Below are 110,796 nucleotides of genomic sequence, written 5' to 3'. Positions count from 1 at the left end.
GCCGCCGCCAAAGCCCATCACCGGGTTGCCGTCGATATCGATCTCGCCCCGGTCAAACCGGGCGCGCTTGTCCTTGTCGGACAGCAGGTCATAGGCGCGGGTAATCTCGGAAAACCGCTCAGCCGCCTTGGGGTTGTCGGCGTTTCGGTCCGGGTGGCATTCCTTTGCCATTGTCCGATAGGCGGACTTGATGTCCTTTTCAGTCGCGCCGCGGGCCACGCCAAGAGTGGTATAGGGATCTGCCATAATACTGCACTAGCTAGGTAGCTTGTGCCCCGGCGGCAAGCTTTCCCCGCTTGTTGCGAGACGGTCGCGCTTTCTTACCCGCCCGCACCGGGCTATGCCGCATCGCACCATGACCGATGATAGCGCCCGCACCGAAATCCCCGCCGAAGCGCCCTTCACGCTGTTCGCGCAGTGGTTTGCCGAGGCGGAAAAGCATGAACCCAACGATCCCGATGCGGTGGCGCTGGCCACGGCCAGGCCCGATGCCGTGCCCAGCTTGCGGATGGTGCTGCTGAAGGATTACAGCCCGGACGGGTTTGTATTCTATACCAACAGCCACAGCCGCAAAGGCGGTGAACTGCTGGCCAATCCGCGCGCCGCACTGCTGTTCCACTGGAAATCGCTGCGCCGCCAGGTCCGGATCGAAGGGACGATCACCCCGGTTGCGGACGCCGTGGCCGACGCATACTTCGCCAGCCGCGCGCGCGATTCGCAAGTCGGCGCGCATGCCTCGCTCCAGTCGGAAGCGATGGATTCGCGCCTGACGTTCCTTGGCCGGATCGCGAAGGAAGGCGCGCGCTATCTGGGCCGCAGCGTCCCGCGCCCGCCGCACTGGACCGGGTTCTGCCTTGATCCGCAGGCCATCGAATTCTGGATGGACCGTCCGTTCCGCCTGCATGAACGCCGCCGCTTCACCCGCCTGCCCGATGGCGGGTGGACCAGCACGTTGCTTTATCCATGAACTCGTCGGCAGCGCTGAACCGCAGCGCAGCACTGGCCAGCATCACGGTCGCGGTGCTGCTGGTCGGGCTGAAAGTGTGGGCGGCGTGGACCACCGGTTCCACCGCAATGCTGGGCAGTCTGGCCGATACCGTGCTCGATCTGGTGGCCAGTGTGGCGACGCTGGCCGGGGTCTGGGTGGCTGCGCAGCCGGATGATGCAAACCACCGGTTCGGCCACGGCAAGGCCGAAGCGCTCGCCGCGATGTTCCAGGTGGTGCTGATCTCGATCTCGGCGCTCAGTCTGGCGGCGCGCGCGATTGGCCAGTGGGTCGCCGGGGCGCGGCCGCAGGAAGCCGAAGGCGGGATCGCGGTGTCGGTGATCGCGATTGCCGCCACGCTGTCCCTGCTGGCCTGGCAGCGCCGGGTGATCCGCCAGACCGGCAGCCTCGCGATCTCGACCGATCATGTCCATTACCAGTCGGACCTGTTCCTCAACCTGGCGGTGATCGCCGCGCTGGCGATCGATCAGTATGCCGGGATTGCCGGGGCCGATCCGTTTTTTGGCATGGCCATCGCGCTGTGGCTGGGCTGGGGGGCGTGGGGTGCCTCGCAGGCCGCCGTCGATCAGCTGATGGACAAGGAATGGCCGGACGAAAAGAAGGCCCGCTTCCTCGAAGTCGTGGCGCGTCACCCGGAACTGCGCGGCCTGCACGATCTGCGCACCCGCACTTCGGGCGACCGCGACTTCGTGCAGTTTCACGTTGCGGTCGACCCGGCGATGAGCGTCCGCGATGCACACGATGTGATGGACGAGATCGAGGCGAAGCTGCTGGCGGAATTTCCGGGTGTGGAAATCCTGATTCATCCCGATCCCGAAGGCCATGTCGATCCGACCGACCTGTCGTCCGAAGACCTGCTGGCGAGTCGGCCCTAAGTCCCGACGCTATTCGAACAGCTGGATGATCCGCGCGATGCCGGCGCGGACCGGTTCATGCTGGCCATCGGGGGTCTTGCCCAGCCGGACCACGGTGACCCCCTGGGTGGGCGAGACGACCACATACTGGCCGAGGTGCCCGTTCATCGAAAAGGTGCTGGCCGGTGCGCCCGGCCATTGCACCGATCCGTCGTCCACTTGCGGACGGTTGAGCCAGGTTTGCGCGCCATATCCCGGATTGCGCGGGCTGGGCCGGACCATGAATTCGATCCAGCCGGACGGGACCAGTTGTGCGCCCTTGACCGCACCCTTGGTGCGCAGGAATTCGCCGAACTTGGCCCAATCGCGCGCTGTGCCGTGGATCAGGCTGCCGCCGATCAGCGTGCCGGACGCGTCGTATTCCGGGATCATGCTGCGCATGCCGATTGGATCGAACAACCGGGTATGCAGGTAATCGCGCACCACCCGGCGGCGTTCATCCGGCGTGTTGGCGGCCGGGTCCGGGTTGGCAATCAGCGCCCGCGCGGCCAGATCCGCCAGGATTACGGTAGTTGCGCTGGAATATTCCCACTTGCGGCCGGGTTCCGCTTCGAGCGGCTGCGCCTCGGCATAAGCGGCCATGTTGTCGCGGCCGTCGAGGAACAGCATCCGCACTTCATCGGATTGATAGACGGGCTGAATCGCTTCGGAATGCTTCAGGCCCGACCGCATCTGCAGCAACTGGCGCAGCGTGATTTCCCCGCGCGGATCGCCCGCGCGCTGCCATGCGGGGATCGGCACGCTTTCATCCAGCCGCAGCCGTCCGTCGGCGACCAGCTGGCCGATCATCACGGCGGTGATCGTCTTGGCCATCGACCAGCTGACGAAGCGGGTGTTCTCGTGATAGCCGGGGCCATAGCGTTCCGCCACAATCCGCCCGTTGTGCAGTACCAGCACGGCGCGGGTTTCGGCCATTTCTTCAGCCACAAACAGGTTGTCCACGGCCCGTGCCAGCGCCTCACGCGGGGCACCGGGCTGCTTGACGACGGCGGCCAGTGCCTGCTGGTCAAGTGGCGGCGGAGCGACATCGCTGCCGGATCCGCTGCATCCGATCAGGACTGGCAGCGCAAGCAATGGCAGGATAAGGAAAAGGCGGTGCGGCGACATGCCGTGCATCCCTCGCCCAAAGGCAGTGCAATGGCAACCTCTAACCCGGCCACCGGCTCCGTCGCCGCCCCCTCGCCATCCGGCCCCAAATCGCGGCTGCTGCTGCGACTGCTGCTGCTGCTGACCGTGCTGGCAGCGGCGGCGCTGGCGTGGTTCTGGCAGCCGCTCAACAGTTTTGCGGTAACCGGTGCGTCCTATGCCGCGCGGGTTGGCTGCTCATGCCGGTTCGTCGGCGGACGCGATTTGGCGGACTGCCGCAAGGATTTTGAATCCGGAATGGAACTGATTACCCTCAGTGCGGATTATCCCGGGAAGAGCGTGACCGCCCGGTTCCCGCTGCTGGCCACACAAACCGCCACGTACCGTGAGGGTGAAGGGTGCCGGTTGCAGCCGTGGGCGGAGTGAATCGACTTAATCCATTGAAATAATAGGAAAAATGTCTAAACGCCGCCGCGTTGGAATCCGGCTATCGGAGTATTGAAAGAGTGATCGAGACCCTGACAGTTCACCCGGTCGTGCTGTGCGGCGGCAGTGGCACGCGGTTGTGGCCGCGCAGCCGTGCGGTAAAGCCCAAGCCGTTTCTGCCACTGGTCGGCGATTGCACGCTGTTCGAGGCGACCTTGCGGCGGAGCGGGCGTGATGGCGGGTTCGCCGCGCCCGTAATCGTGACCGGGACCGCGCATCTGGACCATGTCGAGGCGCAGCTGGGCAGCGAACCGGGCGCGCAGATCATTGTCGAACCGTGCGCGCGCAACACCGCCGCTGCGATTGCGCTGGCGGCCCTGCGCCTGCCGGATGACGCGATCATGCTGGTCTGCCCCAGCGATCACCACATCGCCGATACCGCCGCCTATCGCGCGGCAGCGGCCAAGGCGGCGGCGCTGGCTGCCGATGGCTGGCTGGTGTCATTCGGGATCGAGGCGAAGACCCCGGAAACCGGGTTTGGCTATCTCCAGCGGGGCGAGGCGATCGGCGATCTGGGCTTTCGCACTGCACGGTTCGTGGAAAAGCCCGAACTGGCCCGCGCGCAGGCCTTCGTCGCCGATGGCGGCTATGCCTGGAACGGGGGGATCTTCGCGTTCCGGGTCGGCACGTTCATGGATGAACTGCGCACGCACCGACCGGCCATCGCCGCCGCTGCCGAAGCTGCTGTCGCGGCTGGCCGGGTCGATCGCCACTGTTTCCATCCCGGCGCGGCTGAATTTGCCGCGATCGCCAGCGAATCGGTTGATTATGCGGTGATGGAAAACACCACCCGCGCCGCGCTGGTGCCGGCCGACATGGGCTGGTCCGATATCGGCAGCTGGGATGCGCTGCACGCCGCGCTCCCCCGCGACGATGCCGGTAACACTGTGCGGGGGGCCGCCGAACTGGTCGCCTGCCGCAATGTGCTGGTCGATACCGATGGCCCGCGCGTGTCGGTGATCGGGCTGGAGGACGTGATTGTCGTGGTCGATGGCGGCGAAGTGCTGGTCACCACCCGCGCCGGGGCGCAGATGGTCGGCAAGCTTGATGGTGCAGCCAATCAATGAGCGCGCTGCTGCCGACGCGGATGGTTGCCAAGCCGTGGGGCAAGGCACACCTGCCCGCGCCGTTCAGCGCCCCGCCGGGCGAGACAATCGGCGAAGTATGGTTTGAGCCGCCGCCTGCGCTTGGCGCGCTGCTGGTCAAGTACATCTTCACCAGCGAAGCGCTGTCGGTGCAGGTTCACCCGTCCGATGCGCAAACCATGGCAGCCGGGCTGGGGCGACAGGGCAAGGAGGAATGCTGGCTGGTGATCGCAGCCGAACCCGGCGCGCGGCTGGGCATCGGCTTTCGCGAATCGGTCGATGCCGCCACGTTGCGCGCTGCCGCGCTGGACGGCACGATCGAGCACCTGCTGGAGTGGCACCCGGTTGTCCCCGGCGACTTCTTTTATATCCCCGCCAACACGGTCCACGCGATCGGCGGCGGGATCAGCCTGGTCGAAGTTCAGCAGAACAGCGACATTACCTATCGGCTGTATGATTATGGCCGCCCGCGCGAACTGCATCTGGATGACGGCATCGCCGTGGCCAGCGGAACGCCGCATGACCCGCAGTTGCGCCGCCGCGTGCCCGTGCACGGCGCGGAAACCCTGGTCGACGGGCCGCTGTTCCGGCTGGACCGGCTGGACGGCCCGCCCGCTGCCGCCGTTGCGGCCCGCTATCCGGGGGCGGTGCTGGTGATCCCGCTCGATTGCGCGGTGGTTGTGGCCGGGGAAGCTGTGGCGGCGGGAGAGTGTGCGCTTGCCCCCAGCCTGGCCGAGGCGGCGTTCCCCAGCCGGGGACTGTGCCTGATCGCGCAGCCGCTTGGTCAGGGGGCCGGCTGAGTCCGGTCGATCCAGCCGCCGCCGATCACGCGGTCACCGGCATAGATTACCGCGGCCTGTCCCGGCGCGACGCCGTATTCCGGGGTTTCGAAGCGGATCGTGGCTGCGCTGCCATCGCCAAGCAGGCCGTCCAGCGTCACCGGAACCGGCTTGGCCAGCGAACGGACTTTGGCCAGCAGCGGCGCATCGGGCAGCGGGCCGATCCGGTTGGTCTCGATCAGGTGCGCGGCCCCGACGGCCAGCAACCGGCGCGGGCCGACCAGCACCTGACGCCGGGCGGCGTCGATCCCGGTCACATACAGCGGTTCCGGCTGGCCCCCGATTTCCAGCCCGCGCCGCTGGCCGACGGTAAAGTGGATGATCCCCTGATGCGACCCCAGCACCGCGCCGGTTTCGGCATGGACAATCTCGCCGGGGGCGACGCCTTCGGGGCGGACGGACTTCACCACCTTGGCGTAATCGCCATCGGGCACGAAGCAGATGTCCTGGCTGTCCGGCTTGGCCGCCACGGCCAGCCCTTCGGCCTCGGCGATCTTGCGCACATCGGACTTGGGCATTCCGCCCAGCGGAAAGCGCAAGTAATCGAGCTGCGCCTCGGTGGTGGCATAAAGGAAATAGCTCTGGTCGCGCGCGGGATCGAGCGCGCGGTGCAGTTCCGGTCCGGCCGCGCCTTCGACCCGGCGGACGTAGTGCCCGGTGGCCAGGCAATCGGCCCCCAGTTCGCGCGCCATTGCGAACAGATCGGTAAACTTTGGTCCCATGTTGCAGCGGATGCAGGGGATGGGGGTGCGCCCGGCCAGGTAATCGTCGGCGAACCGCTCCACCACTTCTTCGCGGAAGCTGCTGGCGTGATCGAACACATAATGGGCGATCCCCAGCCGGTCCGCCACGGCCCGCGCATCGCGGATATCGTCGCCCGCACAGCACGCGCCCTTGCGGCCCGATGCCGCCCCGTGATCGTATAATTGCAGCGTAACGCCAATCACTTCGGCCCCGCTGCGCGCGGCCAGTGCGGCCACGACCGAGCTGTCCACCCCGCCCGACATCGCCACAACAATGCGCTTGTCCGTCAGCGGTGCAGGCAGCTGAAACAGGCTGGTATAATCTACAGGTGGCAGCGTTTGGGCGGTCATGAAGGCGCCTTACACCGGGGAGCAGGCGTGCGGCAAATCGTTAGGCAAGCTGAACACATGGTAAACTCCGGCTTTACCTGATCTTGACCTTGGGGGCGTAGAAGCCAGTCCATGGAGATCGGAAACGACTTGTTGGCGAGCTTGCGCAACCAGCGCGGCGCATCCTGCGGCACTGCCGATGGGATGGCGTTCGACTGGGCCGGGCTGCGCGCCCGGTGCGTGGCTGCGCATGCTGCGCGACGTGCGTTGCAGGATGGGCAGGCCAGCGCGACGTTCCCCTCCGGTGGATTCGAGGACTGGGCAAGGGTCGCGTCCAGTTCCCGGAAAGATGCCTCACGGGCCGTTAACCTTAGCAGTTCAGCAGATGGCAAATTCCCCGGGCGCAATGGTGACGTTGTCGCCAGTAAAGCCGTTGTCGGCGGACGAGGATAACAATGATCGAAAACCAGAAAATCCGACCCGCGATGGTTATTGGCCCGCTTGGGGAGCCGTTAACGCTTGAATCGCTGCCTGCACCGTCGACCACCCGCTGGGTTGTGCGCCGCAAAGCCGAAGTCGTGGCGGCGGTCAATGGCGGCCTGCTGACGATTGACGAAGTGTGCGAACGCTACAACCTGACGCTCGAAGAGTTCGCATCGTGGCAGCGTGCCGTCGATCGTTCGGGGATGCAGGGGCTGCGCGTCACCCGGATCCAGCACTATCGCGACCTCTATGAGCGGCAGCTGAAATACTGATCCGATCTGTCTGGGCGGCCCGCCGGACCGCTCAGACACGCACTGAAAATCAACGACAAATTGACCTTGCCGCAGATTGCGTTAGCTTCCGCCCGTGCCGACCAGATTGGTCGGCCTGACGGGAGAATGCGCAATGATCAGTTTTATCGTCGCACTTGTGATGGGCGGCATCATCGGCTGGCTGGCCAGCAAGGTGATGAATCGTGATGCTTCGATGGGCATCTTCGCCAATGTGGTGGTCGGCTGTGTCGGTTCGATCATGGGCCGGTTGCTGCTTGGCGGTTTGATCGGCGGCGGAAACCTGCGCGGCGATGCTTTTGATCCGAAGACCTTGCTGACGGCATTTATTGGTGCCGTGGTGCTGCTGGCGATTGTCAACTTGATCAAGCGCGGCAAAGTGCGCTGATTCACCCGTCTGCGTGCCGTTTACCGAAAACGATACGCTGTTCGCAGAGCCTTTGATTGCGCCATTACTCTCCCCCGCCTAAGCGCGGACGGAAGACCGGGTTATCCGTCCGCTCGCCCGACGAGGGCTTGTGCTGGGTGACTTATCATAGTAATACAGTGCGCGATGGTCCCCCGCCGACTTGCTGCAACGCGTAGCGAGCCTCCGGCGCGGGGCGAGGACGAAGGCGAAGCCGACAATGAACTACGATTCGCGGATTGATGCCCCGACCGCCGCTGCCGAACCGGATGCCGAGGATAATCCCTTGCTGGCGGACGATGTGGAAGATCGCGCCACCCGGCGGCGGTTGTGGATCATCGGAGCGGTCGTGGCGGCGCTGTTGGTGGCGGTGTGGTTCTTTACCCATCGCAGCGGCGCCGGCGATGCGGCGACAAAGTCTGATGCAGGCGCGGTCGTCAGCGTCATCACGCCGGGAAAGACCACCATCGCAGGCACGATCAACGCGACCGGCACGCTGGCCGCGCGGCGTGAACTGCCGGTTGGCGTTCCGGGCGAAGGCGGGCAGATTGCAGCCGTGCTGGTTGAGCCCGGCCAGTGGGTCGGCGCGGGCCAGGTGCTGGCGGTGATCGACCGTTCGGTCCAGGTGCAGCAGCAGGCCAGCCAGTCGGCCCAGATCCAGGTGGCGCGGGCCAATGCCCAGCTGGCGCAGGCCAATCTTGACCGCGCACTCAAGCTGGTTGAGCGCGGCTTCGTTTCCACCGCAGACATTGATCGCCTGACGGCGCAGCGTGATGCTGCGGCGGCACAAGTGCGGGTTGCCGGTGCCACGCTGGGCGTGTTGCAGGCGCAGACGCGGCGACTCAATATCGTTGCCCCGGCGGCCGGACTGGTGCTGGAGCGGCGGGTTGAGCCGGGTCAGGTGGTGGGCGCTGGTTCGGGCGTGCTGTTCCGTCTGGCCAAAGGCGGCGAGATGGAATTGCGCGCGCAGCTGGGCGAACTCGATCTGGCCACGTTGGCGACCGGGGTTACCGCACAAGTGGTGCCCGCCGGGACGGACAAGGCCTTTACGGGCCAGATCTGGCAGCTGGCGCCCGTGATCGACCCCGCCAGCCGTCAGGGTGTGGCGCGGATCGCATTGGCATACTCGCCCGAACTGCGCCCTGGCGGATTTGCCACCGCAACGATCACATCGGGCACGATCGTGGCCCCGCTGCTGCCTGAATCGGCAATCCTGTCCGATGACAAGGGCAGCTTTGTCTACATCGTCGACAGCGACAACAAGGCTCGCCGCCGTCCTGTAAAGACCGGGATTGTGACCGATACCGGCGTTGCGGTCATCGAAGGGCTGAGCGGGAATGAACGCGTGGTGCTGCGCGCCGGCGGCTTCCTGCAACCGGACGAGAAAGTCCAGCCGCGCTCGGCCACCAAGTAGCGCCGAACAGGAACAGGGCCACCGCCATGAATTTTCGCAATATTTCGGCCTGGTCGATCCGCAACCCGGTTGTTCCGATCATCCTGTTCATCGGCCTGACGCTGGCCGGGATCATGGCGTTCCGGTCCATGTCGATCCAGGCGGATCCCGACATCGAGTTCCCGATCGTCATCGTCAGCATTGCGCAGCCGGGGGCGGCGCCCTCGGAAATCGAAAACCAGATCACGCAGCGCGTCGAATCCTCGATCCGGTCGATCAGCGGCGTCCAGTCGATCTCGTCGACCGCGCGTGAGGGCAACAGCCAGACGATTATCGAGTTCCAGATCGGGGTCGATATCGCCGAGGCGGTGAACGAGGTGAAGAACGCGGTCGATCAGGCGCGCGGCGAACTGCCGGACGGCATCCTGGAACCGCAGGTGTTCAAGGCGCAGACCTCATCCAACGCGATCGGGTTCTTTGCCGTCACGGCTGATGACATGACGATCGAGCAGCTGTCCTGGCTGATCGATGACACGATTGCGAAGCGCCTGCTGGCGATTCCGGGCATGGCCGCAGTCGAACGCAATGGCGGCGTTGACCGTGAAATCCTGGTTGAGCTGGATCCGGCGCGGATGCAGTCCATGGGCGTCACGGCTTCGCAGGTTAACCTGGCGCTGCGCCAGATCAACGTCAACGCCGCGGGCGGACGCACCGAAGTTGCGGGCTCGCGCCAGTCGGTGCGGGTGCTGGGCAATGCCGCGAACGCCTATCAGCTGTCGCAGACGGAAATCGGTCTGGGTGGCGGGCGGCGGGTCAAGCTCGCAGACATTGCCACCGTGCGCGATGCCTATGGGGAACTGACCACAAAGGCCAAGGTGAACGGGAAAGAGGTTGTAACCTTTTCGATTTCCCGTGCGCGCGGTGAAAGCGACGTCGCGGTTTATGACGCGACGATGGATGAACTGGCCAAGATCAGCAAGGACAGCAACGGGGCCATCCGGTTCGACCGGTTGTGGACCGAAGTGGACGAGGTCAAGGCACAGTATCAAAGCTCGATCGCGGCCATGATCGAAGGCGCGGTGCTGGCCGTGATCGTGGTGTTCTTCTTCCTGCGCGACTGGCGCGCCACGTTCGTATCCGCGCTGGCGATCCCGCTTTCAGCGATCCCGACCTTCTGGTTCATGGACATGATGGGCTTCACGCTCAACATGCTCAGCCTGCTGGCGCTGGGGCTGGTTGCAGGCGTGCTGGTCGATGACGCGATCGTGGAAATCGAAAATATCGTGCGCCACATGCGCATGGGCAAAAGCGCCTATCAGGCGTCAATCGACGCTGCCGATGAAATCGGGCTGGCCGTGGTTGCGACCACCTTCTCGATTGTTGCGGTGTTCCTGCCGGTTGGCCTGATGCCTGGTGTGTCCGGTCAGTTTTTCAAGAACTTCGGATTGACCGTGGTCGCGGCCGTGATGATGAGTCTGGTCGTCGCGCGGATGATAACGCCAATGGTGGCCGCCTATTTCCTGCACGCCAGGGGCCACGCCAGCCATGGCGAGGGCAAGGCGATGGACCATTATATGCGCCTGCTGGGCTGGTCGCTGAATACGCAAAAGGCACAGGCATACCGCAGCTGGCGCAAGTCACGCGGGTATCGCGGGTTCGTCGCCCGCCAGGTTGAGCGGGTGCCGCTGCCCGGCACGCGGCTGACAGCACGGGTGCTGGACCGGATCAGCCGCAGCTTTTTGGCGCGGATGCGCGATCACCGGATCTGGATGATGGGGATCGGCCTTGGCGCATTGGGGCTGACCGTCGTGATGTTCGTAACGACCCCGCAGGAATTCTTCCCAGCCGGGAATGGCCGGTTCAGCCGGGTTTCCGTGGAAATGGTCCCCGGCACCACCCTGCAACAGACCGCCCGGACCATGGAGGAAGTGGCCGAACTGGTTAGCTCCGAGCCGGACGTGGAATCGACGTTCCAGCGCATCCGTGAAGGCAGCGGCAACCTGCTCATCACGCTGAAGGAAGACCGGGAACTGACGAATGTCGAGTTTCAGCGCCAGTTGACGCCCAAGCTGCAGACAATCGCGGATGCGCGGATCAATTTCCAGGCGGGTGGCCCCGGACCTGGCGGTGGGTCAGGCCGGGCGGTGAACGTGATGCTGTCGGGGTCTGACCCTGACGCTCTGGCCAAGGCGGCCGCCACGCTGGTTGATCAGATGGGTGGGCTGAAACAGGTGGTCGCGCCGCGCGTGTCAGCCGATTTGCGCCGTCCCGAAATCATTATCACTCCCCGGCTGGACATGGCCGCAAGCCTGGGCGTGACGACCTCATCGCTCAGTCAGGCGATCCGGGTTGCCACCCTGGGCGAGATTGACCAGAACGCCGCGAAGTTCAGCCTGTCGGACCGTCAGGTGCCGATCCGGGTCAAGCTGCCGGTTGAATCGCGCCGCAGTCTCGATACGATCCGGAACTTGCCGGTGCCGACCGCGAACGGCGGTTCCGTGCCGCTGTCCCGCGTGGCGGATATCGGGTTCGGCTCCGGCCCGACCTCGATCCAGCGCTATAACCAGAGCCGCCGCGTGTTTGTCGGCGCAGACCTGGCCCCCAATATCGTGAAGGGCGAGGCCGACAAGGCGATCGCCGACCTGCCGATCATGAAGAACCTGCCGCAGGGTGTGTCCAACGCACCGTTCGGGCAGGATGAATGGCAGGCAGAAATGATCGTCAACTTCGCCACTGCGCTGGTTTCCGGCATCTTGCTGGTGTTTTCGGTGCTGGTGCTGCTTTACCGCCGGTTCGTTTCGCCGCTGGTCAACATGGGATCACTGTTCCTGGCACCATTCGGCGGGCTGCTGGCGCTGGTGCTGGTCGGGCAGCCGGTATCGATGCCGGTGTTCATCGGTATCCTGATGCTGTTCGGGATCGTCGCGAAGAACTCGATCCTGCTGATCGACTTCGCGATCGAGGAAATGGCGCTGGGAGCCGACAAGGACACCGCAATTGCCGAGGCCGGTCACAAGCGCGCCCAGCCGATCGTGATGACCACGGTCGCGATGGTTTCGGGCATGGTGCCCACGGCGCTGTCGCTATCGGGTGACGGGGCATGGCGCGCGCCGATGGGCACGGTGGTGATCGGCGGGCTGATCGTTTCGACGCTGCTGACGCTGTTGATCGTGCCGGCCGGGTTCAGTCTGGCCGATGGGCTGGAAAAGCGGATGGGGCCATGGCTGCGCCGCATCTTCCTGACGTATGACCCCCAGCATAGCCGCGCATCCGATGCACAGGCGGCGGCGGGCGGCGGCACAGCCGGGGCCTTACCCGCGGAGTGACCAGTCCCGCCCCAGCGCTGCGCCCCGACGGCGCGGTTCCCGCCGATCGGGCACGGCGGATGCGCTTGTTCGCCACCGGACTGCTGGTGGTCATGGCGGGCATATATCTGGTCGCGCGGCAGTTCACCGGGGTCCATCCCGCCTGGGGCTATGTCCTGGCGTTTGCCGAGGCGGCGATGGTCGGCGGGCTGGCAGACTGGTTCGCGGTGACCGCGCTGTTCCGTCATCCGCTCGGCCTGCCGATCCCGCACACCGCGATCGTGCCGGAAAACAAGGACCGGATCGCCGATACGATGGCGGCGTTCCTGCGCACCAACTTCCTGACCCCGCAAGTGGTGGCCCGGCGGATGCGCAGCACCAATATCGCGGCGGCGGTAGGCGGCTGGCTGGCCGATCCGCAGAGCGGCGGCGGCGGGCGGGTCCGCGCGGGCGCAGCGGAACTGCTGGCGCAGGCGCTCGAATCGCTCGATCCTGAGCGGCTGGGCCATCAGGTGCGCGGCGGACTGTTTCGCCAGATCGACAAGCTGGAGGTGTCGCCGCTGCTGGGCCAGATGCTGGGCACCGCGATTGCCGACCGGCGGCACATGCCGGTGATCGAATCGCTGGTGCGCTGGACCGGGCTGACGCTGGAAGACAATGAGGAACTGGTCCGCGAGCTGATCCACGTCCGCGCCAACGCGATCCTGCGCTGGACCGGGCTGGATGAACGGCTGGCCAGTTCGGTGCTGGACGGGCTGTACAAGCTGCTGGCCGAAGTGATCGTCAATCCCGACCATCCGTTGCGCGCCAAGGTCGAGGAAGGCCTCGCCAAGCTGGCGCAGGACCTGCAAACCGACGCTGAACTGCGCGAACGGGTGGAGCGGATGAAGGGTGAGCTGATCGCGAGCCCTGCGGTGTCCACCTGGTGGCAGGGCGTGTGGGAACGGCTGCGCACCGGCATGCTGGAACGCCTGCGCCGCCCCGAAGGCGAAATCGGCGGGCAGCTGGCCGAAGCGCTCGCCGAACTGGGCCGCCACTTGCGCGACGATCCCGCGCTGCAGGCCCAGATCAACCGCTTCGCCCGCCGCACGCTGGTCGGCGCGGCCTCGCGCTATGGCGATCAGATCGTCCGGCTGGTGTCCGAAACGGTCAAGCGCTGGGACGCCCGGACCGTCACCGACCGAATCGAAGGCGCGGTGGGCCGCGACCTGCAGTTCATCCGAATCAACGGCACCATGGTCGGCGGGCTGGTCGGCGTGACCATCCACGTGATCGACCAGCTGCTCTAGCAATCGGGCACCATGCCCTGAAATCCGCCCGTCCTGAGCTTGTCGAAGGACTGCTTTTCCTCGATGCAGGCGCGATGAACGCAGAAACGAAAGGTCGGCCCTTCGACAAGCTCAGGGCAGGCGGTGCGGAGGGGGTAGCAATGAACAAGCCGGGATCGCCCTTGCTGACTACCGCCCGGTTCGAACTGTGGCAGCCTGCACTGCGCGACCTGCCCGGCCTGTTCGACCTCACCCTGGTCGAGGAGACCCGCCGCTTTCTGGGTGGTTTCGTGCCATCCGAAATGGACACGTTCAACCGCCTCCACCGCAACGCGGGCAGCTGGGCGCTGCACGGCTACGGCACGTTCATGGTGCGGCCGCGCGGGCAGGACCGGATCATCGCCAACTGCGGCGTCTTCCGCAGCCATCGCGGCTTTGGGCAGGGGCTGGACGACGTGCCGGAAGCGGGCTGGATCGTGCATCAGGACCACTGGGGGCAAGGCGTCGCCCGCGAAGTGATGGAGGCCGCGCTGGCATGGTTCGACGCCGCCCATGGCCGCCAGCGGATCGCCTGCATGATCGAGGACGGCCACGGTGCATCGGATGCACTGGCGGGCAAGCTGGGCTTCGTGCGCTATGGGTTGCACCAGCCTGACAGCGGAGCGGCGTTGGTGCTGTATGAGCGGGTTTAAGGATCATGAAAATATTTTCATGCCACGATTGACATAACGAAATCGGTTTCGTATCTGGTTTTCATCAACGAAGTTGAGTTTCGTTGATGAAAACCAGAAGGAATATCGAAATGACCAATCAAATCACACTCGATGCCGATACCATACGGATGCTCTCGCCTGCTTGCAAGGCAGAGCTGGCGGCGCACCTTGGCTTTGAAATGGCGAGGCCACCAGAATATCAGTTCGATGAGGGCGTGGAAGGGGAAGAGTATGCCGAACTTGGCCTTCAGGCGGCTCGCGCATTCCTTCAGGGGTGTGGTGAAAAAACAACCAATGCCATCCGCTTGATCGTCGAAGCTGGGGAGACGTTCTCTTTGCGCGAGTTGGAGGCCGACATGGGTGTGCCTGTCGGTGGCCTGCGCGGTGTATGGGCCGGACTAACTAAGCGCATTCACACGATCACCAACAACGATAACGTCGATCTGATCGAATGGATCGAGGAAACAGAAAATGATTGGGTTGCCCGCATGATGCCTGTCACTCGGGAGGCATTCCGCAGGGCGCTTGCCGAGTAACAGTTGCAGTAAGGAAAATGAAAGGGTCGGCCTAAACACCGACTCTTTCATGATCAGGGCTTGCCGGTGAGTTCCTTCGCCGCTTGAACAAATCTCTCACGCAGCCAAGATCCGCGATTTTGAAGATCGGTCTGTTCTCGTCCGTATGGAGGTCTTGTTGTCCTTCAGCCCCGCGCGGTGCTGTATGAGCAACGTTGATTCGGCGGAGGAGGGGAAATGCAGCACCAGTTGAGCGCGGGCGATCTGCTTGATGACACGGGGCGGCTGGCCGAGGCTGGCTGGGCCACGCAGGAACTGCGCCGTTACGATCGCGCCCGGATTGGGGCCAGCGCGCTGCGGATCAAGGAATGGGATTACTACTGCATCCTGACGGACCGGTTCGCGCTGGCGCTGACCGTGGCGGATAACGGCTATCTGGGCTTTCTGGGAACGTCATGGATGGATCTGGTTGCGGGCACGGCCGTGAACCACGGCGCGGTGCGCGTGTTGCCGTTGGGGCGGATGAAGCTGCCGGCCAGCGCCGATCGGGGGGACGTGGTGCAGGCGCGGGGCACGGTTGCGCTGGCGTTTCGCCATGAGGACGGCGGGCGCAGGCTGACTTTTTCCGCACCGGGCTTTGATGGCGGCAAGGGGCTGTCCGGGGAGCTGCGGCTGGATCAGCCACCGATGGACCGGATGGTGATTGCCACCCCGTTCAGGGAGAACCCCAAGGCGTTCTATTACAACCAGAAAATCAACTGCATGCCGGTGTCGGGGGCAATTGTGCTGGGCGGTGAAACGATCCGGCTGACCCCGGATGCGGCGTTTGCCGTGCTCGACTGGGGGCGCGGGGTCTGGACTTATGACAACACCTGGTACTGGGGTTCTGCATCCGGACTGGTGGAGGGGCGGCCCTTTGGCTTCAACATCGGTTACGGGTTCGGCGATACCGCTGCCGCCAGCGAGAACATGGTCTTCGTGAACGGGCGCGCGCACAAGCTGGACCGGGTGGAATTCGCGCTGCCCGCTGGCCCGCTGGATGGCGCGCCCTGGCAATTCACCAGCAATGACCACCGCTTTGAGATGACCTTCACGCCGATTGTGAACCGGCGCGAGCGGATTGACCTGGGGCTGTTCAAGACCTTTCAGGATCAGGTGTTCGGGCGGTTCTCCGGAACCGTGGTGCTGGACGATGGCACGACGCTGGCTGTCCACAATCTGGTCGGCTTTGCGGAAAAGGTCCGCAACAAGTGGTGATTGGCTGACGCAGATACAAAAAGGCCCCGCCGAAGCAGGGCCTTTCCGCATTTCACGCAGATCGCGCCGATCAGAGCTTGCCGGTCAGTTCCGGCACCGCGTTGAACAGGTCCGCCACGAGGCCAAGGTCGGCGACCTGGAAGATCGGGGCGTCTTCGTCCTTGTTGATGGCGATGATGGTCTTGCTGTCCTTCATCCCCGCGAGGTGCTGGATCGCGCCGGAAATCCCGATTGCGACGTAGACTTCCGGGGCAACGATCTTGCCGGTCTGGCCGACCTGATAGTCGTTGGGGGCATAGCCCGCGTCGACTGCCGCGCGGCTGGCGCCGACGGCGGCGCCCAGCTTGTCGGCCAGCGGGAAGATCGTGGCCTGGAACGTTTCGGCATCCTTCAGCGCGCGGCCGCCGGAGACGATCACCTTGGCGCTGGTCAGTTCCGGACGCTCGCTCTTGGCGATTTCCGAACCGACGAAGCTCGACAGGCCCGAATCGGCGCCAGCGGCAACAGCTTCGACGCTGCCCGAACCGCCAGTGGTTTCGGCCTTGGCAAAGGCGGTGCCGCGCACGGTGATGACCAGCTTCGCGTCAGTCGATTCGACCGTGGCGATGGCGTTGCCGGCATAGATCGGACGGGTGAAGGTCTTGGGGCCTTCGACCGAGAGAATGTCCGAAATCTGCGCGACGTCGAGCAGCGCGGCGACGCGCGGCGCGATGTTCTTGCCGGTGGTGGTGGCAGGCGCGAGGAAGGCGTCGTGGTGGCCCATCAGCTCGGCCACCAGCGGCGCGACGTTTTCGGCGAGCGCGTTGGCATAGGCGGCGTCATCGGCGAGGTGGACCTTGCCCACGCCCGCGATGCTCTTGGCCGCTTCGGCAACGGCGGCGCAGCCCGACCCGGCGACCAGCAGGTGCACTTCACCCAGCTGCGCAGCGGCGGTGACGACGGCCAGGGTAGCGTCCTTGACCGAGGCGTTGTCGTGTTCGACCCAAACGAGAGTTTTCATGTGTCGTTCCTTAGTTCGGGTGCGGGATCAGGCGATCCCGAGTTCCTTGATCTTGGCGACCAGAGCGTCGACATCGGCGACCTTGGCGCCAGCTTGCCGCACGGCCGGTTCGGTAACCTTCAGCGTCTTCAGGCGCGGGGCGATGTCCACGCCGTAATCGGCGGGGGTCTTGTTCGCGAGCGGCTTGGACTTGGCCTTCATGATATTCGGCAGCGAAGCATAGCGCGGCTCGTTCAGGCGCAGGTCGGTGGTGACGACAGCGGGCAGCGCCAGCTTGACCGTTTCCAGACCGCCATCGACTTCGCGCTTCACCACGACCGAATCGCCTTCGACGGTGATTTCGTTGGCGAAGGTGCCCTGCGGGCGGCCCAGCAGCGCGGCCAGCATCTGGCCGACCTGGTTGCTGTCATCGTCGATCGCCTGCTTGCCGGTGATGATCAGGCCGGGGGCTTCTTCGCCGACCACACCCTTGATGATCTTGGCCACGGCCAGCGGTTCCACCTCGACGCCGTCATCGACCTGCACCAGCACGGCGCGGTCTGCACCCATGGCCAGCGCGGTACGCAGCGTTTCCTGCGCCTTGGCCGGACCGACCGAAACCGCGATGATTTCCGTGACGACGCCCTTTTCCTTCAGGCGGATCGCTTCTTCGACGGCGATTTCGTCGAAGGGGTTCATGCTCATTTTTACGTTGGCAAGATCGACGCCGGTGCCGTCGGACTTGACCCGCGGCTTCACATTATAGTCGATCACGCGCTTGACGCAGACCAGGGCTTTCATCGGTTCAGGCCTTTCCCATTCAATGCTGCGGTGCCGCATAATTTGCGTTTACGTAAACGTCAACCAGGCTTTAGCCGCACACTTAATCGCGAAACAGCATTCGCCATTGCCGCGCATGCGTATGCGGTCAAGCCCGGAATCGGGCCATGAGCACCCTTGCGCGCCGGAAAATGCCGGGATTGTAAGTGCAGATGACGATCTGCAACGCATCTGCCGCGTCAGACTTTCCGAAAATAACCCGCAGCGCGACTGGAAAAAGGAAAGGCCGGGCTGCGCGTGGTGCGCGGCCCGGCCTGCATTCCTTCGTCCTGATGCCCGGATCAGGCGATCTTGCGGACTTCCGCCACGATCTTCTGCGCCGCATCGCCCAGATTGGCGGCAGACACGATCGGCAGGCCCGAATTTTCGAGGATCTGCTTGCCCTGTTCGACGTTCGTGCCTTCGAGCCGGACGACCAGCGGAACCGACAGGTTCACTTCCTTCGCGGCGGCAACGATGCCGTCGGCGATGATGTCGCACTTCATGATCCCGCCGAAGATGTTGACGAGAATGCCCTTCACCGCCGGGTCCTTCAGGATGATCTTGAACGCTGCGGTGACCTTTTCCTTGGTCGCGCCGCCGCCCACATCGAGGAAGTTGGCCGGAAATTCGCCGTTCAGCTTGATGATGTCCATCGTCGCCATGGCGAGGCCCGCGCCGTTGACCATGCAGCCGATGTTGCCGTCCAGCTTGATGTAGGCCAGGTCATACTTGCTGGCTTCGATTTCGGCCGGGTCTTCCTCGGTTTCGTCGCGCAGCGCCATCACCTCGGGGTGACGATAGAGCGCGTTCGAATCGAAGCTCATCTTGGTGTCGAGCACCTGAAGCTGCCCGTCGCCGGTTTCGGCGAGCGGGTTGATTTCGAGCATCGCACAGTCGAGCGCGACGAACGCGTCGTACAGCTGCTTCGACATCACCTGCGCCTGCTTGTTCAGGTCACCCTTCAGCTTCAGCGCGAACGCCACCGCGCGGCCGTGGTGCGGCATGAAGCCCTGCGCCGGGTCGACGATGATCGTGGTGATCTTTTCCGGGGTCGAATGCGCGACTTCCTCGATGTCCATGCCGCCTTCGGTCGACACGATCAGTGCGATCCGGCCGGTCGAACGATCGACCACCATCGACAGGTAGTATTCGCTGCCAATATCGACGCCGTCGGTCACATAGAGGCGGTTCACCTGCTTGCCCGCGTCGCCGGTCTGGATGGTGACCAGCGTGTTGCCGAGCATTTCGGTCGCGTGCGATTCGACTTCTGCCAGGCTCTTGGCCAGACGGACGCCGCCCTTGGCATCGGGGCCGAGTTCCTTGAACTTGCCCTTGCCGCGGCCACCAGCGTGGATCTGCGACTTCACGACGTAGAGCGGCCCCGGCAGCTGCCTGGCAGCTTCGACGGCTTCGGCCACGGTCATGGCGGCGATGCCCTTGGGAATGCTGACGCCAAACTTTGCGAGCAGTTCCTTGGCCTGATATTCATGGATGTTCATGGGCGTTGGCTCCGGGGGAGTGGCGGCCGAAAAGGCCGGTGTGCGGCGCCGCATAAGCACACCAGCGCGGGCTTGAAAAGTCCCGGAACGCGGCGCAAGGGAAGAAATATGAACGCCAGTTGCGAGTCACTATCAGAAAGCGGGTTCAGCGGCGCGTGATCGACCGCGAACGCCTCGAATCGATTGTCCGCGCCGCCGGGCAGATCGCCCTGTCGAGCTGGCCGGGGCATGGCCATGCGCTCGATTCGTGGGACAAGGACCCCGGCAATCCGGTCAGCGCGGCCGATCTGGCGGTCGATGTGTTTCTGAAACGCGAACTGGCGGCGTTGTTGCCGTCGGCCGGCTGGCTGTCGGAAGAAACCATCGACGCGCCCGACCGGCTGGACGGCGGGCTGATCTGGCTGGTCGATCCGATCGACGGAACCCGCGATTTCATCCGGGGGCGGCCCGGCTGGGCAGTGTCGGTCGCGCTGGTCAGCGCTGGCCGGCCGTTGCTGGGAATGCTGGACGCCCCGGCGCGCGGTGAGTTCTGGCATGGCGAAGCCGGCCACGGCAGCTGGCGCAACGGGTTGCGGCTGGTCGCCAGCCAGCGCGGTGAACTGCCGGGCGCGCGGGTTCCCGCCGATGCGGTGCCGCAGGCCGATGCCGATCTGGTCCCGGTTGACCGGCCCAACTCAATCGCGCTGCGGATTGCGATGGTCGCGGCGGATGAGGCGGACCTGGTTGCGACGCTGCGCTGGGGCTATGAATGGGACATCGGCGCCGCCGCGCTGATTGCGCGGGAAGCGGGTGCAGCGGTAACCGATGCGTTCGGCCAGCCGCTCAACTACAACAAGCGCGATCCCCGCGATTTCGGGGTATTGGCGTCTTCGCCCGCAATCCATGCCGCTGCCGTGGCGCGGCTGGCAGAGCGGGCGCGGCATCTGGCGGAGCAGGGGCAATGATGCGCAAGTTATGGATCGCGGGGCTGGGGCTGGCGATCAATCTGCCCGGCGCGGCCCATGCCGCACAGGGCTGCGGTTATGCCTTCACCATTACGGCGGCCCAGCCGGGGGCAGAGCCGCAGACCAGTCCGTTGGGGCTGATGCTGATGCGTGGACCGAACGTGCGGATCGAGCTGGATGCGCTGGACGAGGGCCTGATTGCGCTGACCGGCGGACGCAACGCGATCATGCTGCGCAACAAGGTGATCGAGACGGAAGTGCGTCTGGCGGACGATATCGGTCCCGAAGTGAAGGGGGATCGCGCCCCGGCCTATATGCCCGACGGAATCGTGCTGCGCAGCGGGGCGGACTGGTTTGTCGGCGGGCAGGCCACGTTCAACAGCGCCGGGCAAGGCGAAATCCACGCAGGGCCGCAGTTTCTGGCCGCATTCCTGAACACCGGCAGATTCGAGATCTGGCATCGCGGGACGCAGCGCCTGACCGTTGGGCTGGTGCCAGATCGCGGGATGGATCTGGCCACGTTCCGGCAGGACTGCATGAGCCTGTTTATACCGGCCGAGCTGCCCGCCGCGATTGCGACAGTGCCGGTCTTTCAACCCGTGGGCATCCGGGCCAAACCGGAACTGGTCACGCCATCGCTGTTCGATGGAACGTTTGCGGGTAACCCGCTCAGCAGTGAGAATGTCCGGCCCGGCAGCGCCGAGTTTCGCGTCACGATCAGCCGGGGCGGCCGGGTGCGGCAATGCAATGTCGGCAAGGTCACTGGCAATATCGCGCTGCGCCCCGAAGCGTGCGAGCGGCTGCGCAAGGGCGCGCAGTTTGTGCCTGCCACCAATGCGGCAGGCGAACCGGTCCAGTCCGACCTGACGCTGGTGGTTCGCTGGCCGGGAGCGCCGCGGTCCTGAGACCGGCGGTGCCCCCGCCAGTCTGGTTCAGCCCGCGCGCGCGGCGGCGACGTCTTCCTGGGTCACCGGCACGATCTTGATTTCAACCCGGCGGTTCAGGGTGCGCCCTTCGGCCGTGGCATTGCTGGCGACCGGCATTGTTTCGCCAAACCCGTGACTGCGGATGCGGCTGGCCGACACCCCTTGCGAGATCAGATAGTTGGCGACCGTACGGGCGCGGTTTTCGGACAGGGTCTGGTTATAGGCGTCCGATCCGGTCGAATCGGTGTGGCCATAAACGTCGATCAGGCTGTTCGGATATTCGTTCAGGCTCTGCGCCACCTGGGTCAGCGTTGCGCGGAACTGCGGCTTCAGGGTATAGCTGGCGACGTCGAAGGTCACGCCGTCGGGCAGGTTGACCAGGATCGCCTTGCCGTCATCAGTCGTGGTCACGTCCACGCCGGTGCCGTCGGTCCTTTCCCGCAGCTCCCTGATCTGCTTGTCCATGGTATAGCCGACTGCGGCCCCGGCGACGCCGCCGATGCCCGCACCGACGATGCGACCGGTCTTGCCGCCGATCAGGCCGCCCAGCAGTGCGCCGGCCAGCACGCCGCCAGCGCCGCCGATGGCGGTACGCGAAACTTTCTTTTCACCGGTGTTGGGATCAGTGACGCAAGCCGATACAGTAAGCAATGATGCGGCGGCGATGCTCGATACGAGCAGACGGGACTTCTTCATGGTGCAAACCCCTTGTTGCATTTGATGTTTGATCAATCCCTGCCAGCAGCAACCTGAACCCACGGTGCATGATCGTCAACCCGCACCGCCGCGCAGCCTCTTCGCTTCGCCGCAACTTCCTGCTAGGGAGGCCGGGTGACACCTTTTCCCTGGTCCGACGTCCTCATCATTGCGGGACTGATCCTGCTCAACGGCCTGTTCGCGATGGCGGAACTGGCGATTGTATCGGCGCGCCCGGCGCGGCTGAGAGTGCTGGTTGAGCGCGGCAGCCTGGGCGCGCGCGCGGCGATGGCGCTGGCCGGCGATCCGGGCAAGTTCCTGTCGACGGTGCAGATCGGCATCACGCTGATCGGGATTATCGCAGGTGCCTATTCGGGTGCCAGCCTGGGGCATCCCACGGCTGAGCGGCTGGCCGCGCTGGGCGTGCCTGCGCGCTTTGCCGAAGAAGCCGGGTTCGCCATTGTGATCGCGCTGACCACCTATTTCAGCCTGGTGATCGGCGAACTGGTGCCCAAGCAGGTGGCATTGCGCGCGGCGGAAAAGATCGCGGTGATCGCCGCGCCGCCGATGGTTCTGGTGGCCAGGGCGACCGCGCCGGTGGTCTGGTTGCTGGATCGTTCGTCCGCATTCCTGCTGCGGGTGATCGGCGTGCGCCACAAGGGTGAACACGCGCTGACCGCCGATGAACTCCAGATGGTAATCGCCGAGGCAACGCGCTCCGGCGTGATCGAGGAGGACGAGCGCCAGATCATGACCGGGATCATGCGGCTGGCCGACCGGCCGGTGCGCGAGTTGATGACCCCGCGCACCGAACTCGACACGATCGACCGTCGCGCGACCGAGGCGGACGTGCGCGCGATCCTGAAGGAAAGCCCGCATTCGCTGCTGCCGGTGGCGGATGGATCGCCCGACAACATCGTCGGCGTGGTCAAGGTCCGCGATGTCCAGGCGGTGCTGCTGGCGGGCAAGCGATTGCAGGTCGCCCGGCTGATGAAGAAGGCCGAAATCCTGCCCGACCAGCTCGACGCGATGGACGCGCTGCGCATCCTGCAACAGTCGGATGTGTCGATGGCGCTGGTCCACGATGAATACGGCCACCTCGAAGGGGTGGTGACCCCAGCCGACCTGCTATCCGCTATCGTCGGCAACTTTGCCAGCCATCAGGATGACGGCGACCAGCCGATGATCGTCGAGCGCGAGGATGGCTCGCTGCTGATCGCGGGTGCGCTGCCAGCCGATGCGCTGGCCCATCGGCTGGATATCGACCTGCCGGATGACCGCGATTACGCCACGGCGGCGGGCTTTGTCCTGTCGGTGCTGAAACGCCTGCCGACGGAAGGGGAACACTTTATCGCGCAGGACTGGCGCTTTGAAGTGGTCGACATGGACGGGCGCAAGATCGACAAGCTGCTGGTCAGTTCGCTGGCCGAGCCGGACGATGCGGTAACCGACTAGTTCTTGCCCGCGGGCAGGCCGCAAAAAAGGCCCGCCTTGCGGCGAGCCTGTCTTGTCCAGACCGGAAACCGGCGGATCAGCCGCCGATGACAGCCTGTGCTTCACGGCCGTCGCCCTGCGGCGCGGCGATGATGTCGCGGGTCACGTCACCCTTGGCCACAGTGTTGGTCGCCGGATCACCCACGGTGGAGCGGATGCTGGCGGCGGCCGTGCCGGCCCGGTTTCCGGCCGTGCGTTCCACTTCGCTGCGCGGTGCGGGGGCGCCGAACAGTGCGTCCTGCGCCTGCGTGGCGGTGGTGCGGTCAGACGGACGCGGCGCGCCGGGGGCGGGCGGGGTCAGCGCGAAATCGGGCGGGATCACCAGCGGCGCCTGGCGCTGCACGGCGAATTCATCGGGACGATCACGGTTGAACAGCCCGGTGCTGCCGCAGCCAGCCAGCAGGGTGGCCATGCCGGTCAGGGCGAAAAGGGCGGGAATCTTACGCATGGGTATCAGCTCTCCGTGGCGCGCTGCGCCGGTTCATCGTGCTTTTCGCGCGAAAGGAAGGAACGGGCAAGGATAATCACGACGCCGATGGTGATCGCGGCATCGGCCAGATTGAAGATCAGGAACGGGCGAAATTCGCCAAAATGCAAGTCGGCATAATCGATCACGAAGCCGTGGTTCATCCGGTCGAGGATGTTGCCCAGCGCCCCGCCCAGCACCAGCCCCAGCGCGGCGGTTTCGCCCAGCAGCTTTTCGCGCAATATCCAGATGAACACGACCAGCGCGATGCCGGAGGTCACCGCGATCAGCATCCAGCGCATTTCCATCGACGTGGCAGTCAGCATCCCCAGCGAAATGCCGTAATTTTCGGCATAAGTCAGGTTGAAGAACGACACGATCTCGATCGAGCGGACTTGCGGCAGCTTGATGGTGTTGAGCACCTGCGCCTTGAACCACTGGTCCACGACAAAGATCACCGCCGCCAGCAGCAGCCCGATCAGGCGGTTGCGCCAGATGGTAACTGAGTTGGTCACGACGGGTTACTCCATTGTTCGTCATGCTGAACTTGGTTCAGCATCCATCGCGCGACCCGATGGGGCCGTGCGGGGGGAGAGATGGACCCTGAAACAAGTTGAGGGTGACGGGTGGTCGGGGTCATCTCAACCATTCACCACATTATCACAACGTGAACAGAGCGCGCCGTCCTCGGTGACTTCGGGCAGATGCCGCCAGCAGCGGCCGCATTTGTGATGGGCGGTGGGCTTAACGATAAATCCGGCCCTTTCTACCTCATCGCCTGATGCGTGATGAAGTGGGTGAGCGCCGACCGGTGGGTCGCCTTGCTTCCACTCGCAGTTTGAAACGATGAAAAGCTCGGCGAGGTCTGTAATAGCTGCGGTCGCTGAACCATCCCAAACGCTAAAGATATTTACATCTGCTTCGAGTGAAGATTTCACGGCCTTTTCTCGGCGAAGAGGCTCGATTGCCTCGTTAACATTTTGGCGAAGGCCGCGAAGGTCTGCCCATTGGTCAAGGTTGACCTCACTGGTCGGGATGACCGGCCATTCCAGCAGGTGGACGCTGCCCTGATCCGGATAGCGCGTGCCCCACACTTCTTCCGCCGTGAACACGATCACCGGCGCGGCATAGCGGATCAGGGCGTGGAACAGGGTGTCCAGCACCGTGCGACAGGCCATCCGCCTGGGATCGGTCGCGGCGTCGCAATAGAGGCTGTCCTTGCGGATATCGAAGAAGAACGCCGAGAGGTCTTCGTTGCAGAAGTCGGTCAGCGCGCGGACATAGCTGTTGAAGTCATAGTCCGCGACCGCCTGTTTCAACGTCGCATCCAGCTGGCCCAGCAGCGCCAGCACATAGCGTTCCAGCTCTGGCATTGCAGCGACGTCCACCCGCTCGGCCTCGCTGAACCCGTCGAGCGCGCCCAGCAGGTAGCGGAAGGTGTTGCGCAGCTTGCGATACTGGTCGGCCACGCCTTTCAGGATTTCATCGCCGATGCGGTGATCCTCGGTGAAGTCCACCGACAGCGCCCAGAGCCGGATGATATCCGCGCCGTATGTTTCCATGACCTTCAGCGGGTCGATGGTGTTGCCCAGCGATTTGGACATTTTCATGCCCTTGGCGTCCATCGTGAAGCCGTGAGTCAGCACCGCCTTGTAGGGCGCATGGCCGCGCGTGGCGCAGCTTTCCAGCAGGCTCGACTGGAACCAGCCGCGATGCTGATCGCTGCCTTCCAGATACATGTCCGCCAGCGGGCCGACATAGCCTTCCGGGCGCGTGAGGTCAGGCCAGCGGCCGCTTTCCAGCACGAAGGCATGGGTGGAGCCGGAATCGAACCAGACGTCCAGAATGTCGGTGACGCGCTCGTAATCGTCGGCGTTGTAGTCAGGGCCAAGGTATTCCTGCGCGCGGGCATCGCTCCACGCATCGACGCCGGTTTCGCGCACGGCGTTGATGATCCGGTCGTTGACGGCGGGATCGACCAGATACTGGCCGGTCTTGCGATCCACGAACAGCGTGATCGGCACGCCCCACGCACGCTGGCGCGACAGCACCCAGTCCGGGCGCCCTTCGACCATCGAACGGATGCGGTTTTCGCCCTTTTCCGGCACCCAGCGGGTATCGGAAATGGCCTGCATCGCGGCTTCGCGCAGGGTCGGCGCGGCGCAGAGCGCTTCATCCGCCGGGTTGATCGCCCCGCCTTCGTTTTCCCAGCCCTTTTCGGCGCGGGTCTTGGGGGAGATATGCGTCATCACCCGGTCCATCGGCACGAACCACTGCGGCGTGCAGCGATAGATCACCTTGGCTTTCGAGCGCCACGAATGCGGGTAGCTGTGCTTGTAGTCCGCTGAGGCCGCCAGCAGGCCGCCGCTTTCGCGCAGCGCGGTGCAGATCGGGCCGTCGGGCGCGTTGAACTTCGGATTGATGACAGAGCCTTCGCCGCCCAGCCAGCCCCAGTCGGCGCGGTACTTGCCGTCACCTTCAACCGCGAAGACCGGCTCCAGCCCATGCGCCTTGCACAGCGCAAAGTCGTCCTCGCCGTGGTCGGGGGCCATGTGGACGAGGCCGGTGCCGCTTTCGGTGGTGACGAAATCACCCGGCAGGAACGGACGCGGCTTGGCGAAGAACCCGCCGAGATGGTGCATCGGGTGGCGGGCGACGGTTCCGGCGAGGTCGGAGCCTTTGAAGTTCTCTATTTCACGGCTGAAGGGCGGCTGGAAGTCGATACCCATTTGGTAGCCTGAGTAAGCGAAAACTGCCTGTTCAGCGCCAAGGTCTGATACATCCACACGCGCCGCCATCGCGTTCAGGCGAGCAAGGAACGGCTCGACAAGCGGCTTAGCGACAATGAACCGGCGGCCAGAGAAGTCCAAGCCATGATCCGCCAGTCGGAAGCTGATGTTGGCTACCACCTCGGCTTGGTTGTTCGGATCGGCGAACCCGACCGCATCACACAAGACCGTGAAGTGGTGATACTCAACCTCCGGCCCATAAGCCAAAGCCTGGTTTACCGGGATCGTCCATGGCGTGGTCGTCCAGATCACCGCATGAGCGCCGACCAGTTCGGCAATCGGCGATTCCGTGATTTCAAACGCCACGTCGATCTGGGTCGAGGTGATGTCCTCGTATTCGACTTCGGCTTCGGCCAGCGCGGTCTTTTCGACCGGGGACCACATCACCGGCTTGGCCCCGCGATAGAGCTGGCCGTTGGCGGCGAATTTCAGCAGTTCGGCCACGATGGTGCCTTCGGCCTGGCTATCCATCGTCAGGTAGGGATTGTCCCAATCGCCATTGATGCCAAGGCGCTTGAGCTGTTCGCGCTGCACGTTGACCCAGTTCTGGGCATAGGCGCGGCATTCGGCGCGGAACTCTTCCGCCGGAACCTCATCCTTGTTGAGCTTCTTCCTGCGGTACTGTTCCTCCACCTTCCATTCGATCGGCAACCCGTGGCAATCCCAGCCGGGCACATAGGGCGCGTCCTTCCCCAGCAGGTTCTGGGTGCGCACGACCATGTCCTTCAGGATATGGTTCAGCGCGTGGCCGATGTGCATATCGCCATTGGCATAGGGCGGGCCATCGTGAAGGATGAACTTTTCGCGGCCCGCGCGGGCATCGCGCAGGCGCCGGTACAGGTCCTGATCCAGCCAGCCCTTGAGAATGCCCGGCTCCTTCTGGGGGAGTCCGGCCTTCATGGGGAAATCGGTCTTCGGCAGGAAGACAGTGGCTCGATAGTCGCGCTGTTCAGTCATAACCGGCGGGCCTTAGCGGCAGACGCGCCAATGCGCAATTTTTGGTTCGTGTGAAGCCTATCAATCCCGCATCTGCCGCCGCCGCTCCAGCTCTGCTGCCAGTTCCGCCTCCGCCACCGGGTTGCGCTTGTTGTAGGCAGGGCGGAGCGCGGGGCCGACGGTGTAGATATCGTCCACCCAGACATAGCCGTTGAAGCTGGCCGGCACCTCGCCCAGCTGTTCGGGCAGGTCCAGCCCCATCGGGCGGTCGGCATCGTCCTGCGGACCGATCACGATCACCCGCGCGCCGACGCCTTCCATCCGCTGGATCAGGCGGTTGGGCCACCCGGCATAGGCGAACTGGTAGTTGAGCGGGATCATCAGCGTGCCATTCCGGCAGGCCTGCGGCGTCAGGCCCAGCCAGCCTTGCAGGGCATAGGCCTTGGTGCAGGCTTTGACGCTGTCCTTGCTGAACACCCAGCCTTGCGGCAGCAGGGTGCGCATCCGCGCGACCGGGCCTGCCTCCACGCTGCCATAGAACCCGTCGCCCAGCTTCACCGAATCGCGCCCCGCGGCTTTCAGCGCGGCGGCGAGCAGGTCGGCTTCGGCTGCGTCCTTGCTCTTGAAATTGAACAGCAGCGCCTTGTCGGGGAACGCGGCCAGCACTTCGGTGAGGTCCGGGATCAGGCCCACGCCCTTGCCGCGAAACGGGAAGGTCTTGCCGCCGTCGGCAGTGTAACCGTGCCCGGCGTCGAGCGCCTTCAGCTGCGCCATCGTCGCCTTGCGAACTTCGCCACTGCCGTTGGTGCGGCACTCCAGCGTCCAGTCGTGGAACACGGCCAGCTTGCCATCGGCGGTGGGGGCAATGTCCACCTCGATCATCTGCGCGCCCAGGCGGCGGGCTTCGGCCATGCCGCCGAGAGTGTTTTCCAGATAAGGATGGGTCGGCGGATAGATCTTGGATGCCGTGCAACTGTCGCGGGTCATCCCCGCCGTGCTGTAGAGCTGATAGGCGCCCCGGTGTGCAATCAACTTGGGATAGCCGCGCGGGGTGGGTGCCATCCAGCTGGCGTTGACGAACGTCAGCGCCAGAAACACCAGCGCGAGGACAAGGGCGATGCGTTTCAGGTTCCGGCGCATCGGCAAGGGGTTAGCCGGTAGCAGGGTGGGGTGCAATCACCCCGCCAGCAAATCCCGCGCCCGGTCGCAGTCCGCCTCCATCTGCGCGGTCAGGGCATCGAGCGAATCGAACTTGGCCTCTGGCCGCAGGAAGTGGTGGAACGCGACTTCGATTTCCTGACCATAAAGGTCGCCCGAAAAGTCGAAGAAGTGCGGCTCCAGCAGTTCCTTGGGCGGATCGAAGCTGGGCCGGATGCCCAGATTGGCCGCGCCGTGCAGCACTGTTCCGCCGTGCAGCAGGCCGGTGACGGCATAGATACCATAGCGCGGGCGCAGATAGTTGCCGAGCGGCAGGTTGGCGGTGGGATAGCCGATGGTGCGGCCCACCTTGTCGCCATGCTGGACCACGCCCCGGATCGCGAAGGGCCGCGTCAGCAGGTGGGTAGCGGCGGCGCAGTCCCCGGCTTGCAGCGCCTCGCGGATGCGGGTGGAGGACACGACCTCGCCCGAATCCGCCACCGGGCCGACCGCGCGGGTGGCAAGACCGCAGGTGGAGCCGAGTTCGGCCAGCACGGTGATATTGCCGCCGCGCGCTTTGCCAAAGGTAAAGTCGGTGCCGGTGACGACCCCGGCCGCGCCCAGCCGACCGACCAGCAGATCGGCTACAAACTCTTGCGCGGTGGTTCCGGCCAGCTCGGCATCGAAGTGGAACACCAGCATCGCGTCCGCGCCCGCCGCTTCGAACAGTTCCTGCCGCTGAGCCAGCGTGGTCAGCCGGAACGGCGCGGCATCGGGTGCGAAGTAGCGCACCGGGTGCGGATCGAACGTGGCGATGATCGCGGGGCGGCCTTCAGCGTGCGCCCAGTCAATCGCGGCGCCCGCCACGGCCTGATGGCCGCGATGGAACCCGTCGAAATTGCCCAGCGCGATGATGGCGCCGCGCAGGCTTTCGGGCACCGGCTGGCGGGCGTCGAGCAAGGGAATGGTCATGATGCGGTTTGGGCCTCTTCGCTCCGCGTTCCGGCGGGCAGCGGCAGGATCCCGGCCCGCAGCACGCGCAGGGCATTGCCGCCCATTGCCGCGCGGATTTCATCCGGGGTAAAGCCTTCGTCCAGCAGGGCCTGGGTCAGGTGGGCAAGCTGGCTGGTGTCGAACCGCACGGTCGTCGCCCCGTCATAGTCGCTGCCCAGCGCGACGTGCTGGATGCCGACCAGATCGCGGATGTGCTTCATCGCGCGGGCGATGGAGCGCGGATCGGTATCGCAGACCGCCGCGTCCCAGTATCCCACGCCGATGATCCCGCCGGTGCGCGCGACCCCGCGAATCTGGTCGTCCGACAGGTTGCGGTTGACTTTGCAGGTCGCCTGCACCCCGCCGTGGCTGGACACCACCGGGCGGCGCGCCATGGCCAGCACATCGGCGACGCAGGCCGGGCTGCAATGGGCGATGTCGACGATCATGCCCTTGTCTTCCATCGCCATCACGATTTCGCGCCCGAACGGGGTCAGCCCGCCCTTCTTCAGGCCGTGCATCGACCCGGCGAGTTCGTTGTCGAAGAAATGGGTCAGCCCCGCCATCCGGAAGCCCGCGCCAAACAGCCGGTCGAGGTTCTCGGCCTTGCCTTCCAGGTTGTGCAGGCCCTCAACCGTCAGCAGCGCGCCGACCGGACCGCCGGGCTTGGCGCGCGCGGCGATCAGCGCGTCGAGCTGTCCCGGCATGGTGATCTTGGCCAGCTTGCCATCCGCTTCGCCCACTGCGCGGTCCAGCTTCTGGCCGTGCCACAGCGAACGTTCAAGCAGCGAGGTCCAGGTGCGGGGCGGTTGCAGCTGGGCGATGGTCAGCGCGGTGATGTTGTCCGTGTCGCTGCCGTTCGCGTCATAGTTCTGGCCCTTGGGGCTTTTCGTGGTGGACGCGAACAGCTGCAGGGCGACGTTGCCGTCCTGCATCCGGGGCAAATCCTCATGCCCGCGGCTCGCGCGGTCCAGCATGTTGCGCTGCCACAGCAGGGTGTCGGAATGCAGGTCGACGATCTGCAACGTCTTGTGCAGGGCCGCCGCCTCGGCGCTGACGGGGCGCAGCGGCTGGCCGTCGATCTTGTTCATGCCCCGTTCGAGATAGCCCGGCGCGAAGCCGAAAAAGCCAGCGGCGCCCAGGCCCAGCACGGCCAGCGGAATCCAGAAACGTTTGCGCATCATCCCTCCTGTTTTGGGGATGGTTTACGCACCAGCGTGACGAAATCAAAGGCCGGGTTGCGCCCTTCTGCCGGATGACTCTCACGAAAGGTCTCGGTCCACTCTGACCGGTCGAACGCGGGGAAGCGGGTGTCGCCGTCCGGCGCGGCGTGGACTTCGGTCCATTCGATCCGGTCGGCCAGCGGCAGCGCAGCGGCATAGATCTGCGCCCCGCCGAAGATCACGATATGCGGTGCATTGGCCAGTTTCAGCGCCTGATCCAGTGATCCGGCGCGCTCTGCCCCGTCGGCCTGCCAGCTGGCATCGCGGGTAATCACGATGTGGCGGCGGCCCGGCAGCACGCCCGGCAGCGATTCGAAGGTCTTGCGCCCCATCACCAGCGGCTTGCCCATGGTCAGCGATTTGACGCGGCGGAAATCGGCGGAGATGTGCCAGGGCATGCCCCCGTCGTTGCCGATCACGCCATTGTCGGCGACCGCGACGACGAGGAAGACCTCTGACCGCTTCACGCCGGGTCCAGCCCCAGCCGCGTGACATGGCCCATCTTGCGCCCCGGCCGGGCGGCGGCCTTGCCGTAGAGGTGCAGGTGGTTGGCCGGATCGGACAGCAGCTTGTCCCAGTCTTCCGCCGCATCGCCGATGATGTTGCGCATTTCCACCGTGCGCGCGGCCAGCCGGGTGTCGCCCAGCGGCAACCCGCAAATCGCGCGGATGTGGTTTTCGAACTGGCTGGTCAGCGCGCCTTCGATCGTCCAGTGGCCCGAATTGTGGACGCGCGGTGCCATTTCGTTGACCACCGGGCCGTCCGCCGTCGCGAAGAATTCGAGCGTCAGCACCCCGATATAGCCCAGCGCGGTGGCCACTTTTGCGGCGAGGTCGCGCGCGGCGGGCACCTGCGCCCGCACCGCTGCACTGGCGGGCAGGGAGGAGCGGGCGAGAATGCCGTGTTCGTGGACGTTTTCGGCGCTGTCCCAGAACACGATCCGGCCATCGTGGCCCCGGCACAGGATCACGCTGAATTCGGCGCTGAAGTGGACGAACCCTTCATAGACCAGCGGCTGGCCGGACAGCGCGATACCATCGGCGTCGTGGTCGGCCATGATCCGCCACTGGCCCTTGCCGTCATAGCCATCACGGCGGGTCTTGAGGATGCCGGGGGAGCCGATCTCGACCAGCGCCTCGGCCAGATCATCGGCGGTATCGACCGCCCTGAACGGCGCGACCGCGCCGCCCAGATCGGTGACGAAGCGCTTTTCACTCAGCCGGTCCTGCGCCACTTCCAGCGCGCGGGCGTTGGGCAACAGCGGCACCGCGCCCAGCGCCTTCAGCGGGGCGACGGGGACGTTCTCGAACTCATAGGTTATCACCGCGCAATCGGCGGCGAATGCGGCCATCGCGGCGGCATCGTGCCAGTCGGCGCGGGTGAACGCGGCGCAGACTTCGGCGGCGATGCTGTCCTTTTCCGGGGCGAAGATGTGGCAGCGATAGCCCAGCTGCGCTGCGGCCATCGCCAGCATCCGGCCCAGCTGGCCGCCGCCCAGAATGCCGATGGTTTCGCCGGGGGGGATCATGTCGCCGCGATCAATCCCTCAGGCCGGCCGCTCAGCCACGCTGGCGGTCTGCGCGGCGCGCAGCTCCTGCAGGCGCTGGGCCAGATCCGGATCGTTGGTGGCCAGGATCGCGGCGGCCAGCAGCCCCGCATTGGTGGCCCCGGCCTCGCCAATCGCCAGCGTGCCGACCGGGATCCCGGCGGGCATCTGCACGATCGACAGCAGGCTGTCCTGCCCCGACAGCGCCTTGGACTGCACCGGCACGCCCAGCACCGGCAAGTGGGTCATGCTGGCGACCATTCCCGGCAGGTGCGCTGCGCCGCCAGCCCCGGCGATCACCACCTTGAACCCTTCGTCCGCCGCGCCCTTGGCGAAGGCGACCAGCCGGTCCGGGGTGCGGTGGGCCGACACGATCCGCGCGTCATAGGCGACGCCCAGCTTGTCGAGCGCTTCGGCGGCGCGAATCATCGTCGGCCAGTCAGACTGGCTGCCCATGATGATCGCGACGGGGGGATTGGCCATGCTTAGCGCTCCGCCAGGTAATACCGTTCCAGCGCGGCCAGGTTGTCGTCCAGTTCATAGACGATCGGCTGACCGGTGGGGATTTCAAGGCCGGTGATCTCGTCATCCGAAATGCCCGACAGATGCTTGACCAGCGCCCGCAGCGAATTGCCGTGCGCGGAAACCAGCACCGTTTCGCCAGCCTTCAGCGCAGGTGCGATCGCCGATTCGTAATAGGGCAGGACGCGGGCAATCGTGTCCTTCAGGCTTTCGGTCGACGGAATCGCGATCCCGGCATAGCGCGCATCCTGCGCCAGATCGAACTGCGATCCGGCTTCCAGCACGGGCGGCGGGGTATCAAAGCTGCGCCGCCAGATCTTGACCTGATCGTCACCATGCTTTGCCGCTGTCTCGGCCTTGTCGAGGCCGGTCAGCCCGCCATAGTGGCGCTCGTTCAGGCGCCAGTCCTTGGTTTCCGGGATCCACAGGATACCGGCCGTTTCCAGCGCAAAGTGCAGCGTGCGAATCGCGCGGGTCTGGAAACTGGTGAAGGCCACGGTCGGCAGCATGCCGCGCGCTTTCAGCAGCGCACCGGCGGCGCGGGCTTCGTCCTCACCCTTCGCGGTCAGATCGACATCCCACCAGCCGGTGAAGCGATTTTCCAGGTTCCACTGGCTTTGTCCGTGACGGACCAGGATCAGGCGCGGCAAAGGCGAACTCCAAGCTGATTTACCGAAGTTTCGGGCACTAGCTGCTTGGGTTCCCTTTGGGAAGGCCGGGGATGGGGAGAATGGCAGGGTTATCGTCCGGGGCCGCTGCGGATTGGTCCAGTTCGCGGGCCTGCGATTTGCGGCGGCGCAAGTTCTCGCGCAGCTTGGCGGCCAGGCGGTCTTCGCGCGTCGGGCGGGGCGGCGTGTGATCCATGTACCGTCCCTGCCGCCAAACCGGGGCGCCGTCAAACCGGGGCGCCATCAAACCGGGGCAGGCCCAACCCTGGCGGCATCAGCCAACTGGCCCGGCGGCATCTGCCAGCTGCATCGGCCATTCGGCGCATATGCAAGGTTGACAAACCCCGGGGCCGCAGCCATTAGCCCGCCCCTGCCCCGGACGGCTCTGCTGTCTGGCGCACGTGGAATGGTGTGCTGCTGTAGCTCAGTGGTAGAGCGCATCCTTGGTAAGGCTGAGGTCGGGAGTTCAATCCTCCCCAGCAGCACCATTCCCCGCCCCCGAACAGTCGTAATACCGCTCAATCAGTGATTCACGCGCGGGGTTCCCGGTGCGGGTTCCTGGAGCCGCGCCTTGATCTCGCGCCCGTCGGTGGTGTGGTTCAGCCACAGGGTGGCCACCAGCACGACGACCAGCGAATAGATGATATAGCGCATCCGGACCCTCCTGCGGCTGTCCTGTGAGTGAACAGTGTCTATGCAGGACTGGTGAACGCCGCGTCGCAAGGTGTGCTGAGCGGAAAGGGTGAACCGGGATTCACCCTGACAGCAAATCCGCCCAGTCCGGATGGCGCTTGAACGCGGCAGCAATGTAACTGCATTCGGGGTCGATCCGGAAACCCTGTTCCCGCGCATCGGCCACCAGCGCATCGACCAGCAGGGCCGCGATCCCGCGCCCGCCGATTTCGGGCGGGACGATGGTATGGTCGGCAATTCGCACAGCGCCCTGCCGGGTCCACGTCAGCCGCCCGATCGCGCTGCTGCCGGGGACATGGGCGTGGTATTCACCGCCCGCCGGGGTGGGGTGCCGGGTGATAGTGACTTCGTCCATGTCCTGCTCCTGCGGCTTGACGGGCCGGGTGGCCGCGATCAATGCACCATGCCATGCAATTCCTGTCAGACAATGCCGCTGCGGTGCATCCGCGCATCTGGGCCGCACTGCAAGCCGCCGACGCGCCTGCCCCGCCCTATGACAACGATGCGCTCAGCCAGCAGCTGGATGATGCGTTCGGCGCGCTGTTCGGCCGCCCCTGCGCGGTGCTGTGGGTGGCGACGGGGACAGCGGCGAACTGTCTGGCGCTGGCAACGCTGGTGCCGCCGCACGGCGGGGTGGTCTGCCACCGCGAGGCGCATATCGAAATGGACGAAGGCGGCGCGCCGGGGTTCTATACCCACGGGGCCAAGCTGCTGCTGGCCGATGGGGACGGGGCAAAACTGACGCCTGCCAGCATTGCCGCCGTGCTCGATCCGATTCGCCCCGATGTCCACCGGGTCCAGCCGCACGCCGTGTCGATCACGCAGGCCACCGAATATGGCCGGGTCTATACGCCCGCCGAGTTGGCGGACGTGGCGGCGTTCACTGCCGCGCGCGGGCTGCCGCTGCACGTCGATGGCGCGCGGTTCGCCAACGCGGTCGCCTATCTGGGCTGCACCCCGTGGGAAGCCTGCGCGGGCGCGGCGGCGCTCAGCTTTGGCTGCGTCAAGAACGGCGGGATGAGCGCGGAAGGGCTGGTGTTCTTCGACGAAACGCTGGCTGATGTGGCGCGCTTTCGCCGCAAGCGCGCCGGGCATCTGCAATCGAAGGGCCGGTTTCTGGCCGCGCAGTTGCTGGCGATGCTGGACGGCGATCTTTGGCTGGAAAACGCCCGCGCCGCCAACGCCGCCGCGCAGGAACTCGCTGGTGTGGCGGGCGACCGGCTGCTCCATCCGGTGCAGGCGAACGAGCTGTTCCTGACGGTGAGCGAAGCCGAACGCGAAGCGCTGCGGGCGCAGGGCTTCTCGTTTTATGACTGGGGCGACGGCGCGGCGCGGCTGGTTACCGCGTGGAACAGCGATCCCGCCCACGTGGCAGCGCTGGCCCGCGCGATCGCAACCTTGTGAGTGCCGCCCCGACTTCGCAAGCCCGCGCTATCGGCGCGTTCATCCTGATCACGCTGATCTGGGGTTCGACCTGGCTGGTGATCAAGGACCAGATCAGCGCCGTCCCGCCTGCGTGGGCGGTGACCTGGCGTTTTGCGTTGGCGGCGCTGGGGATGTTCCTGCTGGCAGCGGTGCGGCGCGAGCGGCTGCTGCTGTCGCGCGAAGGGATGCTGCTGGCGCTGCCGATGGGGCTGTTCCAGTTCTTCGCCAACTTCCAGTTTGTCTACAGGGCAGAGCATTTCATCACCTCCGGCCTCGTCGCGGTGCTGTTCGCGCTGCTGATGGTGCCCAATGCGCTGCTGGCGCGGGTGTTCGTGAAAGCGGAAGTCAGCGGGCGGTTCATCGCTGGGTCGGCGGTGGCGCTGGTCGGGATCGCGTTGCTGCTGCTGCATGAATACCGCGCGGCCCCGGCGGGCGGGGCCGCGGTTCTGACGGGCATTGTTCTCACCTGCGGCGCGATCCTCAGCGCTTCCATCGCCAACGTCATGCAGGCGACCGAACGCGCCCGTCGGCAAAGCGTGGTGCTGCTGATCGGCTGGGCGATGGTGTTCGGGACGATTGCCGACGCGCTCTATGCATGGATCACCGCTGGCCCGCCGGTGTTTGATGCCAGCCCGCGCCAGCTGGCCGGTCTGGCCTATCTGGCGATTGTCGGATCGGTGGTGACCTTCCCGCTCTACTTCGCGCTGATCCGCGATTGGGGGCCGGGCAAGGCGGCCTATAACAGCGTCGCGGTGCCGGTGGTGGCGATGGCGCTGTCGACGCTGTTTGAAGGCTATCAGTGGACCCTGCTGGCGGGCGGCGGTGCCGTGCTGGCCATGATCGGCCTGCTGATCGCGCTATCGGGCCGCAAGTAGGCAGTCCGCCAGCCCCTCGCGGTAGGTCGGAAAGCGCAGCGACCAGCCCAGTTCCCGCTTGGCCTTGCCGTTCGCGACCCGGCGGTTTTCGGCATAGAATCCCCGCGCCATCGGGCTGAGCGCGGCCTCGTCCATCGTTTGCAGCGGCGGCGGGGCGATCCCCAGCAGGCGGCAGGCGTGTTCGATCACGCTGTTCTGGCTGCACGGTTCGTCGTCCGCCAGATTGTAAGCCCCCGGCGCACCGTTCAGTGCGGCGATTGCGCCAGACACGATGTCGCCCACGTGGACCCGGCTGAACACCTGATCTGGCAGATCGATCCGGTGGGCGCGGCCTTCGCGCACTCGCTCCAGCGCGCTGCGGCCCGGACCATAGATCCCCGGCAGGCGCAGCACCCGTGCGCCCAGCGCCAGCCAGCGCGCATCGGCATCGGCCCGCGCGGTGCGGCGACCGGTTCCGACAGGTGCCGTTTCATCGACCCATGCGCCGCGTGTGTCGCCGTAGACCCCGGTTGAGGAGAGATAGCCCAGCCACCTGCCGCCCAGCGCGTCGCCATAGCTATCCAGCACCGGATCACCGTCCGCCCCCGGCGGGACGGAGGACAGCACATGCCCCGCATCCGCCAGCGCCAGCCGGACCGCGCCGCTATCGTCAAACCGCAGCGTCCCGTCGCGCCCGGTCGAGATCACTTCCCAGCCTTGCGCGGTCATGGCGGCGGCGATCCGGCTGGCGGTGTAACCCAGACCGAAGACAAACAGGCGTTTCATGGTGCATTGGTTAGCGCGGTGGCTGGCAAACACCAACTCTCCGGCCTAGTAACCCGGTCATGGACATCACCGCCTCCCCCGCCGCCCCGCCGCCGATCATCCGCCGCGAAGACTATACCCCGCCTGCATGGCTGGTGCCGGAAGTGGCGCTGGCGTTCGAACTGGGGCTGGAATCAACGCAAGTGACCGCGATGCTGGACGTGCGGCGCAACCCCGCGAGCAGCGGACCGCCCACCCTGCGCCTGCATGGCGACGGGCTGACGGCGCAGGCGGTGCTGGTCGATGGCCAGCCGGTCAGTGACTGGCGGATGGACGGGGCCGATCTGCTGATCGAGCTGCCCGGCACAGCGCACCGCGTGACAATCACCACCGCGCTGAGTCCGGCGGCCAACAGCCAGCTGATGGGGCTTTACGCCTCGAACGGGATGCTCTGCACCCAGTGCGAGGCCGAGGGGTTCCGCCGGATCACCTTCTTCCCTGACCGGCCCGACGTCCTGTCGGTCTACCGCGTCCGGATGAGCGGGCCGAAGGACGTGTTCCCGATCCTGCTGTCGAACGGCAACTGCACCGCGCGCGGCGACGGTGAGGATGGCACCCACTGGGCCGAATGGCACGATCCCTGGCCCAAGCCGAGCTACCTGTTCGCGCTGGTCGCGGGGCAACTCGTGGCCAATTCCAGTACGTTCACAACTGTCAGCGGCCGCGCGGTCGAACTCAACATCTGGGTCCGCGACGGCGATCAGGACCGCACCCATCACGCGATGCAGGCGCTGAAGGATTCGATGAAATGGGACGAGGAGGTGTTCGGGCGCGAATACGATCTCGACCTGTTCAACATCGTCGCGGTGGCCGATTTCAACATGGGGGCGATGGAGAACAAGGGGCTGAACGTGTTCAACACCCGCTATATCCTGGCCGATCCCGATACCGCGACCGACATGGACTATGACGGGATCGAAGGTGTGGTCGCACACGAATACTTCCACAACTGGTCGGGCAACCGCGTCACCTGCCGTGACTGGTTCCAGCTCAGTCTGAAGGAAGGCTTCACCGTGCTGCGCGACCAGCTGTTCAGCGCCGACATGGGGAGCGCAGCGGTCAAGCGGATCGAGGATGTGCGGGTGCTGCGTTCGGCCCAGTTCCCGGAAGATTCCGGCCCGCTGGCGCACCCGATCCGGCCTGATGCGTTCCAGGAAATCTCCAACTTCTATACCGCCACGATCTATAACAAGGGCGCGGAAGTGATCCGGATGATGCGGACACTGGCGGGGCCGGAGCGGTTCCGGCAGGGCACCGACCTTTATTTTGACCGCCACGACGGCGATGCGGCGACCTGCGAGGATTTCATCAAGGCGATCGAGGACGGGGCCGGGCTGGACCTGACCCAGTTCCGCCGCTGGTATGCGCAGGCCGGCACTCCCAAAGTCACCGCGCGGCTGGATCACACCGGCGATGTCGCCACGCTGACCCTGTCGCAGACCGTGCCGGCCACGCCGGGTCAGACCGACAAACAGCCGATGGTGATCCCGCTCCGGCTGGCACTGTTCAACCGCCAGACCGGGCAGCACGGCGGTGAGCAGCTGGTGACACTGAGCGAACCGGAGGCCAGCTTCAGCTTCCCCGGCTTCACCAGCCGCCCGGTGCTGTCGATCAACCGCGGCTTTTCCGCGCCGGTCGCGATCGATGCCGATACCAGCGCCGAGGATCTGGTGTTCCTGGCGGCGCACGATGACGATCCGTTTGCCCGCTATGAAGCGATGCAGCAGCTGGTGGTCCAGCATCTTGTCGCGGCCGTCAGCGGCGGACTGGACGTGCGTGCGCGCGAATCCGGCCGTGCGGCGATTCGCGGCGCACTGCCGGCGGTGATCGCCGATCCCGCGCTGGATGACCTGATGCGCGGCGAACTGATGATTCTGCCGGGCGAGGCCTATCTGGCCGAACAGCTGCTGGTCGCCGATCCGGGCGCGATCCATGCCGAGCGGGAAGGGCTGAAGGCCTATCTGGGAGCCAGCCTGAAAGCGCAGCTGCGCGAACTCCATGCCCGGGCCAGCGCCGTCCCCTATGGCCTGTCCGCTGCCGCGCGCGGCGCGCGCAAGCTCAAGACGCAGGCGCTGGTCTATCTGGCGGCCGGGGCGACGGATGAAGCCGCCACGCTGGCCGCTGCGCAGTTCGATCACGCGGACAACATGACTGACCGGCAAGGCGCGCTGATGGTGCTGAGCGGCCTGCAAACCCCGCTGCGCGAGGCCAAGCTGGCCGCGTTCCACCAGCGGTTTGCCGATAACGCGCTGGTGATCGACAAGTGGTTCTCGCTCCAGGCCGGATCGCTCCACCCGCAGACGCTGGGCCATGTGACCGCGCTGGCCGCGCATCCGGATTTCACCCTGCACAACCCCAACCGGGTCCGCGCGCTCTATATGGCGATGGCGGTCAACCCGCAGGCGTTCCATGCGGCCAGCGGGGCAGGCTACCGGATGATCGCGGACCTGATTCTGGCGCTCGATCCCTTGAACGCGCAGACCGCCGCGCGATTCGTCGCGCCGCTGGGTCGGTGGAAGCGAATCGAGCCGGGCCGCGCCGCGTTGATGCGGGCCGAGCTGGAACGCATTCTGGCGGCGCCCAAGCTGTCGCGCGATACCTTTGAGCAAGTGAGCAAAAGCCTTGGCTGAGCCGGTCGAGGTCAACCGCGCGGCCGTGCTGGCGGGCGTGCCGCACGGCTTCCTGGGGCGGCGCGGCGGGGTTTCGACCGGCCTGGTCGCGGGGCTGAACGTCGGGCTGGGCGCAGGCGATGCGGACGCAGCGGTGCAACGCAACCGCGCGCTGGCGGTTGCTGCGGTGCTGCCCGGCGCGCGACTGGCGACGGTCTATCAGGTCCATTCCGCCGATTGTGCGGCGGTGACGGAGCCATGGCCCGATGCCGAACGCCCCCACGCCGATGCGCTGGTGACCGACCGGCCGGGCGTGCTGCTGGGCATCGTGACTGCCGATTGCGTGCCGGTGCTGCTGGCGGACCGCGTGGCGGGCGTGGTCGGTGCGGCCCATGCGGGGTGGAAAGGCGCGGTTGGCGGCGTAACCGATGCGACGATCGCCGCGATGGAGGCGCTGGGTGCGCAGCGGGACCGGATCGTGGCGGCGGTTGGTCCGTGCATCGCGCAGGCCAGTTATGAAGTGGATGATGCGTTTTACGCCCGGTTTGCCGGGGAGGCGGCGCAGAATGTGCGGTTCTTTGCACCCGGCGCGCCCGGACACTGGCAATTCGACCTGGCAGGCTATGTTGCGGCGCGGCTGGAAAGCGGCGGCTGCGCACAAGTTGAGCCGCTGGGACTGGACACTTACCCCGATGCGCAGCGGTTCTATTCCTTCCGCCGCGCGACCCACCGGGCCGAGCCGAACTATGGTCGCCAGATATCGCTGATCGGCCTTGCTTGAGCGGTGCGCGCACAGCGCAACAATTCTTGTAAAAATGGCTGTTGGCATCTGCCCCCCTTGCGTCTATCAGGCGCGCCAAATCGTTAGTTCGTGCGGCCTTGGGTCGGGGGCGAACGGTTGATGCAGGGGCCGGTTGCAAAGTTACTCCGAACCGCCCCGCGCGTTGGATTTGGGAAGGTTTTTCAGGTGCGCAAGGTGCGTTGCCGGGGAAACCAGCAGAAGCAGGATACGTTCGACCATGGCAGAAGATGCTGGCATCGACACTCCGACCCTCGCTGTCGAGGCAGGGGTCCGTCGGCGCGATTTCATCAATATCGCTGCGGTCAGCGCGGCGGGTGTCGGCGGTCTCGCCACGCTCTACCCGCTGATCAGCCAGATGTCGGCATCGAAAGACGTGCTGGCGCTAAGCTCGACCGAAGTTGATATCAGCGCGATCGAGCCGGGTCAGGCAATCAAGTCGATCTTCCGCAAACAGCCGGTGTTCATCCGCAACCTGACCCCGGCGGAAATCGCCGAAGCGGACAAGGTTGACGTGGCGTCCCTGCGCGATCCGCAGACGCTGGCGGAACGCACGCAGGAAGGCCACGAAAACTGGCTGATCACGATGGGCGTTTGCACCCACCTCGGCTGCGTGCCGTCCGGTGTGGCCGACGGCGAAGTGAAGGGTGAGTATGGCGGCTATTTCTGCCCGTGCCACGGCTCGCACTATGATGTTGCCGCCCGCATCCGCAAAGGCCCCGCGCCGCTGAACCTGCAGGTTCCGGAATACACATTCCTGTCCGACACCGTCGTGAAGATCGGCTGAGGTAGACCATCATGAGCTTCCCCTGGGCAAACGAATACAAGCCGAGCCACCCGCTGATGCAGTGGATGGATGAAAAGCTGCCGCTTCCCCGCCTTGTCTACAATGCGGTCGGCAGTGGGTATGAGGTTCCGCGCAACCTCAACTACATGTATAACTTCGGCATCCTGGCCGGGCTGTGCCTGATGATCCAGATCATCAGCGGCGTGGTGCTGGCGATGCATTACGCGCCGAACACGCTGGTGGCGTTCGATTCGACCGAGCACATCATGCGCGACGTCAACTGGGGCTGGATGCTGCGCTATGGCCATGCCAACGGTGCCTCGGCCTTTTTCATCGTGATCTATGCGCACATTTTCCGCGGCTTCTATTACGGTTCGTACAAGGCACCGCGCGAAATGGTGTGGCTGCTGGGCGTCGTGATCTTCCTGCTGATGATGGCCACCGCCTTCCTTGGTTACGTGTTGCCGTGGGGCCAGATGAGCTTCTGGGGCGCACAGGTCATCACCGGCCTGTTCAGTGCGATCCCGCTGGTTGGCGATCCGCTGCGCGAATGGCTGCTGGGCGGATTTGCGCCGGACAACGCCGCGCTCAACCGCTTCTTCTCGCTGCACTTCCTGCTGCCGTTCGTGATCCTGGGCGTGGTGATCCTCCACATCTGGGCGCTGCACATCAACGGTTCGACCAACCCGACCGGCGTCGAAGTGAAGACCAAGAGCGATACCGTTTCGTTCCACCCGTATTACACGGCCAAGGATGGCTGGACGGTTGGTCTGTTCATGCTGATCTACAGCGCGTTCGTGTTCTTCATGCCGAACGCGCTGGGCCACCCGGACAACTACATTCCGGCCAACCCGATGCAGACTCCGGCGCACATCGTTCCGGAATGGTATTTCTGGCCGTTCTACGCGATCCTGCGCGCCTTCACGGTCGACTTCCTGATCGTTCCGGCGAAGCTGATGGGCGTGCTCGCCATGTTCAGCGCGATCCTGGTGTGGTTCTTCCTCCCCTGGCTCGACAAGTCGCCGGTCCGTTCGGCCAAGTTCCGCCCGCTTTACCGGAAGTTCTTCTGGGTGCTCGTGCTGGACGTCGCGGTCCTGGCTTACTGCGGCGGCGCTCCCGCCGAGGAGCCGTTCGTGATGATCAGCCAGATCGCCTCGTTGTACTACTTCCTCCACTTCTTTGTGATTGTGCCGATCGTTTCCTCGATCGAGCGGCCCGATCCGCTGCCCTTCTCGATCACGGAAAGCGTGCTCGGCCATGATGGGCAGTCGGCGCTCGGCGCCAAGGCCTGAACTCCAGCGAGGGACAAGAGAGACCCATGATCCGCATCTTCTCCATCCTCGTCGGCGCGTTCTTCTCGCTTGCGTTGCTGCTGGCCGTGTTGACCGGTGCCTACAGCTACGTGACGGAACCCCCGGCCAAGACCGTCGAAGCCACGTTCTATGAACACCCGGAAAAGCTGGCGCTGGCCAGTGACGGCGTGTTCGGCAAGTTCGATCGGCAACAGCTGCAGCGCGGCTTCCAGGTTTACAAGGAAGTCTGCGCCGCGTGTCACTCGTTGAAGCACGTTGCGTTCCGCGACCTTTCGGCGCTGGGCTACAACGAAGCCGAAGTGAAGGCGATCGCCGCCAGCTACACGGTCAACGCGCAGGACCCGCTGACCGGTGAGTTCAAGGATCGGCCGGGCATGGCTGCCGACAAGTTCCCGCCGGTGGTCTATGCCGGCAAGGGCGTTCCGCCAGATCTGTCGCTGATCACCAAATCGCGTCACGGCGGGGCGGCCTATATCCATTCGCTGTTGATCGGATATTCCGAACAGCCGGCTGAACTGATCAAGGCCTTCCCCGACGCCAAGACTCCGGATGGGCTGTATTACAACCGCTACTTCCCGACCCTGAACCTGTCGATGCCTGCTCCGATCACCAGCGAAGGCCAGGTGACTTACGGCGATGGCACCAAGGCGACGGTTGACCAGATGTCGGCGGACGTATCGGCGTTCCTCGTCTGGACTGCCGAACCGGAACTGGAAAAGCGCCGTCAGACCGGCCTGTGGTGGATGGGCTTCCTGCTCTTCACGACCGTGCTGGCCTACATGGCATACCGCAACATCTGGGCGGAAAAGAAGGGCCACTAAGGCCGTTCCCGCCCCGATGGTGGACCGATAAACGCCCCTTGCACCCCGGTGCAGGGGGCGTTTCTCATTTGTGCGAGAGCATCCTGATGACCCCTGCCGACCTTAAAGCGCTGATCCGCACGGTCCCCGACTTCCCCAAGCCGGGCATCCTGTTCCGTGACATCACCACGCTGATTGCCGATGGGGCTGGCTTCGCTGCAACCATCGACCTGCTGGCCGACCAAACGCTGGCCGCGAAAGCTGAGGCGATTGCCGGGATGGAGGCGCGCGGCTTCATCTTTGGCGCGGCGGTTGCCGCCAGTCTGGCCTTGCCGTTCCTGCCGGTCCGCAAGCCCGGCAAGCTGCCCGTGCCAGTGCTCTCGATCGACTATGCGCTGGAATACGGGACCGACACGCTGGAGGTCGATCCCAGCGCGATCCACACCGGACAGCGGGTCATCATCATCGACGATCTGATCGCCACCGGCGGGACCGCCACCGCTGCGGTCAGGTTGTTGCGCAGCGCCGGAGCGCAAGTCGATCAGGCGCTGTTCGCGATCGATCTGCCCGATCTGGGCGGGGCAGAGCGTCTGCGCGCCCTGGATGTCCGGGTCAGTGCCCTGATGGACTTCCCCGGCCACTGACCGGGGAAGTCATGGACAGTGTCACTCGCTGTCGGCGATCACGGTCTTGTAAATCCAGCCGCCCAGCGCTCCGCCGATCAGCGGGGCCAGCCAGAACACCCACAGCTGTTGCAGGGCAATCCCGCCCTCAACCAGCGCAGGACCCGTGCTGCGGGCCGGATTAACCGAGGTGTTGGTGACCGGGATCGAAATGAGGTGGATCAGCGTCAGCGCCAGACCGATGGCCACCGGCGCCATCCCGGCGGGCGCATTGGGGTGCGTCGCCCCCATGATAATGAACAGAAACAGGCCCGTCAGGATCACTTCGATCAGGAACCCGGCAATCAGGCTGTAACCGCCCGGTGAATGGCCTTCGACCCCGTTGCTGGCCAGTCCGGTTGCCGCCACGTCCCACCCGGCCTTGCCGCTGGCAATGAAGTAGAGTGTGAAAGCCGCGATGATCGCACCGACCACTTGCGCCAGAACATAAGGCAGGATGTCGCGGGCGGGGAAGCGTCCACCAGCCCAGAGCCCCAGCGTCACAGCGGGGTTGAAATGCCCGCCCGATACGTGCCCTACGGCATAGGCCATCGTGACAACTGACAGGCCAAAGGCCAGACTGACCCCCAGAAAGCCGATCCCCAGCCCCGGAAAACCGGCGGCGAGAACGGCGCTTCCGCACCCTCCGAACACCAGCCAGAACGTGCCGAAAGTCTCAGCGAGCAACCGATTGGTCTGATTCATCTTCCCCTCCGAACGTTGTCGTTGCAACGAATGGAAAGGCTGCGCCCGATTGAACCGGCGGTAAAGCCTGATTTTATTACAGGTCCGGGGGTGGGGCTGGGCTTGGGGTCATTCCCATTCGATCGTGCCGGGGGGCTTGGAGGTATAGTCATAGACCACCCGGTTGATGCCCTTCACCTCGTTGATGATGCGGGTGGCGCAGCGGCTGAGGAAGGCGGCGTCGAACGGATAGATGTCCGCCGTCATCCCGTCGGTGCTGGTCACGGCCCGCAGCGCGCAGACGTTATCGTAAGTCCGCCCGTCCCCCATCACGCCCACGGTCTTGACCGGCAGCAACACGGCGAAAGCCTGCCAGATTGCGTCATAAAGGCCCGCGTTGCGGATTTCTTCAAGGTAGATTGCATCGGCCTTGCGCAGCACATCGCAGCGTTCGCGCGTGACTTCGCCGGGGATGCGGATCGCCAGGCCCGGTCCGGGGAAGGGATGGCGGCCGACGAACACGTCGGGCAGGCCCAGTTCCCGGCCCAGCTCGCGCACTTCGTCCTTGAACAGTTCGCGCAAGGGTTCGACCAGCTGCATGTTCATCCGTTCGGGCAGGCCGCCGACGTTGTGGTGGCTCTTGATCGTGACCGACGGCCCACCGGTAAACGAGACGCTTTCGATCACGTCCGGATAGAGCGTGCCCTGTGCCAGGAATTCGGCGCCGCCGACCTGCTTGGCCTCGGCCTCGAACACGTCGATGAAGGTCTTGCCGATGAACTTGCGCTTGGCTTCGGGGTCGGTCACTCCGGCCAGCCCGCCCAGGAACAGCGCGGATACGTCCTTGTGGATCAACGGGATGTTGTAATGGCCGCGGAACAGGCTGACGACCTGATCGGCTTCACCCATGCGCATCAGGCCGTGATCGACGAACACGCAGGTCAGCTGATCGCCGATGGCTTCGTGGATCAGCACGGCGGCCACGGCCGAATCGACCCCGCCGGACAGGCCGCAGATCACCTTGCCATCACCCACTTGCGCACGGATTTCGGCGATCTTGGTCTTGCGGAACTCCGCCATCGTCCAGTCACCGGTCAGGCCGCAGACGTGGCGCACGAAGTTCTTGAGCAGCTTGCCGCCATCGGGGGTGTGGACCACTTCGGGGTGGAACTGCATCGCGTAGATGCGTTTTTCATCGTTGGCGATCACGGCGAACGGCGCGCCGGGGCTGGCGGCGACCGGGCGGAAACCGGGGGCCAGATGGGTGACCTTGTCGCCGTGGCTCATCCAGACCTGGTGCTTTTCGCCTGCGGCCCACAGACCGTCGAACAGGGCGCAACCATCTGAAACTTCGATGAAAGAACGGCCAAACTCACCCGCGTCACCTTGCAGCACTTCGCCGCCCAGCTGATGCATCAGCGCCTGCTGGCCGTAACAGATGCCCAGCATCGGCAGCCCTGAATCGAGGATTTCCTGCGGAATACGCGGCCCTTCGGCATCGAGCACCGAGGCGGGCGAGCCGGACAGGATGATCCCCTTCGGCTGCATCCGCGCGAACGCGGCGGCGGCCTGGGTAAAGGGGGCGATTTCGGAATAGACCCCCGCTTCGCGGACGCGGCGGGCGATCAGCTGGGTTACCTGGCTGCCGAAATCGACAATGAGGATGGAATCGGATGGCTGGATGGTCATGTCTGGCCGATAAAGACGCCGCCGCGCGGTGGCAAGGGCAGGCGCGGCGGTTTCCCGCACCAAGGCCTGCCCAAGCGGCACCAACGGGCCTCAACCCCTGCCACAACCACCGTCAAGCGGTCCCGAACAGCCTATTGGGCGATCGCGATCTCGCGCAGGTCTGTTTTCAGCAGCTTGCCAATGTGGCTGCGCGGCATTTCGGCAATGGCATGGAGCGCGGAGACGCGCTGCGTCTTGCCAAGGCGGCTGTTGGTGATGGCGCGGATATCCTCAAGGCTGTCGTCGCCGGTGCCGGGCTTCAGCACCACGAAGCCGACCGGAGTTTCACCCCACTGGTCAGAGGGGATGCCCACGACGGCGGCTTCGACCACGCGGTCGTCCTTGGCCAGTTCCGTTTCCAGGTCGATCGGGAAGATGTTGAACCCGCCAGAGATGATCACGTCCTTGGTCCGCCCGACCAGTTCGACGAACCCCTCTTCGTCCACCCGCCCGACATCACCCATCCGCTGCCAGGTGCTGCCGTCAGCCGGATCGGCCCAGTACCCTTCGCGGGTCATTTCGGGCTGGTTCTTGTAGCCGAGCATCATCGTGGGCGATTTGCCGACCAGTTCGCCTGCGACGCCGGGGGCAACTTCGTGGCCGTCTTCGTCCAGCACTTTCAGGAAGTGGCCGGGGGCGGGCTTGCCCACGGTGTGCAGCTTGTCGGGGTGTTCGTGGATCGGGAAGATACACGCCACCCCGCCTTCGGTCATGCCATAGATCTCGATCAGTCCGCCGGGCATCCGCGCCAGCACTTCTGCCTTGAGATCGGCGGGGAACGGGGCGGAGGTGCAATACTTCATCCGCATGGAAGACAGGTCGTACGCGTCGAAGCGTTCGAACTGCATCAGGCGGCGGTATTGCACCGGCACCAGCATGGTGTGGGTGATCCGTTCATCCTGCGCGCGGTTCAGCCAGCCTTCGGTATCGAACTTGCCCATCAGTGATACGTATCCGCCCGAATAGAGCGTCGGCAGGAATACGGCCATGGTGGTGTTGGAATAGAGCGGGGTGGAGGTGAGCGTGCGGCTGTCTTGCCCGTAATTCAGCGCCGCGCGGAACGTCATCTGCCGCCAGCGCATGCCGTGGCTGTGCACGATCCCCTTGGGAACCCCGGTCGTGCCAGAGGAGTAGATGATGTTGAGCGGGTCTTGCTCGGCTGGCTCGAACGGCGCGGCCTTGGTGCCAGCGGGGGCCATGAAGTTGTCCAGATCCTCGTCCAGCACGATCTGGTGGGCGACCGGCAGCTTGAAATCGCCCAGTTCGGTCAGCTTGGCGCGGTCGATGAACAAATGGATCGCACCCGAATCGCTCACCATGCCGGCCAGCTGGTCGGGGCTGGCGCTGGTGGTCAGCGGCGCGGCGCAGCCACCCGCGCGGATCGCGGCGAGGTAGAGCAGCGCATAGTTGACCGTGGTCGTGCCCAGGATGGCGACGGCTTGTCCGCGCTCCAGCCCGTCCGCCTGCAGGCGGGCGGCAATCCGTTCCACGCGGTCCGCTGTTTCGCGCCACGACAGCCGGGTGCTGCCGTCGAACAGGGCATCGGCATCGCCGCGGTATTCACCCCAGGCGGCGATCAGGCCGGGGAAGGAGCCGAATTCGGCATCAAGTTGGGCGGCGGGGTTGCTGGTCATTGCGCGGCTGGCCTCTTCAGGATTGTTATTTGCCTTGTCATGGCGCGGCTTGGCCGGTGCCTGCAACGATGAATTGCAGATCAGAACCCTTTCCCGACGATTACGGCGGTGGTTGCAAAATATGCAACAAGTGTGACGGCCTTTGCACTGGCAATCTCTACCATAATACTTATGTTGCAAGTGCGAACAACGCTTCGCTACACCAACCAAGGAGGCACACGATGCGCAATCTTATCGTCGCAGTGCTGCCGTTCATCGCTGCTGCTGGTTTCAGCGGCCTGATGTTTTCCGCCACGCTCGCCTGAGCGTCGGAGTAGCAGCACTCCCAAACAGCAAAGGCCGCCGCGCCCCAACCGGCGCGGCGGCCTTTGCCCGTTATGGTGCCGGCCAGGCTATTTGCTCGACAGAACCTTGACCAGATCGAACAGGTAATCGCGCCCGGCATAGAGCGACTTCACCCCGATCCGTTCATTCAGGCCATGCGCGCCATTGCCGTCGGGATCGCCCCACGCACCGGGCACGCCGTAAGTCGGGATGCCGACGGCAGCGAGATAAAGCGCATCGGTTGCGCCCGTTGCCATGTTCGGAATCACCGGCACGCCGGGGAAGTGCTTGGCGACCAGCTGTTCCATCGGCCCGATGATCGCCGGGTCCATCGGCGGCGCCTTGGCAATCGGCTTGCCCTTCACGCGCTGTTCGACCGTGACCTTCGGATTGCCGATCTCGCGCTCCAGCGCGGCCTGGGTTTCTTCCGCCGTGCGGCCGGGGAACATCCTGCAATTGACGTTGGCGGTCACCGTCTGCGGCAGCGCGTTCAGCGCATGGCCGCCATCGACCAGCGTGGCGACGCAGGTGGTGCGCAGCATCGAATGGAGCATCTTGTCCTTGTTCACGATGGCTTCGGCGGCGCTGTCGGCCGGGTTGGCAACCAGCGCCTGCATCGCCGCGCCCGTTTCACCGCCGCGCTGCGCCCCGGCCTTGGTGAAGAACGCGCGGGTGGTGTCGTTGAATTCCACCGGGAAGCGATAGTCGCGGATTTTCGCGATGGCATCGGCCATCACATAGATCGCGTTATCAGGCACTGGCTGGCTGGAATGGCCGCCGGGGTTGGTCGTGGTCAGGGTAAAGTCCTGATAGGCCTTTTCGCCGATCTGGATGGTCTGGACCAGCAGCTTGCCCTTGCCGTCGGACCGTCCGCCGCCACCTTCGTTCAGCGCAAACGCCGCGTCGATCAGGTCGCGCTGGTTGTTGGCCAGCCATTCCGCGCCGTTGAACGCGCCGCTGGTTTCCTCACCGCAGGTCAGCGCCATCTTGATCGTGCGCTTGGGCTTGTAGCCAGACTTGGCAAAGCGGACGAGCGTATCGGTCCAGATCGCGGCCTGTGATTTGTCGTCCGCCGCCCCGCGTGCATAGAAATAGCCGTTCTCCTCGATCAGGGTGAACGGATCGCGGGTCCAGTCGGCCCGGTTGGCCTCGACCACGTCGATATGCGCCAGCAGCAGCATCGGCTTCAGCTTCTTCGACGTGCCGGGATAGGTCGCCACCAGGCTGCCTTCCTTGGGATGATCGCTGGTGAACAGCACTTTCAGCTGGTCATCGCGCATCCCCGCCGCTTTCAGGCGGGCCGCCATGCGTTCTGCCGCCAGCGTGCAGTTGCCCGCCGACAGGGTCGTGTTGGTTTCCACCAGTTCCTTGTAAAGCCCGCGGAATTCGGCCTGATCGGGGCGGATCGGCGGATCGGCGGATTGCGCCTGCGCGGCGCCTCCCAATACGGTGGCACCCAGCAGTGCGGCGGCAAGCAATCTCATGAAATTCCCCTCGGTTGTGACAGCCAGATCATTGCCCGGCATAAGCCTTGATCAGGTCGAACAGAAAATCGCGGCCAACATAAAGCGAGCGCGCCTCAATCCGCTCGTTCAGGCCGTGAACGCCGTTGCCATCTGGATCACCCCAGGCACCGGGAACCCCGTAAGTCGGGATTCCGACAGCGCCGAGGAACGTGGCGTCGGTGTAGCCATTGGCCATCGCCGGCACGAGCGGAACGCCCGGGAAGTAACGGGCCACCAGCTTGCGGGCCGGTTCCATCACGCGCGGGTCAAGCGGCGGCGCGGGCGGTGTCGGGCGCAGCGGCGGCAGCGCGGTGATGGCTACGTCCGGATCGCCGATGATGCGCCCCAGTTCGGCCCGGATCGCTTCGACCGAGTGTCCGGGAAAGATCCGGCAGTTGACGTAAGCGCCGGCCCGCTGCGCCAGTGCGTTGCGGGCATGGCCGCCGTCCAGCATGGTCGCCACGCAGGTTGTGCGCAGGTTCGAATGCAGGAACGGGTCGGCGTTGACGATCGCCGCTGCGGACTTGTCCGCAGGATTGGCGGCCAGCGCCACCATCGCTGTCCCGATCGCATCCTTGCGGCCTGCGCCTGCCTCGCGGAAATAGGTTTGCGTCGTGTCGGTAAACTCGATCGGAAACTCATGGGCTTCCAGCTTCGCAAGCGCGCGGGTCAGCTGGTAGATGGCGTTGTCGGGCCGGGGGACCGAACTGTGCCCGCCCGGATTGCGCGTTTCCAACCGGTAATTGGCAAACGTTTTTTCGCCGACCTGTATCACCTGCTCGACGACCTTGCCCTTGCCGTCCGATGATCCGCCGCCGCCTTCGTTGAGTGCGAATTCGGCGTCGATCAGGGCGCGGCGGTTGGCCGCCAGCCATTCAACCCCGTTGAAAGCGCCATTGGTTTCCTCGCCGCAGGTGAGTGCGATCTTGACGGTGCGTTTCGGTTTGTAGCCGGTTTGCTGAAAGCGGATCAGCGTATCGACCAGCGTGGCTGCCATCGCCTTGTTGTCCGACACCCCGCGCCCATACAGATAGCCATCCTCTTCGATCAGGCTGAACGGATCGCGGGTCCAGTCCTCGCGCCTGGCCTCGACCACATCGATATGCGCGATTGCCAGAATCGGTTTCAGCACTTTCGACGTGCCGGGGTAAACGGCCACCAGCCCGCCTTCGCGGGGATTTTCGGGTGTAGCAAACAGGGTAATCCGGTCATCCGGCATACCCGCCGCCCTGAGCCGCGCGGCCATGCGCTCGGCCGCCAGCGTGCAGCTGCCGGTTGACAGCGTGGTATTGGTTTCCACCAGTTCCTTGAACAGCGCGCGGTATTCGACCTGATCGGGACGGAGCGTGGCGCCTTGTGCAGCGGCGGTTCCGGCCAGCAGGGTTCCGGTTATCAGGGTTCCGGCCAGCAGGGCAGAGAGGGTCATGCGCATCGGGCTACCTCTGGGTCAGGGACTGAAGGGTCGCGCTTGTTTGAGCAGCTTTAGCGCGCCGATGGAAGAGGGTCGCGAATCGCCACCCAATAACCCATCGTCGGCGCGGCCTTGTCCCACAGGCGGGGACGCCAATAGCGCGCATTCCAGGCCATCAGGCGGGACAGCCAGGCGTCTGCCAGCACGAATGCGCGGTTGTCCCACACCTGGCGCAGCCCCAGCCGCCGGGCGACCTGCTGCAAGCCCGGAAAGCCTGCGAGCGATCTGGCGCGGATGGTGAACCCGGCCTCAGTCAGCATCCGGTCCATCAGCGCGCGGGGAATGCCGCGTTCGTGCGCGGTCAGGCCGGGCCGGGGGGCGCGGAAATCGCCCAGCGAGACAATCGGTTCGCGCAGGATCAGCGGTGCGCCGGGGGTCAGCACGCGCGCCAGTTCGGCCAGCACTTCGGACACGTTGGGGATGTGGTGCAACACGCCGAAACTGCACGCCAGATCGCACGCGCCGTCCGGCAGGTCGAGCTTTCCGCGCATGGTCGGCATCCGGTATTCGGCCGGGGCTTCCGCGATCGTTTCGCGCCAGAACCCGCGCCCCGGCTCGACCGCGATGAAGCGGTCAACTTGTCCCGCAAACACGCCGTATTCCCCCCCGTCCGCCGCACCCAGTGCCAGCGCGGCGGCATAGCGGCGCAGCGGCAGGTGCCGCAGTGCATGGTAGCGGTGGACCGCGCCGGTGGGGTTTTCGCGCGCGCCACCGGTCAGTTCGAAGTAGCCCTGCTCCTCGCTGGCGAACCAGGCGGCCAGCCCGGCGTCGTCCAGCCCTTCGCCATAGAGCGCATGGCCGGTCAGCTGGTCCGGGGTGGGAGCGGGCAGGGCGGAATCGCGGTGCATGACGGCGGTCGTATCGCAATCGGGCGAAAATGCCCAACCTTGGGGAAAAATACACGGCTGCGGGGCGGTTTGACTTGGGATTTGGGGGGGCATTGCCTATAGCCTTGCCATGTCTGAACCACGCGAAAACATCCCGAACACCAATTCCTATGGCGCGGATTCGATCAAGGTCCTCAAGGGCCTTGATGCCGTGCGCAAGCGCCCCGGCATGTACATCGGCGATACCGACGATGGGTCAGGCCTGCACCACATGGTGTTCGAAGTGTCGGACAACGCGATTGACGAGGCGCTGGCCGGGCACTGCGATCTGGTGCTGATCGAGATCAACCCCGATGGCTCTGTCTCGGTCGAGGATAACGGGCGCGGCATCCCCACCGGCATCCACAGCGAAGAGGGCGTGTCCGCCGCCGAAGTGATCATGACCCAGCTCCACGCGGGCGGGAAGTTTGAAAACACCAGCGAAGACAACGCCTACAAGGTGTCGGGCGGCCTGCACGGGGTGGGCGTTTCGGTGGTCAACGCGCTGTCGGAATGGCTGGAACTGACGATCTGGCGCGACGGTGAAGAACACTGGATGAAGTTTGCCCACGGCGATGCGGTGGCTCCGCTGATCGTCCGCGGCCCCGCGCCCGACAACGGCAAGGGCGTGCCGAAAAAGGGCACCCGCGTGACGTTCCTCGCTTCGGAGGAAACATTCAAGAACGTCACCGTCTATGACTTCGACAAGCTTGAGCATCGCTACCGCGAGCTCGCCTTCCTCAACTCCGGCGTGCGCATCCTGCTGCGCGACTTGCGCGGAGAGGAAGCGAAGGAGCATGATCTGTTTTACGAAGGCGGGATTGCCGCGTTCGTGCGCTATCTGGATCGCAACAAGGTGGCGCTGCTGCCCGATCCGATCGCGATTTCGTCCGAGCGTGACGGGATCGGCATCGACGTCGCGCTGGAATGGAACGATTCGTATTACGAAAACGTCCTGTGCTTCACCAACAACATCCCGCAGCGCGATGGCGGCACGCATCTGGCCGCGTTCCGCGCCGCGCTGACCCGCACGCTCAACAACTATGCCGAAAAGACCGGCCTTCTGAAGAAGGAAAAGGTCAGCCTGACCGGCGATGACATGCGCGAAGGGCTGACCGCGATTGTCTCGGTCAAGCTGCCCGATCCGAAGTTCTCCAGCCAGACCAAGGACAAGCTGGTCTCGTCCGAAGTGCGCCAGCCGCTGGAAAGCCTGATGGCTGACCGGCTGAGCGACTGGCTGGAAGAAAACCCCGCCCATGCCAAGCAGGTCGTCGGCAAGATCATCGACGCCGCCGCCGCCCGCGAAGCCGCCCGGCGCGCGCGTGAACTCACCCGCCGCAAGGGCGCGATGGACATTGCCAGCCTGCCCGGCAAGCTGGCGGATTGCCAGGAACGCGATCCCAGCAAGTGTGAACTGTTCCTGGTCGAAGGGGATTCGGCTGGCGGCAGTGCCAAGCAGGGGCGTGACCGCCACTATCAGGCGATCCTGCCCTTGAAGGGCAAGATACTGAACGTGGAGCGCGCCCGGTTTGACCGGATCATTTCATCGAAGGAAGTCGGTACGCTGATCCAGGCGATGGGCACCGGGATCCGCGATGAATTCAACCTCGCAAAGCTGCGCTATCACAAGATCGTGATCATGACCGACGCCGACGTCGACGGCGCGCATATCCGCACGCTGCTGCTGACGTTCTTCCACCGCCAGATGCCGGAAATCATCCGGGGCGGACATTTGTTCATCGCCCAGCCGCCGCTCTACAAGGTCAACAAGGGCCGCAGCGAAGTCTATCTGAAGGACAACGCCGCGCTCGATCGCTATCTGGTCGAAGCTGGCCTCGCTGGCCGCGTGCTGGAAACCGCCGGCGGCGCGCGCGGTGGCAAGGAACTGGAAGCGCTGGTCGAACACGCGATGCGGATGCGCAGCCTGATGGGCTTCGTGCCCAGCCGCTATGACCCCGCGATTATCGAGGCGCTGGCGATGGCCGGGGTGCTCCATCCCGATATCGACCGCGCGGGCCGCGAAGCCGCGCTGGCGAAAGTGGCGATCTGGCTCGACGCCGGGGACCGCGATGCCCGCTGGACTGCCGAACTGACCGAAGACGGCGCGGTGATGGTCAAGCGGCTGTGGCGCGGCGTGACCGATGCCTATCCGATCGACGCGGCCTTCCTGGTCAGCCCGGAAGCGCGCAAGCTGGCGCGTCTCGCCGCCGAAAACGTCGACGTTTATGCCAGCCCGGTGCGGCTGGTGCGCGCCACCGCGGCGGTGGAGGAAGCGCCTGAGCCGGACGCAGAAGCCACCGACGATGAGCCCCCCGCCGCCCGTCCGGTGGCAGCCAAGGACCAGATCACCCGTCCGTCCGAACTGCTCGACGCGGTGCTGGCCGGTGGCCGCAAGGGCCTCGCCATCGCCCGCTACAAGGGGCTGGGTGAAATGAACGCGGAGCAGCTCTGGGAAACCACGCTCGACCCCGAACACCGCGCGCTGCTGCAGGTGAAGGTCGAAGATGCTGACGTTACGGATGAAATCTTCACCCGCCTGATGGGCGACGTTGTCGAACCCCGCCGCGAATTCATCCAGGAAAACGCGCTGAACGTGGCCAACCTCGACGTTTGAGAGAGTGGAATATTCGTCGCGGTGGTTGGATTGGAACTTTCTTGAAATGCTTCAACTGAGCCATGATGAAATTCGAAATCGCGTTTACGATCGAGCTGCTTGGGTGCTGCAGCAATCTTGGGAAGAAGGCTGGCGACATTCGCGATTATTGGATGAGCCCTTGATTCCGAATCACATTATCTTGGCGGGTCATTCTGTCGCGGGTGCAGAGTATCGTGAGCATGTGGTGCCGTTGGCACTAATTCGCGACCATTGCGAAAAAATGTTCGCTTGTGGTGCTGAGTTGAGGGCCGTGTCGATGTTGCTGAGGCGGCACCTGAGGGTCGTCATGATTTCCAAGGCTGAGCGCTACAGGATCGACTTCGAACTTGGCTTGAAAGTTCGCATGCCAGATGGCTGGAGCTTCGAAGATGACGGCGCTGACCCGTTTGCAAGATTGAAGGCGGCTGGGGTCGAGTGGGAGGCCATCCGACACGAGTGCCTCTAAGGTTGAGGGATTATTGCGATTCCCGCCGCTGCTGAGTCTCGTGTCTGACGAACTCCTTATCCAGCGCATTGGGGCGCGGTCGAGAGGTTCTAGCAAATACCACACTTGCCGACAGCAGCCCTCATTGTTATGCCTCATAACAACAAGGGAGAGCTGTCATGGAATTTTCGCGCCTCAACCCGCTGACCGGTGAAGTTGCCTCGTCCGCTCCGGCGATGAAGGCCGCTGATATTCCTGCCATCGCCGCCCGCGCCGCCGCTGCATTTCCGGCCTGGGCCGCGCAAGGGCCAAATGCCCGCCGCGCGGTGCTGATGAAGGCGGCTGCCGCGCTTGAGGCGCGGGCCGATGCCTTTGTCGCGGCGATGATGGGGGAAATCGGCGCGACCAAGGGGTGGGCGTTGTTCAACCTGGGTCTGGCCGCCGGGATGGTGCGCGAAGCCGCCGCGCTGACCACGCAGATCACCGGCGAAGTGATACCCTCCGACAAGCCGGGCTGTCTGGCCATGGCGCTGAAAGAGCCGGTCGGCGTGATTCTGGGGATTGCGCCGTGGAACGCGCCGATCATCCTGGGCGTGCGCGCCATCGCGGTGCCGCTGGCCTGCGGCAACAGCGTGATCCTGAAAGCCAGCGAATCCTGCCCGCGCACCCATGAACTGATCATCGAGGCCTTTGCCGAGGCGGGCTTCCCCGAAGGCGTGGTCAACGTCGTCACCAACGCGCCGGAAGATGCTGCCGAAGTGGTCGGCGCGCTGATCGATGCGCCGCAGGTGAAGCGGATCAACTTTACCGGCAGCACCGGGGTTGGCCGGATCATTGCGAAGCGCGCGGCTGAACACCTCAAGCCGTGCCTGCTGGAACTGGGCGGCAAGGCCCCGCTGATCGTGCTTGAAGACGCCGATCTGGACGAAGCGGTGAAGGCCGCCGCGTTTGGCGCGTTCATGAATCAGGGCCAGATCTGCATGAGCACCGAGCGGATCATCGTGGTCGAAGCCGTGGCGGATGAATTCGCCAAGCGTTTCGCCGCCAAGGCCGCCAGCATGGCCACCGGCGATCCGCGCGAAGGCACGACCCCGCTGGGCGCGGTGGTCGATCAGAAAACCGTCACTCACGTCAACGCGCTGATCGCGGACGCCGCGGCCAAGGGCGCGCAGGTCATCGCGGGCGGCCCGGCCGACAGCGTGCTGATGCCCGCCACCGTGGTCGATGGCGTGACGGCGGCGATGAACCTCTACCGCGATGAAAGCTTCGGCCCGGTCGTCGCCATGATCCGCGCGCGCGATGCGGCCCACGCGGTCGAACTGGCGAACGACACCCAGTATGGCCTCTCCGCCGCCGTGTTCACGCGCGACATTGCCAAGGGGCTGACCATCGCCAAGCAGATCCAGTCCGGCATTTGCCACGTCAACGGTCCGACCGTGCATGACGAGGCCCAGATGCCGTTCGGCGGGGTTGGCGCATCAGGCTATGGCCGGTTCGGCGGCAAGCAGGGGATCGACAGCTTCACCGAAACCCGGTGGATCACGGTCGAAACCCAGCCCGGCCACTTCCCGATCTGAGCGAAAGGCGCCGCCCATGAAACACCTGCTCACCGCCGCCGCTCTGGCCCTCGCCACCCTTGCCGGGGCAGCGCAGGCAGAAGCGCCGCAAGGGGCGGCGGCACCCGCCCCGACGCTGACTTATGTCTTCTCAATCCGCGCCGATCTCGACCCTCCGATCGAAGTTGGCACGGTCGACGGCGGACGGCGGCGCTTCATCGGCATTCGCGGCGGCGAAGTCTATGGCCCGCGCCTGCAAGGCACGGTCATGGCGGGCGGCGGCGATTGGCAGACGATCATGCCCGAAGGCCTGACCAAGGTGGAGGCGCGCTATTTCCTGAAAGCCGCCGATGGCACCGTGATCGAAGTCACCAACCCCGGTGTGCGCGTTGCCTCGGTCGAAGTGGTGGAGAAGCTGGCGCGTGGCGAGGTGGTCGACCCCTCGCTCTACTATTTCCGCACCACGCCCAACTTCAAGGTTAACGGCGGCGCGCTCGACTGGATGCAGCGCCACGCCTTCGTCGCGCGCGGCATTCGCAAGCCGGATTCGGTGGTGATCGATTATTACGTGGTGAATTGAGGGGAATCCTCTCCTGCACCCGTCACCCCGGACTTGATCCGGGGTCCCGCTGCACCTGTCAGCGCAGCGCCGGACCAAGGAAGCTGGACCCCGGATCAAGTCCGGGGTGACGAAGATTTCGTCGAATCGTCCGGCGCATCAAGGCGAGCCAGCGCCGTGAAGACTGTCCGACATAGGCGCGTGGGTAATTCCAGATGGCCCGCTTTTTCCATCTCTGCCTTCAAAGCGGCCTTTCCGGACACGACTCCATTGCAGTCATTGACGCTGTCATCCAAAAAACGGAAATGACCGACGAAAATACATCCGACCGTTACTTGGCTCCCGGCACGATAGTAAGCCTAAGAAATCCAACCGATGGTGAGCACGAACATGGTGTGGTCGTCCACTGTTGGGGTGACGATGAGATCGACGCCTTTGACTGCTACGTTGCGTTCTTTGGTGCTGAGATGCCTATCCGCAAACCGCGCGAGAAACCCTATGTCCTTCGCTACGCGGCGAGTTCGCTGCGGGTCATGGAACCTTCACCGCATGCCCTGATGCTGCGCGATACCGTGGTAGAAATGAAGGAACATCTTGACGGGCTAACTTGTGAGACGGACTTCGACCGAGGCTATGCAATGGCTTACGACTTCGCGACGAAAACGCTCAAGCAGCAATGCGATACTTTTGGTCTGCGCGAAGATTTGGGTTGGATGGAGCCTGATTTGGCAAAGTGGCTGCGCGATGTCTAACGTCCGCAATCCCCGACATTGCTGTCATTCAGGCAACATTTGGCACATCCCGACAGCTGACATTCGTCGAGCGTGGTAGTTGTCTACGCGAACGGAGAGGGGGCGTGCGCGGGCTAAACCGCCTGCCCCGCCGCCCAGCCGCTGGCCCAGGCCCACTGGAAGTTGTAGCCGCCCAGCCAGCCGGTGACGTCCACGGCCTCGCCAATGGCGTAGAGCCCCGGCACTTTGCTAGCCATCATCGTGCGCGATGAGAGGTCGGCGGTGGAGATGCCGCCTGCGGTGACTTCCGCCTTGGCGAAGCCTTCGGTGCCGTTGGGCGTGAATTGCCAGTCGGCCAGTTTTGCTTCAAACCCGCGCAGCGCCTTGTCGGTCAGGCCCGCCAGTTCGCCGCCGATCCCGGCGCGGTCCAGCAGGGCGGCTTTCAGCCGGTCGGGCAGGGGCAGGGCGTTGTGCAGCGCCAGCTTGGGGCGGGTGCGCTTGACCTCGGTCAGCCAGCCTTGCGCGGCGTCGGGCAGGAAGTTCACGCCGATGGCGGTGCGGTGCTGCCAGTAGGACGAGATTTGCAGCATCGCCGGGCCGCTCAGCCCCCGGTGCGTGAACAGCGCGGCTTCGCGGAAGCGGACCTTGTTCCAGCGCACCACGACTTCTGCGGACACGCCAGAGAGTTCGCGGAACAGCGCCTCGTCCGCGCCCAGCGTGAACGGCACCAGCGCGGGGCGCGGCTGGACGACGGACAGACCGAACTGGCGCGCGAGTTCATAGGCAAACCCGGTTGCGCCGAGTTTTGGGATGGCCGGGCCGCCGGTCGCCAGCACCAGCGCGGGGGCGGTATAGTCCCGCCCGCCCGCGCTCACCCGGAACTGCCCGTCGGCGTGCGTTACGGCGCTGACCGACTGGCCCAGCGCAATCGTCACCCCGCCCGCGCGGCATTCCTCGACCAGCAGGGCCACGATCTGGCGCGCGGAGCCATCGCAGAACAGCTGGCCCAGCGTCTTTTCGTGCCAGGCAATGCCGTGGCGTTCGACCAGTTCCAGAAAATCCTGCGGGGTGTAGCGGCCCAGCGCGGACTTGGCGAAGTGCGGGTTGGCCGAGAGGTAACGCTCCGGCGCGGTGCCCAGATTGGTGAAATTGCAGCGCCCGCCGCCGGAAATCAGGATCTTCTTGCCCGGCTCGTCAGCGTGATCGAGCAGCAGCACCCGCTTGCCGCGCTGGCCTGCGGTCGCCGCCGCCATCATCCCGGCCGCGCCCGCGCCCAGCACGATTGCATCGAATTGGGGGGCGCTCATTGCGCCATGATGCTCTGCGCGACCGCTTCGCCCACCTTGATGCCGTCAATCGCGGCGGAAAGGATGCCGCCCGCATAGCCCGCGCCTTCGCCCGCCGGGAACAGCCGCGCGACGTTAAGGCTTTGGAAATCCTTGCCGCGCGTGATGCGGATGGGGGATGACGTGCGGGTTTCGACGCCGGTCATCACCACGTCTGGGTGGTCATAGCGGGCGATCTGGCGGCCGAAGATCGGCAGCGCCTCACGCATCGCTTCCACCGCGAAATCGGGCAGGCAGGCGGCCAGATCGGTGGGCGTCACGCCGGGCTTGTAGCTGGGGGTGACGCTGCCGAGCGCGGTCGAGGGGCGACCGGCGAGGAAATCTTCCACCCGCTGGCCCGGCGCGAAATAGTTGCCGCCGCCCGCCTGATAGGCCAGCGATTCCCATTTGCGCTGAAACGCGATCCCCGCCAGCGGCCCGTCCGGGTAATCGCGCGCCGGGTCGATCCCCACGACGAAGCCCGAATTGGCGTTGAATTCGGCGCGGGAATACTGGCTCATCCCGTTGGTGACGACGCGGCCTTCCTCGCTCGTCGCGGCGACCACGCGCCCGCCGGGGCACATGCAAAAGCTGTAAACGGTGCGCTCGTTCAAACAGTGATGGACCAGACTGTAAGCCGCCGCGCCCAGCACCGGATGCCCGGCGCATTTGCCGAACCGGGCCTCGTCCACCCAGCTTTGCGGGTGTTCGATCCGCACGCCGATCGAGAACGGCTTGGCCTCGATATGCACGCCGCGCGCGTGGAGCATTTCGAACGTGGAGCGCGCCGAATGGCCGACTGCCATCACGACATGATCGGTTTCCAGAAAGCTGCCATCGGCCAGTTGCAGCCCGCGCAACTGCTGGCGGCCATCGGGCAGCCGGTCCAGTACCAGATCGTCGACGCGGGTTTCCCAGCGGTATTCACCGCCCAGTTCCTCGATGGTGGCGCGCATGCTTTCCACCATCGTCACCAGCCGGAACGTGCCGATGTGCGGGTGCGCTTCGTACAGGATGTCGTCCGGCGCGCCCGCCTTGACGAATTCCTCCAGCACCTTGCGGCCCAGAAAGCGCGGGTCCTTGACCCGGCAATAGAGCTTGCCGTCGGAAAACGTGCCCGCGCCGCCTTCGCCGAACTGGACGTTGGATTCGGGGTTCAGTTCCGACCGCCGCCACAGCCCCCAGGTATCTTTTGTGCGCTGGCGCACGACCTTGCCGCGGTCGACGATGATCGGGCGGAACCCCATCTGCGCCAGCACCAGCCCCGCGAACAGCCCGCACGGCCCCGCGCCGATTACCACCGGGCGCTGGCCCGACCAGCCTTCGGGCGCATGGACCGGCGGGTGCCAGACCATGTCCGGGGTTGGGCGCACGTCCTTGTCATTGGGGAAACGGGCCAGCACGGCGGCTTCGTCGGCCAGATCGAGGTCGAAGGTATAGACCAGCAGGATCGCGCTCTTGCGGCGGGCGTCGTTGCCGCGCTTGAACATGGTATAGCCGCGCAGGTCATTGCCCTCGATGCCCAGCCGCGCGCAGATCGCGGGCGCAATCGCTTCGGGGGGATGGTCGAGCGGCAGGGACAGTCCGGACAGGCGCAGCATCCGCGCCCCTTACCGGGAAACCACCTTTGCGCCAACTGGCCTAATCGGCGCAGGCCGGGCAGCTTTCGCCGGGGACGTAGAGCGCCGAGGCCTGATCTTCGGCGCTGACCGGCTGGTTGCAGGCGTGGCACAGCGCATAGCTGCCGGGGGCAAGGCCGTGGCCGACCGTGACGCGTTCATCGAACACGAAGCATTCGCCCTGCCACAGGCTGTCCTCAGCCGGCATGGTTTCGAGGTATTTGAGGATGCCGCCAGCCAGGTGGAACACGCTGTCGATGCCTTCCGCTTTCAGGAACGCGGTCGATTTTTCGCAGCGGATGCCGCCGGTGCAGAACATCGCGACCTTGGGGGGCGTGCCGCTGCCCAGCAGGAGTTCGCGGTTGGCGCGGAACCAGTCCGGAAATTCGCGGAAACTGCGCGTGCCGGGATCAATGGCGTTGGTGAAAGTCCCGGCGGCGACTTCATAGGCGTTGCGGGTGTCGATCACGATGGTGCCGGGATCGGCAATCAGCGCGTTCCAGTCGTGCGGGGCAACATACGTGCCGACGCTGGCGAGCGGGTCGATTCCGTCCACCCCCAGCGTCACGATTTCCCGCTTCAGCCGGACTTTCATTCGCTGGAACGGCATCGCGGGGGCGGCGGAGAACTTGACCTCCAGCGCGGCGCAGCCCGGCAGCGCGCGGATGTGGTCGAGCACGGCGGCGAGGCCGGTTTCGGTCCCGGCGATGGTGCCGTTGATCCCTTCGCCTGCCAGCAACAACGTCCCTTTGATGCCCGCCGCCTCGCACACCGCCAGCAGGGGCGCGCGCAGGTCCGCCGGACCCGCAAAGGGGGTGAACTGGTACAGCGCGGCGACGCGGACGGGATCAGGCGCGGAAGGGTCAGTCTGGGACATGCGCGCGCTATTGCGCCGGTCGGGCCTCTCGCGCAAGGGCCGCCGTCAGGCCGGTTCCTCCCGCGCGGGGAGGCGCACCGGCAGGATCAGCAGGGCACCGATCAGCAGCGCACCGGCACCGATCGCCTGCCAGATCGCGTAACTGCCGGTCGCATCGTGCAGCAGGCCGACGCCGATGATGCCCACCGCGTTGCCGATCCAGCCGATCCCGACCAGCGCGCCATAGACCGTGCCGTACTTCGAAACCTCGAACCGGCGGCTGACGAAATAGGCGAAAATGTCGAGTTCCGCGCCTTGTTGCAGCCCGATCATCGCGGCCGCGAACAGCGCCGCCGGGGCAAAGCCCGTGGTCAACAGCAGGACGATGAAGCCCGTGCCCGGAACCAGCGTCAGCAGGAAGGCGACCCGGCGCGGATCGAACCGGTCGAGCAGCCAGCCGCCGCCAAGCCGTCCGGCAAACTGCCCGGCGGCATAGACCGACAGCGCCAGTGCGGCGGTGCCCGCGCCGATCCCTTCTTCCTGGATCATTGGCGACATCTGGCTGACCGCTCCGGCAGTCGCCATCGACATCACGACATTGGACATGGTCATGAACCAGAAATCGCGCACCTTCATGAACGACCAGTCGGGCGGCGGGGACTTGCCCCCGATGCCGCTGCCGCTGCGCCCGGAATTGCGCGGCAGCAGCAGCGCGACCGACGGGATGCCGATACAGACCGAAATCGCGGCCAGCGCGATGAACCCGCCGCGCCAGCTATAGGCGTCCAGCACTTGTTGCAGGATCGGCGGCATGAACATCGTGGTGATCGCCGCGCCGATCGCAACCAGCCCCAGCGCCTTGCCGCGGTGGATCCGGAAATGCGCGCTGATCGGCCGGGTAATCGCGACGGCAGTGCTGCCGACGCTGAAGAACCCGATCAGCGCGATTGCGATGGCCATGTGCCAGATGCTGCTGCCCAGCAACGACGTCATCACCTGAATGGTGGCGACGATCAGCGTGCAGGTGAAATAGACCGGGCGAAAGCCATAGATGTCGGTCATCCGCCCGATCACTGGCGATCCCAGTGCGGCGGTGATGATCAGCGCCTGGACGATGCCCAGTTGCCCGCGCGAAACGTTCAGTTCATCGGCCAGCGGCAACAGGAACAGGCTGAACGTGAAGAACAGCAGCGCGACGCCGGTGGCGGACGCCATCGCGCAGCCCAGCACGATCCGCCAGCCTTCGCGCCACTCGCCGGTGAAGGCGGGGATCATTCGGGCCATCCGCTCAACCGGTCAAAGCGCGGGTATACGTGGCCATATCAAAGTAATCGCGCCACACCGCGATCTTGCCGTCGCGCAATTCGAACACGCCGCAGCACGGCAGGTCGACCTGCTTGCCGTTCGCGACAGTGCGGTCGATCCGTTCCGCGATCACCACATCCCCGGCGGCGGCCAGGTTCAGCACTTCCCATTCGGTGCTGCTCCACCCGCCCGCGAATGCACCGATGAACTGGCGCAGCGCGGCATGGCCCTGCACCGGTTCGATCGGCATGTTGTGATAGATCCCGTCCTCGGTGAAATAGCCGACCAGCTCCTCCACATCGAGGCGTGACCACGCGGCGATGAATGCGCGCACCACGGCGGTGTTGTCAGTCATGGTCAGTCCTCCAGCGTAAAGGTGATCTCGGCATGATCGCGCAGGCGCTGGACCAGTGCCTCACCCAGCAGCGCGCCGGGGGTGGCAATGCCGCCTTCGGCGGTGCAGGCCAGCAGCGCGATTCCGGTTTCCGCGATCATCCGGCTGGTCGAGCCATAGCCCGGATCATACCGACCTTTCACGCCGTACCGGATCGTGCGGCCATCGGGGTATTCGCCCAGGAACAGCACGTCATAATGGCCGGTGTCGCGCTCTTCCTTGGTCGGGCCTTCGCCGGGCTTGGGATCGTTCGGGTTGCCGATCATCGGGGTGGCGGCGACGTGCTTGGCAATCGCCTCGCCTTGATCACCAGGGCCGGTCAACAGCATTTCGTCATAGACGAAGTCCGCGCCGTACGGATGTCCCAGCAGGAAGTTGGTGCGGTGGACGTTCTTGGTGTTGATCACGGCCATGATGAACGGTGCGCACCAGCTGCCCACGGCTTCGTCAAATTCCGGCGCATCGCCCCGCGGCTGGGCGGGGCCTTCGAAGCCGGGGGTCAGGCCGAACGGGCTGACCATGTAGGGAACCAGGCTGGGGTCCTTGCCCAGCGCGGCCAGCGTCGCGGTCAGGCTGGCGGCGGTGCCGCCGGAAAAGCCGCCCTGCATCGCCCGCACCCGGCCTTTGACGCGCGGGGCCGGGGCACCGAACCGCGCCTTGGCCTCCTGTTGCAGCATCAACACGCCCAGATCGAACGGGATCGAATCGAACCCGGATGAGAACGCGATGCGCGCGCCCGATGCCTTGGCGGCGTCGTGATACTTGTCGGCCATCTGGCGCATCCACACCGGCTCACCGCAGAGGTCGGCATAGTCCGTCCCCGCCGCCACACAGGCCGCCAGCAGCGGCTCGCCGTAAAGCTGGTAGGGGCCAACGGTGGTGACGACCACGCGGGTCTGTTCAACCAGCGCCTTCATGCTGGCCGGATCATCCGAATCGGCGACGATCAGCGGAGTGTCGGCCGGCGCGCCGATCAGGTCACGCACTTCGGCCAGCTTGGCCGCGCTGCGCCCGGCCATCGCCCATTTCGGGCCGTTCCCTTGGTAGTGATGGGCCAAATACTCGGCCACCAGACGCCCGGTATAGCCGGTTGCGCCATAGACCACGATATCGAACGGACGGTCCGCCTTGTTCATTGCAAATGCTCTCCACTGTCCCGAATCCGCAGGTCCGGGTTGGCCGCAGAACGCCACAGATCGGTGGCGATGTCGAACTGATTATGGGTGACGCTACGGCAGCCTTTGGTCCGGGGTGCTGCGCTCCACTCTGGTCGCAATCACTTCGTCACGGTAAAGTCTAAACCGTCATGCTGAACTTGTTTCAGCATCCATTTCTCGGCCCGCACTGTCCGTGCAGGAGGAGAGATGGATGCTGAAACAAGTTCAGGGTGACGAGTGCTTGAGTCTGGGAACGAACCTGTGCCTCAGAACTTGTACTGGCGGCTGGCGAGGTCGAACATGATTTCCTCGCTGCCCCCGCCAATCGCCATCACGCGGACTTCGCGGTAGATCCGCTCGATCCGGCTGCCCCGGACAAAGCTGGCCCCGCCCAGAATCTGGCAGGCTTCGCGCGCGCAGAATTCCATGGTCTGGGTCGCCTGCACTTTCAGCAGCGCGAAATCGCCGGGGAAGGCCTTGTCGTTGAGCACGGACCACGCGCACTGATCGATCCACGCCTGCGTCGCGCTGATCCGGCGGACCATGTCGGCCAGCTTGTGGCGGATCACCTGGTTGCGGATCAGCGGCTGGCCGAATGTCTCGCGGTGCCGCGCCCAGTCCAGCGCGTCTTCGAAACAGATGCGGGCAAAGGCGTTGGCCTGCTGGCTCATCCCCAGCCGCTCACCGTTGAAATTGCGCATGATCCCGGCGAACCCGCCGTTTTCCGGGCCGATCAGGTTGTCGGCGGGCACTTCGACATCGTCGAAGTGGATCGTTGCGGTGTCGCTGGAATGCCAGCCCATCTTGGCCAGCGCGGTGCGCGATACGCCGGGGCGGTCGGTTTCCACCAGCAGCAGCGAAATGCCGCCAATGCCGGGGCCGCCGGTGCGCACCGCCAGCGTGATGTAATCGGCCCGCACGCCCGATGTGATCAGCGTCTTCGCGCCGTTGACGATGTAGGCCGCGCCTTTGCGCTCCGCGCGCGTTTTCAGGTTGGCAACGTCCGATCCGCCGCCGGGTTCGGTGATCCCCAGCGCGATGATCTTTTCGCCCGCCAGCACGTCCGGCGCGATTCGGCGCTGCAACTCCGCGCTGCCCATCGCCAGGATTGGTGGCAGTCCGATACCGTGAGTCATCAGCGAAGCGCAGATCCCGCCTGCGCCGGGCCGGGCCAGTTCCTCGGTCTGGACGAGGCTGTGGAACAGGTCGAACGCGGTGCCGGTGCCGCCGAATTCCTCCGGATAATTCAGCCCCAGCACGCCCGCCGCCGCAGCTTTTTTGTGCAGCTCGCGCGGCAATTGCCCGGCGGCTTCCCATTCATCGACGTGCGGGGTGATCTCGCGCGTCACGAAGGCGCGGACCGTGTCGCACACCGCCTCGTGGCTGTCGTCATAGTAGGGGGAGCGGGCGCGCCACTGGTCGAACATCGGGGCGGTCATCGGCGCGGCTCCTGATCAAAGGCGGGGCAGGGTGACCCCGCGCTGGCGCATATACTTGCCCGAACGGTCGCCATAGCTGACTTCGCACGGCTCGTTCCCTTGCAGGAACAGGAACTGGCACGCGCCCTCGTTGGCATAGATTTTCGCGGGCAGGGGCGTGGTGTTGGAAAATTCCAGCGTCACGTGGCCCTCCCATTCCGGCTCCAGCGGGGTGACGTTCACGATGATCCCGCAGCGGGCATAAGTGCTCTTGCCCAGGCAGATCACCAGCACGTCGCGCGGGATGCGGAAATATTCCACCGTGCGGGCCAGCGCAAAGCTGTTGGGCGGGATGATGCAGCAGTCCGTCTTCATGTCGACGAAGCTGTTGTCGGAAAAGTTCTTGGGATCGACCACCGCCGAATGGACGTTGGTGAACACCTTGAATTCGTCCGCGACGCGCGCGTCGTAGCCATAGGATGACAGGCCATAGCTGATGCAGCCATCGGCCTGTTGCCGCTCAACGAACGGTTCGATCATGCCCGAATGGCGGGCTTCGTTGCGGATCCAACGGTCACTGAGAATCGACATGAGCGTGTGATGCCGCCGCGCGCGCGCTTCGACAAGACGGGTCAGCAACCTTTTCCCCCTCCCGCTTGCGGAAAGGGAGCTCAGACCTTGTGATACTCCCGGTACCACCGCACGAATTCGGGCACGCCCGTTTCGATGCTGGTCGTCGGTGCATAGCCCAGATCGCCGCTGATCGCGCTGATATCGGCATAAGTCTTGTGGACGTCGCCGGGCTGCATCGGCAGGAATTCGATCTCGGCCTTCTTTCGGCAGGCATCTTCCAGCAGGCCGACCACTTTCATCAGGTGTTCGCTGCGGCTGTTGCCGATGTTGTAAAGCCGGTGCGGCTTGACGCTGCCCCCGGCCTTTTCAAGCCCGTCGTCGGGCGGCGGGTTATCGAGGCAGGCGACGACCCCGGCGATGATATCGTCGATATAGGTGAAGTCGCGGTACATATCGCCGTGGTTGAACACCGGGATCGGCTGGCCGGTCAGGATGCGGTTGGTGAAGTTCCACAACATCATGTCCGGACGGCCCCACGGCCCATAGACGGTGAAGAACCGCAGCCCGGTTTGCGGCAGGCGGAACAGGTGGGCATAGGTTTCGCTCATCAATTCGTCGGCGCGCTTGGTCGCGGCATAGAGCGAGACGGGGTGATCGACCCGGTCCTCCACTGCGAACGGCAGCTTGGTGTTGCCGCCATAGACCGAGGATGAGCTGGCATAGACCAGATGTTCCACTTCGCGGTGCCGGGCCAGTTCCATCAGGTTGACGTGACCGACCAGATTGGACTGCACGTAAGCGTGCGGATTCTCGATCGAATAGCGCACCCCGGCCTGCGCCCCCAGATGCACGATCCGGTCAATCTGCGCGCCATCAACGGCGGCGTTCAGCGCCGCCAGGTCTGAAAAATCGAGCGCGTGGAAGGTGAAGCGGTTGCCCCCCGCGGCGGTCAGCGCCGCCACCCGGTCACGCTTCAGCGACACCTGATAATAGTCGTTGAGGTTATCGACCCCGATCACGATATCGCCGCGCGCCAGCAGCCGCTGGATCAGGTGATAGCCGATGAACCCGGCCGCGCCGGTAACCAGAACATGCATTGCCTTGCTTTCCCTCACGGCTTGACGGACCGCCATTAGCTGTGCCGTCTTATGTCATGGTTAACTCTCAGGCGTTAGGGCGATTTCCCATGACCCAACCGCACAAGATTCTGCCCCACAAGATCCTGGTCGTGTTCGGCACCCGCCCCGAAGCGATCAAGCTGTTCCCCGTCATCGCCGCGCTTACGGCCGATCCGCGCTTTACCCCGGTGGTCTGCGTTTCGGCGCAGCATCGGGGCATGCTCGATCAGGTGCTGGAGATTGCCGGGATCGTGCCCGACCACGATCTGGACCTGATGAAACCCGACCAGACGCTGGACGGCCTGACCGCCGCCTTGCTGACCGGCCTCGGCGGGGTGATGGATGCGGTGCAGCCCGCCCGCGTGATCGTGCAGGGCGATACCGCCACCGCCATGGCGGGCGCGCTCGCCGCGTATTACCGCAAGCTGCCGGTTGATCATGTCGAAGCCGGGCTGCGGTCCGGCAACATCTATCAGCCCTGGCCGGAAGAAGTGAACCGCAAGATCATCGGCACGATGGCCAGCCTGCACTTCGCGCCGACCGAAACCGCCGCCAATGCGCTGAAGCGTGAAGCCGTCGATCCCGCCCGCGTCCACGTGACCGGCAACACCGTGATCGATGCGCTGCACTGGGTGACAGCGCGGATCGCTGCTGATCCGTCGCTGGCGAGCGGCCTTGGCGAGCTGGAAACGCGGTTTGCGGGCAAGCGGATCATCGGCGTGACCAGCCACCGGCGCGAAAACTTCGGTGGCGGGCTGGAGGCGATTGCCGAGGCGGTGCGCCAGATTGCCGCGCGGCCCGATGTGGCGATCATCTTTCCGGTTCACCCCAACCCCAACGTCCGCAAGGTGATGGACCACGCGCTGGCCGGGCTGGACAACGTCGCGCTGATCGAACCGCTGGACTATCCGCACTTCGCCCGCCTGCTCTCGCTCGCGGAAATCATGCTGACCGACAGCGGCGGCGTGCAGGAAGAAGCGCCCGCGCTGGGCAAGCCGGTGCTGGTGATGCGCGAAACCACCGAACGTCCCGAAGGGGTGGAGGCGGGCACCGCCAAACTGGTGGGCACTGAAACCGCTCGTATCGTTACCGAAATTTTCACCTTGCTCGACGATAAGGCCGTCTACGAAGCCATGGCGCGCGCTCACAACCCGTTCGGGGATGGGCACTCCGCGCGCCGTATCGTGGAGCTGCTCGCGCATGAAATCGGATCTGAAGCCTGACGTCTGTGTTGTAGGCCTGGGCTATATCGGCCTGCCCACCGCCGCCATTGTCGCCCGCGCCGGGTGCAAGGTCCGCGGGATCGACGTGTCGCAGCACGTGGTCGACACGATCAACCGGGGCGAGATCCATATCGAGGAAGTGGACCTCGACGGGCTGGTGCAGGGCGTGGTCGCGCGCGGAATGCTTTCCGCGTCGACTGAAATCGCCACTGCCGATGTGTTCATCATCGCCGTGCCGACCCCGTTCGATGCCAACCACGCGCCCGACATTTCCTATGTCCTCGCCGCCGGTGAGGCCGTTGCGAAGGTGCTGAAGGCCGGGGACACGGTGATCCTCGAATCGACGTCGCCCGTGGGCACGACCGAACAGTTGCGCGATCTGATCGCCGCGCGCCGCCCGGACCTGAAGTGCCCCGGCCTGACGGCGGAAACGCCCGACGTCTCGATCGCCTATTGTCCGGAACGCGTGCTGCCGGGCAAGATCCTGGAGGAACTGACCAACAACGATCGCTCGATCGGCGGGATCACCCCGCGCTGTGCGCGCAAGGCGCTGGCGTTCTACAAGCGGTTCGTGCGCGGGACCTGCATCACCACCGATGCCCGCAGCGCGGAAATGACCAAGCTGGTCGAAAACGCCTATCGCGACGTCAACATCGCCTTCGCCAACGAGCTGTCGATGGTGGCGGACACGATGGGGCTGGACGTGTGGGAAGTCATCCGCCTCGCCAACCGCCACCCGCGCGTCAACATCCTGACCCCCGGTCCGGGCGTGGGCGGGCACTGCATCGCGGTCGATCCGTGGTTCATCGTCCACGGCGCGCCCGAGCAGACCCCGCTGATCCGCACCGCGCGCGGCGTCAACGACGGCAAGATCCACCACGTGATCGCCCAGGCCGAAGCCTTGATCGAAGCCAATCCGCAGGCCCGCGTCGCGTGTCTGGGGCTGGCGTTCAAGGCCAATATCGATGACTTCCGCGAAAGCCCGGCGCGGCTGGTGGCGGTTACGCTGGCGCGCAAGTTCGGTGACCGGGTTGCGGTGGTCGAACCCTATGCCGCCGAACTGCCGAAGGAATTCGCCGGAACCACCGCGCAGCTGATCGACATCGACACTGCGCTGGAAACGTCGGACATCCTGATCGTGCTGGTCGATCACGACGCGTTCAAGGCCGTGCCGCTGGCCGAGCGCGCGCACAAGCTGGTCTATGACACGCGCGGCATCTGGCTGGATCAGCCCAGGCCCGCGCAGCACACCGCTGCCGAGCCGCTCAAGCTGGTTGGCTGAAGCAGCGGGATTGCGCCGCAACCGGGGGGCTGTCATGGTCCGGCCATGAAGCCCGCCCGCCTGCTGTTCGCCCTTTGCCCCGCCGCCGTCCTGACGGCCTGCGCCACGACGCCGCCCGCGCCTGCGCCGCAGGATGCGTTCTGGCAGGCGCTGTCGAGCCACTGCGGCAAGGCGTTTGCCGGGCGGATGGTCACCGACGAAACGCCCGATGCCGATATGCGCGGCGCAGCCATGACGATGCACGTGCGCGAATGCTCCGCCAGCCGGATCGCGGTGCCTTTCCATGTCCAGCGCGCCGATGGCAGCTGGGATCGCAGCCGGACCTGGCTGATCACGCGCACCCCGTCTGGTCTGCGCCTGAAGCACGATCACCGCCATGAAGACGGCAAGCCCGATGCGATGACGCTCTATGGCGGGGATACCGCCGCGCCCGGCAGCGCCGCTGTGCAGGAATTCCCGGTCGATGCGGAAAGCGTGGCGCTGTTCCGGGCCGAAGGGCGGACCGTGTCCGTCACCAACGTCTGGCGGGTGGAAGTCACGCCAGCCGGTTCAGCGCAGGCCCGCTTTGCCTATCAACTGCTGCGCCAGCCGCCCAACGCGCGCAATTTCCGGGTGGAATTTGACCTGACCCGCCCGATCCCCGCGCCGCCTGCGCCGTGGGGGCATGACTGAGGCGGGGGGCGCTTCAACCCTCAGGGAAACGGTCAAACCGCGCGAGCGTATCGAGCTGGTCAATCCACGGCAGCCGGTCGGCCAGCTGGATTTGCGCCTGCGGCGTTTCCTGCGCCGCTGTATCGAGCGTGGCGGACTGGATTTCGGTAATCCCCGGCAGTATTTCGGCATTGGTATAGAACAAGCCGGTGCCGCACGCCGGGCAGAACTGCCGCCGGGCGCCGTTCTTGCCCGCATACGTGGTCGGCGCGCCCTGCGTCACGCGGACCTGATCCGCGTCAAAGGCGATCCACCCCACCATCGGTGCCCCGGCCGAGGCGCGGCAATCGGCGCAGTGGCACACCGCGTGATGGTGCGGCTCACCCGTTGCTTCATACCGCACGCCGCCGCACTGGCATCCACCGGATCGTGTCATGATTATCCTCCCGCGTTTGATTCGTGGCTGAAACATACCATGAACATTGCCCGCTTACAAAGCGCCTGACAAAGCAATTGCCAGCGCAGCGCAACCCCGGCACATTCGGCCACGGGCGCGCGCCCTGTTGTAATGGGAATGCCTTGATGGGAGCGATCATCCTGAAATACCGCCTGAAGCCCGGCGTCACGCGTGCGGACTTCGAACACTGGGTCAAAACCGTGGACCAGCCCGCGATGCGCGGCCTGACCCGGGTGCAGGCGTTCAATACTTACCGCGTCACCGGGCTGCTGATGGGCGAGGGATCGCCATCCGCCGACTATGTCGAAGTGTTCGAGGTTGACGATATCGCCGGGTTCACCGGGGAGGACATGGCGGGTGAGGTGGTGCAGACGATCATGGGCCAGTTCATGGGCTTTGCCGACGCGCCCGAATTCCTCCTCGCGGAAAGGATCTGACGGCCATGACTGCCCTGCGCCTGTTCCTGATCATCGGCTGGACCGTGCTGCTGGCCTATACCGCCTTCACCATCGGGAAAGAGGGTATCAACCTGTTCCCCGCATTCTTCGGGGCGATGGCATCGGGCAGCTGGCAGGGGCAGTTCAACCTCGATTTCATGCTGATGCTGATGCTGTCCGGGCTGTGGACCGGATGGCGCAATGGCTGGAGCGCAGCGGGCAGCGGATTGGCCGTGCTGGCCTTTTTCGGCGGGGCGGGGTTCCTGATGGTCTACCTGCTGATCCTGCTCCACCGCGAGCAGGGTGACCTCAGGCGCGTGCTGCTGGGCGTGCGCGCCTGAGGGCGGGCCCTTACAGACCCTGGGTGATGAACACCCGGTAATCGGCCCCCTGAAAGCGGTGCTTGCGCGCATCCTGATAGGCAGGCGAGTTGTACCACGCACGGGCGTCTTCCACGGTCGGAAACTCGATGATCACCGCGCCTGCCGCTTCCGGCCCCTCCAGCGTCTCGATCGCACCATAAAACGCCAACGGCTTGAGCGGATGCCCGGCCCCGGCCGCACGGGCCTTGCCGGCATACTCCGCCATCGCAGCGGCATCATGTTCGCGTTCCTTGGTGAAGACGATGTAGGCGGCCATGCGGGATTTCCTCTCGGTTGTTGGTTTCGGGCCAACATGACGCGGAGGAAGGGGTGGGCGCAAGGGGAAGTTGGGGTGGAGTGGGTCTCGGCTTATCGGCTTGCAGTCCGACCGAAAGTTCGGGATGGCGTGCCTGACTAGCGGTCGTCGGCAAGAATTTTATGAAATGCTGTTTGGATACTTTCCATGTCGCCTTCGATGTCTTCCACGTTCTCTTCTTGCATCATGGCACCCGCATTTCGAAGGATCGTATCGACATCGAGTTTGCGTCCATTCGCCAAATGCAACAGATCGCAGATGAGGTCGGTGATAGCATCTTGAGCCGTATCAACGCGCGTTTGCGACACGAAAACATTGAGTGCGTCCAACGCCAAGTTTGCACGGTCTGCGTTCGTGACTTCGATCATTCAGGGTTCCTCCGGGATCAATCCTCGACGTAAAGTTCGGGTTTGATGCCAAAAACTACAATCGGGCATCCTCCGCCGGATCCACCTCGTAAACGAGGAAGCAGCTTATTCATGTGTGTTGTTGACGCGCCATAGCTGCTGCCTTTTTGCAGGGCATTAAAAATGGCCTGTAGGCCAGAACAGCGGGTAATAATAACACCAACGTCAATGACTTGTAGATCAAACAGCAGGCGAAAATTGTTCAGATCCCTGTCGTAGAAGGGATCTTTATTGTTCCATTCCACTTCGAGCGCCACGCGTCCTTTAAAGCAATCGACGCTGTGAGTTGGCGAATCGCGCTGTTCCCCATCGATCAGGATGGCGGTTGCAAATTGCTTTTCCACCCACCCCGCATCCTTGAGGGGGCGTTCAAGCCGTTCAACGATTGCTGAGCGATTGCCGCCAGCAGCTAATATCTCACTACGCTGCAAGCGAAACGCTCGCAGCGCTGTCTGGATTTCGCTCCACTCGGTTGGGCAGGCTGTCGATAAAACGCCGACCGCATTGCGCCACTCATGGACTTCGTAGAGCGCAACAATGTCGGTGGGCACAAGGTGGTCGGTTACCATTCCTTATTCTGCCGCCACGGCCATCGCGCTGTTATAGCCATAAGTGGACCAGTCAGGCGCATAGCCTTCATCGGCTTGATTACCCCATACGGTCCAACCTTTACGCTTCCCGCGGCTAAAAAGTTCGATCCGTGGACCCCAGCTGCAATCCTCGATGATCTTGTACTGTTCATCAGGTTTGCGACTATGTTCCCGCTTGCGTGACTGAATCATATTAACTTGGCTGCGCCCTGGGTCGAGCGTCCGCGCGTTCTTGCCGCGAACGCCAAACAAAAGAATCTCCGTCACGTTACGAAAATAGAAGCCAACCCCGCGCCCGTCAGATCCACCATCTTTGCGGATTTTATGCCAGACGATGTTGGAAATGTAGCGAAATCCCCAATCTTCCATCACCTTAAGGCCCTCCGGCAACAAGGCGTTCGGAACCCATAGATAGAGATGGGCGGGATCGGCTGCGATATCGCCGACAGGCAGCGCGCAAATCTCATCCAACGTCATCGTGCCATACCGGTTCAGGCGCTTGTGCTCAGGCGCGACTTTTCCGGTGCGGTTCTGGAATTGCCAAGGCGGATCCGCCAAAATCGTGCCGAACTTCTTGCCTTTGGCTGCGGCAAGAAGATCGGCATGGGCTTCAGGAAGATCATCGGTTTGGAACATAACGAGATCTTCTTCTACAAGTCAGAGGTTGTCAAGGCACAGGCGGAAAACTTGCTCTGTTCTGGCGGCAACTACTCCGCCGCAACCCCGGTGCCGCCAAACATATCCGGCTCACTCCCATCCTCGCCCGCTTCGTTTGCGGGTTCGCTGGTGCGGGCTTTGCGGCGTTGGTCGAAGTTGGACCAGACGTCCTGCCAGTTGCCCTTGGTCGCGCCCTTGGAATATTCGGTCGCGCGGGTTTCGAAGAAGTTGGCGTGTTCGACGCCGTTGAGCAGCGGGGCGAGCCAGGGCAGCGGGTGATCCTCGATCATGTAGATCGCGGGCAGGCCCAGCTGGCTCAGCCGCCAGTCGGCGATGTAGCGGATGTAGCGCTTGATTTCCTTGGCGCTCATCCCCGGCACCGGGCCTTGTTCGAACGCCAGGTCGATGAACGCATCTTCCAGCCGCACGGTCTTCTGGCAGCAGTCGATGATGTCTTCCTTGACCGCCTTGGTCAGGCACTGGCGTTCCGCCACGAAGGTGTGGAACAGCTTGGTGATGCCTTCGCAGTGCAGGCTTTCATCGCGGACTGACCAGGTGACGATCTGGCCCATGCCCTTCATCTTGTTGAAGCGCGGGAAGTTCATCAGCATGGCGAAGCTGGCGAACAGTTGCAGCCCTTCGGTAAAGCCGCCGAACATCGCCAGCGTGCGGGCGATATCCTGATCGTTGTCGACGCCGAACTGCTGGAGGTAATCGTGCTTGGCGCGCATTTCCTCGTACTCAAGGAACATGCCGTATTCGCTTTCGGGCATGCCGATGGTGTCGAGCAGGTGCGAATAGGCAGCGATGTGGATCGTTTCCATGTTGGAGAACGCGGCCAGCATCATCTTCACTTCGGTCGGCTTGAACACGCGGCCATACTTTTCGTGGTAGCAATCCTGCACTTCCACGTCGGCCTGGGTGAAGAAGCGGAAGATCTGGGTGAGCAGGTTGCGCTCATGCTCTGAAATCTTCTGCGCCCAGTCGCGGCAGTCCTCGCCCAGCGGTACTTCTTCCGGCATCCAGTGGACCTGCTGCTGGCGCTTCCAGAAGTCATAGGCCCACGGATATTCGAACGGCTTGTAGGTCTTGCGGGCTTCGAGAAGGGACATGCGCTGGCTCCTGCGGCAGACGGATCAGGCCGGCACGGCGCCTGCGCACAGGGCGCAGGCAACCGGCGGGCGATTGTAGTTGAACCGGAGGGCATGGCCAGTGAAAATCACCGCCAGAACCAGCCGGGCTTAAGGTTGCGTTCCTTGCGGTTGCGCCACATCGAAATGTAGAGCCACAGCCCGGAAAAGCTGAAAAAGATCATCGAAAAGCCCGCCAGCGTGGCAATCACCACACCGACCGGCCCAAAACTTTCCCCCGAATGGAGGTGGTGCAGCGTGCCGATCCAGGCGCGCGGATCACCGTCCTTGAGCTTGGGCCGGCAAGAATAGTCCGGCGGGCAGACGAACGCGGGCTTGCCATCCGCCTGGGCTGCGGGCGCGGTCTGGGGCTGGGTCGCATCGAGATAGACCGGGACGACCTGGCTGAGCGCGCCGGTGATCGCGATCCAGAGCAGGACCACGCCGAACGCCACGGATAACCAGCGGTGCCATTTGCGCATTACATTGAACTCCTTACAGGGGGCAGAGGCTGCCACCCGAAGGCCAATGCATTGCACTTCGCAAGCCGCATTTGGTCATTAATTGTAACAAGTGTTACAAACATCACGGACGCTCCGGCCCGGCTGCCATCACTGGCAGGCCAGGCATTCCTCATAATCGGTCTGGGCGGCCAGTTCCATCACCGGTGCAGTGACGGTGTTGTCCGCCTCCACCCCGCCGGCGAACCCGGCGCGCTGGACTGACTTCGAACGCAGGTAATAGAGGCTCTTGATGCCCTTTTCCCACGCCTGGAAGTGCAGCTGCATCAGGTCCCACTTTTCCACGTCGGCGGGGATGTAGAGGTTCAGCGACTGCGCCTGATCGATATAGGGTGTGCGGTCTGCCGCGAATTCGAGCAGCCAGCGCTGGTCGATCTCGAAGCTGGTCTTGAACACGGCCTTTTCGTCAGGGCTGAGGAAATCGAGGTGCTGGACCGAACCGCCGTGTTCCAGAATCGTGTTCCAGACGTTGGTGGAATCCTTGGACTTCGATTGCAGCAGCTTTTCAAGGTACGGGTTCTTGACCACGAAGCTGCCCGACAGGGTCTTGTGGGTGTAGATGTTGGCCGGGATCGGTTCGATACAGGCGCTGGTGCCGCCGCAGATGATCGAAATCGACGCGGTCGGCGCGATGGCCATCTTGCAGGAAAAGCGCTGCATCACGCCCATGTCGGCGGCATCCGGGCAGGCCCCGCGTTCTTCCGCCAGCAGCATCGAGGCTTCGTCCGCGCGGGAGGCGATGTGGCGGAACATTTTCAGGTTCAGCGCCTTGGCCATTGCGGTTTCAAAGCCGATGTTCTTGAGCTGCAGGAACGAATGGAAGCCCATCACCCCCATGCCGACGCTGCGTTCGCGCATCGCCGAATACTTGGCGCGGGCCATTTCGTCCGGCGCGCGGTCGATATAGTCCTGCAGAACGTTGTCGAGGAAGCGCAGCACGTCTTCGATGAAGTGCTTGTCGCCGTTCCACTCATCCCAGGTTTCCAGGTTGAGCGAGGACAGGCAGCACACCGCGGTGCGGTCATTGCCCAGATGGTCGCGGCCCGTCGGCAGGGTGATCTCCGAGCAGAGGTTCGAGGTCGAAACCTTCAGCCCCAGATCGCGGTGATGCTTGGGCATCATGCGGTTCACCGTGTCGGAGAACACGATGTAGGGCTCACCCGTGGCGAGGCGGTTTTCGACCAGCTTCTGGAACAGCGCGCGGGCATCGACCGTGGCGCGGACGCTGCCGTCCTTGGGGCTGCGCAGCTTGAATTCGGCGCCGTCACGCACGGCTTCCATGAATTCGTCGGTCAGCAGCACGCCGTGGTGCAGGTTCAGCGCCTTGCGGTTGAAATCGCCCGACGGCTTGCGGATTTCAAGGAACTCCTCGATCTCCGGGTGCGAAACGTCCAGATAACACGCCGCCGAGCCGCGCCGCAGCGACCCTTGCGAAATCGCCAGCGTCAGGCTGTCCATCACGCGCACGAACGGGATGATCCCGCTGGTCTTGCCGTTCAGGCCAACCGGCTCGCCGATCCCGCGCACGTTGCCCCAATAGGTGCCGATCCCGCCGCCACGGCTGGCCAGCCAGACGTTTTCGTTCCAGGTGTTGACGATCCCTTCCAGGCTGTCATCGACCGAGTTGAGATAGCAGCTGATCGGCAGGCCCCGGCCCGTGCCGCCGTTCGACAGCACCGGCGTGGCCGGCATGAACCACAGCTTCGAGATGTAGTCGTAGATCCGCTGAGCGTGGTCCTGATCGTCCGAATAGGCATCGGCCACGCGGGCGAACAGGTCCTGATACTTCTCGCCGGGCAGCAGATAGCGGTCGTCCAGCGTGTCCTTGCCGAAATCGGTCAGCAGCGCATCGCGGGCGTCGTCGGTGACAATGGTGAAGCGGCGGGCGTTGATCGCCTTGGAATCCTCTTTCGGCGCAGCAGCGGCCTTGGCCACGGTGCTCATCGCCCCGGCCAGCGCATCTGCGCCCAGTTGTTCCACCAGATTGGGCTGTTCCACCAGAATTGCCGAACCCGCGTCGGTCTTGTCAGTCATGCTTACTGCCGGGCCAGTGCCCGCCTCCTTCATCTGTGCCGGGGCCAGGTCGTCCGTCGTCGTGTCCGCGATTGCTGTTTCGACTTCGGCCATCGTCGGCTCTGCTCCGTTCCTGAAATCCACCTGACGCCCCCAATATTCTCAAATGCCTCACGCGGACGCAATGTTCCGCATACGTTCGATTCGGCGGGCAAGCGTGCATCCTACCAGACAGCAGGATGGGAACGAGCGAAACTTATCCCCATTCCATCCCCAACCCGACGCCCGCAAGGGGTTGCCACAACCTGGAATCGCGCTTGGCCGCGCGTCTGGCGCGGAATGCGTTGAATCTAGGTCTAGAGGTTCCCCCGCATGTCGAACCACTATCCATAGTGCCCGAACCGGAGTCGGGCGCAAGTGGGTAAATGTCCCGTTAACAATCCGGGACCCTGTCAAACCGGCTTGCGGCGCGTTGTGCCGCGCAGCGACGCGCGGGGTTTCCGGGCTTCGCGCAGCGCGCAAGAGTCAAAGTGAACCGGCGAAAATAATTATTGGCGGGGGCAGCCGGTTGAGCGTGTTGCCGCGGATCGAATCAGGCGCGGCAATCTTGTTGCACAAACCGGGCCGGTCCGCGCAATCCGCTGACCCGCCCTTCTTGGTCTTGCACGCGGGCGGGATCGGCTCCACACTCGTACCCTGACAACTGGAGGATGACGGCCATGTTCAATCTTATCGGCGCGCTGATCAGCGGGCTTGTCGTCGGTGCGCTGGCGCGGTTCTTCTATCCCGGCGACGTCGAAATGGGCTGGGGCATGACACTGCTGCTGGGGATCGGCGGCTCACTTCTCGCCGGGTTCGCCACCACGCGCGGGAGCGAAGGGTTCAACCGGGCTGGCTGCCTGGCATCGGTGGTCGGCGCGGTCCTGCTGATCTTCATCGGCCGGATGCTCGGCTGGCATTTCTGACGCCAGAGACTCGGCCCGCCAATCCAGCGGAAAAACCCCGTTCGCTCGACACGAACGGGGCAGATTAAAACGGGCGGCGCCGCTAACCCGCGTGCGCCGCAATCGCGCCCGCGATCTCGTCGACCAGCTCCAGCGGCAGGTCGTGGCCCATGCCGGGGATTTCGTGCAGCTTTGCGCCGGGGATGGCCCGGGCCGTGTCGCGCCCGCCTTCGACCGGGACCAGCGGATCGTCGGTGCCGTGAATCACCAGCGTCGGCGCGGTGACCTGCCTCAGCCGCTTGCGCCGGTCGCCGTCATCCATGATCGCGGCGATCTGGCGGGCGGGGCCTTCGGGATAGAAGCTGCGCGCGAAATCGCGGGTGATCCGTTCGCGCAACCGCTCTTCCGGGGTGGGATAGGCCGGGCTGCCGATTGCGCGGGCGACGCGGATCCCGATCGGGATGACCTGATCCAGCGTGGCATTGGCGGGCGCGCGGTCCAGCAGCGCGTTCATCGCCTCAGGCCGGGGGCGGGGCAGGCGCGGATTGCCCGTGGTCGAGAAGATCGAGGTCAGCGTGCGCACCCGCTGCGGGTGATGGATCGCCAGCAGCTGCGCGATCATGCCGCCCATCGATCCGCCGACGATGTGCGCCCGGTCGATCCCCAGCGCGTCCAGCAGTCCGGCTGAATCGTTGGCCATGTCGGTCAGGCGGTAGGGCAGCCGCGCCCGCAGTCCGAACAGCCGCATCAGCGCGACCCGGCGGAAATTGGGAGTCCCGGCATGACCGAACTTTTCCGACAGGCCGATATCGCGGTTGTCGTGCCGGATCACATGGAACCCGCGCGCCACCAGCGCCTCCACCAGTTCGATCGGCCACAAGGTCAGTTGCGCGCCCAGCCCCATGATCAGCAGCAGCGGCGGGTTCGCCGGATCGCCGTGGGTTTCGTATTCGATCCGGATTCCGTTGGCGGTGACTTGCGGCATGGTGGCTCCCTGACGGTTTATTTCAGGGAAGGTTAGCGTGATGGCGGATCAGCGCAACCTTGCGCGGCGCGAACGCACACGGCTGCGTCACCCTGAACCAAGCTCAGGGTGACGCAGCCGGGTCAGGATCAGGCGGCTTTGTTCAATCGTCCATCCGCGCAAAGCCATGCTCACCGCGTTCGTGGATGATGTTGGCGCGGCCGACCACCAGATCATCGACCATGCCGATCCGGGCTGAATCCTTGTCCTTGTAGGGCAGCGAATGCAGGATGTAGCGCATGGCGTTCAGGCGCGCGCGCTTCTTGTCGTCGCTTTTGATCACGGTCCACGGGCTGTCGGCGGTGTCGGTGGCGAAGAACATCGCTTCCTTGGCGCGGGTGTAATCATCCCACTTGTCGAGGCTGGCCATGTCGATCGGTGACAGCTTCCACTGCTTGAGCGGGTGGACCTTGCGTTCCTTGAACCGGCGGCGCTGCTCCTCGCAACTGACCGAGAACCAGAACTTGATCAGGTGGATGCCGCTGCGCACCAGGTTGCGTTCGAACTCCGGCGCCTGACGCAGGAATTCCCGGTACTCCTCATCGTTGCAGAACCCCATCACGCGCTCCACCCCGGCGCGGTTATACCAGCTGCGGTCGAACATCACGATTTCGCCGCGGGTCGGGAGATGTTCGACATAGCGCTGGAAATACCACTGGCCGCGTTCGACGTCGCTGGGCTTTTCCAGCGCGACCACGCGCGCGCCGCGCGGGTTGAGGTGCTCCATGAAGCGCTTGATCGTGCCGCCTTTGCCGGCCGCGTCGCGCCCTTCGAACAGCACCACGACGCGCTGTTGCGATTCCCTGACCCACTGCTGAAGCTTGAGCAGTTCGGTCTGGAGGATGAACTTTTCGCGCTCATAATCCTTGCGCAGCATCTTGTATTTATAAGGATATCCGCCCTGACGCCAATCGTCGGCCAGTGCATCGCTGGTCTTGCGCGGCGTGCCGGGGGGCTTGGGCAAGCCCAGATGTTCGCGCAACCGGGCGGCGTCATCGGGCGCGGCCCCGGCAATGATGGCATTCACCCCGTCGGTGTTGCCTTGGCTTGCGATCTCATCCAGCGCAGCCGTTTCGGCCTCCACTGCGGCTTCGGTCCGTTCGGCGGCCAGCCCCTGCTCGACCGGCGTTCCGGCAACCGGGGTGCTGCGGGGGCGGCGCGTCCGGCCTGGGGTCTTGACTGTCATCGGCAACAACTCCTGTGCATTCACGCTGCCTGACAATGGCAGCAAATCCTTCCCGATTGGTTGTCGATCAGCCGGAACACCCGACAAAACCGGCCATAAGGGCTGGACGGAATTGTCCTGCCAGCGCGTCGGGGAGTCAAACGGAGAGGTTGCACGTGCTGTTGCATGGTTTGCAACATGCGCGGTTCTGGCCCCGGCCAGCGGGGCCGGTGGCGGGATCAGTCGGCCGCGGGTGGCTGGGCGGGTTCATCCCGTTCGCGCATGGCGTTGGCCCGGCCAACCAGCAGCCGGTCAACCTGACCGATGATCGCCGGGTCCTTGCCGGGATAGTCGAACGCGCTGAGCACATAGCGCATGGCGTTCAGGCGGGCGCGCTTCTTGTCATCGCTCTTGATCACGATCCACGGGCAGATTTCGGTATCGGTGGCGCCGAACATCGCTTCCTTGGCCGCCGTGTAGTCGTGCCACCGGTCGAGGCTGGCGACATCGATCGGCGACAGCTTCCACTGCTTGAGCGGGTGAACCTTGCGTTCGGCGAACCGGCGCAACTGTTCGTCGCGGCTGACCGAAAACCAGAACTTGATCAGGTGGATGCCGCCGCGCACCAGATTGCGCTCGAACTGCGGAGCCTCGCGCAGGAAATCGCGGTATTCCTCGGGGCTGCAGAACTCCATCACCTGTTCGACCCCGGCGCGGTTGTACCAGCTGCGGTCAAACAGCACGATTTCGCCGCGCGTCGGCAGGTGTGCGGCATAGCGCTGAAAATACCACTGCCCGCGCTCGATCTCGTTCGGCTTGTCCAGCGCCACCACCCGCGCGCCGCGCGGGTTGAGGTGATCCATGAACCGCTTGATCGTGCCGCCCTTGCCCGCTGCATCGCGCCCTTCGAACAGGATCACCACGCGCGCGCCGGTATCCTTGATCCAGGTTTGCAGTTTCAGCAGTTCGGCCTGAAGGAGGAACTTGTCGCGCTCATAGTCTTTGCGCAACATCTTGTATTTATAGGGATATCCGCCCTGTTTCCAGCCGGGGGCGAGTTCATCGCTGGTCTGGCGCAGCGGGATCGAATGATCCGGGATGCCCAGCAGCTGGCGCATCCGCGCGGCATCATCGGGGGCCGATCCCTCGATCAGCGCTTCGATGTCATTCCAGCGGCCGCGTGCCGCGAGGGTTTCGATTGCGGCCATCGCGGCTTGCTGCGCAGCCACGACGCGTTCTTCCGCAACCCCCTGGCCCAAGGCCCTCAGGGGCAGCCTTGCGGCTTCGTCGTTGTCATCCTGGCTCATGGCTTGGCCCAGCCGTAGCCGCCGAATTGTTGCAGTTTCATGTCACAATATGAACTTTGGGTTGGCGGATCACGGCACCAGCACCGTGTCTTTTGGCTCGGGCAGCAGATCCGGATAGTCCAGCGTATAGTGCAGGCCCCGGCTTTCCTTGCGGGTCAGCGCGGACCGCACGATCAGATCGGCGCATTGCAGCAGGTTGCGCAGTTCGATCAGGTCGGTCGATACGCGGAAGTGGCCGTAATAATCGTCCACTTCCTCCATCAGCAGCTTGATCCGGTGCGCCGCGCGTTCCAGCCGCTTGGTGGTGCGCACAATCCCGACGTAGTTCCACATGAACCGGCGGATTTCGGTCCAGTTCTGCTTGATGATCACTTCCTCGTCGGAATCGGTGACGCGGCTGGCATCCCACGCGCGGACTGGCGGGGGGACATCGAAGCTGTCCCAGCGGGCCAGAATGTCCGCTGCCGCAGCTTCGCCGAAGACGAAGCATTCAAGCAGCGAGTTGGAGGCGAGGCGGTTCGCGCCGTGCAGCCCGCTTTCGGTGCATTCCCCCGCCGCATACAGCCCCGGCAGGTCGGTCCGGCCCGCCAGATCGATCACGATCCCGCCGCAGGTGTAATGCTGCGCGGGGACCACCGGGATCGGCTGGCGGGTCATGTCGATGCCCAGCCCCAGCAGCTTTTCGTGGATCGTCGGGAAATGCTCGCGGACAAATTCCGGCGGCATGTGGCTGATGTCGAGGTGGACGAAATCCAGCCCGTCGCGCTTGATTTCCGCGTCGTTGGCGCGGGCCACGATGTCGCGCGGGGCGAGTTCGGCGCGCTCGTCATAGTCCGGCATATAGCGGTGGCCGGTGCGCGGGTTGAGCAGGCGCCCGCCTTCGCCGCGCACGGCTTCGGTGATCAGGAAATTCTTGACGTCGAGGTTGTAAAGGCAGGTCGGGTGGAACTGCATCATTTCCATGTTGCCGACCCGCGCGCCTGCGCGCCAGGCCATCGCGATCCCGTCCCCGGTCGCGCCGCGCGGGGCGGTGCTGAACTGATAGACCCGGCCCGCGCCGCCGGTGGCCAGGATCGTCGCGCGGGCGGTATGCGCCTCGACCGTGCCGGTTGCCTCGTCCAGCGCATAGACGCCCCAGACCCGGCCCGATCCGGAATAGCGCGCCTCATGCCGCCCGGTGATCAGGTCGATGCAGGCGCGGCCCGGCAGCAGGGTGATGTTGGGATGGGCTTCGGCCGCCCTGACCAGCGCCGATTGCACTGCCCAGCCGGTGGCATCGTCGACATGGACAATCCGGCGGTGCGAATGTCCGCCTTCGCGCGTCAGGTGCAGCGCCTGGCCTTCGGTGTTGAACGGCACGCCCAGCTGGACCAGCCGCTCGATCGCGTGGGGCGCGCGCTCGATCACGAATTCGACCGTTTCCTGCCGGTTCAGGCCTGCGCCCGCGATCATCGTGTCGCGGATATGATTTTCGAACGTGTCGCCCGCGTCCAGCACGGCGGCGATGCCGCCTTGCGCCCACGCGGTTGATCCGCCGGTCAGCGCGCCCTTGGCCAGCACCAGCACCTTCAGCCGATCCGCCAGCGCCAGCGCCGCCGTCAACCCGGCCGCACCCGAACCAACGATGATCACATCATGCGCAGCGTGGTCACTGTAAAGAGCAGTTGTCATCGCCCGTCTGTGCCTGCCGAAGTGCCGCGCTGCAAGCCGTCAGCAAGAAATCCATTTGCTGCACTGCACCATATACCGTAGTGTCAAATTGATCTGGTAGCACGAGGCTGCTGCCGGAATGCAGTGGGTCGCACGTCCATTCCATTCCTGTCCTACCCATGGGAAAGCCTCTGCAATGCGTATCGAATTACCGCTATGCTTATTCAACCGCCACCAGCCCGTGCGGGATCAGGTTCACTGGGATGGCTGGAGCTATCGCAGCACGTGCCGGTTCTGCGGCAAGCTGGTCGAACGCGAAAGCAAGGGCCTGTGGCGCAAGGCCGAACCGCGCCTGCCGCCCGACACGCCGTTTGACCATTCAGTGGTCAGTGATCCGCCGACTGACCGCTCGTCAGACTGACGAACACGTCTTCCAGATCGGCTTCGCGGGTGGTGACGTCGACGATTGCCAGCCCCTGGGCCTGAATCTGCGCCAGCACCTCACCAGCGTTGGTGCGATCCTTGTCGTAGGTAACCTCGATCGTCCGCTCGCCGGTCTTCTCGCACTTAACGAAGGAGGGGTGGCTGGGGAAGTCGGCCAGATCGCGGTCCATCGTCAGCACCACGATTTTTTCGCGGGCCATGTCGACCAGTTCACGGGTCGGCTTGTTGGCGATCAGCTGGCCGTGGTTGATGATCGCGATCCGGTCGCACAGCTGTTCCGCTTCTTCCAGATAGTGCGTGGTCAGCACCACGGTTACCCCGGCGGCGTTCAGGTCACCCACCAGCTCCCACAGCTGGCGGCGCAGCTCCACGTCGACCCCGGCGGTCGGCTCGTCCAGCACCAGCACGGGCGGCGAATGGACCATCGCCTTGGCGATCAGCAGGCGGCGCTTCATCCCGCCTGACAGGGTGCGGGCATAGGCATTGGCCTTGTCCGACAAATGCACTTCGGCCAGCAATTCCAGACTGCGCCGCGCGGCCTTGGGTACGCCATAGAGACCAGCCTGATTCTCCAGCACCTCGAACGGGGTGAAGAACGGATCGAACACGATTTCCTGCGGCACGATCCCGATCGACCGCTTGGCGTTGCGGCTGTCGGCGTCGATGTCGAAACCCCAGATTTCCGCGCTGCCGCTGGTCTTCATCACCAGCCCGGCCAGGATGTTGATCAGCGTCGACTTGCCCGCGCCGTTGGGGCCGAGCAGGCCGAAGATCTGCCCTTGCGGCACATCGAAACTGACCCCGCGCAAGGCCAGCTTCGCCTCGGTATTTCCGGCGGGGGCATAGCGCTTTACGACGTCACGGATACGGATAGCGGCGGGAGTGTCCATGCCTGCGCTCTTGCGGCAGGAATCGCGCCGCGTAAAGACCCCGCAACCCGGTGCTGAACGGCGGCGGTTACCGCGCCGTTAACCATGCTGTTGCAGCAACCCTTCACGGCTGGAAACTATGCAGGCTGTGATGACCTGGGGGTTCCTTGAGCGCGGCGCTGTGCCGCGACACGCCGGACGCGCGATTTGTGCGGTGCTGGCGCTGGCCTTCAGCGCTCCGGTCCAGGCCAACGAAGTTTCCAGCGCGACCGCGACCACACAGGCCGTCGTGGTTGCCCCATCGAGCATCATCAAGGTCCAGGACATGAGCTTTGGCCGGATCGTCGCGCGGCCCCAGCCGGGCACTGTGACGATCAACGGCGCAACCGGCGCCTGCACCGTAACCGGACCGATCCTGGAAGTCGGCACCTGCCGCCAGGCAATCTTTGCGGGCATGGGTACCAGGAACATGCGCGCGCGCATCAGTCTGGACAGCGTGATCAGCCTGACCGGGCCGGGCCAGACGATGGTGCTGGATCAGGTGTTCCTGTCAAACGATTCGACCATCAGCTTTTCGGGCAACCCCAACGCCAACGGGCAGGGGGTGGGCCTGACCCAGGGCAACGGCAACCAGCGCTATACGATTACCTCGCCCACCGGGATCTACACGCTGAAGATCGGCGGGCGGCTGAACGTCAACGCCAACCAGTTGCCGGGGATCTACAATGGTTCGATTACCGTCACCGTCCAGTATCAGTAGGCTGGAAAAGCCCGCCGCAGCCTGTTAGTGGCAGCACCATGAGCACGCAGCCCGACACCGTATTCACCGCCACCACCCGCGTTTCCTGCGACGGCGCCAGCGACATCCGCGGCGGTTCCGCTCTGGGCCACCCGCGCGTTTACCTTGAGATCGACGAAAAGGGTTACGTTGATTGCGGCTATTGCGACCGCCGCTTCGTGCTGAAGGGCGGCCCGGCCGATCAGTCCGCCGCCTGATTTGGGACCGGCCGGAACTGGCCATTCTCTCCCCACTCTGGCGCTTCCCCGTTCAGCCCCTATATCTGGGGCATGACCACTGCCGATCCCCGCTCGCTCCTTTACCGCCAACTCGATCCCGCCGAGGCGCAGGCGATTGCCCGCGATACGCTGGCGCGCTGCGATGATGGCGAACTCTACCTGCAATTCATCGCGGCAGAAACGTTCGCGTTCGATGACGGGCGGCTGAAAACAGCCGATTATTCGCGCGACGCGGGCTTTGGCCTGCGCGGCGTGTCGGGCGAGATGACCGGGTTTGCCCACGCCAACGAGATCAGCGCCGCCGCGATCCGCCGTGCGGGTGAAACGCTGCAACTGCTCGATCCGGCCAAGGGCCAGCCGGCCCCGCCGCCGCGCCAGAGCAACCGCCACCTCTATACCGATGCCTCGCCGCTGGACCTGATCCCGTTCGCGCGGAAAGTCGCGCTGCTGGAAACCATCGACGCAGCCGCGCGCGCCCGCGATCCGCGCGTGGCGCAAGTGTCGGCCAGCCTTTCGGCGAGTTGGTCGGTGGTCGAAATTGTCCGCGCCGACGGGTTTGTCGCGACCGATGTGCGTCCGCTGGTGCGGCTGAATGTGTCCATCGTGGCCGAACAGAACGGGCGGCGCGAAACTGGCAGCTTCGGGATCGGCGGACGGCGGCTCTATGACGATCTGTTCGCGCCCGAAACCTGGAACCGCGCGATCGACACCGCACTGGCGCAGGCGCTGACCAACCTGGACAGCGTCGCCGCCCCGGCGGGCGAGATGACCGTGCTGCTTGGCCCCGGCTGGCCCGGCGTGCTGCTGCACGAAGCGATCGGCCACGGGCTGGAAGGCGATTTCAACCGCAAGGGTACGTCGGCGTTCTCTGGCCGGATCGGTGAGCGCGTTGGCGCACCGGGGGTCACCGTGGTCGACGATGGCTCGATTGCGGCGCGGCGCGGCTCGCTCTCTATCGACGATGAAGGCACCCCCACGCAGGAAACCGTGCTGATCGAGGACGGCATCCTGAAAGGGTACATGCAGGACCGGCTCAACGCGCGGCTGATGGGCGTGGCCCCGACCGGCAATGGACGGCGCGAAAGTTATGCCCACGCGCCGATGCCGCGCATGACCAATACCTTCATGAAGGGCGGGAACGACGATCCCGCCGATCTGCTCAGCCGGATGAAGTCCGGGATTTTCGCCAAGAGCTTTGGCGGCGGGCAGGTTGATATCGTGTCGGGCAAGTTCGTGTTCAGCTGCACCGAGGCCTATCTGGTCGAGAACGGCAAGCTCGGCGCGCCGATCAAGGGCGCAACGCTGATCGGGGACGGTCCGACCGTGCTGACCCGCGTGCAGGGGATCGGCAACGACATGGCGCTGGACGAAGGCGTCGGCGTCTGCGGCAAGGGCGGGCAGAGCGTGCCGGCCGGGGTCGGCCAGCCGACGTTGCTGGTGGCGGGATTGACGGTCGGCGGCACGGGCTGATCGGCCCGGCTCCAGAATCCGTCAGCCAGCGTTCAGACAACCGTGCTATTCTCAACCCAGTGTTGAGAGAAGGAGACAGGATGATGCGCAGGATTGCACTCGCTCTCGCGTCGGCAGCGTTGCTGGCGGGCGGCGCTTCGGCGGTTTCGGCCAAGCCGAAGCTGACCCCGCAGGAGCGGCTCGACAAGATGCTCGACGGGCGTGAGCCCGGTAAGCCGGTCAGCTGCATCAGCACCTACGATTCGCGGGACATGACCGTGCTGGACAAAGTCGGGATCGTGTTCCGCAGCGGCGGCACGCTTTACGTCAACCGCCCCGAGAACATCGATCAGCTCGATTCGGACGATATCATGGTGACCAGGACTTTTGGCAGCCAGTTGTGCCGCCTGGACATCGTCCACACCGTGGATCGCTCCGGCCATTTCCCCACCGGGTTCATCAACCTGGGTGATTTCGTGCCTTACAAGAAGGCTCCGAAAGTCGCCACGGCCAACTGATACCGAACAGCGCACAGCGACGGATCGCCGCCCGGTTTCGATCGGGCGGCGATTTGCGTTTGGGCGCTTGACTCGTCAGGCCATTCCGGCGAATTAGGGTCCATACCCTAAAAGGCGCAACAAGCGCTGCCGGGAGAGGATTGCCATGACCGAAGCCGCTACTCTGGCGCGCAGTGTTGCGCCGCTTGCCCCGATCGACGTCAGCCGCGCTGAACTCTATGCCGAGGACCGCTGGCAGGACCTGTTCCGCCGCCTGCGCGCCGAAGCGCCGATCCAGTTCGTTCCGGAATCCGGTTTTGGCCCCTATTGGTCGGTCAGCACGCACAAGCCGATCGTGCATATCGAGGCGCTGCCCAGGATTTTCTCTTCCAGCTGGGAATATGGCGGCATCTCGATCGCGGGGGACGTGGAGAAGCCGGCCCAGGGCGAGATGCGGATGCCGATGTTCATTGCGATGGACCCGCCCGAACACACCGCGCAGCGCCGCACCATCGCCCCGTCGTTCGGGCCGAGCGAAGTCGCTGCGCTGAAAGCCGAAGTGCAGCAGCGCACCGCGCAAGTGCTCGATGCGCTGCCCGTCGGCGAAGCGTTCGACTGGGTGGAGCGCGTTTCGATCGAACTGACCACGGGCATGCTGGCCCGGCTGTTCGACTTCCCGTGGGACCAGCGCCACAAGCTGACCTACTGGTCCGACATGGGCGGCGACGTCGAACTGATGAAATCGCCGGAGGATCACGCCCGCCGCAATGCCGCGCTGGGCGAAATGGGTGCCGCTTTCGCCGCGCTGTGGCAGGAAAAGGCCGCCAATCCGGGCAAGGACCTGATCTCGGTCATGCTGCGCTCGGATGCGATGAACCACATGAGCGAGCAGGAATTCATGGGCAACCTGATCCTGCTGATCGTGGGCGGCAACGATACCACCCGCAATTCGATGTCGGCGTTCGCCTATGGCCTGTCGCAGTTCCCCGATGAACGCGCAAAGCTTGAGGCGAACCCGGACCTGATCCCCAACGCGGTCCAGGAACTGGTGCGTTGGCAGACCCCGCTGGCGCACATGCGCCGGACGGTGCTGGAAGATACCGAAGTGGACGGCGTCGCCATGAAAAAGGGCGACAAGGTCGTGCTGTGGTATCTTTCGGCCAATCGCGACGAGAGCGTCTTCAAGGACGCCGACGCGATCAAGGTGGACCGCGAAAACGCGCGCCGCCACTTGTCCTTCGGGTACGGAATCCACCGCTGTGTGGGTGCCCGGGTTGCAGAACTCCAGCTGTGCACGCTGCTGGAGGAATTGGCGAAGCGGCGCCTGCGCGTTAACGTGATCGGTGAACCGACGCGCGTGCCAGCCTGCTTCGTACATGGTTACAAGTCGATGCAGGTTGAACTATCGCGCTACTGATGAAGGCCAGAACCACAGGAACGAAAGCGCGCATCGTCGAACAGGCGCGGCGGTTGTTCAATGCCCACGGCTATGCCCAGGTGACGACCGCCGCGCTGGCGGCGCATCTGGGCATGGCCGAAGGCAACCTGTGGTATCATTTCAAGACCCGCGCCGCGCTGCTCGATGCACTGGGAGAGCGTTTCGCGCATGAGATCGAGGCGCGGCTGGCCTTGCGCCCCGGGGCTGATCCGGTCGCCAGTTACGGCGCGTTGCTGCGCGCGCTGATGGCCGAGTTTCGCGCCTTCCGCTTCCTCTACCGCGACCAGCGCGGTTACGGCGAAAGTGCTGCGCTGGTCAGCGCCAACGCGCCGCAATGGCTGGAGCGGACGTTCGAACAGATCGAGGCGCACCTGGCCGCACTGGCCGATGCGGGCCTGCTCGACTGGCCGCGCGACCGGCTGCGCGATCTGGCGATCAACGCCACGATCATCCTGCGCTATGGTCTGGAACACTTCCTGGAACTGGGCGAGCCCGGCGGCGAAGGGTCCGGCACGGTCCGGCGCACGCTGAAGCGGCACCTGACCCTGTTCGAGCACAATCTGGTCCCGGCCGCCGCCGCCGCGATCCATGCCGCGATCGAACGGATCGAGGCGGACAGCGCCCTGGCCGCATAAGGCGCGTGCCTCAGGCGTTCACCGTCCGGACCTTCCGGCAGCCAGCCGGTTCAGTCGTCAAAGATGGCGACAGCGCGGGTCCAGCCCGCGCTGGCAGCCTTGATCTTGTGCGGGAAACAGCTGACCATGAACCCGGTTGACGGGATCGCTTCCAGATTGTGCAGCTTTTCGATGTGGCAATAGCCGATGTCGGCCCCGGCGCGGTGGCCTTCCCAGATCAGCCGGGCATCGCCGGTTGCTTCATACTTCTGCTTGGTATGGATGAACGGGGCGTCCCATGACCAGGCATCGGTGCCGGTCACGCGCACGCCGCGTTCCAGCATATACATCGTCCCTTCATAACCCACGCCGCAGCCCCGGCTGACATAGTCCGGCTGGCCGACCGCGCTGCCAGCTGCGGTGTTGACCACGACGATATCGAGCGGCTCAAGGGTGTGGCCGATCCGGCTCAGCTCAGCCTCGATATCAGCAGCGGTGGCGACATAGCCGTCCGCGAAATGGCGGAAATCCAGTTTCACCCCGCGCTGGAAAAACCATTCCAACGGCATTTCGTCGATCGTCTGGGCGGACCGGGTGTTGCCCAGCCCGGCATCCTGCCGGGGGTGGTAATGCCACGGCGCATCGACGTGGGTGCCGCTGTGCGTGGTCAGCCTGACCCACTCCGCCCCGCAAAAGCCCACGTCACCGCCGCGCATTTCATCGAACTTCACCCCCGGAAAGAACATTTCCAGTTCCGGCCGGGTATCGGTGTGGGTCTGATAATCGATCTGCGGCTTCATGAACGGCGGATCGGTGACCACGTCGTTGCACAGGGTGATCGACAGGTCGACGAAGCGGCGGCTCATGCTGGTTTCTCCCGGTTGATTGCCTTGCAGCCTGTCACGGACCGCAGCGCAGAAGCTATCCGATAGTTTCGATCCCTGTCCATTGATGAACCGCCACCCTGGGCCACGGCCCCGTGTGCCCGCCTAATGCCGGTCGAGCCAGGCAATATACTGGTCGATCCACAGGTCGCTGGTGGTGCCCTTGGTGCCCATGCCAAAGCCGTGGGAGCCAGCCGAATAGAGGTGGAACTCGGCCTTTGGACTCTCGGCCAGCCAGGCGCTCAGCAGGCCCAACCGGCCTTGCTTGAACAGTGGATCATCCACCGCGATGGCCAGGAACAGCGGGGGGCGGGGACCGCCGTTTACCGCGTGCCCCATCGGTGGATAGATCAGGGCGATGTTGTCGGCCAGCGCGCCCTCATCCCGCCCTTCCAGCAGGCGGATCGCCGAGCGTGCGCCCGCGGAAAAGCCGATCACGCCGATCTGCGCGGGGTCCAGTGCGCGTTGGCCGGCTTCGTCCCGGACCATCCGCAGTGCTGCCGCCAGATCATCGACGGCGGGCGGGTGGTCCGCCAGTTCGCGCTTGCCCAGGCTGCTGAACAGCAGCGCCTGCTTTGCCATATAGGCCGCGTTGTCGCGCGGGGTTTCGGCCGTGCGATACTTCAGCACGAACGCGCTGTAGCCGCGCGCGGCCAGGGCATCGGCCACCCGAAACCCTTCCTGCTCGATCGAGACGAACTGGTAACCTCCGCCGGGGACCACGATCACCGATTTGCCGTTGCTCTTGCCCGGCCGGGGCAGCACCGGATAGACCGCCGGGCAGGTAACATTGCGGACGTTGACCTGTTCAAACATCCGTTCCCACTGTTCTGCCCCGGCGCACGGGACACCGAGCGGAACCGCCGTGCGACGGACCGGGCTGATCGTTTCCGGCGGGGGCAACTGGGCCGTGGCCGAAGCGCCAAGCGTCAGTGCGGCCAGCGGCAGCAGGGCCGTTTTCAGCAGGTTCATCGTACCCTCTCCTCCGTGCACGGGCCTTCGCGCACGAGTCTGCGCCAAGGGCGCGGCGAGGTAAACCGCCATCCGGATGCGGACCAGTCGTTTCCACTGCTGCGTTCTTGCGGTGTCCGGTTGGGCGCGGTGGCCGCGATCGGCGCGGCCTGATCGAAAAGTGCAAGTTAATGGCCGAAACCGCCATGGCCGGACGCGTCTGGCAGCGCTAGCCCGGTGCAGTAACAAGCGCGGGAGAATCGTGGCATGAAAACCCAGGTCGCCATCATTGGCGCGGGACCGGCGGGGCTGTTTCTGGGCCACTTGCTGCGGGCCGAAGGCATCGACTGCGTGGTGCTGGAACGGCAGATGCCGGACTATGTGCTGTCGCGCATTCGCGCCGGGGTGCTGGAACAGGTGACCGTCGAGCTGATGGAACGGTTGGGCCTGGACACGCGGCTGCGGGCCGAAGGGCTGGTCGAGGAAGGGTTCAATCTGGCCGATGGCGAACGGTTGATCCGGATCGACGTGGCCGGGCTGACCGGCCAGACGGTGGTCGTCTATGGCCAGACCGAAATCACCCGTGATCTGATGGACGCCGCCCCCGCGCGCGGCCTGCCGGTGCTCTATGGTGCAAAAGACGTTGCCGTCCACGCCATCGCGGGCGACGCGCCGTTTGTGACTTATCGCCATGACGGGGCAGACCAGCGGCTGGACGCGCGCTTCATTGTCGGCTGCGACGGGTTTCACGGTCCCAGCCGCAAGGCGATTCCGTCCAGCGCAGCGCGTGAGTATGAGCTGGTCTATCCGTTCGGCTGGCTGGGCATTCTGGCCGATGTGCCGCCGTGCCATCCCGAACTGATCTATGCCAACCACGAACGCGGGTTCGCACTGGCGTCGATGCGCAGCCACACCCGCAGCCGCTATTACATCGACGTGCCGCTGACCGAGCGGATCGAGGACTGGAGCGACGAGCGGATCTGGGATGAACTGGCGATCCGGCTTGGCCCCGCTGCGGCGGCCAATATCACGCGCGGCCCCGCAATCGAAAAGTCGATCGCGCCGCTGCGGTCCTATGTGTTCGAACCGATGCGTTACGGCAGCCTGCTGCTGTGCGGCGATGCGGCGCATATCGTGCCGCCGACCGGGGCCAAGGGCCTGAACCTGGCCGCGAGCGACGTGCATTACGCTGCCGCCGCGCTGACCGCGTTCTTTGCGCGCGCCGACAACGATGCGATTGCGGGCTATTCGGCGAAGGCGCTGGCGCGGGTGTGGAAATCGGAACGGTTCAGCTGGTCCCTGACCAAGCTGATGCACCGCTTTCCCGGCGATGGGCCGTTTGAGCGCGCGATGCAGGTGGCGGAACTCGATTACATCGCCAGCAGCGTGGCCGCGCAGACGAGCATTGCGGAAAACTACGTCGGCCTGCCGGTCTGAAGCGCCGGTCTGAAGCGCCGGTCTGATCTGCCGGTTTGATCTGCCGCGCGCTTCGGTGCATGGCTGCGTGACTGATGATGGTCCCGCCTTTCCTTCCCCCTGCCGTGCGAAAAGTCCTGCCCGCCGCACTTGGCGCGGGGCCGGTGCTGGCTGTGATCGTCGCCTGCCAGCTGTCCGGTCTGGAACCGCCGAACCTCGATGCGATCACGCTGGCTGAAACGCGGCTCGGGGCGGATCTGGCCGAACTACCCGGGCGCGGCGGGGATGCCCCGCTGCTGAACGGCGCGCCGCTGCTGCCGATGGACGAAGCGCGCGCGCGCAATGCCGCCGTGCCGTTCTATGCCGGGCGGATCGAACCGGCGGCGCGGTTCCGTTTTTCCGGCAGTCCGGTCGATCTGGCCCGCGCGACCGAATGCCTCGCGCTCGCTGCCCTGGCAGAAGCGGGGCCGAGCGATCCGGGCCAGCGCGCGGTGATTCAGGTCGTGCTCAACCGGGTGCGCCACCCCGCGTTTGCCCAGACCGTGTGCGGGGTGGTGTTCGAAGGATCGCTGCGGCGGACCGGCTGTCAGTTCACCTTCACCTGCGATGGCTCGCTGGCGCGGCGCTATAGCGACCCCGCGTGGCTGGCGGCGCGCGCGCGCGCGGTGGAGGCGCTGAACGGCGGGATCTATGCGCCGGTCGGCAACGCCACGCATTACCATACCGACTGGGTGTTCCCATGGTGGAGCCCGAAACTGGTCAAGCTGGCCCGCGTCGAAACCCACCTGTTCCTGCGCTGGCCGGGATACTGGGGCAGCAAGGCGGCGGGCCGCCTGCCCTATCGCGGGGGGGAGCCGGATATCCGCCCGCTGCTCGCCGGTCCTGATCCGGCGGCGACCGAGGCGGCCCTGCCGCCGCCAGACCTGCCCGCCGATACCCCGGCAGTGACCGGCGGGCAGGTTGAGATGCGCGATGCGTCAGGCCGCGCCAACTTCGTGGTGATCGATGCGGCGTCCAGCGCGGCGGATGCGGCGGCGATTGCGCGCAAGCTGTGCAAGCCGGATGCGACCTGCCGGGTGCTGGGCTGGGGCGCCCGCGCCGATGTGCCAGCCGCGTTCCCGCTGCCACCCGCCGCCCGCGCCAGCCTGCAATTCAGCTTCACCCGCGATCCGGCGGGTGCGGAGATCGTGCTTTACAATTGCGACCGATTTTCCGGGCTGCCGCGCGAAAGCTGCATTCCCCGGGCGCGATGAGGGCTGGGCGCTCCCCACCCCCGCCACTTCGTCATGCTGAACTTGGTTCAGCATCCATCATGCCGCGAAGGCAGTTGCCTTGGATGACAATCAGCTGAGCCGTTTGCGCCAGCAGACCACGATCCGCGCTGGCGGAGAAATGGATGCTGAAACAAGTTCAGCATGACGGATTGTGTGGGCGTGGTAGGATCTACCCCGCATCGCGGGCCAGCTTGTCGCAGACCGGCAACCCATAGCGCTTCAGCCCCGCGACCACCTTGTCCAGCCCCTGATGCGCGGCCCAGTACATCGGACCGCCGGTCCACGCGGGCCAGCCATAGCCGTTGAGCCAGACCAGATCGATGTCCGAGGCGCGCTGGGCGATCCCTTCGTCCAGGATCAGCATCCCTTCGTTGATCATCGGATAGATCAGCCGCTCGAAGATTTCCTCGCGCGTGACGGTGCGCTGCGGCACGCCCTCGCGGGTGGCGAACTCGGCGATGATCGCCTGCACTTCAGCTGAGGGCGTGCGCTGGCGGTTCTCGTCATAGTCGTAAAAACCCTTGCCGGTTTTCTGGCCCCAGCGCCCGGCGGCGCACAGCGCCTCGCGCACGGTGGTGACCTTGCTGGGATCGCGGTGCCAGCCGATGTCCAGCCCGGCCAGATCGCCCATCTGGAACGGTCCCATCGGAAAGCCGAAGTCCAGCAGCACCTGATCGATGTCGAAATAGGCCGCGCCTTCCATGATCAGCGCGTTGGCCTGTTCCTGGCGTTTGGCCAGCATCCGGTTGCCGATGAAGCCGTGGCACACGCCCGATACGACCGGCACTTTGCGGATCTTGCCCGCCAGCTGCATCACGGTCGCCAGCTGGCTCGCGCCGGTCTTTGCCCCGCGCACCACTTCCAGCAGCTTCATGATGTTGGCGGGGGAGAAAAAGTGCATCCCCAGCACGGCTTCGGGGCGGCTGGTGACACTGGCGATTTCATCGACGTCGAGATAGCTGGTGTTGCTGGCCAGGATCGCGCCGGGCTTCAGAATCGCGTCCAGCCGGGAGAAGACATCCTGCTTCACCTCCATCGATTCATAGACCGCCTCGATCACCAGATCGCAGTCGGCCAGCGCGCTGAAATCGAGCGCCGGGGTCAGCCGCGCCATCGCCGCTCCGGCGTCGGCGGCCTCGATCCGCCCGCGTTTGACACTGGCGGCATAGTTCTTGCCCATCACCTCCACGCCCCGGTCCAGCGCGGCCTGTTCACGCTCGACGATGGTGACGGGGATGCCCGCGGTCAGGAAGTTCATGGTGATCCCCCCGCCCATCGTGCCTGCGCCGATCACGCCCACTTTGGCAATCGGGATCAGCGCCGTGTCGGCGGGCAGGTCATCGATCACCGCGCTTTGGCGAAGGGCGGCGTCGATGTGCTCCTTGGCACCGGGCAGGGGTTCGGACATGGGGCTCTCCTAAATCGTTCCGGAACACAATAATCCCCGATCCGTTCGTGTCGAGCGAAGTCGAGACAATATTGCCCCTCCCCGGTGGGGAGGGGTTGGGGTGGGGTCGTCACCGGGAGAGGGCAGAACCCCCATCCCAACCCTTCCCCACCGGGGAAGGGCTTTGCGGTGTGGTTACCTCAGTTGATCTGGCGTTCGCGGCCCGCCCAGTATGGTTCGCGCAAGGATCGGCGCAGGATCTTGCCGCTGGGGTTGCGGGGCAGGGCGTCGATCACGTCGACGCTCTTGGGCACCTTGAAGCCCGCGACGCGTTCGCGCGCCCAGGCGATGATGCTGGCGGGATCGATGGTGTGGCCGGGTTTGGGCGCGCAGACGGCCTTGACCGCTTCGCCCCACTTTTCATCCGGCACGCCGATCACGGCCACTTCCAGCACGTCCGGATGGCCATAGATCCCGCTTTCGACTTCCGCCGGATAGACGTTTTCGCCGCCGGTGATGATCATGTCCTTGGCCCGGTCGAACATATAGACATAGCCGTCCGGATCCATGTAGCCGACGTCGCCGGTGGCGATCCACCCGTCCGCATCCATCGTGCTGGCGGTCGCTTCGGGCAGCTTCCAGTAGCCCAGCATGTTGCTGGATGAACGGGTGCAGATTTCCCCGATCTCGCCCGTGGGCATCGGCTGACCGTCTGGCCCGCGAATGATCATTTCCACGCCCGGCAGCGGCTTTCCGGCCGACCGCATCCGCTCATTGCCTTCGACCGAGTGGTCTTCGGGCGGCAGGATGCAGATCGTGCCGGTGGTTTCGGTCATCCCGTAATTCTGGACGAACTGTGCGCCGAACATCGCGATGCATTCACGCAGCAATTCCAGCGGGATCGGACTGGCCCCATAGAGGATATACTTGATCCGGCTGAAATCGGTCTTCGCGCAGTCCGGATGGTTCAACAGCAGCGCCAGCGCGGCGGGCACGATGAAGAACCGGGTGACGCCGCGATTTTCGACTGCATCGAACACCCGCACCGGATCGAATTCGGTCAGCACCACGCCCGGCAGGCCCGCCGCCAGCGCCATCACGCCCAGTCCCGTGCCGCCGATGTGCGCGCACGGCATGGCGACCAGCACGGCCTCATCCTCGTCCCACAGGGTGTGTTCGGGCGGATTGTCCAGGCTGGCCTTGCGCAGCCCGAACAGGTTGCGGTTGGACAGCACCGCGCCTTTCGGGTTGCCGGTGGTGCCGGAGGTGTAGAGTTGCAGCACCGCTTCGTCCGCGCCGGATGGCTCGAACGCCGCGCGCGGGGCTTCGGCGATCAGCTTGCGGGCCTGATCGGCGGTGAAGCAGCGCAGCAGGCCGGGGCGGGTGCCCAGCGTGGCGGCGCAGGCTTCGAACCCGTCGCCCAGGAACAGCAGCCTGGCATCGGCATTGTCGATGATGAAGGCGGCCTCGGGCTCGGCCAGTCGCCAGCCGACCGGGACCATCACGATGCCCGCACGCGCCGCGCCGAAAAACAGCGTGAAATAGGTGACGCTGTTCTTGCCGAACCAGCAGATCCGGTCGCCCTTGGCCACGCCCATGGCCAGCAGCGCGCTGGCGACGCGGGCGGTCGCGTCCTCAAGTCCGGCGAAGTCGAAGCGCAGGTCGTCTCCGTCCATCGCCAGTCGCTCCGGGCGGTCAGCGGCCCAGAACCGGATAAAGTCGTCGAACGTGAACAAGTCTGCAGTGCGCTGGGCTTTCGCCAGCAAGCGGTCGTAAGTTGCCTGATCCATTATATTCTCCCGGCGGGCAGTTTAACCGGGCGATTAACAAGGGCAAGGGGGGAATCGCGATCCTGTCACACCCAGCGGTGCGTCATGCTATCCGCCGGCCATCAGGCTGGCATTGCCGCCTGCCGCAGTGGTGTCGATGCAGGTCACGCGCTCGGTCGCGAAGCGCGCCACATAGTGCGGCCCGCCCGCCTTGGGACCAGTGCCGGACAGCCCTTCGCCGCCGAACGGCTGACTGCCGACGACCGCGCCGATCTGGTTGCGGTTGACGTAGAGGTTGCCGACTTTCGCCCGTGCCTGCACCAGCCGCCGGGTGTTGTCGATCCGGGTGTGGACGCCCAGCGTCAGGCCATAACCGCAAGCGTTGATATCGGCGATGACCTGCTCCAGCCCGTCGGCAGCGAAGCGCGCGATGTGCAGCACCGGGCCGAACTGTTCACGGTCCAGCTGGCGGATGCTGTCGATCTGGATGATCGCGGGGCCGACGAAGGTGCCGTTCGCGCAAGCCTCTGGCAAATCACGCTGCCACACGGTGTGCCCGGCGGCGCGCATCGCGACCACGTGGGCGTCCAGCGCCGCCTTCGCCTCGGCATCGATCACCGGGCCGACATCGGTGGTAAGGTCTTCGGGGTCGCCGATCACCAGCGCCTCGAACGCGCCGCGGATCATCTCCAACATCGCATCGGCGATATCGTCCTGCAGGCAGAGCACCCGCAGCGCCGAACAGCGCTGCCCCGCGCTCTGGAAGGCAGAGGCGACGACGTCGCGCGTGACTTGTTCGGGCAGGGCGGAGGAATCGACGATCATCGCGTTCTGCCCCCCGGTTTCCGCGACGAACTGCGCCAGCGGCCCGTCGCGACTGGCCAGGCTGCGGTTGATCGCGCGGGCAGTTTCGGTCGATCCGGTGAAGGCCACGCCCGCGATGCGGGGATCGCCAGTCAGCAGCGCGCCGACCGTGCCGTCGCCGGGGACGAGCTGCACCGCGCCGTCCGGCACCCCGGCTTCGCGGAACAGGCGCACCGCCAGGTCCGCGATCAGCGGGGTCTGTTCAGCCGGTTTGGCCAGCACGGTGTTGCCTGCCGCCAGCGGTCCCGCGATCAGCCCGGTGAAGATCGCCAGCGGGAAGTTCCACGGGGCGATTGCCACGAACGCCCCGCAGCCGTGCAGGGTCAGGCGATTGCTCTCACCCGTCGGGCCGGGCAGCGCCTCGCCCTCCGGCGTGAACAGGCGCCGCGCCTCGGCGGCGTAATAGCGCAGGAAATCGACCGCTTCGCGCAGTTCCAGCACGGCGTCGGTCAGGGTCTTGCCGGCCTCGCGCTGGCAGAGCGACAGGAACGCGTCGCGGTGGGCTTCATACTGGTCGGCCACCGCTTCCAGCAGCACGGCCCGGCTTGCGCCGCCGCGCGCGTCCCAGTCCGGCTGGGCGATAAGCGCGCGCTCGATCATGGTGGAAACTTCGTTTGGCCGGGCATCGCGGCAGTGGCCGACCACCACCGCGCGGTCATGCGGCGACTGTACCGGGCGCGGCGCGGCAGCGGGCGCGACTTCGGCGGTCGGGGCGGCGGTCCAGCCGGAAAAGCTGCGTAGCTCGTCCATGCTTTCCAGCAAGGGCGCGCGCACCAGTGGATCGGCCAGGTCCATGCCCGCACTGTTGGCGCGCGGGGCGAACAGCGCGGTGGGCAGCGGGATCGCCGGATTGCGGCGCGGGGAGAGCGCGGCGAGTTCCGCCACCGGATCGCCGGTCAGCTCCGCCACCGGCACTTCGGCATCGGCCATCCGGTTGACGAAGGATGAGTTCGCCCCGTTTTCCAGCAGGCGGCGGACCAGATAGGCCAGCAGTTCCTTGTGCCCGCCGACGGGCGCGTAAATCCGCACCGGAGTTCGGGCCACACCGTCCGCTGCCTCGATCCGGGCGAGTTCGGCATAGACGTCCTCGCCCATGCCGTGGAGCCGCTGGAATTCGAACTGCGCGGTGCCCGCCAGCGCCTTGATTGCGCCGATGGTGTAGGCATTGTGGGTGGCGAACGCGGGATAGATCGCGTCGCTCGCGGCCAGCATCCGGCCTGCGCAGGCGAGATAGGACACGTCGGTCGCGACCTTGCGGGTGAACACCGGGTAATCGCCGTGGCCGCCGACCTGCCCCAGCTTGATCTCGCTGTCCCAGTACGCGCCCTTGACCAGCCGCACCATGATCCGGCGGCCATGCCGCCGCGCCAGCTGTGCTACCCAGTCGACCAACGGCACCGCGCGTTTCTGATAGGCTTGCAGCGCGAGGCCGAACCCCTGCCAGCCGCCCGCGAACAGGCTGTCATCGGCCACCAGCGCTGCGATGATGTCCATCGACAGCTCCAGCCGCTCAGCCTCTTCGGCGTCGATGGTGAAGTGAATGTCGGCATCGCGCGCCTTGGCTGCCAGTTCGCGCAGCATCGGCACCAGCGCGGCCTTCGCGGCCTCGGCATGATAGAAGTCATAGCGCGGATAGAGCGCGGAGAGCTTCACCGAAATGCCGGGGGAGCGGACCACGCCCTCGCCCGCCTCCGCCGCGATCCGGTCGAGCGCGGCGGCGTAGGATTGGCGGTAGCGTTCCGCATCGGCAAAGGTCATCGCCGCTTCGCCCAGCATGTCGAAGCTGTGAGTCAGCCCCTCCTTGCGTTCGGGCGCGGCGCGCGCCAGCGCTTCGTCGATTGTCCGGCCGAACACGAACTGCCCGCCCAGGATCTTCATCGCCTGCAAGGTTGCCTGCCGGATCACCGGTTCGCCCAGCCGTCCGACCGCGCGCTTCAGCGATGCGCCCAGCCCGCCCGCGGCCTCGCGCCGCTGTTGCAGCACTTGCCCCGTCAGCATCAGCGAGAACGTGGCGGCATTGACGAACGTGCTGCCGCTGTCGCCCAGCCGGTCCGACCAGTCGATTCCGGCCAGCTTGTCGTGGATCAGCGCATCGGCAGTGGCGGCATCGGGGACGCGCAGCAGCGCTTCGGCCAGACACATCAGCGCGATGCCTTCTTCGGTGCCAAGGCCATACGTTTGCAGGAACGCGTCCAACCCGCTGGCCTTGTGCGCCCGCGCGCCGGTGACGAGCCGGGCGGCGAGCGCCTGCGCGGCGGGGTGGACCGCGCTGGCGGGGGCGGCTTGCAGCAGCCGTTCGGCCAGGCAGGTTTCTTCGTCCGGGCGATAGGCGCGGCGCAACAGGGTGCGATTCTGCGGGGCGGGCAAGGCGGCTTCTCCGGTAAAAAGCGATTGGCCCGCCCTAGCACTGGTTACCATGGAAACCAATCCGGCAGGCGCGGTCCGGTTGCAACGGTTAGTTCCACGTAAACGAAATACCCACAAATCCTTGCCTTTCCGGTGGGTTCAGGCAAAGGGCAAGGTTGGTCTGGCAAGGATCAGGGTCGAAATGAAAGTTGCCAATCGTTTGCGGATCGCGCTGCTTGCGCTGGCCGCCGTGCCCTTGGTGGGTGCGGCGGACCTTGTGCTTGTGCCGGTCGCGGGCGGGGCGAATGACCCTTATGCGGCCCCGGTCGGGCGGATTGTGCAGTCGATAACCGAATATACCAGCTGGCCCACCCGGCAGAATCCGGTCACGCTGTGCGTGGTCGGTCCCGCCGCCCATGCCGAACGGCTGGACGATCTCCGGCTGGCCGATGGCCGCCTGATTGAGCGCCGGACAGTGGCGTTGACCGGGTTTGCCCCGGCCGCGTGCGATGCGCTCTATATCGGCCGGGTGGCAATGCCGGACATGCGCATATTGACCGCGCAGGCGCGTGGGCGCGGCGTGCTCACCATTGCCGAAGCTGACCCCGATTGCCGCAGCCAGGCGATGTTCTGCCTGCTGTTTCCCCCGCAGGCCGTGACGTTCCGGATGAACATCGACGCGATTGCCCGGTCTGGCCTGAAAGTCGATCCGCGCGTGCTGCGCATATCGCAGGGGGGGCGCTGATCATGGCCCTGCGCAGGATTTTTGGCATGTCCTCAAGCGCCGCACAGTCGGCCGCGCTGCCCACGCTGGCGCAGATTCTGGGCCGCGTGCATTTGCGGCTGATCCTGTTTGCGGTTGCGCTGGCGGCGGCCAGTCTGGTGGTCAGCGGCGGGATCGTGATCCGCAACTATGCCCAGCGCAACCTGGATCTGATCGCCCGCACTGTCAGCTATACGGTGGAACCGGCGGTGGTGTTCGGCGATGCGGACGCGATCCGCGAAGGCCTTGTTTCGGTCGCCGCCGTCGGCGGGGTCGACCGGGTCGAAGTGCGCGATCCGGCGGGCCGGGTGCTGGCCCACTGGCAGCATAGCCACGCCGAACTGCATTCCGGGATCGAAGACGTTGCCAACGGCGTGATCTGGCCGGACCCGTCGCGGGCCGCGATCCAGCGCGGCGATGTGGTGATCGGGCAAGTGCGGGTCTACGGCAATTCCGAAGGCCTGCTGCGCTATATCCTGGCGGGACTGATCATCGCGCTGTCGTGCCTGGGGCTGACTGTGCTGGCCACCCGCATCCTGGCGCAGCGCCTGCAAAAGGACGTGATCGGCCCGCTCGATCATGTTGCCGATGTGGCCCATTCGGTCCGCAGCGACCGGGCTTTTGAAAAGCGGGTGCCATCGTCCGGCATTGCCGAAATTGACCGCTTCGGACAGGATTTCAATGCGCTGCTGGCCGAATTGCAGGGCTGGCACGCCGGGCTGACATCGGAAAACGCCGAACTCGCCCGCCGCGCCACGCACGATTCGCTGTCGGGGCTGGGCAACCGCGTGCTGTTCGAACAGACGCTGGGCGATGCCATCGGCAGTTCGGTGCGCAGCGGGGTCAGCTTTGCGGTGCTGTATCTGGACGTCGATCACTTCAAGGATATCAACGATCGGCACGGCCACGAATGCGGCGATGCCGCGCTGATTGCCGTGGCCGAGCGTCTGCGCCAGAGCATCCGCCACGTCGATCACGCCTTCCGCCTGGGCGGTGATGAATTCGCCGTGGTCCTCGCCCCGTTCTATAACCGCGCCCACGTGGACGCGGTCAGCGCCCGGATCGACAAGTCGATGGAACGTCCGTTCCGGCTGCCGAACGGGCTGTTTGCCACTTCGACGCTCAGCATCGGAGTGGCGGTTTACCCTGATGACGGGGTGTCACCGCAGGATTTGCTGCGCCGCGCCGATGCGGAAATGTATTTGCGCAAGCGTGGCCGCCGCTCGGCAGGATTTGAAGGAATTGAGAATGCGTAACGGGTTGCTGATTGTTCTGATGGCGCTGCTGGCTGCGTGCCAGACCACGCCGTCCAAACCGGCCTTTTCGGCCAAGCAGGTTGCGCTGCTGACCGAGCAGGGGTTCAAGCCGGTCGGTGAGAATTTCGAACTGGGCATTTCCGATCGCCTGCTGTTCGAAGTCGACAAGGCCGATCTGGTGCCGGAAATGGTTGCCACGCTGGACAAGCTGACCCGCAGCCTGACCAGCGTCGGAATCAACGGGGCCATCGTGGAAGGCCACACCGATTCCACGGGCAGCGCGGAATACAACCAGCAATTGTCCGAACGCCGCGCCGCAACGGTGAAAGCCGCGATGGTTGGCGGCGGGCTGCCCGATGCGGCCGTTCGTCCGATCGGGCTGGGTGAAAGCGATCCGATCGCGGACAACCAAAGCGAAGCGGGCCGCGCCGAAAACCGCCGGGTGGTGATCGTGGTCACGCCGGCGGACGCCGTTGCAATCCGCGACTGATTGCGCGGCCGCCGATTGAAAGGCGCGGCGCAGCGGCTATGACGGGCAGATGAGCATTTCCCCGGCGCCGCGCTGGCAGTTCTGGATCGATCGCGGCGGCACGTTCACCGATGTCGTCGCGCGCACGCCCGATGGCCGGATTCTGACCGCCAAGCTGCTGTCCGAAGACCCCAACCGCCCCGCCGATGCCGCCGCCCATGCCATCCGCAGCCTGACCGGCGCGGGCGATGCGCCGCTGCCCCCAGCTGACGTGCGGATGGGCACCACGGTCGCCACCAACGCGCTGCTGGAACGCAAGGGCGAACCATGCGTACTGGCGATCACGCGCGGTTTTGGCGATGCCCTGCGGATCGGCACGCAGGACCGGCCAGAGCTGTTCGTGCGGAAAATCGAATTGCCCGAGCCGCCCCACGCCCGCGTGATCGAGATCGACGAGCGGGTCGATGCATCCGGCAATGTGGTGCGCGCCCTGGATGAGGACGCCGCCAGCACCGCTTTTGCCGCTGCCGTGGCGGACGGGCTGCGCGCCATCGCCATCGTGCTGATGCACGGCTACCGCTTTACCGCGCACGAGGCCCGGCTGGCGGAACTGGCCCGCGCCGCCGGGTTCACGCAAGTATCGGTCAGCCACGAAGTCGCGCCGCTGATCAAGCTGATCTGGCGCGGCGATACCACGCTGGTCGATGCCTATCTCTCGCCGGTGCTGCGGCGCTATGTCGATCAGTTCTCCGGCCAGCTGGGTGGCCATATCCGCCCGTTGTTCATGCAGAGCAGCGGCGGGCTGATCGACGGCGCGCGGTTCCGGGGCAAGGATGCGATCCTGTCCGGCCCGGCCGGCGGGATCGTCGGCATGGCGCGGACGGCAGAAGCGTCCGGCGAAGCCCGCGTGATCGGATTCGACATGGGCGGCACCTCGACCGATGTCAGCCACTATGCCGGGGCGTTTGAACGCGACAGCGAAACCCGCGTCGCCAATGTCCGCATTCGCGCGCCGATGCTGCGCATCCACACGGTTGCGGCGGGCGGCGGATCGATCTGCCGGTTCGATGCCGGACGGCTGGTGGTCGGCCCGGAAAGCGCAGGCGCAGTGCCGGGTCCGGCGTGTTACCGGAATGGCGGTCCGCTGACGGTGACGGACTGCAACGTGCTGCTGGGAAAGCTGATCCCCGATCACTTTCCGCGCCTGTTCGGCCCGACCGGCGACCAGCCGCTCGACCGGGCGGTGGTAGAGCGCAAGTTTGCCGCGCTCTCCGTGCAAGTGGCCGCCGAAACCGGGCAGGACCTGACGCCGCAGGCGCTGGCCGAAGGGTTCATCAGCATCGCCGTTGCGGGCATGGCCCACGCGATCAAGCAGATCTCCGTGGCGCGCGGGCATGACGTGACCGGCTATGCACTCGCCTGTTTCGGCGGGGCCGGGGGCCAGCATGCCTGTCTGGTCGCCGATGCGCTGGGGATCGGCACGGTGCTGGTCCATCCGCTCGCCGGGGTGCTTTCCGCCTATGGCATGGGGCTGGCGAGCGAGGCGGCGGTGCGTGAACGCACGCTGGGCCTGCCGCTGGTGGCCGGGGTGGAAGCGGCGGTGGAGCAGGTCCGCGCTGCCCTGGCGGACGAGGCGGCGGAGCAGCTGAACATGCCGCCCAGCCGGGTTGAGGCCAGCCTGTTCCTGCGCCGCGAAGGGTCCGAAAACGCCATCGAACTGCCGACGGGGCCGGTCGATGAACTGGCAGCGGCCTTTGCTGCGGCGCACCGCGCGCAGTTTGGCTATGACGGCGCGGGCGCGCTGGTGGTGGATCGGGTGCGGGTTGAAGCGGCGGCCGAGGATATTACCGCTGCGCAGATCGCCTGGCCGCTGCCCACCGCCACCGGCACGCCGCTGGGTCAGTCCAGTTGCTATCTGGCCGGGGCAGCGCAGGACACCCCGGTGTGGGACCGCGCGGCGCTGGCGGCGGGGTTCACCGCGAACGGCCCGGTGATTGTGATCGACGCGCTGGCGACGACCGTGGTCGAACCCGGCTGGCGCGTCACGGTTGATGGCGATGGCAGCCTGCGCCTCACCCGCCATGCCCCGCGCGCGGTCACGGTTGCCAGCGGGACAGCGGTCGATCCGGTCCGGCTGGAAATCTTCAACGGGCTGTTCATGGCGATTGCCGAGGAAATGGGCAGCGCGCTCGCCCGCAGTGCCACCTCGGTCAACATCCGCGAGCGGCTCGATTTTTCCTGCGCGCTGTTCGATGCTGCCGGGCGGCTGGTCGCCAATGCGCCGCATATGCCGGTCCATCTGGGATCGATGGGGGAAAGCGTGCAGGCGGTGCTGCGGGAGCGGGCGGATGGCCGCGACGGGCGCGGCGTGCGGCGCGGCGATGCCTATGTCCTCAACGCGCCTTATGCCGGGGGAACGCACTTGCCCGACATAACGGTGGTGCTGCCGGTGTTCGTCGATGATGCCAGCGCAGCCCCCGATTTCTTCGTCGCCGCGCGCGGGCATCATGCCGATGTCGGCGGAATTGCGCCGGGCTCGATGCCGCCGAACAGCCGGACCATCGCGGATGAAGGCGTCCTGCTGGAGAACGTCCTGCTGGTCGACGAAGGCCGGTTCTGTGAGGGGCAACTGCGCGCGCTGCTGTCCGCCGGGCCGCTGCCGTCGCGCAATGTCGATCAGAACATCGCGGACCTTGCCGCCCAGGTCGCCGCCTGCGCGCGCGGCGCGGCGGGGCTGGAGCGGGCCTGCGCCGAGCATGGCCGCGATGTGGTTGCCGCCTATATGCATCACGTCCACGCCAATGCCGAAGAAGCCGTGCGGCGATTGATCGGACGGCTGGCAGACGGCGCGTTTTCCTATGCGATGGACAACGGCGCGGTGATCAGGCTTGCGGTGCGGGTGGACCATGCCGCGCGCCACGTGACGATCGACTTCACCGGCACCAGCGATCAGCTGCCCGGCAATTTCAACGCGCCGTTCTCGGTCGTGCGGGCGGCGGTGATGTATGTCCTGCGCACCATGATCGACGATCCAATCCCGATGAACGAGGGCTGCCTCGCCCCGGTAACGATTGTCGTGCCCGAAGGATCGATGCTGCGCCCGCGCTATCCGGCGGCCGTGGTCGCGGGGAATGTCGAAACCAGCCAGGCGGTGACCGATGCACTGTTCGGCGCGTTCGGGGCGATGGCGGCGGCGCAGGGGACGATGAACAACTTCACGTTCGGCACGGACCGCTACCAGTATTACGAAACCATCGCCGGCGGCGCGGGCGCGGGGCCGGACTTCGACGGGGCCAGTGCGGTCCAGACCCACATGACCAACAGCCGGTTGACCGATCCCGAAGTGCTGGAAACCCGCTTTCCGGTGCTGCTGGAGGAGTTTTCGATCCGGCGCGGTTCGGGCGGCGCAGGCGCGCACCGGGGCGGCGACGGCGCGGTGCGGCGGCTGCGGTTTCTGGAACCGATGGAAGCGGGCATCCTGTCCAACCGCCGCAAGGTGCCGCCGTTTGGCTTGCACGGCGGTGCGGACGGGGCCTGCGGGCGGACCAGCGTGCTGCGCGCGTCCGGCGCGACCCAAGTGCTGGATTCGACCGCCAGCGTCATGGTTGCGGCGGGTGACGTGATCGTGATCGAAACACCGGGCGGCGGGGGATACGGAAAACGATGAACTACTGGGTCTTGTCCGGCATTGTGGTGATGGTCACCGGGTTCGTGCTGCGGTTCAATCCGCTGCTGGTGGTGGTCAGCGCCGCGCTGGCGACGGGCGTTGCGGCAGGGCTGGACCTTGTCGCCATCGTTTCCGCCTTCGGCAAGGCGTTCAACGATACCCGCTATGTCAGCGTGGTGTGGATCGTGTTGCCCGTGATCGGCCTGCTGGAACGCTATGGCTTGCAGGAACGCGCGCGGGGGCTGATCGCGGGCATGAAAGGCGCGACGTATGGCCGCTTGCTGACCGGTTATCTGCTGCTGCGGCAGGCGACGGCGGCGCTGGGGCTGACCTCGGTCGCGGGCCACGCGCAGACCGTCCGCCCGCTGGTCGCGCCGATGGCCGAAGCGGCGGCAGAGGAAACCGGGCCGCTGTCGGACGCGGAGCGCGAACAGGTGAAAGCCATGTCCGCCGCGACCGACAACGTCGGGCTGTTCTTTGGCGAGGACATCTTCATCGCCATCGGCTCGATCCTGCTGATGAAGGGCTTCATGGAGCAGCAGGGGATCATTCTCGCCCCGTTCGACCTGTCGGTCTGGGCGATCCCGACCGCGATTTTCGCGTTCCTGATCCACGGCTTCCGGCTGTGGCGGCAAGGGCGCAAGCTGCGCCAGCGGGGAGCGGGCGCATGATCCACGTAACCTTCCCTCACCCGCAAACCCCGCCCGTCCTGAGCTTGTCGAAGGACTGTCCTTGCTTGCGGGCAGGGGCGCATGGGGCGGGAAGAAAAGCAGCCCTTCGACAAGCTCGGGACGGGCGGGCGCGGAGGCCGGGGGTGACGGTTGACCGGAGGGCTGCCGCATGATCGGACTGGCACAAGTCTATGTCCTCGCCGGGCTGACGTTCACCGCGTTCGCGCTGCTGTCGGCGCGCGATGCGAGCAATCCGCGCCGGTTCGCCAACACGGGCTTCTGGGCGCTGCTGGCGCTGTCGATGCTGGCGGGGGACCGGCTGGGCGATTTCGGCAACGGCGTGCTGGTGGTGGCGCTGGTCGGCATCGCGGGCTTGCGCGGGCTGGGCAAAGGCACGGGCGGCAGCGCGGCAGAGGAACGCGCCGCCAATGCGGACCGGCACGGCAACCGCCTGTTCCTGCTGGCCTTGGTGATCCCGGCAACCGCGCTGGCGGGGACGTTCCTGTTCAAGCAGTTCCCCGCGCTGGTTGATGCCAGACAGGTGACGCTGGTCAGCCTGGCGCTGGGTGTGGTGCTGGCGCTGGGCGCGGGGGCGGCGTGGCTGCGGCCTGCGCCGCTGGTGCCGCTGGAAGAAGGCCGGCGGCTGATGGACGCGGTCGGCTGGGCGGGCATCCTGCCGCAGATGCTGGCCAGCCTGGGCGCGGTCTTCGCGCTGGCGGGGGTGGGCGATGTCGTCGGCGGGCTGATGGCGGACGTGATCCCGGATGGCAGCCTGCTGGGCGCGGTGATCGCCTATGGGCTGGGGATGGCGCTGTTCACGATGGTGATGGGCAATGCCTTTGCCGCGTTCCCGGTGATGGCGGCGGCGATTGGCTTGCCGCTGCTGATCGGTGAATATCAGGGCGATCCCGCGATTGTCTGCGCCATCGGGATGCTGGCGGGGTTCTGCGGCACGCTGATGACCCCGATGGCCGCCAACTTCAACATCGTCCCCGCCGCGCTGCTGGAACTGACGGACCGCAACGCAGTGGTCAAGGCGCAGATTGCCACCGCGCTGCCGCTGCTGGTCGTCAACATCGCGCTGATCTACTGGCTGGCTTTTCCATGACTGACCTGAACGCTGATACCGCCGCGCGCTTCATGGCGCTGACGCTGGGCCATCTCGGCCGCGAATATCCGCACAAGCTCGATCACGTGCTGGACGGCCCTGCGGACGTGCAAAGCCCCAGCGCCTTGCACCCGATCTTTCACGGCAGCTTTGACTGGCATTCGTGCGTGCATGGTTATTGGCAGGTCCTGCGCCTCGCCCGGCGGTTCCCGGATTTGCCGGAGGCGGCAGCCGTGCGCGCCCATGCCGCGCGGGCGTTCACGCCCGAAAACTGGGCAACGGAAACGGATTACCTCGCCCGGCCATCGGCGCGCGGGTTTGAGCGGCCCTATGGCTGGGGCTGGGCGCTGGCGCTCCATGCCGAACTGGCGCTGCACGATGCGCCGTGGGCGGCACTGGCCGAGCCGTTCGCGCGGGCGTTCGCGCAGCGGCTGCATGATTTCCTGCCCAAACAGACGTATCCGATCCGGGTCGGCACGCACTACAATTCCGCCTTCGCGTTGGTGCTGGCGCGGGACTGGGCTGGGACTCGCGATCCCGCACTGGCCAGCCTGATCGATGCGCGGGTGCGCGAATGGTTCGGCGGTGACCGGGCCTGTCAGGCGTGGGAACCGGGCGGCGACGAGTTCCTGTCCCCGGCGCTGTGCGAGGCGCTGGTGATGAGCCGGGTGCTGGGGACGGACTTTGCCGCGTGGTTCGAAGGCTTCCTGCCGGACTGCGCAGGAATGCAGCCCGCGACGCTGTTCACCCCCGCCACGGTGTCAGACCGCAGCGACGGCAAGATCGCGCATCTCGATGGGCTGAACCTCAGCCGTGCGTGGTGCTGGTGCGAGATTGCAGCGGCGCTGCCTGCGGATCATCCGGTCGTCCCGGTCGCGCGGGCAGCGGCAGAGCGGCATCTGGCCGCCGCGCTGCCGCATCTGGCCGACGATTACATGGGCGAACACTGGCTCGCCACGTTCGCGCTGCTGGCGCTGGAGGCGGGTTCGGACTGAACCCCCTCCCTCGTTTCCCAACCTCGCGTTCGTGTCGAGCGAAGTCGAGACACGGTTAGCGCAAACGTGTCTCGACTTCGCTC

105 protein-coding genes and 1 tRNA gene (1 of these 106 only partly in view) are annotated in these 110,796 nt (G+C 65.2%); 52 read left to right on the top strand and 54 right to left on the bottom strand.

Annotation, left to right across the window (positions count from 1 at the left end; all coding sequences use genetic code 11):
- Window positions 1-246, bottom strand: the beginning of a protein-coding gene (locus Q8Q53_RS03260) for a J domain-containing protein (RefSeq protein ID WP_305700319.1). Its footprint begins 705 nt before the window's first position; only the first 246 of its 951 coding nucleotides appear in the window; it begins with the start codon at window positions 244-246; its stop codon lies beyond the left edge, outside the window.
- A 109-nt stretch (window positions 247-355) separates the two neighbouring features.
- Between Q8Q53_RS03260 and pdxH the strand changes: the two genes are divergently transcribed.
- Window positions 356-967, top strand: a complete 612-nt coding sequence (gene pdxH / locus Q8Q53_RS03255) for a pyridoxamine 5'-phosphate oxidase (RefSeq protein WP_305700318.1) — start codon at window positions 356-358, stop codon at window positions 965-967.
- Window positions 964-1,881, top strand: a complete 918-nt coding sequence (locus Q8Q53_RS03250; protein WP_305700317.1) for a cation diffusion facilitator family transporter — start codon at window positions 964-966, stop codon at window positions 1,879-1,881. The genes pdxH and Q8Q53_RS03250 overlap by 4 nt, the downstream gene beginning before the upstream one ends.
- A 9-nt stretch (window positions 1,882-1,890) precedes the next feature.
- On the opposite strand, the gene Q8Q53_RS03245 is transcribed toward Q8Q53_RS03250, so the two are convergent.
- A complete protein-coding gene (locus tag Q8Q53_RS03245; protein ID WP_305700316.1) occupies window positions 1,891-3,027 on the bottom strand; it encodes a serine hydrolase in 1,137 nt (378 codons plus the stop codon).
- Window positions 3,028-3,057: 30 nt separating this feature from the next.
- Here Q8Q53_RS03245 and Q8Q53_RS03240 point away from each other — a divergent pair, with 30 nt between their 5' ends.
- The 3 genes from Q8Q53_RS03240 to Q8Q53_RS03230 all read left to right on the top strand — a co-directional run bounded on the left by Q8Q53_RS03240 (window position 3,058) and on the right by Q8Q53_RS03230 (window position 5,377).
- Entirely contained in the window at window positions 3,058-3,432 is a 375-nt protein-coding gene (locus Q8Q53_RS03240) for a hypothetical protein (protein ID WP_305700315.1), read from the top strand.
- A gap of 80 nt (window positions 3,433-3,512) precedes the next feature.
- On the top strand, window positions 3,513-4,559 hold the full coding sequence (locus Q8Q53_RS03235) for a mannose-1-phosphate guanylyltransferase (protein ID WP_305700314.1): 1,047 nt from the start codon (window positions 3,513-3,515) through the stop codon (window positions 4,557-4,559).
- On the top strand, window positions 4,556-5,377 hold the full coding sequence (locus tag Q8Q53_RS03230; protein ID WP_305700313.1) for a class I mannose-6-phosphate isomerase: 822 nt from the start codon (window positions 4,556-4,558) through the stop codon (window positions 5,375-5,377). The genes Q8Q53_RS03235 and Q8Q53_RS03230 overlap by 4 nt, the downstream gene beginning before the upstream one ends.
- Here the strand turns inward: Q8Q53_RS03230 and mnmA are convergent.
- Entirely contained in the window at window positions 5,362-6,510 is a 1,149-nt protein-coding gene (mnmA, locus tag Q8Q53_RS03225; RefSeq protein WP_305700312.1) for a tRNA 2-thiouridine(34) synthase MnmA, read from the bottom strand. The two genes, Q8Q53_RS03230 and mnmA, sit on opposite strands and share 16 nt — an antisense overlap.
- A gap of 434 nt (window positions 6,511-6,944) precedes the next feature.
- On the opposite strand from mnmA, the gene Q8Q53_RS03220 reads away from it, so the two are divergent.
- The 8 genes from Q8Q53_RS03220 (at window position 6,945) to Q8Q53_RS03185 (ending at window position 16,119) form a co-directional block, all read left to right on the top strand.
- The gene (locus Q8Q53_RS03220) at window positions 6,945-7,244 is read left to right on the top strand and encodes a DUF1153 domain-containing protein (protein WP_305700311.1); all 300 of its coding nucleotides are present in this window, start codon (window positions 6,945-6,947) and stop codon (window positions 7,242-7,244) included.
- 133 nt (window positions 7,245-7,377) lie between these two features.
- Entirely contained in the window at window positions 7,378-7,650 is a 273-nt protein-coding gene (locus tag Q8Q53_RS03215; protein WP_305700310.1) for a GlsB/YeaQ/YmgE family stress response membrane protein, read from the top strand.
- Between the two features lie 238 nt (window positions 7,651-7,888).
- Complete coding sequence (locus Q8Q53_RS03210; protein WP_305700309.1) at window positions 7,889-9,082, top strand: efflux RND transporter periplasmic adaptor subunit; 1,194 nt, start codon at window positions 7,889-7,891, stop codon at window positions 9,080-9,082.
- A gap of 26 nt (window positions 9,083-9,108) precedes the next feature.
- On the top strand, window positions 9,109-12,387 hold the full coding sequence (locus Q8Q53_RS03205) for an efflux RND transporter permease subunit (RefSeq protein ID WP_305700308.1): 3,279 nt from the start codon (window positions 9,109-9,111) through the stop codon (window positions 12,385-12,387).
- 59 nt (window positions 12,388-12,446) lie between these two features.
- Window positions 12,447-13,655, top strand: a complete 1,209-nt coding sequence (locus Q8Q53_RS03200; RefSeq protein ID WP_305700749.1) for a DUF445 domain-containing protein — start codon at window positions 12,447-12,449, stop codon at window positions 13,653-13,655.
- A 74-nt stretch (window positions 13,656-13,729) separates the two neighbouring features.
- A complete protein-coding gene (locus tag Q8Q53_RS03195; RefSeq protein WP_305700307.1) occupies window positions 13,730-14,326 on the top strand; it encodes a GNAT family N-acetyltransferase in 597 nt (198 codons plus the stop codon).
- Window positions 14,327-14,436: 110 nt separating this feature from the next.
- On the top strand, window positions 14,437-14,883 hold the full coding sequence (locus tag Q8Q53_RS03190; RefSeq protein ID WP_305700306.1) for a hypothetical protein: 447 nt from the start codon (window positions 14,437-14,439) through the stop codon (window positions 14,881-14,883).
- 216 nt (window positions 14,884-15,099) lie between these two features.
- Entirely contained in the window at window positions 15,100-16,119 is a 1,020-nt protein-coding gene (locus Q8Q53_RS03185; protein ID WP_305700305.1) for a DUF2804 domain-containing protein, read from the top strand.
- 70 nt (window positions 16,120-16,189) lie between these two features.
- Here the strand turns inward: Q8Q53_RS03185 and Q8Q53_RS03180 are convergent, their stop codons facing one another.
- The 3 genes from Q8Q53_RS03180 to sucC all read right to left on the bottom strand — a co-directional run bounded on the left by Q8Q53_RS03180 (window position 16,190) and on the right by sucC (window position 19,419).
- On the bottom strand, window positions 16,190-17,119 hold the full coding sequence (locus Q8Q53_RS03180) for an electron transfer flavoprotein subunit alpha/FixB family protein (protein ID WP_305700304.1): 930 nt from the start codon (window positions 17,117-17,119) through the stop codon (window positions 16,190-16,192).
- Between the two features lie 27 nt (window positions 17,120-17,146).
- Entirely contained in the window at window positions 17,147-17,899 is a 753-nt protein-coding gene (locus Q8Q53_RS03175; RefSeq protein ID WP_305700303.1) for an electron transfer flavoprotein subunit beta/FixA family protein, read from the bottom strand.
- Between the two features lie 320 nt (window positions 17,900-18,219).
- On the bottom strand, window positions 18,220-19,419 hold the full coding sequence (gene sucC / locus Q8Q53_RS03170) for an ADP-forming succinate--CoA ligase subunit beta (RefSeq protein WP_305700302.1): 1,200 nt from the start codon (window positions 19,417-19,419) through the stop codon (window positions 18,220-18,222).
- Window positions 19,420-19,574: 155 nt separating this feature from the next.
- On the opposite strand from sucC, the gene Q8Q53_RS03165 reads away from it, so the two are divergent.
- Window positions 19,575-20,363, top strand: a complete 789-nt coding sequence (locus Q8Q53_RS03165; protein ID WP_305700301.1) for a 3'(2'),5'-bisphosphate nucleotidase CysQ — start codon at window positions 19,575-19,577, stop codon at window positions 20,361-20,363.
- Entirely contained in the window at window positions 20,360-21,268 is a 909-nt protein-coding gene (locus Q8Q53_RS03160; RefSeq protein ID WP_305700300.1) for an energy transducer TonB, read from the top strand. Before Q8Q53_RS03165 ends, Q8Q53_RS03160 begins: the two co-directional genes overlap by 4 nt.
- A 27-nt stretch (window positions 21,269-21,295) precedes the next feature.
- Here the strand turns inward: Q8Q53_RS03160 and Q8Q53_RS03155 are convergent, their stop codons facing one another.
- Window positions 21,296-21,985, bottom strand: a complete 690-nt coding sequence (locus Q8Q53_RS03155; protein WP_305700299.1) for an OmpA family protein — start codon at window positions 21,983-21,985, stop codon at window positions 21,296-21,298.
- Between the two features lie 135 nt (window positions 21,986-22,120).
- Between Q8Q53_RS03155 and Q8Q53_RS03150 the strand changes: the two genes are divergently transcribed.
- Entirely contained in the window at window positions 22,121-23,440 is a 1,320-nt protein-coding gene (locus Q8Q53_RS03150; RefSeq protein WP_305700298.1) for a hemolysin family protein, read from the top strand.
- A 76-nt stretch (window positions 23,441-23,516) separates the two neighbouring features.
- On the opposite strand, the gene Q8Q53_RS03145 is transcribed toward Q8Q53_RS03150, so the two are convergent.
- The 11 genes from Q8Q53_RS03145 to Q8Q53_RS03095 form a co-directional block, all read right to left on the bottom strand.
- Window positions 23,517-23,927 carry a DUF3035 domain-containing protein gene (locus Q8Q53_RS03145; protein WP_305700297.1) on the bottom strand — a complete coding sequence of 137 codons (411 nt, stop codon included), beginning with the start codon at window positions 23,925-23,927 and terminating at the stop codon, window positions 23,517-23,519.
- Window positions 23,928-23,932: 5 nt separating this feature from the next.
- Entirely contained in the window at window positions 23,933-24,460 is a 528-nt protein-coding gene (gene lspA, locus Q8Q53_RS03140; protein WP_305700296.1) for a signal peptidase II, read from the bottom strand.
- 126 nt (window positions 24,461-24,586) lie between these two features.
- Complete coding sequence (locus tag Q8Q53_RS03135) at window positions 24,587-27,691, bottom strand: isoleucine--tRNA ligase (protein WP_305700295.1); 3,105 nt, start codon at window positions 27,689-27,691, stop codon at window positions 24,587-24,589.
- Between the two features lie 60 nt (window positions 27,692-27,751).
- On the bottom strand, window positions 27,752-28,810 hold the full coding sequence (locus Q8Q53_RS03130) for a glycerophosphodiester phosphodiesterase family protein (protein ID WP_305700294.1): 1,059 nt from the start codon (window positions 28,808-28,810) through the stop codon (window positions 27,752-27,754).
- A gap of 36 nt (window positions 28,811-28,846) precedes the next feature.
- Complete coding sequence (locus Q8Q53_RS03125; protein ID WP_371136492.1) at window positions 28,847-29,779, bottom strand: bifunctional riboflavin kinase/FAD synthetase; 933 nt, start codon at window positions 29,777-29,779, stop codon at window positions 28,847-28,849.
- A complete protein-coding gene (locus Q8Q53_RS03120) occupies window positions 29,776-30,981 on the bottom strand; it encodes a dipeptidase (RefSeq protein ID WP_305700293.1) in 1,206 nt (401 codons plus the stop codon). Before Q8Q53_RS03120 ends, Q8Q53_RS03125 begins: the two co-directional genes overlap by 4 nt.
- Window positions 30,981-31,490 (bottom strand): dihydrofolate reductase, encoded by a 510-nt coding sequence (locus tag Q8Q53_RS03115; RefSeq protein ID WP_305700292.1) that lies wholly within the window; start codon window positions 31,488-31,490, stop codon window positions 30,981-30,983. Before Q8Q53_RS03115 ends, Q8Q53_RS03120 begins: the two co-directional genes overlap by 1 nt.
- The gene (locus tag Q8Q53_RS03110; protein ID WP_305700291.1) at window positions 31,487-32,551 is read right to left on the bottom strand and encodes a 5-(carboxyamino)imidazole ribonucleotide synthase; all 1,065 of its coding nucleotides are present in this window, start codon (window positions 32,549-32,551) and stop codon (window positions 31,487-31,489) included. The genes Q8Q53_RS03115 and Q8Q53_RS03110 overlap by 4 nt, the downstream gene beginning before the upstream one ends.
- 18 nt (window positions 32,552-32,569) lie before the next feature.
- Window positions 32,570-33,052 carry a 5-(carboxyamino)imidazole ribonucleotide mutase gene (gene purE / locus Q8Q53_RS03105; protein WP_305700290.1) on the bottom strand — a complete coding sequence of 161 codons (483 nt, stop codon included), beginning with the start codon at window positions 33,050-33,052 and terminating at the stop codon, window positions 32,570-32,572.
- Window positions 33,053-33,054: 2 nt separating this feature from the next.
- Entirely contained in the window at window positions 33,055-33,741 is a 687-nt protein-coding gene (gene gpmA, locus Q8Q53_RS03100) for a 2,3-diphosphoglycerate-dependent phosphoglycerate mutase (RefSeq protein WP_305700289.1), read from the bottom strand.
- 37 nt (window positions 33,742-33,778) lie between these two features.
- The gene (locus tag Q8Q53_RS03095; protein WP_305700288.1) at window positions 33,779-33,955 is read right to left on the bottom strand and encodes a hypothetical protein; all 177 of its coding nucleotides are present in this window, start codon (window positions 33,953-33,955) and stop codon (window positions 33,779-33,781) included.
- Between the two features lie 217 nt (window positions 33,956-34,172).
- On the opposite strand from Q8Q53_RS03095, the gene Q8Q53_RS03090 reads away from it, so the two are divergent.
- A tRNA-Thr gene (locus Q8Q53_RS03090) sits at window positions 34,173-34,247 on the top strand.
- A 34-nt stretch (window positions 34,248-34,281) separates the two neighbouring features.
- On the opposite strand, the gene Q8Q53_RS03085 is transcribed toward Q8Q53_RS03090, so the two are convergent.
- Window positions 34,282-34,413, bottom strand: coding sequence for a hypothetical protein (locus Q8Q53_RS03085; RefSeq protein ID WP_305700287.1), 132 nt, complete (start codon window positions 34,411-34,413; stop codon window positions 34,282-34,284).
- 100 nt (window positions 34,414-34,513) lie between these two features.
- Window positions 34,514-34,807 (bottom strand): GNAT family N-acetyltransferase, encoded by a 294-nt coding sequence (locus tag Q8Q53_RS03080; protein ID WP_305700286.1) that lies wholly within the window; start codon window positions 34,805-34,807, stop codon window positions 34,514-34,516.
- 53 nt (window positions 34,808-34,860) lie between these two features.
- On the opposite strand from Q8Q53_RS03080, the gene Q8Q53_RS03075 reads away from it, so the two are divergent.
- On the top strand, window positions 34,861-35,856 hold the full coding sequence (locus Q8Q53_RS03075; RefSeq protein ID WP_305700285.1) for a low specificity L-threonine aldolase: 996 nt from the start codon (window positions 34,861-34,863) through the stop codon (window positions 35,854-35,856).
- A complete protein-coding gene (locus tag Q8Q53_RS03070; RefSeq protein WP_305700284.1) occupies window positions 35,853-36,752 on the top strand; it encodes a DMT family transporter in 900 nt (299 codons plus the stop codon). The genes Q8Q53_RS03075 and Q8Q53_RS03070 overlap by 4 nt, the downstream gene beginning before the upstream one ends.
- Here Q8Q53_RS03070 and Q8Q53_RS03065 read toward each other — a convergent pair.
- Complete coding sequence (locus Q8Q53_RS03065; protein ID WP_305700283.1) at window positions 36,735-37,517, bottom strand: SDR family NAD(P)-dependent oxidoreductase; 783 nt, start codon at window positions 37,515-37,517, stop codon at window positions 36,735-36,737. The two genes, Q8Q53_RS03070 and Q8Q53_RS03065, sit on opposite strands and share 18 nt — an antisense overlap.
- A 59-nt stretch (window positions 37,518-37,576) precedes the next feature.
- Here Q8Q53_RS03065 and pepN point away from each other — a divergent pair, with 59 nt between their 5' ends.
- From pepN to Q8Q53_RS03035, 6 genes are all read left to right on the top strand, one after another.
- Window positions 37,577-40,186, top strand: coding sequence for an aminopeptidase N (gene pepN, locus Q8Q53_RS03060; RefSeq protein ID WP_305700282.1), 2,610 nt, complete (start codon window positions 37,577-37,579; stop codon window positions 40,184-40,186).
- Window positions 40,179-40,946, top strand: coding sequence for a peptidoglycan editing factor PgeF (gene pgeF / locus Q8Q53_RS03055; protein WP_305700281.1), 768 nt, complete (start codon window positions 40,179-40,181; stop codon window positions 40,944-40,946). The genes pepN and pgeF overlap by 8 nt, the downstream gene beginning before the upstream one ends.
- 238 nt (window positions 40,947-41,184) lie before the next feature.
- Window positions 41,185-41,751 (top strand): ubiquinol-cytochrome c reductase iron-sulfur subunit, encoded by a 567-nt coding sequence (petA, locus tag Q8Q53_RS03050; protein WP_305700280.1) that lies wholly within the window; start codon window positions 41,185-41,187, stop codon window positions 41,749-41,751.
- Window positions 41,752-41,762: 11 nt separating this feature from the next.
- The gene (locus Q8Q53_RS03045) at window positions 41,763-43,043 is read left to right on the top strand and encodes a cytochrome b/b6 (protein WP_305700279.1); all 1,281 of its coding nucleotides are present in this window, start codon (window positions 41,763-41,765) and stop codon (window positions 43,041-43,043) included.
- A gap of 26 nt (window positions 43,044-43,069) precedes the next feature.
- Window positions 43,070-43,885, top strand: a complete 816-nt coding sequence (locus Q8Q53_RS03040; protein ID WP_305700278.1) for a cytochrome c1 — start codon at window positions 43,070-43,072, stop codon at window positions 43,883-43,885.
- A gap of 86 nt (window positions 43,886-43,971) precedes the next feature.
- On the top strand, window positions 43,972-44,508 hold the full coding sequence (locus tag Q8Q53_RS03035) for an adenine phosphoribosyltransferase (protein WP_305700277.1): 537 nt from the start codon (window positions 43,972-43,974) through the stop codon (window positions 44,506-44,508).
- Between the two features lie 21 nt (window positions 44,509-44,529).
- On the opposite strand, the gene aqpZ is transcribed toward Q8Q53_RS03035, so the two are convergent.
- From aqpZ to Q8Q53_RS03005, 6 genes are all read right to left on the bottom strand, one after another.
- A complete protein-coding gene (aqpZ, locus tag Q8Q53_RS03030) occupies window positions 44,530-45,231 on the bottom strand; it encodes an aquaporin Z (RefSeq protein ID WP_305700276.1) in 702 nt (233 codons plus the stop codon).
- 108 nt (window positions 45,232-45,339) lie between these two features.
- Window positions 45,340-46,899, bottom strand: coding sequence for a glutamine-hydrolyzing GMP synthase (gene guaA, locus Q8Q53_RS03025; protein ID WP_305700275.1), 1,560 nt, complete (start codon window positions 46,897-46,899; stop codon window positions 45,340-45,342).
- A gap of 131 nt (window positions 46,900-47,030) precedes the next feature.
- Window positions 47,031-48,572 (bottom strand): class I adenylate-forming enzyme family protein, encoded by a 1,542-nt coding sequence (locus Q8Q53_RS03020; protein ID WP_305700274.1) that lies wholly within the window; start codon window positions 48,570-48,572, stop codon window positions 47,031-47,033.
- Between the two features lie 392 nt (window positions 48,573-48,964).
- Complete coding sequence (locus Q8Q53_RS03015; protein ID WP_305700273.1) at window positions 48,965-50,380, bottom strand: M20/M25/M40 family metallo-hydrolase; 1,416 nt, start codon at window positions 50,378-50,380, stop codon at window positions 48,965-48,967.
- Window positions 50,381-50,408: 28 nt separating this feature from the next.
- The gene (locus Q8Q53_RS03010) at window positions 50,409-51,833 is read right to left on the bottom strand and encodes a M20/M25/M40 family metallo-hydrolase (protein WP_305700272.1); all 1,425 of its coding nucleotides are present in this window, start codon (window positions 51,831-51,833) and stop codon (window positions 50,409-50,411) included.
- Window positions 51,834-51,883: 50 nt separating this feature from the next.
- The gene (locus Q8Q53_RS03005) at window positions 51,884-52,720 is read right to left on the bottom strand and encodes a class I SAM-dependent methyltransferase (RefSeq protein WP_305700271.1); all 837 of its coding nucleotides are present in this window, start codon (window positions 52,718-52,720) and stop codon (window positions 51,884-51,886) included.
- A gap of 109 nt (window positions 52,721-52,829) precedes the next feature.
- Between Q8Q53_RS03005 and gyrB the strand changes: the two genes are divergently transcribed.
- The 5 genes from gyrB to Q8Q53_RS02980 all read left to right on the top strand — a co-directional run bounded on the left by gyrB (window position 52,830) and on the right by Q8Q53_RS02980 (window position 58,685).
- Complete coding sequence (gene gyrB / locus Q8Q53_RS03000) at window positions 52,830-55,352, top strand: DNA topoisomerase (ATP-hydrolyzing) subunit B (protein WP_305700270.1); 2,523 nt, start codon at window positions 52,830-52,832, stop codon at window positions 55,350-55,352.
- Between the two features lie 46 nt (window positions 55,353-55,398).
- A complete protein-coding gene (locus Q8Q53_RS02995; protein WP_305700269.1) occupies window positions 55,399-55,839 on the top strand; it encodes a hypothetical protein in 441 nt (146 codons plus the stop codon).
- A gap of 158 nt (window positions 55,840-55,997) precedes the next feature.
- The gene (locus tag Q8Q53_RS02990) at window positions 55,998-57,395 is read left to right on the top strand and encodes an aldehyde dehydrogenase (RefSeq protein ID WP_305700268.1); all 1,398 of its coding nucleotides are present in this window, start codon (window positions 55,998-56,000) and stop codon (window positions 57,393-57,395) included.
- A 16-nt stretch (window positions 57,396-57,411) separates the two neighbouring features.
- Window positions 57,412-57,954 (top strand): DUF3237 domain-containing protein, encoded by a 543-nt coding sequence (locus Q8Q53_RS02985; RefSeq protein WP_305700267.1) that lies wholly within the window; start codon window positions 57,412-57,414, stop codon window positions 57,952-57,954.
- 284 nt (window positions 57,955-58,238) lie between these two features.
- Window positions 58,239-58,685: a hypothetical protein gene (locus tag Q8Q53_RS02980; RefSeq protein ID WP_305700266.1), complete on the top strand. Its 447-nt coding sequence runs from the start codon at window positions 58,239-58,241 to the stop codon at window positions 58,683-58,685.
- A gap of 113 nt (window positions 58,686-58,798) precedes the next feature.
- Here the strand turns inward: Q8Q53_RS02980 and Q8Q53_RS02975 are convergent, their stop codons facing one another.
- The 9 genes from Q8Q53_RS02975 to Q8Q53_RS02935 form a co-directional block, all read right to left on the bottom strand.
- A complete protein-coding gene (locus Q8Q53_RS02975) occupies window positions 58,799-59,971 on the bottom strand; it encodes an NAD(P)/FAD-dependent oxidoreductase (RefSeq protein WP_305700265.1) in 1,173 nt (390 codons plus the stop codon).
- Window positions 59,968-61,590 (bottom strand): NAD(P)/FAD-dependent oxidoreductase, encoded by a 1,623-nt coding sequence (locus Q8Q53_RS02970; protein ID WP_305700264.1) that lies wholly within the window; start codon window positions 61,588-61,590, stop codon window positions 59,968-59,970. The genes Q8Q53_RS02975 and Q8Q53_RS02970 overlap by 4 nt, the downstream gene beginning before the upstream one ends.
- A 40-nt stretch (window positions 61,591-61,630) precedes the next feature.
- Window positions 61,631-62,485 (bottom strand): rhodanese-related sulfurtransferase, encoded by an 855-nt coding sequence (locus Q8Q53_RS02965; RefSeq protein WP_305700263.1) that lies wholly within the window; start codon window positions 62,483-62,485, stop codon window positions 61,631-61,633.
- Window positions 62,486-62,530: 45 nt separating this feature from the next.
- On the bottom strand, window positions 62,531-63,748 hold the full coding sequence (locus Q8Q53_RS02960) for an MFS transporter (protein WP_305700262.1): 1,218 nt from the start codon (window positions 63,746-63,748) through the stop codon (window positions 62,531-62,533).
- Between the two features lie 4 nt (window positions 63,749-63,752).
- Window positions 63,753-64,124, bottom strand: a complete 372-nt coding sequence (locus Q8Q53_RS02955) for a limonene-1,2-epoxide hydrolase family protein (protein ID WP_305700261.1) — start codon at window positions 64,122-64,124, stop codon at window positions 63,753-63,755.
- A 2-nt stretch (window positions 64,125-64,126) separates the two neighbouring features.
- Window positions 64,127-65,299: a trans-acting enoyl reductase family protein gene (locus Q8Q53_RS02950; protein WP_305700260.1), complete on the bottom strand. Its 1,173-nt coding sequence runs from the start codon at window positions 65,297-65,299 to the stop codon at window positions 64,127-64,129.
- A gap of 287 nt (window positions 65,300-65,586) precedes the next feature.
- A complete protein-coding gene (locus Q8Q53_RS02945) occupies window positions 65,587-66,759 on the bottom strand; it encodes an acyl-CoA dehydrogenase family protein (RefSeq protein ID WP_305700259.1) in 1,173 nt (390 codons plus the stop codon).
- A gap of 15 nt (window positions 66,760-66,774) precedes the next feature.
- Complete coding sequence (dcd, locus tag Q8Q53_RS02940; RefSeq protein ID WP_305700258.1) at window positions 66,775-67,329, bottom strand: dCTP deaminase; 555 nt, start codon at window positions 67,327-67,329, stop codon at window positions 66,775-66,777.
- 80 nt (window positions 67,330-67,409) lie between these two features.
- On the bottom strand, window positions 67,410-68,408 hold the full coding sequence (locus Q8Q53_RS02935) for an NAD-dependent epimerase/dehydratase family protein (RefSeq protein WP_305700257.1): 999 nt from the start codon (window positions 68,406-68,408) through the stop codon (window positions 67,410-67,412).
- A gap of 89 nt (window positions 68,409-68,497) precedes the next feature.
- On the opposite strand from Q8Q53_RS02935, the gene wecB reads away from it, so the two are divergent.
- Genes wecB through Q8Q53_RS02920 form a run of 3 tightly spaced genes read left to right on the top strand, consistent with a single transcriptional unit; the run spans window position 68,498 to window position 71,606 of the window.
- Window positions 68,498-69,652 (top strand): non-hydrolyzing UDP-N-acetylglucosamine 2-epimerase, encoded by a 1,155-nt coding sequence (gene wecB, locus Q8Q53_RS02930; RefSeq protein WP_305700256.1) that lies wholly within the window; start codon window positions 68,498-68,500, stop codon window positions 69,650-69,652.
- Window positions 69,630-70,934 (top strand): UDP-N-acetyl-D-mannosamine dehydrogenase, encoded by a 1,305-nt coding sequence (gene wecC, locus Q8Q53_RS02925; protein ID WP_305700255.1) that lies wholly within the window; start codon window positions 69,630-69,632, stop codon window positions 70,932-70,934. Before wecB ends, wecC begins: the two co-directional genes overlap by 23 nt.
- Before the next feature lie 45 nt (window positions 70,935-70,979).
- Entirely contained in the window at window positions 70,980-71,606 is a 627-nt protein-coding gene (locus tag Q8Q53_RS02920; protein WP_305700254.1) for a hypothetical protein, read from the top strand.
- Window positions 71,607-71,619: 13 nt separating this feature from the next.
- On the opposite strand, the gene Q8Q53_RS02915 is transcribed toward Q8Q53_RS02920, so the two are convergent.
- Window positions 71,620-72,021, bottom strand: coding sequence for a GFA family protein (locus Q8Q53_RS02915; RefSeq protein WP_305700253.1), 402 nt, complete (start codon window positions 72,019-72,021; stop codon window positions 71,620-71,622).
- 146 nt (window positions 72,022-72,167) lie between these two features.
- Here Q8Q53_RS02915 and Q8Q53_RS02910 point away from each other — a divergent pair, with 146 nt between their 5' ends.
- Window positions 72,168-72,479: an REDY-like protein HapK gene (locus Q8Q53_RS02910; RefSeq protein ID WP_305700252.1), complete on the top strand. Its 312-nt coding sequence runs from the start codon at window positions 72,168-72,170 to the stop codon at window positions 72,477-72,479.
- A gap of 5 nt (window positions 72,480-72,484) precedes the next feature.
- Window positions 72,485-72,820: a hypothetical protein gene (locus Q8Q53_RS02905; protein WP_305700251.1), complete on the top strand. Its 336-nt coding sequence runs from the start codon at window positions 72,485-72,487 to the stop codon at window positions 72,818-72,820.
- A gap of 10 nt (window positions 72,821-72,830) precedes the next feature.
- Here Q8Q53_RS02905 and Q8Q53_RS02900 read toward each other — a convergent pair whose 3' ends face one another.
- The 7 genes from Q8Q53_RS02900 to Q8Q53_RS02870 form a co-directional block, all read right to left on the bottom strand.
- Window positions 72,831-73,118, bottom strand: a complete 288-nt coding sequence (locus Q8Q53_RS02900) for a DUF1330 domain-containing protein (protein WP_305700250.1) — start codon at window positions 73,116-73,118, stop codon at window positions 72,831-72,833.
- 137 nt (window positions 73,119-73,255) lie between these two features.
- On the bottom strand, window positions 73,256-73,525 hold the full coding sequence (locus tag Q8Q53_RS02895) for a hypothetical protein (protein WP_305700249.1): 270 nt from the start codon (window positions 73,523-73,525) through the stop codon (window positions 73,256-73,258).
- Window positions 73,526-73,542: 17 nt separating this feature from the next.
- Window positions 73,543-74,133: a BglII/BstYI family type II restriction endonuclease gene (locus tag Q8Q53_RS02890; protein ID WP_305700248.1), complete on the bottom strand. Its 591-nt coding sequence runs from the start codon at window positions 74,131-74,133 to the stop codon at window positions 73,543-73,545.
- Between the two features lie 3 nt (window positions 74,134-74,136).
- Complete coding sequence (locus Q8Q53_RS02885) at window positions 74,137-74,790, bottom strand: MT-A70 family methyltransferase (RefSeq protein WP_305700247.1); 654 nt, start codon at window positions 74,788-74,790, stop codon at window positions 74,137-74,139.
- A 71-nt stretch (window positions 74,791-74,861) separates the two neighbouring features.
- Complete coding sequence (locus tag Q8Q53_RS02880; RefSeq protein WP_305700246.1) at window positions 74,862-75,923, bottom strand: ribonucleotide-diphosphate reductase subunit beta; 1,062 nt, start codon at window positions 75,921-75,923, stop codon at window positions 74,862-74,864.
- A 107-nt stretch (window positions 75,924-76,030) separates the two neighbouring features.
- Window positions 76,031-76,423, bottom strand: a complete 393-nt coding sequence (locus Q8Q53_RS02875; RefSeq protein WP_305700245.1) for a PepSY-associated TM helix domain-containing protein — start codon at window positions 76,421-76,423, stop codon at window positions 76,031-76,033.
- Between the two features lie 129 nt (window positions 76,424-76,552).
- Window positions 76,553-78,589: a ribonucleoside-diphosphate reductase subunit alpha gene (locus Q8Q53_RS02870; RefSeq protein ID WP_371136513.1), complete on the bottom strand. Its 2,037-nt coding sequence runs from the start codon at window positions 78,587-78,589 to the stop codon at window positions 76,553-76,555.
- Window positions 78,590-79,194: 605 nt separating this feature from the next.
- Between Q8Q53_RS02870 and Q8Q53_RS02865 the strand changes: the two genes are divergently transcribed.
- On the top strand, window positions 79,195-79,440 hold the full coding sequence (locus Q8Q53_RS02865) for a GlsB/YeaQ/YmgE family stress response membrane protein (RefSeq protein WP_305700244.1): 246 nt from the start codon (window positions 79,195-79,197) through the stop codon (window positions 79,438-79,440).
- A gap of 82 nt (window positions 79,441-79,522) precedes the next feature.
- On the opposite strand, the gene Q8Q53_RS02860 is transcribed toward Q8Q53_RS02865, so the two are convergent.
- From Q8Q53_RS02860 to nadB, 4 genes are all read right to left on the bottom strand, one after another.
- Window positions 79,523-80,404 carry an alpha/beta fold hydrolase gene (locus Q8Q53_RS02860; protein WP_305700243.1) on the bottom strand — a complete coding sequence of 294 codons (882 nt, stop codon included), beginning with the start codon at window positions 80,402-80,404 and terminating at the stop codon, window positions 79,523-79,525.
- A gap of 142 nt (window positions 80,405-80,546) precedes the next feature.
- Window positions 80,547-81,629 carry a polyphosphate kinase 2 gene (ppk2, locus tag Q8Q53_RS02855; protein ID WP_305700242.1) on the bottom strand — a complete coding sequence of 361 codons (1,083 nt, stop codon included), beginning with the start codon at window positions 81,627-81,629 and terminating at the stop codon, window positions 80,547-80,549.
- 218 nt (window positions 81,630-81,847) lie between these two features.
- Window positions 81,848-82,915, bottom strand: a complete 1,068-nt coding sequence (gene ppk2 / locus Q8Q53_RS02850; RefSeq protein ID WP_305700241.1) for a polyphosphate kinase 2 — start codon at window positions 82,913-82,915, stop codon at window positions 81,848-81,850.
- A 69-nt stretch (window positions 82,916-82,984) separates the two neighbouring features.
- Complete coding sequence (gene nadB / locus Q8Q53_RS02845; RefSeq protein WP_305700240.1) at window positions 82,985-84,586, bottom strand: L-aspartate oxidase; 1,602 nt, start codon at window positions 84,584-84,586, stop codon at window positions 82,985-82,987.
- Window positions 84,587-84,761: 175 nt separating this feature from the next.
- Here nadB and Q8Q53_RS02840 point away from each other — a divergent pair, with 175 nt between their 5' ends.
- Window positions 84,762-84,986, top strand: a complete 225-nt coding sequence (locus Q8Q53_RS02840; protein ID WP_305700239.1) for a hypothetical protein — start codon at window positions 84,762-84,764, stop codon at window positions 84,984-84,986.
- On the opposite strand, the gene Q8Q53_RS02835 is transcribed toward Q8Q53_RS02840, so the two are convergent.
- Entirely contained in the window at window positions 84,952-85,899 is a 948-nt protein-coding gene (locus Q8Q53_RS02835) for an ABC transporter ATP-binding protein (RefSeq protein WP_305700238.1), read from the bottom strand. The two genes, Q8Q53_RS02840 and Q8Q53_RS02835, sit on opposite strands and share 35 nt — an antisense overlap.
- Window positions 85,900-86,029: 130 nt before the next feature.
- Between Q8Q53_RS02835 and Q8Q53_RS02830 the strand changes: the two genes are divergently transcribed.
- The 6 genes from Q8Q53_RS02830 (at window position 86,030) to Q8Q53_RS02805 (ending at window position 90,914) form a co-directional block, all read left to right on the top strand.
- Complete coding sequence (locus tag Q8Q53_RS02830) at window positions 86,030-86,638, top strand: DUF4402 domain-containing protein (protein ID WP_305700237.1); 609 nt, start codon at window positions 86,030-86,032, stop codon at window positions 86,636-86,638.
- A gap of 38 nt (window positions 86,639-86,676) precedes the next feature.
- Window positions 86,677-86,874, top strand: a complete 198-nt coding sequence (locus Q8Q53_RS02825; protein WP_305700236.1) for a zinc-finger domain-containing protein — start codon at window positions 86,677-86,679, stop codon at window positions 86,872-86,874.
- Window positions 86,875-86,946: 72 nt separating this feature from the next.
- The gene (gene tldD, locus Q8Q53_RS02820) at window positions 86,947-88,365 is read left to right on the top strand and encodes a metalloprotease TldD (protein ID WP_305700235.1); all 1,419 of its coding nucleotides are present in this window, start codon (window positions 86,947-86,949) and stop codon (window positions 88,363-88,365) included.
- Window positions 88,366-88,448: 83 nt separating this feature from the next.
- Window positions 88,449-88,862, top strand: a complete 414-nt coding sequence (locus Q8Q53_RS02815; RefSeq protein WP_305700234.1) for a hypothetical protein — start codon at window positions 88,449-88,451, stop codon at window positions 88,860-88,862.
- A 145-nt stretch (window positions 88,863-89,007) separates the two neighbouring features.
- Window positions 89,008-90,258: a cytochrome P450 gene (locus Q8Q53_RS02810; protein WP_305700233.1), complete on the top strand. Its 1,251-nt coding sequence runs from the start codon at window positions 89,008-89,010 to the stop codon at window positions 90,256-90,258.
- Window positions 90,258-90,914, top strand: coding sequence for a TetR/AcrR family transcriptional regulator (locus tag Q8Q53_RS02805; RefSeq protein ID WP_305700232.1), 657 nt, complete (start codon window positions 90,258-90,260; stop codon window positions 90,912-90,914). Before Q8Q53_RS02810 ends, Q8Q53_RS02805 begins: the two co-directional genes overlap by 1 nt.
- A 50-nt stretch (window positions 90,915-90,964) precedes the next feature.
- On the opposite strand, the gene Q8Q53_RS02800 is transcribed toward Q8Q53_RS02805, so the two are convergent.
- Both Q8Q53_RS02800 and Q8Q53_RS02795 read right to left on the bottom strand, forming a co-directional pair.
- Window positions 90,965-91,759, bottom strand: a complete 795-nt coding sequence (locus Q8Q53_RS02800; RefSeq protein WP_305700231.1) for a cyclase family protein — start codon at window positions 91,757-91,759, stop codon at window positions 90,965-90,967.
- A 123-nt stretch (window positions 91,760-91,882) separates the two neighbouring features.
- Complete coding sequence (locus tag Q8Q53_RS02795; RefSeq protein WP_305700230.1) at window positions 91,883-92,749, bottom strand: alpha/beta hydrolase; 867 nt, start codon at window positions 92,747-92,749, stop codon at window positions 91,883-91,885.
- 246 nt (window positions 92,750-92,995) lie between these two features.
- Here Q8Q53_RS02795 and pobA point away from each other — a divergent pair, with 246 nt between their 5' ends.
- Entirely contained in the window at window positions 92,996-94,165 is a 1,170-nt protein-coding gene (gene pobA / locus Q8Q53_RS02790; protein ID WP_305700229.1) for a 4-hydroxybenzoate 3-monooxygenase, read from the top strand.
- A gap of 74 nt (window positions 94,166-94,239) precedes the next feature.
- Entirely contained in the window at window positions 94,240-95,397 is a 1,158-nt protein-coding gene (locus tag Q8Q53_RS02785) for a cell wall hydrolase (RefSeq protein ID WP_305700228.1), read from the top strand.
- A gap of 190 nt (window positions 95,398-95,587) precedes the next feature.
- On the opposite strand, the gene Q8Q53_RS02780 is transcribed toward Q8Q53_RS02785, so the two are convergent.
- The 3 genes from Q8Q53_RS02780 to putA all read right to left on the bottom strand — a co-directional run bounded on the left by Q8Q53_RS02780 (window position 95,588) and on the right by putA (window position 101,856).
- Complete coding sequence (locus Q8Q53_RS02780; RefSeq protein ID WP_371136491.1) at window positions 95,588-96,826, bottom strand: 3-hydroxyacyl-CoA dehydrogenase NAD-binding domain-containing protein; 1,239 nt, start codon at window positions 96,824-96,826, stop codon at window positions 95,588-95,590.
- Between the two features lie 179 nt (window positions 96,827-97,005).
- Window positions 97,006-98,595, bottom strand: coding sequence for a fatty acid--CoA ligase (locus Q8Q53_RS02775; RefSeq protein WP_305700227.1), 1,590 nt, complete (start codon window positions 98,593-98,595; stop codon window positions 97,006-97,008).
- Between the two features lie 87 nt (window positions 98,596-98,682).
- On the bottom strand, window positions 98,683-101,856 hold the full coding sequence (putA, locus tag Q8Q53_RS02770) for a bifunctional proline dehydrogenase/L-glutamate gamma-semialdehyde dehydrogenase PutA (protein WP_305700226.1): 3,174 nt from the start codon (window positions 101,854-101,856) through the stop codon (window positions 98,683-98,685).
- Window positions 101,857-101,986: 130 nt separating this feature from the next.
- Here putA and Q8Q53_RS02765 point away from each other — a divergent pair, with 130 nt between their 5' ends.
- The 7 genes from Q8Q53_RS02765 (at window position 101,987) to Q8Q53_RS02735 (ending at window position 110,713) form a co-directional block, all read left to right on the top strand.
- Window positions 101,987-102,529, top strand: a complete 543-nt coding sequence (locus tag Q8Q53_RS02765) for a YfiR family protein (protein WP_305700225.1) — start codon at window positions 101,987-101,989, stop codon at window positions 102,527-102,529.
- 26 nt (window positions 102,530-102,555) lie between these two features.
- Entirely contained in the window at window positions 102,556-103,803 is a 1,248-nt protein-coding gene (locus tag Q8Q53_RS02760) for a diguanylate cyclase domain-containing protein (RefSeq protein ID WP_305700224.1), read from the top strand.
- Entirely contained in the window at window positions 103,796-104,293 is a 498-nt protein-coding gene (locus tag Q8Q53_RS02755; RefSeq protein ID WP_305700223.1) for an OmpA family protein, read from the top strand. Before Q8Q53_RS02760 ends, Q8Q53_RS02755 begins: the two co-directional genes overlap by 8 nt.
- Before the next feature lie 49 nt (window positions 104,294-104,342).
- Window positions 104,343-107,939: a hydantoinase B/oxoprolinase family protein gene (locus Q8Q53_RS02750; protein WP_305700222.1), complete on the top strand. Its 3,597-nt coding sequence runs from the start codon at window positions 104,343-104,345 to the stop codon at window positions 107,937-107,939.
- Window positions 107,936-108,610, top strand: coding sequence for a DUF969 domain-containing protein (locus Q8Q53_RS02745; RefSeq protein ID WP_305700221.1), 675 nt, complete (start codon window positions 107,936-107,938; stop codon window positions 108,608-108,610). The genes Q8Q53_RS02750 and Q8Q53_RS02745 overlap by 4 nt, the downstream gene beginning before the upstream one ends.
- A 169-nt stretch (window positions 108,611-108,779) precedes the next feature.
- On the top strand, window positions 108,780-109,718 hold the full coding sequence (locus tag Q8Q53_RS02740) for a DUF979 domain-containing protein (RefSeq protein ID WP_305700220.1): 939 nt from the start codon (window positions 108,780-108,782) through the stop codon (window positions 109,716-109,718).
- Window positions 109,715-110,713 (top strand): DUF2891 domain-containing protein, encoded by a 999-nt coding sequence (locus Q8Q53_RS02735; RefSeq protein WP_305700219.1) that lies wholly within the window; start codon window positions 109,715-109,717, stop codon window positions 110,711-110,713. The genes Q8Q53_RS02740 and Q8Q53_RS02735 overlap by 4 nt, the downstream gene beginning before the upstream one ends.
- Window positions 110,714-110,796 lie beyond the last annotated feature (83 nt).

Origin of the sequence: Novosphingobium sp., from assembly GCF_030699305.1 — a bacterium.
Classification (GTDB): domain Bacteria; phylum Pseudomonadota; class Alphaproteobacteria; order Sphingomonadales; family Sphingomonadaceae; genus Novosphingobium.
The sequence above is the reverse complement of the archived record's forward strand: the minus strand, read 5'-3'. Positions and strand labels throughout refer to the sequence as shown.

What these genes read in the sequence shown, in the direction of transcription:
- Q8Q53_RS03075 (WP_305700285.1), top strand. Translation starts at nt 34,861, where the DNA reads ATGCAATTCCTGTCAGACAATGCCGCTGCGGTGCATCCGCGCATCTGG.
- Q8Q53_RS03045 (WP_305700279.1), top strand. Translation starts at nt 41,763, where the DNA reads ATGAGCTTCCCCTGGGCAAACGAATACAAGCCGAGCCACCCGCTGATG.
- Q8Q53_RS02810 (WP_305700233.1), top strand. Translation starts at nt 89,008, where the DNA reads ATGACCGAAGCCGCTACTCTGGCGCGCAGTGTTGCGCCGCTTGCCCCG.
- Q8Q53_RS03080 (WP_305700286.1), bottom strand. Translation starts at nt 34,807, where the DNA reads ATGGACGAAGTCACTATCACCCGGCACCCCACCCCGGCGGGCGGTGAA.
- Q8Q53_RS03035 (WP_305700277.1), top strand. Translation starts at nt 43,972, where the DNA reads ATGACCCCTGCCGACCTTAAAGCGCTGATCCGCACGGTCCCCGACTTC.
- Q8Q53_RS03230 (WP_305700313.1), top strand. Translation starts at nt 4,556, where the DNA reads ATGAGCGCGCTGCTGCCGACGCGGATGGTTGCCAAGCCGTGGGGCAAG.
- Q8Q53_RS02995 (WP_305700269.1), top strand. Translation starts at nt 55,399, where the DNA reads ATGCTTCAACTGAGCCATGATGAAATTCGAAATCGCGTTTACGATCGA.
- Q8Q53_RS02755 (WP_305700223.1), top strand. Translation starts at nt 103,796, where the DNA reads ATGCGTAACGGGTTGCTGATTGTTCTGATGGCGCTGCTGGCTGCGTGC.
- Q8Q53_RS02775 (WP_305700227.1), bottom strand. Translation starts at nt 98,595, where the DNA reads ATGGATCAGGCAACTTACGACCGCTTGCTGGCGAAAGCCCAGCGCACT.
- Q8Q53_RS02895 (WP_305700249.1), bottom strand. Translation starts at nt 73,525, where the DNA reads ATGATCGAAGTCACGAACGCAGACCGTGCAAACTTGGCGTTGGACGCA.
- Q8Q53_RS02735 (WP_305700219.1), top strand. Translation starts at nt 109,715, where the DNA reads ATGACTGACCTGAACGCTGATACCGCCGCGCGCTTCATGGCGCTGACG.
- Q8Q53_RS02945 (WP_305700259.1), bottom strand. Translation starts at nt 66,759, where the DNA reads ATGACCGCCCCGATGTTCGACCAGTGGCGCGCCCGCTCCCCCTACTAT.
- wecC (WP_305700255.1), top strand. Translation starts at nt 69,630, where the DNA reads ATGAAATCGGATCTGAAGCCTGACGTCTGTGTTGTAGGCCTGGGCTAT.
- Q8Q53_RS03155 (WP_305700299.1), bottom strand. Translation starts at nt 21,985, where the DNA reads ATGAAGAAGTCCCGTCTGCTCGTATCGAGCATCGCCGCCGCATCATTG.
- Q8Q53_RS02970 (WP_305700264.1), bottom strand. Translation starts at nt 61,590, where the DNA reads ATGCTGCGCCTGTCCGGACTGTCCCTGCCGCTCGACCATCCCCCCGAA.
- Q8Q53_RS03200 (WP_305700749.1), top strand. Translation starts at nt 12,447, where the DNA reads ATGCGCTTGTTCGCCACCGGACTGCTGGTGGTCATGGCGGGCATATAT.
- Q8Q53_RS02960 (WP_305700262.1), bottom strand. Translation starts at nt 63,748, where the DNA reads ATGGCCCGAATGATCCCCGCCTTCACCGGCGAGTGGCGCGAAGGCTGG.
- putA (WP_305700226.1), bottom strand. Translation starts at nt 101,856, where the DNA reads ATGGTAACCAGTGCTAGGGCGGGCCAATCGCTTTTTACCGGAGAAGCC.
- Q8Q53_RS03120 (WP_305700293.1), bottom strand. Translation starts at nt 30,981, where the DNA reads ATGCGCAAACGTTTCTGGATTCCGCTGGCCGTGCTGGGCCTGGGCGCC.
- Q8Q53_RS02900 (WP_305700250.1), bottom strand. Translation starts at nt 73,118, where the DNA reads ATGGCCGCCTACATCGTCTTCACCAAGGAACGCGAACATGATGCCGCT.
- Q8Q53_RS03160 (WP_305700300.1), top strand. Translation starts at nt 20,360, where the DNA reads ATGATGCGCAAGTTATGGATCGCGGGGCTGGGGCTGGCGATCAATCTG.
- Q8Q53_RS03065 (WP_305700283.1), bottom strand. Translation starts at nt 37,517, where the DNA reads ATGAAACGCCTGTTTGTCTTCGGTCTGGGTTACACCGCCAGCCGGATC.
- Q8Q53_RS02795 (WP_305700230.1), bottom strand. Translation starts at nt 92,749, where the DNA reads ATGAACCTGCTGAAAACGGCCCTGCTGCCGCTGGCCGCACTGACGCTT.
- tldD (WP_305700235.1), top strand. Translation starts at nt 86,947, where the DNA reads ATGACCACTGCCGATCCCCGCTCGCTCCTTTACCGCCAACTCGATCCC.
- petA (WP_305700280.1), top strand. Translation starts at nt 41,185, where the DNA reads ATGGCAGAAGATGCTGGCATCGACACTCCGACCCTCGCTGTCGAGGCA.
- Q8Q53_RS02765 (WP_305700225.1), top strand. Translation starts at nt 101,987, where the DNA reads ATGAAAGTTGCCAATCGTTTGCGGATCGCGCTGCTTGCGCTGGCCGCC.
- Q8Q53_RS02805 (WP_305700232.1), top strand. Translation starts at nt 90,258, where the DNA reads ATGAAGGCCAGAACCACAGGAACGAAAGCGCGCATCGTCGAACAGGCG.
- Q8Q53_RS03130 (WP_305700294.1), bottom strand. Translation starts at nt 28,810, where the DNA reads ATGCGCCGGAACCTGAAACGCATCGCCCTTGTCCTCGCGCTGGTGTTT.
- wecB (WP_305700256.1), top strand. Translation starts at nt 68,498, where the DNA reads ATGACCCAACCGCACAAGATTCTGCCCCACAAGATCCTGGTCGTGTTC.
- Q8Q53_RS02990 (WP_305700268.1), top strand. Translation starts at nt 55,998, where the DNA reads ATGGAATTTTCGCGCCTCAACCCGCTGACCGGTGAAGTTGCCTCGTCC.
- dcd (WP_305700258.1), bottom strand. Translation starts at nt 67,329, where the DNA reads ATGTCGATTCTCAGTGACCGTTGGATCCGCAACGAAGCCCGCCATTCG.
- Q8Q53_RS02890 (WP_305700248.1), bottom strand. Translation starts at nt 74,133, where the DNA reads ATGGTAACCGACCACCTTGTGCCCACCGACATTGTTGCGCTCTACGAA.
- Q8Q53_RS02815 (WP_305700234.1), top strand. Translation starts at nt 88,449, where the DNA reads ATGCGCAGGATTGCACTCGCTCTCGCGTCGGCAGCGTTGCTGGCGGGC.
- Q8Q53_RS02980 (WP_305700266.1), top strand. Translation starts at nt 58,239, where the DNA reads ATGACCGACGAAAATACATCCGACCGTTACTTGGCTCCCGGCACGATA.
- Q8Q53_RS02875 (WP_305700245.1), bottom strand. Translation starts at nt 76,423, where the DNA reads ATGCGCAAATGGCACCGCTGGTTATCCGTGGCGTTCGGCGTGGTCCTG.
- Q8Q53_RS03195 (WP_305700307.1), top strand. Translation starts at nt 13,730, where the DNA reads ATGAACGCAGAAACGAAAGGTCGGCCCTTCGACAAGCTCAGGGCAGGC.
- Q8Q53_RS03085 (WP_305700287.1), bottom strand. Translation starts at nt 34,413, where the DNA reads ATGCGCTATATCATCTATTCGCTGGTCGTCGTGCTGGTGGCCACCCTG.
- Q8Q53_RS02985 (WP_305700267.1), top strand. Translation starts at nt 57,412, where the DNA reads ATGAAACACCTGCTCACCGCCGCCGCTCTGGCCCTCGCCACCCTTGCC.
- Q8Q53_RS02965 (WP_305700263.1), bottom strand. Translation starts at nt 62,485, where the DNA reads ATGTCCCAGACTGACCCTTCCGCGCCTGATCCCGTCCGCGTCGCCGCG.
- Q8Q53_RS02830 (WP_305700237.1), top strand. Translation starts at nt 86,030, where the DNA reads ATGACCTGGGGGTTCCTTGAGCGCGGCGCTGTGCCGCGACACGCCGGA.
- Q8Q53_RS03240 (WP_305700315.1), top strand. Translation starts at nt 3,058, where the DNA reads ATGGCAACCTCTAACCCGGCCACCGGCTCCGTCGCCGCCCCCTCGCCA.
- pobA (WP_305700229.1), top strand. Translation starts at nt 92,996, where the DNA reads ATGAAAACCCAGGTCGCCATCATTGGCGCGGGACCGGCGGGGCTGTTT.
- Q8Q53_RS02785 (WP_305700228.1), top strand. Translation starts at nt 94,240, where the DNA reads ATGATGGTCCCGCCTTTCCTTCCCCCTGCCGTGCGAAAAGTCCTGCCC.
- Q8Q53_RS03145 (WP_305700297.1), bottom strand. Translation starts at nt 23,927, where the DNA reads ATGCGTAAGATTCCCGCCCTTTTCGCCCTGACCGGCATGGCCACCCTG.
- Q8Q53_RS02745 (WP_305700221.1), top strand. Translation starts at nt 107,936, where the DNA reads ATGAACTACTGGGTCTTGTCCGGCATTGTGGTGATGGTCACCGGGTTC.
- Q8Q53_RS02865 (WP_305700244.1), top strand. Translation starts at nt 79,195, where the DNA reads ATGTTCAATCTTATCGGCGCGCTGATCAGCGGGCTTGTCGTCGGTGCG.
- Q8Q53_RS03135 (WP_305700295.1), bottom strand. Translation starts at nt 27,691, where the DNA reads ATGACTGAACAGCGCGACTATCGAGCCACTGTCTTCCTGCCGAAGACC.
- Q8Q53_RS03245 (WP_305700316.1), bottom strand. Translation starts at nt 3,027, where the DNA reads ATGTCGCCGCACCGCCTTTTCCTTATCCTGCCATTGCTTGCGCTGCCA.
- Q8Q53_RS02910 (WP_305700252.1), top strand. Translation starts at nt 72,168, where the DNA reads ATGGGAGCGATCATCCTGAAATACCGCCTGAAGCCCGGCGTCACGCGT.
- ppk2 (WP_305700241.1), bottom strand. Translation starts at nt 82,915, where the DNA reads ATGAGCCAGGATGACAACGACGAAGCCGCAAGGCTGCCCCTGAGGGCC.
- Q8Q53_RS03005 (WP_305700271.1), bottom strand. Translation starts at nt 52,720, where the DNA reads ATGCACCGCGATTCCGCCCTGCCCGCTCCCACCCCGGACCAGCTGACC.
- Q8Q53_RS03250 (WP_305700317.1), top strand. Translation starts at nt 964, where the DNA reads ATGAACTCGTCGGCAGCGCTGAACCGCAGCGCAGCACTGGCCAGCATC.
- Q8Q53_RS02935 (WP_305700257.1), bottom strand. Translation starts at nt 68,408, where the DNA reads ATGCATGTTCTGGTTACCGGCGCGGCCGGGTTCATCGGCTATCACCTG.
- Q8Q53_RS02975 (WP_305700265.1), bottom strand. Translation starts at nt 59,971, where the DNA reads ATGAGCGCCCCCCAATTCGATGCAATCGTGCTGGGCGCGGGCGCGGCC.
- Q8Q53_RS02780 (WP_371136491.1), bottom strand. Translation starts at nt 96,826, where the DNA reads ATGTCCGAACCCCTGCCCGGTGCCAAGGAGCACATCGACGCCGCCCTT.
- Q8Q53_RS02800 (WP_305700231.1), bottom strand. Translation starts at nt 91,759, where the DNA reads ATGAGCCGCCGCTTCGTCGACCTGTCGATCACCCTGTGCAACGACGTG.
- Q8Q53_RS02750 (WP_305700222.1), top strand. Translation starts at nt 104,343, where the DNA reads ATGAGCATTTCCCCGGCGCCGCGCTGGCAGTTCTGGATCGATCGCGGC.
- Q8Q53_RS03125 (WP_371136492.1), bottom strand. Translation starts at nt 29,779, where the DNA reads ATGACCATTCCCTTGCTCGACGCCCGCCAGCCGGTGCCCGAAAGCCTG.
- Q8Q53_RS03185 (WP_305700305.1), top strand. Translation starts at nt 15,100, where the DNA reads ATGCAGCACCAGTTGAGCGCGGGCGATCTGCTTGATGACACGGGGCGG.
- Q8Q53_RS02860 (WP_305700243.1), bottom strand. Translation starts at nt 80,404, where the DNA reads ATGCCGCAAGTCACCGCCAACGGAATCCGGATCGAATACGAAACCCAC.
- guaA (WP_305700275.1), bottom strand. Translation starts at nt 46,899, where the DNA reads ATGACCATCCAGCCATCCGATTCCATCCTCATTGTCGATTTCGGCAGC.
- Q8Q53_RS02920 (WP_305700254.1), top strand. Translation starts at nt 70,980, where the DNA reads ATGAAGCCCGCCCGCCTGCTGTTCGCCCTTTGCCCCGCCGCCGTCCTG.
- sucC (WP_305700302.1), bottom strand. Translation starts at nt 19,419, where the DNA reads ATGAACATCCATGAATATCAGGCCAAGGAACTGCTCGCAAAGTTTGGC.
- Q8Q53_RS03040 (WP_305700278.1), top strand. Translation starts at nt 43,070, where the DNA reads ATGATCCGCATCTTCTCCATCCTCGTCGGCGCGTTCTTCTCGCTTGCG.
- Q8Q53_RS03180 (WP_305700304.1), bottom strand. Translation starts at nt 17,119, where the DNA reads ATGAAAACTCTCGTTTGGGTCGAACACGACAACGCCTCGGTCAAGGAC.
- purE (WP_305700290.1), bottom strand. Translation starts at nt 33,052, where the DNA reads ATGGCCAATCCCCCCGTCGCGATCATCATGGGCAGCCAGTCTGACTGG.
- Q8Q53_RS03015 (WP_305700273.1), bottom strand. Translation starts at nt 50,380, where the DNA reads ATGAGATTGCTTGCCGCCGCACTGCTGGGTGCCACCGTATTGGGAGGC.
- Q8Q53_RS02885 (WP_305700247.1), bottom strand. Translation starts at nt 74,790, where the DNA reads ATGTTCCAAACCGATGATCTTCCTGAAGCCCATGCCGATCTTCTTGCC.
- Q8Q53_RS03205 (WP_305700308.1), top strand. Translation starts at nt 9,109, where the DNA reads ATGAATTTTCGCAATATTTCGGCCTGGTCGATCCGCAACCCGGTTGTT.
- ppk2 (WP_305700242.1), bottom strand. Translation starts at nt 81,629, where the DNA reads ATGACAGTCAAGACCCCAGGCCGGACGCGCCGCCCCCGCAGCACCCCG.
- Q8Q53_RS02760 (WP_305700224.1), top strand. Translation starts at nt 102,556, where the DNA reads ATGTCCTCAAGCGCCGCACAGTCGGCCGCGCTGCCCACGCTGGCGCAG.
- nadB (WP_305700240.1), bottom strand. Translation starts at nt 84,586, where the DNA reads ATGACAACTGCTCTTTACAGTGACCACGCTGCGCATGATGTGATCATC.
- Q8Q53_RS03020 (WP_305700274.1), bottom strand. Translation starts at nt 48,572, where the DNA reads ATGACCAGCAACCCCGCCGCCCAACTTGATGCCGAATTCGGCTCCTTC.
- Q8Q53_RS02870 (WP_371136513.1), bottom strand. Translation starts at nt 78,589, where the DNA reads ATGGCCGAAGTCGAAACAGCAATCGCGGACACGACGACGGACGACCTG.
- Q8Q53_RS02905 (WP_305700251.1), top strand. Translation starts at nt 72,485, where the DNA reads ATGACTGCCCTGCGCCTGTTCCTGATCATCGGCTGGACCGTGCTGCTG.
- pdxH (WP_305700318.1), top strand. Translation starts at nt 356, where the DNA reads ATGACCGATGATAGCGCCCGCACCGAAATCCCCGCCGAAGCGCCCTTC.
- Q8Q53_RS02955 (WP_305700261.1), bottom strand. Translation starts at nt 64,124, where the DNA reads ATGACTGACAACACCGCCGTGGTGCGCGCATTCATCGCCGCGTGGTCA.
- aqpZ (WP_305700276.1), bottom strand. Translation starts at nt 45,231, where the DNA reads ATGAATCAGACCAATCGGTTGCTCGCTGAGACTTTCGGCACGTTCTGG.
- Q8Q53_RS03010 (WP_305700272.1), bottom strand. Translation starts at nt 51,833, where the DNA reads ATGCGCATGACCCTCTCTGCCCTGCTGGCCGGAACCCTGATAACCGGA.
- gyrB (WP_305700270.1), top strand. Translation starts at nt 52,830, where the DNA reads ATGTCTGAACCACGCGAAAACATCCCGAACACCAATTCCTATGGCGCG.
- Q8Q53_RS03190 (WP_305700306.1), top strand. Translation starts at nt 14,437, where the DNA reads ATGACCAATCAAATCACACTCGATGCCGATACCATACGGATGCTCTCG.
- Q8Q53_RS02825 (WP_305700236.1), top strand. Translation starts at nt 86,677, where the DNA reads ATGAGCACGCAGCCCGACACCGTATTCACCGCCACCACCCGCGTTTCC.
- Q8Q53_RS03220 (WP_305700311.1), top strand. Translation starts at nt 6,945, where the DNA reads ATGATCGAAAACCAGAAAATCCGACCCGCGATGGTTATTGGCCCGCTT.
- Q8Q53_RS02740 (WP_305700220.1), top strand. Translation starts at nt 108,780, where the DNA reads ATGATCGGACTGGCACAAGTCTATGTCCTCGCCGGGCTGACGTTCACC.
- Q8Q53_RS03215 (WP_305700310.1), top strand. Translation starts at nt 7,378, where the DNA reads ATGATCAGTTTTATCGTCGCACTTGTGATGGGCGGCATCATCGGCTGG.
- pepN (WP_305700282.1), top strand. Translation starts at nt 37,577, where the DNA reads ATGGACATCACCGCCTCCCCCGCCGCCCCGCCGCCGATCATCCGCCGC.
- Q8Q53_RS02915 (WP_305700253.1), bottom strand. Translation starts at nt 72,021, where the DNA reads ATGACACGATCCGGTGGATGCCAGTGCGGCGGCGTGCGGTATGAAGCA.
- Q8Q53_RS03095 (WP_305700288.1), bottom strand. Translation starts at nt 33,955, where the DNA reads ATGGATCACACGCCGCCCCGCCCGACGCGCGAAGACCGCCTGGCCGCC.
- Q8Q53_RS02835 (WP_305700238.1), bottom strand. Translation starts at nt 85,899, where the DNA reads ATGGACACTCCCGCCGCTATCCGTATCCGTGACGTCGTAAAGCGCTAT.
- Q8Q53_RS02880 (WP_305700246.1), bottom strand. Translation starts at nt 75,923, where the DNA reads ATGTCCCTTCTCGAAGCCCGCAAGACCTACAAGCCGTTCGAATATCCG.
- Q8Q53_RS03175 (WP_305700303.1), bottom strand. Translation starts at nt 17,899, where the DNA reads ATGAAAGCCCTGGTCTGCGTCAAGCGCGTGATCGACTATAATGTGAAG.
- mnmA (WP_305700312.1), bottom strand. Translation starts at nt 6,510, where the DNA reads ATGACCGCCCAAACGCTGCCACCTGTAGATTATACCAGCCTGTTTCAG.
- Q8Q53_RS03210 (WP_305700309.1), top strand. Translation starts at nt 7,889, where the DNA reads ATGAACTACGATTCGCGGATTGATGCCCCGACCGCCGCTGCCGAACCG.
- Q8Q53_RS02840 (WP_305700239.1), top strand. Translation starts at nt 84,762, where the DNA reads ATGCGTATCGAATTACCGCTATGCTTATTCAACCGCCACCAGCCCGTG.
- Q8Q53_RS03110 (WP_305700291.1), bottom strand. Translation starts at nt 32,551, where the DNA reads ATGATCCCCCCCGGCGAAACCATCGGCATTCTGGGCGGCGGCCAGCTG.
- Q8Q53_RS02950 (WP_305700260.1), bottom strand. Translation starts at nt 65,299, where the DNA reads ATGAACAAGGCGGACCGTCCGTTCGATATCGTGGTCTATGGCGCAACC.